The 109,093-nt window shown below is 71.5% G+C and carries 111 protein-coding genes, 1 tRNA gene and 3 riboswitches (1 of these 115 cut by a window edge); of the genes, 62 read left to right on the top strand and 50 right to left on the bottom strand.

The annotated features are described in order from the left end of the window. The 6 genes from ACIBG7_RS01290 to nucS all read right to left on the bottom strand — a co-directional run. Nucleotides 1–514, bottom strand: the start of a protein-coding gene (locus ACIBG7_RS01290) for an aldehyde dehydrogenase family protein (RefSeq protein WP_397334789.1). It extends 959 nt beyond the left edge of the window; the window shows 514 of its 1,473 coding nt (coding positions 1–514); the start codon lies at nt 512–514; its stop codon lies beyond the left edge, outside the window. Between the two features lie 33 nt (nt 515–547). Further along, nucleotides 548–1,168 (bottom strand): response regulator transcription factor, encoded by a 621-nt coding sequence (locus tag ACIBG7_RS01285; RefSeq protein ID WP_357917622.1) that lies wholly within the window; start codon nt 1,166–1,168, stop codon nt 548–550. Then, nucleotides 1,165–2,340 carry a sensor histidine kinase gene (locus ACIBG7_RS01280; protein WP_397334788.1) on the bottom strand — a complete coding sequence of 392 codons (1,176 nt, stop codon included), beginning with the start codon at nt 2,338–2,340 and terminating at the stop codon, nt 1,165–1,167. The genes ACIBG7_RS01285 and ACIBG7_RS01280 overlap by 4 nt, the downstream gene beginning before the upstream one ends. Next, the gene (locus tag ACIBG7_RS01275) at nt 2,298–3,101 is read right to left on the bottom strand and encodes an ABC transporter permease (protein ID WP_397334787.1); all 804 of its coding nucleotides are present in this window, start codon (nt 3,099–3,101) and stop codon (nt 2,298–2,300) included. The genes ACIBG7_RS01280 and ACIBG7_RS01275 overlap by 43 nt, the downstream gene beginning before the upstream one ends. Next, on the bottom strand, nt 3,098–3,925 hold the full coding sequence (locus ACIBG7_RS01270) for an ABC transporter ATP-binding protein (RefSeq protein ID WP_357917630.1): 828 nt from the start codon (nt 3,923–3,925) through the stop codon (nt 3,098–3,100). Before ACIBG7_RS01270 ends, ACIBG7_RS01275 begins: the two co-directional genes overlap by 4 nt. 87 nt (nt 3,926–4,012) lie before the next feature. Next, the gene (gene nucS, locus ACIBG7_RS01265) at nt 4,013–4,675 is read right to left on the bottom strand and encodes an endonuclease NucS (RefSeq protein WP_357917632.1); all 663 of its coding nucleotides are present in this window, start codon (nt 4,673–4,675) and stop codon (nt 4,013–4,015) included. Nucleotides 4,676–4,736: 61 nt separating this feature from the next. On the opposite strand from nucS, the gene ACIBG7_RS01260 reads away from it, so the two are divergent. From ACIBG7_RS01260 to ACIBG7_RS01240, 5 genes are all read left to right on the top strand, one after another. After that, nucleotides 4,737–6,146, top strand: a complete 1,410-nt coding sequence (locus ACIBG7_RS01260) for a 3-hydroxyacyl-CoA dehydrogenase (RefSeq protein ID WP_397334786.1) — start codon at nt 4,737–4,739, stop codon at nt 6,144–6,146. Beyond that, nucleotides 6,143–6,433: an ATP/GTP-binding protein gene (locus ACIBG7_RS01255; protein WP_357917637.1), complete on the top strand. Its 291-nt coding sequence runs from the start codon at nt 6,143–6,145 to the stop codon at nt 6,431–6,433. Before ACIBG7_RS01260 ends, ACIBG7_RS01255 begins: the two co-directional genes overlap by 4 nt. Nucleotides 6,434–6,446: 13 nt before the next feature. After that, nucleotides 6,447–7,154 (top strand): alpha/beta hydrolase, encoded by a 708-nt coding sequence (locus ACIBG7_RS01250; RefSeq protein ID WP_397334784.1) that lies wholly within the window; start codon nt 6,447–6,449, stop codon nt 7,152–7,154. An 11-nt stretch (nt 7,155–7,165) separates the two neighbouring features. Beyond that, entirely contained in the window at nt 7,166–7,927 is a 762-nt protein-coding gene (locus ACIBG7_RS01245) for an SDR family NAD(P)-dependent oxidoreductase (RefSeq protein ID WP_397334783.1), read from the top strand. A 62-nt stretch (nt 7,928–7,989) separates the two neighbouring features. Then, nucleotides 7,990–8,787, top strand: coding sequence for an alpha/beta fold hydrolase (locus ACIBG7_RS01240; protein WP_397334782.1), 798 nt, complete (start codon nt 7,990–7,992; stop codon nt 8,785–8,787). Here ACIBG7_RS01240 and ACIBG7_RS01235 read toward each other — a convergent pair. The 4 genes from ACIBG7_RS01235 to mce form a co-directional block, all read right to left on the bottom strand. Further along, a complete protein-coding gene (locus ACIBG7_RS01235; RefSeq protein WP_357917647.1) occupies nt 8,747–9,805 on the bottom strand; it encodes an AI-2E family transporter in 1,059 nt (352 codons plus the stop codon). The genes ACIBG7_RS01240 and ACIBG7_RS01235 overlap by 41 nt on opposite strands. Before the next feature lie 90 nt (nt 9,806–9,895). After that, on the bottom strand, nt 9,896–12,430 hold the full coding sequence (locus ACIBG7_RS01230; RefSeq protein ID WP_397334781.1) for a chitinase C-terminal domain-containing protein: 2,535 nt from the start codon (nt 12,428–12,430) through the stop codon (nt 9,896–9,898). 237 nt (nt 12,431–12,667) lie between these two features. Beyond that, nucleotides 12,668–13,984, bottom strand: coding sequence for a DivIVA domain-containing protein (locus ACIBG7_RS01225; RefSeq protein ID WP_397334780.1), 1,317 nt, complete (start codon nt 13,982–13,984; stop codon nt 12,668–12,670). 181 nt (nt 13,985–14,165) lie between these two features. Continuing rightward, nucleotides 14,166–14,579, bottom strand: a complete 414-nt coding sequence (gene mce / locus ACIBG7_RS01220; protein WP_397334779.1) for a methylmalonyl-CoA epimerase — start codon at nt 14,577–14,579, stop codon at nt 14,166–14,168. A 48-nt stretch (nt 14,580–14,627) separates the two neighbouring features. Here mce and ACIBG7_RS01215 point away from each other — a divergent pair, with 48 nt between their 5' ends. Then, the gene (locus tag ACIBG7_RS01215) at nt 14,628–15,797 is read left to right on the top strand and encodes an acetyl-CoA C-acetyltransferase (protein ID WP_357917659.1); all 1,170 of its coding nucleotides are present in this window, start codon (nt 14,628–14,630) and stop codon (nt 15,795–15,797) included. Between the two features lie 39 nt (nt 15,798–15,836). Here the strand turns inward: ACIBG7_RS01215 and ACIBG7_RS01210 are convergent, their stop codons facing one another. From ACIBG7_RS01210 to ACIBG7_RS01200, 3 genes are all read right to left on the bottom strand, one after another. Continuing rightward, nucleotides 15,837–16,502, bottom strand: a complete 666-nt coding sequence (locus ACIBG7_RS01210) for a TenA family protein (RefSeq protein WP_357917661.1) — start codon at nt 16,500–16,502, stop codon at nt 15,837–15,839. Further along, nucleotides 16,490–16,587, bottom strand: a riboswitch (TPP riboswitch). It overlaps the preceding gene by 13 nt. Before the next feature lie 332 nt (nt 16,588–16,919). Then, on the bottom strand, nt 16,920–17,579 hold the full coding sequence (locus tag ACIBG7_RS01205) for a DUF4230 domain-containing protein (protein ID WP_357917664.1): 660 nt from the start codon (nt 17,577–17,579) through the stop codon (nt 16,920–16,922). Between the two features lie 119 nt (nt 17,580–17,698). Further along, the gene (locus ACIBG7_RS01200; RefSeq protein WP_357917667.1) at nt 17,699–19,033 is read right to left on the bottom strand and encodes a hypothetical protein; all 1,335 of its coding nucleotides are present in this window, start codon (nt 19,031–19,033) and stop codon (nt 17,699–17,701) included. A gap of 146 nt (nt 19,034–19,179) precedes the next feature. Here ACIBG7_RS01200 and ACIBG7_RS01195 point away from each other — a divergent pair, with 146 nt between their 5' ends. From ACIBG7_RS01195 to ACIBG7_RS01180, 4 genes are all read left to right on the top strand, one after another. Then, nucleotides 19,180–19,710 carry a MarR family transcriptional regulator gene (locus tag ACIBG7_RS01195; RefSeq protein WP_357917670.1) on the top strand — a complete coding sequence of 177 codons (531 nt, stop codon included), beginning with the start codon at nt 19,180–19,182 and terminating at the stop codon, nt 19,708–19,710. Beyond that, the gene (locus tag ACIBG7_RS01190) at nt 19,694–20,626 is read left to right on the top strand and encodes a tetratricopeptide repeat protein (RefSeq protein WP_357917673.1); all 933 of its coding nucleotides are present in this window, start codon (nt 19,694–19,696) and stop codon (nt 20,624–20,626) included. The genes ACIBG7_RS01195 and ACIBG7_RS01190 overlap by 17 nt, the downstream gene beginning before the upstream one ends. A gap of 415 nt (nt 20,627–21,041) precedes the next feature. Continuing rightward, complete coding sequence (locus ACIBG7_RS01185; RefSeq protein WP_357917676.1) at nt 21,042–21,671, top strand: cytidylate kinase-like family protein; 630 nt, start codon at nt 21,042–21,044, stop codon at nt 21,669–21,671. A gap of 58 nt (nt 21,672–21,729) precedes the next feature. After that, nucleotides 21,730–23,139: an NAD-dependent malic enzyme gene (locus ACIBG7_RS01180; protein WP_357917678.1), complete on the top strand. Its 1,410-nt coding sequence runs from the start codon at nt 21,730–21,732 to the stop codon at nt 23,137–23,139. A 78-nt stretch (nt 23,140–23,217) separates the two neighbouring features. On the opposite strand, the gene ACIBG7_RS01175 is transcribed toward ACIBG7_RS01180, so the two are convergent. After that, nucleotides 23,218–23,793 (bottom strand): hypothetical protein, encoded by a 576-nt coding sequence (locus tag ACIBG7_RS01175; protein WP_397334778.1) that lies wholly within the window; start codon nt 23,791–23,793, stop codon nt 23,218–23,220. A 112-nt stretch (nt 23,794–23,905) separates the two neighbouring features. On the opposite strand from ACIBG7_RS01175, the gene ACIBG7_RS01170 reads away from it, so the two are divergent. Further along, nucleotides 23,906–24,484, top strand: coding sequence for a YqgE/AlgH family protein (locus ACIBG7_RS01170; protein WP_357917683.1), 579 nt, complete (start codon nt 23,906–23,908; stop codon nt 24,482–24,484). Here the strand turns inward: ACIBG7_RS01170 and ACIBG7_RS01165 are convergent. Then, nucleotides 24,481–25,098, bottom strand: a complete 618-nt coding sequence (locus ACIBG7_RS01165; RefSeq protein WP_397334777.1) for a TetR family transcriptional regulator — start codon at nt 25,096–25,098, stop codon at nt 24,481–24,483. The genes ACIBG7_RS01170 and ACIBG7_RS01165 overlap by 4 nt on opposite strands. Nucleotides 25,099–25,257: 159 nt before the next feature. Between ACIBG7_RS01165 and ACIBG7_RS01160 the strand changes: the two genes are divergently transcribed. Beyond that, a complete protein-coding gene (locus tag ACIBG7_RS01160) occupies nt 25,258–26,841 on the top strand; it encodes a DHA2 family efflux MFS transporter permease subunit (RefSeq protein ID WP_357917689.1) in 1,584 nt (527 codons plus the stop codon). 59 nt (nt 26,842–26,900) lie between these two features. Here ACIBG7_RS01160 and ACIBG7_RS01155 read toward each other — a convergent pair whose 3' ends face one another. Continuing rightward, entirely contained in the window at nt 26,901–28,304 is a 1,404-nt protein-coding gene (locus tag ACIBG7_RS01155) for a cellulase family glycosylhydrolase (RefSeq protein WP_397334776.1), read from the bottom strand. 73 nt (nt 28,305–28,377) lie between these two features. Here ACIBG7_RS01155 and ACIBG7_RS01150 point away from each other — a divergent pair, with 73 nt between their 5' ends. The 11 genes from ACIBG7_RS01150 to ACIBG7_RS01100 all read left to right on the top strand — a co-directional run bounded on the left by ACIBG7_RS01150 (nt 28,378) and on the right by ACIBG7_RS01100 (nt 37,858). Beyond that, complete coding sequence (locus ACIBG7_RS01150) at nt 28,378–28,842, top strand: hypothetical protein (RefSeq protein ID WP_357917695.1); 465 nt, start codon at nt 28,378–28,380, stop codon at nt 28,840–28,842. A gap of 34 nt (nt 28,843–28,876) precedes the next feature. Further along, nucleotides 28,877–29,410 carry an RNA polymerase sigma factor gene (locus ACIBG7_RS01145; protein WP_397334775.1) on the top strand — a complete coding sequence of 178 codons (534 nt, stop codon included), beginning with the start codon at nt 28,877–28,879 and terminating at the stop codon, nt 29,408–29,410. Then, nucleotides 29,394–30,131 (top strand): hypothetical protein, encoded by a 738-nt coding sequence (locus ACIBG7_RS01140; RefSeq protein ID WP_397334774.1) that lies wholly within the window; start codon nt 29,394–29,396, stop codon nt 30,129–30,131. The genes ACIBG7_RS01145 and ACIBG7_RS01140 overlap by 17 nt, the downstream gene beginning before the upstream one ends. Beyond that, entirely contained in the window at nt 30,128–30,790 is a 663-nt protein-coding gene (locus tag ACIBG7_RS01135) for a hypothetical protein (RefSeq protein ID WP_397334773.1), read from the top strand. Before ACIBG7_RS01140 ends, ACIBG7_RS01135 begins: the two co-directional genes overlap by 4 nt. Next, a complete protein-coding gene (locus tag ACIBG7_RS01130; protein ID WP_397334772.1) occupies nt 30,787–31,560 on the top strand; it encodes a hypothetical protein in 774 nt (257 codons plus the stop codon). The genes ACIBG7_RS01135 and ACIBG7_RS01130 overlap by 4 nt, the downstream gene beginning before the upstream one ends. Nucleotides 31,561–31,563: 3 nt before the next feature. Beyond that, nucleotides 31,564–32,451, top strand: a complete 888-nt coding sequence (locus tag ACIBG7_RS01125; protein ID WP_357917709.1) for an ABC transporter ATP-binding protein — start codon at nt 31,564–31,566, stop codon at nt 32,449–32,451. After that, nucleotides 32,448–32,696: a DUF3039 domain-containing protein gene (locus tag ACIBG7_RS01120; RefSeq protein WP_357917711.1), complete on the top strand. Its 249-nt coding sequence runs from the start codon at nt 32,448–32,450 to the stop codon at nt 32,694–32,696. Before ACIBG7_RS01125 ends, ACIBG7_RS01120 begins: the two co-directional genes overlap by 4 nt. A 77-nt stretch (nt 32,697–32,773) precedes the next feature. Next, a complete protein-coding gene (locus ACIBG7_RS01115) occupies nt 32,774–33,700 on the top strand; it encodes a M43 family zinc metalloprotease (RefSeq protein WP_397334771.1) in 927 nt (308 codons plus the stop codon). Nucleotides 33,701–33,734: 34 nt separating this feature from the next. Further along, nucleotides 33,735–35,135, top strand: coding sequence for an MFS transporter (locus tag ACIBG7_RS01110; RefSeq protein WP_397334770.1), 1,401 nt, complete (start codon nt 33,735–33,737; stop codon nt 35,133–35,135). 103 nt (nt 35,136–35,238) lie between these two features. After that, on the top strand, nt 35,239–35,958 hold the full coding sequence (locus tag ACIBG7_RS01105; protein WP_357917719.1) for a hypothetical protein: 720 nt from the start codon (nt 35,239–35,241) through the stop codon (nt 35,956–35,958). A gap of 148 nt (nt 35,959–36,106) precedes the next feature. Further along, nucleotides 36,107–37,858, top strand: a complete 1,752-nt coding sequence (locus ACIBG7_RS01100; RefSeq protein WP_357917721.1) for a DEAD/DEAH box helicase — start codon at nt 36,107–36,109, stop codon at nt 37,856–37,858. 604 nt (nt 37,859–38,462) lie between these two features. On the opposite strand, the gene ACIBG7_RS01095 is transcribed toward ACIBG7_RS01100, so the two are convergent. After that, nucleotides 38,463–38,795: a VOC family protein gene (locus ACIBG7_RS01095; RefSeq protein ID WP_397334769.1), complete on the bottom strand. Its 333-nt coding sequence runs from the start codon at nt 38,793–38,795 to the stop codon at nt 38,463–38,465. Nucleotides 38,796–39,418: 623 nt separating this feature from the next. Here ACIBG7_RS01095 and rpmG point away from each other — a divergent pair. The 3 genes from rpmG (at nt 39,419) to ACIBG7_RS01080 (ending at nt 40,528) form a co-directional block, all read left to right on the top strand. Further along, nucleotides 39,419–39,583: a 50S ribosomal protein L33 gene (gene rpmG / locus ACIBG7_RS01090; protein WP_357917724.1), complete on the top strand. Its 165-nt coding sequence runs from the start codon at nt 39,419–39,421 to the stop codon at nt 39,581–39,583. Beyond that, entirely contained in the window at nt 39,580–39,825 is a 246-nt protein-coding gene (locus tag ACIBG7_RS01085; protein ID WP_357917727.1) for a type B 50S ribosomal protein L31, read from the top strand. Before rpmG ends, ACIBG7_RS01085 begins: the two co-directional genes overlap by 4 nt. Before the next feature lie 304 nt (nt 39,826–40,129). Beyond that, nucleotides 40,130–40,528: an iron chaperone gene (locus ACIBG7_RS01080; RefSeq protein ID WP_397335335.1), complete on the top strand. Its 399-nt coding sequence runs from the start codon at nt 40,130–40,132 to the stop codon at nt 40,526–40,528. Between the two features lie 104 nt (nt 40,529–40,632). On the opposite strand, the gene ACIBG7_RS01075 is transcribed toward ACIBG7_RS01080, so the two are convergent. The 4 genes from ACIBG7_RS01075 to ACIBG7_RS01060 form a co-directional block, all read right to left on the bottom strand. Then, complete coding sequence (locus tag ACIBG7_RS01075) at nt 40,633–42,933, bottom strand: ATP-binding protein (protein WP_397334768.1); 2,301 nt, start codon at nt 42,931–42,933, stop codon at nt 40,633–40,635. Between the two features lie 219 nt (nt 42,934–43,152). Continuing rightward, a complete protein-coding gene (locus tag ACIBG7_RS01070) occupies nt 43,153–43,656 on the bottom strand; it encodes a hypothetical protein (protein WP_397334767.1) in 504 nt (167 codons plus the stop codon). A 127-nt stretch (nt 43,657–43,783) separates the two neighbouring features. Further along, a complete protein-coding gene (locus ACIBG7_RS01065) occupies nt 43,784–44,353 on the bottom strand; it encodes a nicotinamidase (RefSeq protein WP_357917738.1) in 570 nt (189 codons plus the stop codon). 160 nt (nt 44,354–44,513) lie between these two features. Next, complete coding sequence (locus ACIBG7_RS01060) at nt 44,514–45,791, bottom strand: nicotinate phosphoribosyltransferase (RefSeq protein ID WP_357917740.1); 1,278 nt, start codon at nt 45,789–45,791, stop codon at nt 44,514–44,516. A 63-nt stretch (nt 45,792–45,854) separates the two neighbouring features. Here ACIBG7_RS01060 and clpS point away from each other — a divergent pair, with 63 nt between their 5' ends. The 5 genes from clpS to ACIBG7_RS01035 all read left to right on the top strand — a co-directional run bounded on the left by clpS (nt 45,855) and on the right by ACIBG7_RS01035 (nt 48,442). Beyond that, complete coding sequence (gene clpS, locus ACIBG7_RS01055) at nt 45,855–46,148, top strand: ATP-dependent Clp protease adapter ClpS (RefSeq protein ID WP_357917741.1); 294 nt, start codon at nt 45,855–45,857, stop codon at nt 46,146–46,148. Nucleotide 46,149: 1 nt separating this feature from the next. Further along, nucleotides 46,150–46,674: a DUF2017 domain-containing protein gene (locus tag ACIBG7_RS01050; RefSeq protein WP_397334766.1), complete on the top strand. Its 525-nt coding sequence runs from the start codon at nt 46,150–46,152 to the stop codon at nt 46,672–46,674. A 9-nt stretch (nt 46,675–46,683) separates the two neighbouring features. Next, entirely contained in the window at nt 46,684–47,082 is a 399-nt protein-coding gene (locus tag ACIBG7_RS01045; protein ID WP_357917747.1) for a M67 family metallopeptidase, read from the top strand. A gap of 131 nt (nt 47,083–47,213) precedes the next feature. Next, nucleotides 47,214–47,492 (top strand): MoaD/ThiS family protein, encoded by a 279-nt coding sequence (locus ACIBG7_RS01040; protein ID WP_357917750.1) that lies wholly within the window; start codon nt 47,214–47,216, stop codon nt 47,490–47,492. A gap of 2 nt (nt 47,493–47,494) precedes the next feature. Further along, a complete protein-coding gene (locus tag ACIBG7_RS01035; protein WP_357917753.1) occupies nt 47,495–48,442 on the top strand; it encodes a cysteine synthase in 948 nt (315 codons plus the stop codon). Nucleotides 48,443–48,465: 23 nt separating this feature from the next. On the opposite strand, the gene ACIBG7_RS01030 is transcribed toward ACIBG7_RS01035, so the two are convergent. The 3 genes from ACIBG7_RS01030 to ACIBG7_RS01020 all read right to left on the bottom strand — a co-directional run bounded on the left by ACIBG7_RS01030 (nt 48,466) and on the right by ACIBG7_RS01020 (nt 51,482). Next, complete coding sequence (locus tag ACIBG7_RS01030; RefSeq protein ID WP_397334765.1) at nt 48,466–49,128, bottom strand: acyclic terpene utilization AtuA family protein; 663 nt, start codon at nt 49,126–49,128, stop codon at nt 48,466–48,468. Between the two features lie 123 nt (nt 49,129–49,251). Next, a complete protein-coding gene (locus ACIBG7_RS01025) occupies nt 49,252–51,033 on the bottom strand; it encodes a DUF3352 domain-containing protein (protein WP_397334764.1) in 1,782 nt (593 codons plus the stop codon). 122 nt (nt 51,034–51,155) lie between these two features. Next, nucleotides 51,156–51,482 carry a hypothetical protein gene (locus ACIBG7_RS01020; protein WP_397334763.1) on the bottom strand — a complete coding sequence of 109 codons (327 nt, stop codon included), beginning with the start codon at nt 51,480–51,482 and terminating at the stop codon, nt 51,156–51,158. Between the two features lie 93 nt (nt 51,483–51,575). On the opposite strand from ACIBG7_RS01020, the gene ACIBG7_RS01015 reads away from it, so the two are divergent. From ACIBG7_RS01015 to ACIBG7_RS01005, 3 genes are all read left to right on the top strand, one after another. Next, complete coding sequence (locus ACIBG7_RS01015; RefSeq protein WP_357917767.1) at nt 51,576–52,370, top strand: thioesterase family protein; 795 nt, start codon at nt 51,576–51,578, stop codon at nt 52,368–52,370. Between the two features lie 83 nt (nt 52,371–52,453). Beyond that, nucleotides 52,454–53,278, top strand: a complete 825-nt coding sequence (gene murI / locus ACIBG7_RS01010; protein WP_357917769.1) for a glutamate racemase — start codon at nt 52,454–52,456, stop codon at nt 53,276–53,278. Continuing rightward, the gene (locus tag ACIBG7_RS01005) at nt 53,275–54,027 is read left to right on the top strand and encodes an MBL fold metallo-hydrolase (RefSeq protein ID WP_357917772.1); all 753 of its coding nucleotides are present in this window, start codon (nt 53,275–53,277) and stop codon (nt 54,025–54,027) included. Before murI ends, ACIBG7_RS01005 begins: the two co-directional genes overlap by 4 nt. On the opposite strand, the gene ACIBG7_RS01000 is transcribed toward ACIBG7_RS01005, so the two are convergent. After that, complete coding sequence (locus ACIBG7_RS01000) at nt 54,012–55,250, bottom strand: MFS transporter (RefSeq protein ID WP_397334762.1); 1,239 nt, start codon at nt 55,248–55,250, stop codon at nt 54,012–54,014. The two genes, ACIBG7_RS01005 and ACIBG7_RS01000, sit on opposite strands and share 16 nt — an antisense overlap. A gap of 68 nt (nt 55,251–55,318) precedes the next feature. On the opposite strand from ACIBG7_RS01000, the gene rph reads away from it, so the two are divergent. The 3 genes from rph to ACIBG7_RS00985 are packed head-to-tail and all read left to right on the top strand — an operon-like array spanning nt 55,319 to nt 58,322. Then, nucleotides 55,319–56,035 carry a ribonuclease PH gene (gene rph / locus ACIBG7_RS00995; RefSeq protein WP_357917778.1) on the top strand — a complete coding sequence of 239 codons (717 nt, stop codon included), beginning with the start codon at nt 55,319–55,321 and terminating at the stop codon, nt 56,033–56,035. Next, entirely contained in the window at nt 56,035–56,625 is a 591-nt protein-coding gene (gene rdgB / locus ACIBG7_RS00990) for an RdgB/HAM1 family non-canonical purine NTP pyrophosphatase (RefSeq protein ID WP_357917781.1), read from the top strand. The genes rph and rdgB overlap by 1 nt, the downstream gene beginning before the upstream one ends. A gap of 47 nt (nt 56,626–56,672) precedes the next feature. Then, nucleotides 56,673–58,322, top strand: a complete 1,650-nt coding sequence (locus tag ACIBG7_RS00985) for a molybdopterin-dependent oxidoreductase (RefSeq protein ID WP_397334761.1) — start codon at nt 56,673–56,675, stop codon at nt 58,320–58,322. A gap of 2 nt (nt 58,323–58,324) precedes the next feature. Here ACIBG7_RS00985 and ACIBG7_RS00980 read toward each other — a convergent pair whose 3' ends face one another. From ACIBG7_RS00980 to ACIBG7_RS00970, 3 genes are read right to left on the bottom strand one after another with little or no spacing between them, the layout of a single operon-like run. After that, nucleotides 58,325–59,140 carry a carbohydrate ABC transporter permease gene (locus ACIBG7_RS00980; RefSeq protein ID WP_357917787.1) on the bottom strand — a complete coding sequence of 272 codons (816 nt, stop codon included), beginning with the start codon at nt 59,138–59,140 and terminating at the stop codon, nt 58,325–58,327. Then, the gene (locus tag ACIBG7_RS00975) at nt 59,137–60,006 is read right to left on the bottom strand and encodes a carbohydrate ABC transporter permease (RefSeq protein WP_397334760.1); all 870 of its coding nucleotides are present in this window, start codon (nt 60,004–60,006) and stop codon (nt 59,137–59,139) included. The genes ACIBG7_RS00980 and ACIBG7_RS00975 overlap by 4 nt, the downstream gene beginning before the upstream one ends. After that, nucleotides 60,003–61,256, bottom strand: a complete 1,254-nt coding sequence (locus ACIBG7_RS00970) for an ABC transporter substrate-binding protein (protein ID WP_397334759.1) — start codon at nt 61,254–61,256, stop codon at nt 60,003–60,005. Before ACIBG7_RS00970 ends, ACIBG7_RS00975 begins: the two co-directional genes overlap by 4 nt. Nucleotides 61,257–61,510: 254 nt before the next feature. On the opposite strand from ACIBG7_RS00970, the gene ACIBG7_RS00965 reads away from it, so the two are divergent. Both ACIBG7_RS00965 and ACIBG7_RS00960 read left to right on the top strand, forming a co-directional pair. Next, on the top strand, nt 61,511–62,503 hold the full coding sequence (locus tag ACIBG7_RS00965) for a LacI family DNA-binding transcriptional regulator (protein ID WP_357917794.1): 993 nt from the start codon (nt 61,511–61,513) through the stop codon (nt 62,501–62,503). 60 nt (nt 62,504–62,563) lie between these two features. Then, complete coding sequence (locus tag ACIBG7_RS00960) at nt 62,564–63,970, top strand: arylsulfatase (protein ID WP_397334758.1); 1,407 nt, start codon at nt 62,564–62,566, stop codon at nt 63,968–63,970. Here the strand turns inward: ACIBG7_RS00960 and ACIBG7_RS00955 are convergent. Continuing rightward, nucleotides 63,936–65,141: an MFS transporter gene (locus tag ACIBG7_RS00955; protein ID WP_397334757.1), complete on the bottom strand. Its 1,206-nt coding sequence runs from the start codon at nt 65,139–65,141 to the stop codon at nt 63,936–63,938. The two genes, ACIBG7_RS00960 and ACIBG7_RS00955, sit on opposite strands and share 35 nt — an antisense overlap. A 55-nt stretch (nt 65,142–65,196) precedes the next feature. Between ACIBG7_RS00955 and ACIBG7_RS00950 the strand changes: the two genes are divergently transcribed. From ACIBG7_RS00950 to ACIBG7_RS00940, 3 genes are read left to right on the top strand one after another with little or no spacing between them, the layout of a single operon-like run. Then, nucleotides 65,197–65,559, top strand: a complete 363-nt coding sequence (locus ACIBG7_RS00950; RefSeq protein WP_397334756.1) for a MerR family transcriptional regulator — start codon at nt 65,197–65,199, stop codon at nt 65,557–65,559. A 51-nt stretch (nt 65,560–65,610) separates the two neighbouring features. Next, nucleotides 65,611–66,378, top strand: coding sequence for a toxin glutamine deamidase domain-containing protein (locus tag ACIBG7_RS00945; RefSeq protein WP_397334755.1), 768 nt, complete (start codon nt 65,611–65,613; stop codon nt 66,376–66,378). Then, on the top strand, nt 66,375–66,620 hold the full coding sequence (locus ACIBG7_RS00940) for a hypothetical protein (protein WP_357917808.1): 246 nt from the start codon (nt 66,375–66,377) through the stop codon (nt 66,618–66,620). Before ACIBG7_RS00945 ends, ACIBG7_RS00940 begins: the two co-directional genes overlap by 4 nt. A gap of 36 nt (nt 66,621–66,656) precedes the next feature. Here the strand turns inward: ACIBG7_RS00940 and ACIBG7_RS00935 are convergent, their stop codons facing one another. The 4 genes from ACIBG7_RS00935 to ACIBG7_RS00920 all read right to left on the bottom strand — a co-directional run bounded on the left by ACIBG7_RS00935 (nt 66,657) and on the right by ACIBG7_RS00920 (nt 71,845). Further along, a complete protein-coding gene (locus tag ACIBG7_RS00935) occupies nt 66,657–69,149 on the bottom strand; it encodes an ABC transporter permease (RefSeq protein WP_397334754.1) in 2,493 nt (830 codons plus the stop codon). A gap of 3 nt (nt 69,150–69,152) precedes the next feature. After that, complete coding sequence (locus ACIBG7_RS00930) at nt 69,153–69,899, bottom strand: ABC transporter ATP-binding protein (RefSeq protein WP_357917813.1); 747 nt, start codon at nt 69,897–69,899, stop codon at nt 69,153–69,155. 108 nt (nt 69,900–70,007) lie between these two features. Continuing rightward, nucleotides 70,008–70,670, bottom strand: coding sequence for a response regulator transcription factor (locus ACIBG7_RS00925; RefSeq protein ID WP_357917816.1), 663 nt, complete (start codon nt 70,668–70,670; stop codon nt 70,008–70,010). Continuing rightward, complete coding sequence (locus ACIBG7_RS00920) at nt 70,667–71,845, bottom strand: sensor histidine kinase (protein WP_397334752.1); 1,179 nt, start codon at nt 71,843–71,845, stop codon at nt 70,667–70,669. Before ACIBG7_RS00920 ends, ACIBG7_RS00925 begins: the two co-directional genes overlap by 4 nt. A gap of 135 nt (nt 71,846–71,980) precedes the next feature. Here ACIBG7_RS00920 and ACIBG7_RS00915 point away from each other — a divergent pair, with 135 nt between their 5' ends. Next, nucleotides 71,981–72,493, top strand: a complete 513-nt coding sequence (locus tag ACIBG7_RS00915; RefSeq protein ID WP_397334751.1) for a hypothetical protein — start codon at nt 71,981–71,983, stop codon at nt 72,491–72,493. 1 nt (nt 72,494) lies between these two features. Here ACIBG7_RS00915 and ACIBG7_RS00910 read toward each other — a convergent pair. Continuing rightward, a tRNA-Leu gene (locus ACIBG7_RS00910) sits at nt 72,495–72,575 on the bottom strand. Between the two features lie 84 nt (nt 72,576–72,659). Next, entirely contained in the window at nt 72,660–73,133 is a 474-nt protein-coding gene (gene bcp / locus ACIBG7_RS00905; RefSeq protein WP_357917825.1) for a thioredoxin-dependent thiol peroxidase, read from the bottom strand. A 61-nt stretch (nt 73,134–73,194) separates the two neighbouring features. Here bcp and ACIBG7_RS00900 point away from each other — a divergent pair, with 61 nt between their 5' ends. Both ACIBG7_RS00900 and ACIBG7_RS00895 read left to right on the top strand, forming a co-directional pair. Then, complete coding sequence (locus tag ACIBG7_RS00900) at nt 73,195–73,521, top strand: DUF3618 domain-containing protein (protein ID WP_357917828.1); 327 nt, start codon at nt 73,195–73,197, stop codon at nt 73,519–73,521. Nucleotides 73,522–73,607: 86 nt separating this feature from the next. Next, a complete protein-coding gene (locus ACIBG7_RS00895) occupies nt 73,608–75,020 on the top strand; it encodes a WGR domain-containing protein (RefSeq protein WP_357917831.1) in 1,413 nt (470 codons plus the stop codon). A gap of 14 nt (nt 75,021–75,034) precedes the next feature. Here ACIBG7_RS00895 and ACIBG7_RS00890 read toward each other — a convergent pair whose 3' ends face one another. Then, entirely contained in the window at nt 75,035–76,216 is a 1,182-nt protein-coding gene (locus ACIBG7_RS00890) for an amino acid deaminase/aldolase (RefSeq protein WP_397334750.1), read from the bottom strand. 126 nt (nt 76,217–76,342) lie between these two features. Here ACIBG7_RS00890 and ACIBG7_RS00885 point away from each other — a divergent pair, with 126 nt between their 5' ends. The 3 genes from ACIBG7_RS00885 to ACIBG7_RS00875 all read left to right on the top strand — a co-directional run bounded on the left by ACIBG7_RS00885 (nt 76,343) and on the right by ACIBG7_RS00875 (nt 77,916). Beyond that, nucleotides 76,343–76,936 (top strand): DUF6286 domain-containing protein, encoded by a 594-nt coding sequence (locus ACIBG7_RS00885; protein ID WP_357917837.1) that lies wholly within the window; start codon nt 76,343–76,345, stop codon nt 76,934–76,936. 40 nt (nt 76,937–76,976) lie between these two features. Next, nucleotides 76,977–77,465, top strand: a complete 489-nt coding sequence (locus ACIBG7_RS00880) for a hypothetical protein (RefSeq protein WP_357917840.1) — start codon at nt 76,977–76,979, stop codon at nt 77,463–77,465. 109 nt (nt 77,466–77,574) lie between these two features. Further along, entirely contained in the window at nt 77,575–77,916 is a 342-nt protein-coding gene (locus tag ACIBG7_RS00875; RefSeq protein WP_397334749.1) for an ACT domain-containing protein, read from the top strand. Between the two features lie 233 nt (nt 77,917–78,149). Here the strand turns inward: ACIBG7_RS00875 and ACIBG7_RS00870 are convergent, their stop codons facing one another. Beyond that, the gene (locus ACIBG7_RS00870) at nt 78,150–79,226 is read right to left on the bottom strand and encodes a nucleoside hydrolase (protein WP_397334748.1); all 1,077 of its coding nucleotides are present in this window, start codon (nt 79,224–79,226) and stop codon (nt 78,150–78,152) included. Nucleotides 79,227–79,429: 203 nt separating this feature from the next. On the opposite strand from ACIBG7_RS00870, the gene ACIBG7_RS00865 reads away from it, so the two are divergent. The 6 genes from ACIBG7_RS00865 to ACIBG7_RS00840 are packed head-to-tail and all read left to right on the top strand — an operon-like array spanning nt 79,430 to nt 85,135. Next, nucleotides 79,430–80,455 (top strand): LacI family DNA-binding transcriptional regulator, encoded by a 1,026-nt coding sequence (locus ACIBG7_RS00865; RefSeq protein WP_357917849.1) that lies wholly within the window; start codon nt 79,430–79,432, stop codon nt 80,453–80,455. Then, nucleotides 80,448–81,329 (top strand): ribokinase, encoded by an 882-nt coding sequence (locus ACIBG7_RS00860; RefSeq protein ID WP_397334747.1) that lies wholly within the window; start codon nt 80,448–80,450, stop codon nt 81,327–81,329. The genes ACIBG7_RS00865 and ACIBG7_RS00860 overlap by 8 nt, the downstream gene beginning before the upstream one ends. Beyond that, a complete protein-coding gene (locus ACIBG7_RS00855) occupies nt 81,319–81,678 on the top strand; it encodes an RbsD/FucU domain-containing protein (protein WP_357917855.1) in 360 nt (119 codons plus the stop codon). The genes ACIBG7_RS00860 and ACIBG7_RS00855 overlap by 11 nt, the downstream gene beginning before the upstream one ends. A gap of 15 nt (nt 81,679–81,693) precedes the next feature. After that, nucleotides 81,694–82,662 carry a sugar ABC transporter substrate-binding protein gene (locus ACIBG7_RS00850; protein WP_357917858.1) on the top strand — a complete coding sequence of 323 codons (969 nt, stop codon included), beginning with the start codon at nt 81,694–81,696 and terminating at the stop codon, nt 82,660–82,662. Continuing rightward, nucleotides 82,659–84,146 (top strand): sugar ABC transporter ATP-binding protein, encoded by a 1,488-nt coding sequence (locus ACIBG7_RS00845; protein WP_397334746.1) that lies wholly within the window; start codon nt 82,659–82,661, stop codon nt 84,144–84,146. The genes ACIBG7_RS00850 and ACIBG7_RS00845 overlap by 4 nt, the downstream gene beginning before the upstream one ends. Beyond that, nucleotides 84,143–85,135, top strand: coding sequence for an ABC transporter permease (locus ACIBG7_RS00840; RefSeq protein ID WP_357917862.1), 993 nt, complete (start codon nt 84,143–84,145; stop codon nt 85,133–85,135). Before ACIBG7_RS00845 ends, ACIBG7_RS00840 begins: the two co-directional genes overlap by 4 nt. A 100-nt stretch (nt 85,136–85,235) precedes the next feature. Here ACIBG7_RS00840 and ACIBG7_RS00835 read toward each other — a convergent pair whose 3' ends face one another. From ACIBG7_RS00835 to ACIBG7_RS00780, 12 genes are all read right to left on the bottom strand, one after another. Then, the gene (locus ACIBG7_RS00835; protein ID WP_397334745.1) at nt 85,236–85,496 is read right to left on the bottom strand and encodes a hypothetical protein; all 261 of its coding nucleotides are present in this window, start codon (nt 85,494–85,496) and stop codon (nt 85,236–85,238) included. Then, complete coding sequence (locus tag ACIBG7_RS00830; RefSeq protein ID WP_397334744.1) at nt 85,489–85,689, bottom strand: hypothetical protein; 201 nt, start codon at nt 85,687–85,689, stop codon at nt 85,489–85,491. The genes ACIBG7_RS00835 and ACIBG7_RS00830 overlap by 8 nt, the downstream gene beginning before the upstream one ends. Nucleotides 85,690–85,746: 57 nt before the next feature. Continuing rightward, entirely contained in the window at nt 85,747–87,123 is a 1,377-nt protein-coding gene (locus tag ACIBG7_RS00825) for an L-serine ammonia-lyase (RefSeq protein WP_397334743.1), read from the bottom strand. 63 nt (nt 87,124–87,186) lie between these two features. Beyond that, nucleotides 87,187–87,576: a glycine cleavage system protein GcvH gene (gcvH, locus tag ACIBG7_RS00820; RefSeq protein WP_357917871.1), complete on the bottom strand. Its 390-nt coding sequence runs from the start codon at nt 87,574–87,576 to the stop codon at nt 87,187–87,189. Continuing rightward, nucleotides 87,573–88,658 (bottom strand): glycine cleavage system aminomethyltransferase GcvT, encoded by a 1,086-nt coding sequence (gene gcvT, locus ACIBG7_RS00815; protein WP_397334742.1) that lies wholly within the window; start codon nt 88,656–88,658, stop codon nt 87,573–87,575. Before gcvT ends, gcvH begins: the two co-directional genes overlap by 4 nt. Nucleotides 88,659–88,796: 138 nt before the next feature. Further along, nucleotides 88,797–88,894, bottom strand: a riboswitch (glycine riboswitch). A gap of 235 nt (nt 88,895–89,129) precedes the next feature. Next, nucleotides 89,130–90,785, bottom strand: coding sequence for a M28 family peptidase (locus ACIBG7_RS00810; protein ID WP_397334741.1), 1,656 nt, complete (start codon nt 90,783–90,785; stop codon nt 89,130–89,132). A gap of 55 nt (nt 90,786–90,840) precedes the next feature. Continuing rightward, nucleotides 90,841–93,114, bottom strand: a complete 2,274-nt coding sequence (locus tag ACIBG7_RS00805; protein ID WP_357917880.1) for a M4 family metallopeptidase — start codon at nt 93,112–93,114, stop codon at nt 90,841–90,843. 114 nt (nt 93,115–93,228) lie between these two features. After that, nucleotides 93,229–94,170, bottom strand: a complete 942-nt coding sequence (locus tag ACIBG7_RS00800) for a LysR family transcriptional regulator (RefSeq protein ID WP_357917882.1) — start codon at nt 94,168–94,170, stop codon at nt 93,229–93,231. Between the two features lie 51 nt (nt 94,171–94,221). Beyond that, nucleotides 94,222–94,908, bottom strand: coding sequence for a gamma-glutamyl-gamma-aminobutyrate hydrolase family protein (locus ACIBG7_RS00795; RefSeq protein ID WP_357917884.1), 687 nt, complete (start codon nt 94,906–94,908; stop codon nt 94,222–94,224). A 12-nt stretch (nt 94,909–94,920) separates the two neighbouring features. Beyond that, nucleotides 94,921–95,685 carry a 3-oxoacyl-ACP reductase gene (locus tag ACIBG7_RS00790; RefSeq protein ID WP_357917887.1) on the bottom strand — a complete coding sequence of 255 codons (765 nt, stop codon included), beginning with the start codon at nt 95,683–95,685 and terminating at the stop codon, nt 94,921–94,923. A gap of 13 nt (nt 95,686–95,698) precedes the next feature. Beyond that, nucleotides 95,699–97,042, bottom strand: coding sequence for an aldehyde dehydrogenase family protein (locus ACIBG7_RS00785; protein WP_357917890.1), 1,344 nt, complete (start codon nt 97,040–97,042; stop codon nt 95,699–95,701). 34 nt (nt 97,043–97,076) lie between these two features. Then, nucleotides 97,077–98,420, bottom strand: a complete 1,344-nt coding sequence (locus tag ACIBG7_RS00780) for a glutamine synthetase family protein (protein ID WP_397335334.1) — start codon at nt 98,418–98,420, stop codon at nt 97,077–97,079. Nucleotides 98,421–98,537: 117 nt separating this feature from the next. Between ACIBG7_RS00780 and ACIBG7_RS00775 the strand changes: the two genes are divergently transcribed. The 3 genes from ACIBG7_RS00775 to ACIBG7_RS00765 all read left to right on the top strand — a co-directional run bounded on the left by ACIBG7_RS00775 (nt 98,538) and on the right by ACIBG7_RS00765 (nt 101,360). Continuing rightward, nucleotides 98,538–99,233, top strand: coding sequence for a FadR/GntR family transcriptional regulator (locus tag ACIBG7_RS00775; protein ID WP_397334740.1), 696 nt, complete (start codon nt 98,538–98,540; stop codon nt 99,231–99,233). A 20-nt stretch (nt 99,234–99,253) separates the two neighbouring features. Further along, nucleotides 99,254–99,336, top strand: a riboswitch (ZMP/ZTP riboswitch). A 15-nt stretch (nt 99,337–99,351) separates the two neighbouring features. After that, nucleotides 99,352–100,212: a bifunctional 5,10-methylenetetrahydrofolate dehydrogenase/5,10-methenyltetrahydrofolate cyclohydrolase gene (locus tag ACIBG7_RS00770; protein WP_397334739.1), complete on the top strand. Its 861-nt coding sequence runs from the start codon at nt 99,352–99,354 to the stop codon at nt 100,210–100,212. A gap of 101 nt (nt 100,213–100,313) precedes the next feature. Next, nucleotides 100,314–101,360 carry a hypothetical protein gene (locus ACIBG7_RS00765; protein ID WP_397334738.1) on the top strand — a complete coding sequence of 349 codons (1,047 nt, stop codon included), beginning with the start codon at nt 100,314–100,316 and terminating at the stop codon, nt 101,358–101,360. 10 nt (nt 101,361–101,370) lie between these two features. Here the strand turns inward: ACIBG7_RS00765 and ACIBG7_RS00760 are convergent, their stop codons facing one another. Next, nucleotides 101,371–103,308 carry a DUF2264 domain-containing protein gene (locus ACIBG7_RS00760; protein WP_397334737.1) on the bottom strand — a complete coding sequence of 646 codons (1,938 nt, stop codon included), beginning with the start codon at nt 103,306–103,308 and terminating at the stop codon, nt 101,371–101,373. Nucleotides 103,309–103,430: 122 nt separating this feature from the next. On the opposite strand from ACIBG7_RS00760, the gene ACIBG7_RS00755 reads away from it, so the two are divergent. From ACIBG7_RS00755 to ACIBG7_RS00735, 5 genes are all read left to right on the top strand, one after another. Beyond that, nucleotides 103,431–104,744 (top strand): substrate-binding domain-containing protein, encoded by a 1,314-nt coding sequence (locus ACIBG7_RS00755; RefSeq protein ID WP_397334736.1) that lies wholly within the window; start codon nt 103,431–103,433, stop codon nt 104,742–104,744. Between the two features lie 119 nt (nt 104,745–104,863). Further along, nucleotides 104,864–106,186, top strand: a complete 1,323-nt coding sequence (locus ACIBG7_RS00750; RefSeq protein ID WP_397334735.1) for an ABC transporter substrate-binding protein — start codon at nt 104,864–104,866, stop codon at nt 106,184–106,186. Between the two features lie 148 nt (nt 106,187–106,334). Further along, the gene (locus ACIBG7_RS00745; protein ID WP_357917908.1) at nt 106,335–107,234 is read left to right on the top strand and encodes a sugar ABC transporter permease; all 900 of its coding nucleotides are present in this window, start codon (nt 106,335–106,337) and stop codon (nt 107,232–107,234) included. Continuing rightward, on the top strand, nt 107,231–108,067 hold the full coding sequence (locus ACIBG7_RS00740) for a carbohydrate ABC transporter permease (RefSeq protein ID WP_357917911.1): 837 nt from the start codon (nt 107,231–107,233) through the stop codon (nt 108,065–108,067). Before ACIBG7_RS00745 ends, ACIBG7_RS00740 begins: the two co-directional genes overlap by 4 nt. A gap of 20 nt (nt 108,068–108,087) precedes the next feature. After that, nucleotides 108,088–109,071, top strand: coding sequence for a hydroxyacid dehydrogenase (locus ACIBG7_RS00735; protein WP_357917914.1), 984 nt, complete (start codon nt 108,088–108,090; stop codon nt 109,069–109,071). Nucleotides 109,072–109,093: the final 22 nt, after the last annotated feature.

The raw sequence follows: 109,093 nt of genomic DNA, 5'->3' as shown, positions 1-109,093 counted from the left end.
GCACGCCCACGCCGGGGGTGAGCTCGCTGGGCTTGAAGACGACCGCGTTGCCCGCGGCCAGGGCGTAGGCGATCGAGCCCGTCGGGGTGAAGACCGGGTAGTTCCACGGGCCGATGACGCCGACCACGCCGAGCGGCAGGTATTCGAGCGTCGCGGCCATGTTGAGGCCGATCATGCCGGTGGAGACGCGGCGCGGGCCGAGCACCTTGGGCGCGTGCCGGGCGGCCCAGTCGATGTGCGTGATGGCCAGCACGATCTCCAGCGTCGCGTCGCCGGTCGGCTTGCCGGTCTCCTCGTGCACGAGCGCGGCCAGCTCGCGCAGGTTGCGGGTGACGACCGCCTTGAAGTCGAGCAGCCGGCGGCGGCGCTCGGCGTGGCCGAGTCCGGCCCACCACTCGGCCGCCGTCACGGCCCGGCCGACCGCCTCGTGCACGGCCTCGGCGTCCTGCTTCGGGTGGCTGCCCACGACCTGGCCGGTGGCCGGGTTGAGCGAGTCGAAGGTGATGGTCGTCATGAATGTCACGATAGTCCGGTAACTCAGTGCTTACTAGAGCAACCCTCGGTCCATGGCCGTCGTGACCGCGGCCGTCCTGTCGGAGACGCCGAGCTTGCCGAAGACCCGCAGCAGATGCGTCTTGACCGTGGTCTCGCTGATGAACAGCTCGCGGCCGATGTCGGCGTTGGTCAGGCCCCGGGCCACCAGCCTCAGCACCTCCGCCTCGCGCGGCGTCAGCGACTCGGTCACCGGGGCGCGCATCCGGCTGACCAGCCGCGTCGCCACCGACGGCGACAGCACCGTCTCGCCCCGCACCGCCGAGCCGATGGCCGCCAGCAGGTCGGCGCGGCTGGTGTCCTTGAGCAGGTAGCCCGCCGCGCCCGCCTCGACCGCGCGCACGATGTCCTGGTCGGTCTCGTAGGTGGTCAGCACGATGATCCGGGCCCGGCCGCCGCCGGCCAGGATGCGACCGATCGCGCTCACCCCGTCGCCGCCGGGCATCCGCAGGTCCATCAGGATGACGTCCGGGTCGTACTCGGCCGCACGGACCACCGCCTCGTCGCCGGAGCCCGCCTCGCCGACCACCTCCAGGCCCGGCTCCGGCTCCAGCATGCCGCGCAGGCCCTGCCGTACCACGGGGTGGTCGTCGACGATGAGCAGCCGGACCGTCATGCGGGCACCTCCACGGTGAGCCTCGTCCCGCGGCCCGGCGTGCTGGCGACCTCCACCGAACCGCCCACCTGCTCCACCCGGCCGCGCATGGCCCGCAGACCATATCCCTCGGCGAGCGCCGGGTCGAACCCCCGCCCGTCGTCGGTCACCGTCAGGGCCACCTCGCGCGTGCCGTACCCGAGGGTGACCCGGACCCGCCCGGCGCCGGCGTGCTTGCGCACGTTGGCCAGCCCCTCCTGCAACGCCCGGATGAGCACGACCTCCGCCCCCGGCGGCAGCGCCCGCGTCTCGCCCTCGGTCGCGAACGCGGTGTCCGCGCCGGTCTCCTCACCGGTTCGGGCGGTGATCCGCCGCATCGACTCCAGCAGCGTGGAGGAGTCGAGCGGCGCGGGCGCGAGCGCCGCGACCAGCGCTCGCGCCTCGGCGAGGTTCTCTCTCGCGGTCTGTACGGCAAGCGGCACGTTCCGCCGCGGATCGGGCGCCTGCAGCAACATGATGATGCTGCTGAACCCCTGCGCCAAGGTGTCGTGGATCTCCCCGGCCAGCCGCTCGCGCTCGCCGCGCGCCCCCGCCTCGGCCGACAGCCGGGCCACCTCCGCCCGGCTCGACTCCAGCTCCGCGATGAGCTCGGCCCGCTCGCGGCTCTGGTCCCTGATGCGCTCCACCCAGACCCCGAAGACGCTGGAGAAGACGATCACGGTGGTCAGGATCACCAGCAGGTCGAACCACGCCTCCAGCGGCTCGTCCTGGCCCAGCCGCTGCAGCATCGGCATCGTGGCCAGCACCACCGGCCCGATCACCGCCCGGCGGGCCGGTAGCGCGATGAAGAACTGCGGGCACAGGCCGAACAGCGCGAACGTCGAGGCGGACAGCAGCAGCGCGGGCGGGGCGAACAGCACCGTCATGAGCACCAGGTAGACGACGCTGCGCGGGAGGTTCTCCGAGACGATCGCCGGCCGGCCCACGAACGCGTAGAGCGGGAGGATGGCCAGCAGGCAGCCGGCCACCACGAGCTGCTCACTCTGCGGCCGGTCGGAGAGCAGCACGTACCCCGAGGGCAGGACCAAGGAGAAGGCGAGCAGCACCTCCCAGCCCCACAGCCGCTCCCACGCGTGCGGTCCGGCGGAGCTCATCCGTCCCGCCTGCTCTTCCAGCGGAAGGTGATCAGGCACAGCACCAATCCTCCGACGACCCAGGCGCCCAGCACCAGAGCCACCCGCCCCAGTTCGTACGAACCGGTCATCTCCAGCGACTGGCCGCCCGGCCCGAGGATCACCGAGCGCACGCCCTGGCACATCCACTTGAGCGGGAAGATCGAGGACACGTTGACCAGCCAGGCGGGCAGCTCGGTGAAGGGGATGAACACTCCGGAGATGAACTGCAGCACCAGGAAGGGCAGCGTGACCACCGCCGAGGCGCTGCGCGCCGAGCGCGGCAGGCTGCTGATCGCGATGCCGAGCAGGCAGCCGGCCGCCAGGCCGAGGGTGAGCACCCAGCCGAGGGTCAGCCAGTCGGAGGGCAGTTCGAGCCCGTAGAGCAGCACCGCCACGGTGAGCAGCAGGACGAGCTCGCACACGCCCATCACCAGGACGCTGAGGATCTTGCCCAGGAAGTAGGAGGCGGGCGGCATCGGAGTGCCGGCCAGCCGCTTCAGCGTGCCGTCCTCCCGTTCCATCGCGATCGAGATGCCGAGGTTCTGGAAGCTGACCGCGAGCACGCCCGCGCCGATCATCCCGGCGGTGTACACCTCGGCGACGGTCACGCCGGTGCCGTCCCACTCGCCCTCGAAGACCGAGCCGAACAGCATGAGCAGCACCACGGGCAGGGAGAAGACGAAGATGACCTGCTCCCGCTCGCGGAAGAACTGCTTCAGCTCGTAGCCGGCCCGCACCAGGCCGAGGCGGGCGAAACCGGGCAGGGTGGTCTCGGTCATGACGCGTTCTCCTCGATCAGCCGCAGGTAGGTGTCCTCCAGGGTCGGCCTGGTCACCCGGAGCTCGGGGACCTCGCCGCCGTACCGCTCCATCAACCGCACCACCGTCTTCGCCGGCATGTCGGTCTCCTCGATGCCGTCCGCCCAGCTCACCGTGGCCTTGGCCGACGCCCGGCCGCCGAGCGTGCGCGGGTGCCCCTCGGCCACGACCCGACCGGCCGCGATCACCGCCACCCGGTCGGCCAGCGCCTCGGCCTCCTCCAGGTAGTGCGTGGTGAGCAGGATCGTGGTGTGCTCCAGGCTCCGGATGAGCTCCCAGAAGGTACGGCGAGCCTCAGGGTCGAAGCCGGTGGTCGGCTCGTCCAGGAAGAGCAGCTCGGGGTTGCCCACCACGCCGAGCGCCACGTCCACCCGCCTGCGCTGGCCGCCGGAGAGCTGGCGGATGCGCCGGTCGGCCTGCTCGGCCAGCCCGACCTGCTCGATCACCCGGTCGGGGTCGTTCGGGTTGGGGTAGTAGGTCGCGAAGTGCCGTACCACCTCGCGCACCGTCGCCTCGGGCACGTCCACCGAGTTCTGCAGGACGATGCCCAGCCTGCTGCGCCACCGCCTGGTCGCCTGCCGGGGGTCCACGCCCAGCACGCTCACCTCGCCGCCGTCGCGCGACCGGTGGCCCTCCAGGATCTCCACCGTGGTGGACTTGCCCGCGCCGTTCGGGCCGAGCAGGGCGAAGATCTCGCCCCTGCGGATCTCGAAGTCGACGCCCCTGACCGCTCTGACCTGACCGTAACTCCTGGTCAGGCCCTTCACTCGCACCGCTGTCTCCATGCCTCAAGCGTGCTCTCGGCAGCTTCGGCGCGGCACCATCGACGGATGGACCGAGGGGGTCCTCCGTTCGGAGGACCCGGCCGTCGGTCAGAAGAGGGTGGGGTTCTCCGGCTCGATGCCGCGCAGGGCGGCGTAGTCGAGGGTGACGCAGTCGATGCCGCGGTCGGCGGCCAGCACGCGGGCCTGCGGCTTGATCTCCTGGGCGGCGAAGACGCCGCGGACCGGGGCCAGCAGCGGATCGCGGTTGAGCAGCTCCAGGTAGCGGGTGAGCTGCTCGACGCCGTCGATCTCGCCGCGGCGCTTGATCTCGATGGCGACGGTGGCCCCGAGCGCGTCGCGGCAGAGGATGTCCACCGGGCCGATGGCGGTCATGTACTCGCGGCGGATCAGGCTCCAGCCCTCGCCCAGCGTGGTGATGTGCTCGGCCAGCAGTTCCTGCAGGTGCGCCTCGACGCCGTCCTTGATCAGCCCGGGGTCGACGCCCAGCTCGTGCGAGGAGTCGTGGAGGATCTCCTCCATCGTCAGCACTAGCTTCTCGCCGGTCTTGCCGTGGGTGACCGTCCAGGTGCCGTCGCCCTCGGCGAGCTTGCACGGCGGGTTCATCCAGTTGAGCGGCTTGAAGGCGCGGTCGTCGGCATGGATCGAGACGCTCCCGTCCGCCTTGAGCAGGATCAGGCGAGGCGCCATCGGCAGGTGAGCCGTGAGCCGTCCGATGTAATCCACGCTGCACCGCGCGATGACCAGCCGCATGAACGCCAACCTTACCGAGGATCGGAGCAGGCCACTCCGGGGACTCTGGAAAACTGGACACATGGCGGTGGAATCGGTAGGAGTGGTCGGACTCGGCACGATGGGCGCGGGCATCGCGGAGGTGTTCGCGCGAGCCGGGCTCGACGTCGTGGGCGTGGAGGCCGACGAGGCGGCGCTGAGCCGCGGACGCGGGCATCTGGAGCGGTCGCTGGGCCGCGCGGTCGAGCGGGGCAAGCTGGCCCCCGACGAGCGCGAGGCGATCCTGGGCCGGGTGCGGCTGACCACCGACCGGGCCGAGCTGGCCGGGGCGGACCTGGTGGTCGAGGCCATCCCCGAGGTGATGGCGTTCAAGAGCGCCCTGTTCGACGACCTCGACCGCATCTGCAAGCCGGAGGCGATCCTCGCCACCAACACCTCCTCGCTGCCGGTGACCAAGATCGCCGCCTCGACCGGACGGCCCGGCCGCGTGGTGGGGCTGCACTTCTTCAACCCCGCGCCGGTGATGCGGCTGGTCGAGGTGGTCAGGACGGTCGTCACCGAGCCCGGCGTCGCCGAGGAGATGGCCGAGCTGGCCCGGCGGCTGGGCAAGACGCCCGTGGTGGTGGGCGACCGCGCCGGGTTCGTGGTCAACCGGCTGCTGCTGCCCTACCTCAACCACGCGGCCCTCCTGCTGGAGCAGGGCGTGGCCACCCGGGACGGCATCGACACCGTGATGCGCCACGGCGCCGGGCTGCCGATGGGGCCGTTCGCGCTGCTCGACCTGATCGGCCTCGACACCTCCTACGAGGTGATGGAGGTGCTCTACGACGAGACCCGGGACCGGCGGCACGCGCCCGCCCCCGGGCTGCGGGAGCTGGTCGCGGCGGGCCGGCTCGGGCGCAAGAGCGGGCACGGCTTCTACGGGCCGGAGGAGGCGCCGGCGCAGGCGCCGCCCAAGGGCACGCCGCTGACCTTCCGGGTCGTGGGCGACGACGAGCTCGCCGGGCGGCTGGAGGCGGCCGGTTTCAAGCAGGCGGCCGAGCCCGACGTGCTGCTGCACGTGGGCCTGGCGGCGACCGGCGAGCGGGAGGTGCGGGTCAACCTGGTGGGGGAGGGCGTGGCCGAGGTCGCGCCGAGCCTGCACGCCACCGCGGAGGGGGCCGCCGACCTGATGCGGGTGCTGGGCCGTACGCCGGTGGTGTGCCGGCAGCGGGCGGGTCTGGTGGCCGAGGCGCTGCTCTACCCGTACCTGAACGACGCGGTGCGGATGTACGACAGCGGCTACGCCGGCATCGAGGACATCGACGCCGCCATGCGCCTGGGCTGCGGCTACCCGGCCGGACCCTTCGAGATGCTGGAGTCGATCGGTCTGGAGCGGGTGCGCGACGGGCTGCGCGAGTTGCACGCGGAGTACCGCGAGCCGGCCTACGCCCCCGCGCCGCTGCTCGAGGAGCTGATCGCCGCCGGCCTGACCGCCTTCCCGCGCCGATGAGCCCGCGCAAGGCCCGCCGCCGCGCCGACGAGCGCCCGCTGGGCCGCCCCCCGGGCGTCGACCACGTGGAGGAGTGGCCGGACGGGGACTGGAAGGTGCGACCCCTGTCCGGCGCCTCGGCCGGCAAGGCCTACCGTTGTCCCGGATGCGACCAGGAGATCGGGCCGGGCAAGCCGCACCTGGTGTCCTGGCCCGCCTGGCGGGGAGGGGACGAGGAGCGCAGGCACTGGCACACCGCGTGCTGGCGCAAACGCCTCGACCGCGGCCCCGGCCGAAGCCGTTACTAAGGAGCCATTGCAGATGGAGATTCGAGCGGCCACGGTGCTGCCGGCCCGGCGTGAGGACATCGAGCTGCACACCGGCGACGGCCTGACGCTGGTGGGCGAGCTGGCGCTGCCCGCCGACCGGCCGCCGGTCGCGACGCTGGTCACGCTGCACCCCCTGCCGACGCACGGCGGCTTCATGGACAGCCACGTCTACAAGAAGGCGGCCAACCGGCTGCCCGCCCTGGCCGACCTGGCGGTGCTGCGCTTCAACACCCGCGGCACCTCCTCCGAGCGCGGCACCTCTGGCGGGCACTTCGACGGCGGCGAGGGCGAGCGCTTCGACGTGGCGGCGGCGCTGGAGTACGCCGAGTTCAACGACCTGCCGCACGTGTGGGTGGTGGGCTGGTCGTTCGGCACCGAGCTGACCCTGAAGTGGGCGCACGACCCGCTGGTCGAGGGCGCGATCCTGCTGTCGCCGCCGCTGCACCGCGCCACCGACGACGACCTCGACGCCTGGGCGCGGTTCGGGCGGCCGCTGGCCGCGCTGGTGCCGGAGTTCGACGACTACCTGCGGCCCGAGGAGGCCGAGCGGCGCTTCGCGCGGGTGCCACAGGCCGAGGTGATCGGGGTCGAGGGGGCCAAGCACCTGTGGGTGGGCGAGCCGTACGTGCGGATCGTCCTGGACGAGATCGTGAAAAGGGTGAACCCGGCGGCCTATCCGCTGCCGACCGAGATTCACTAGAATTTCGTTCTATGCGGGCATTCGATCTTTCCGGGAAGAAGGCGCTCGTCACGGGCGCGTCGCGCGGCATCGGCCGGGCCATCGCGGTCGCCTACGCGGAGGCGGGGGCCGATGTCGCCCTGGTCTCGCGTTCGGCCGAATCGCTGGCGGAGGTGGCCAAGGAGGTCGAGGCGCTCGGCCGCACGGCCCACGTCCTGCCCGCCGACCTCAGCGACCGCGACGCCGCGGCGGAAGCCGTACGGCAGAGCATCGACCGCCTGGGCCACCTCGACATCGTGGTCAACAACGCGGGCGGCTCGAACTTCATGGTCGAGTTCAAGGACCTGCGGCTGTCCGGCTGGGACAAGATCATGCGGCTCAACCTCGACTCGGCCATGGCCGTCTGCCACGCCGTGGCCCCGCACCTGCTGGGCCGCGGCTCCGGCTCGGTGATCAACGTCGCCTCCGTCGGCGGCCTGGGCTCGGCCCCCTTCCTGGCCCCGTACGGCGCGGCCAAGGCGGCGCTGATCTCGCTGACCAAGTCGCTCGCGGTGGAGTGGGGCGCGGCCGGCGTCCGGGTGAACGCGCTGTGCCCCGGCTGGACGGCGACCGACCTCAACCGCAACCTGTGGGAGGACGAGGAGGTCAGCGCCAGGACCGTCGGCCAGGTGCCGATGCGCCGGTGGGGGACCGCCGAGGAGATGGCGCACCCGGCGCTCTTCCTGGCCGCCGACGCCTCCGGCTACATGACCGGCCAGGTGCTGGTGATTGACGGCGGGTTGTCGACCGCCTGATACCGATATTTCGGTAGATGACGAAAAGGTGGGCTCGCGCTGAGCACGTTACGGTGTGATCCGTGCAGCTCTACACGAGATCAGCGGGGAGTGGTCTGCCGGTCGTCCTCCTCCACGCCTTCCCTCTCTCCTCCGCCATGTGGCTGGCCCAGCGGGAAGGGCTGGCCGCCACCTGCCGGGTCCTGACCCCGGACCTGCGCGGCTTCGGCGGGTCGAGGCTCGAACCGGCCGACGAGCCCTCCCTCGACCTGATGGCCGACGACGTCGCCGAGCTCCTCGACCGCGAGGGCATCGAGCAGGCGGTGGTGGGCGGTCTGTCCATGGGCGGTTACGTGACGATGGCCTTCTGCCGCCGGCACGCCGACCGCCTGCTCGGCGTGATCCTCGCCGACACCAAGGCCGCGCCCGACACCGAGCAGGCCCGCGCCAACCGCGAGCGCATCGCCGGCGAGGTGGTCGCCACCGGCACCGACGTGCTGCTGAGCGACGTGCTCCCGGCCCTGGTCGGCCCGACCACCAAGCAGCGCCGCGCGATGGTGCACGGCCGGGTGCGCGAGCTCGTGCGCTCCGCGCCGCCCGCGGCGGTGGCCTGGGCGCAACGGGCCATGGCCGCCCGGCCCGATTCCTTCGAGACGCTCGCCGCGCTCAAGGCGCCGGCCCTGGTCATCGTCGGCGACGAGGACGAGCTGGCCCCGCCCGCCGACGCCGAGGCGATGGCCCGCGCGGCCGGCGACACCCGCCTGCGGGTCATCGAGAAGGCCGGCCACCTCAGCGCGGTCGAGCAGCCGGAGGCGTTCAACGCGGCGGTGGCCGACTTCGTCAGATCGCTGCCTGCCGAGGGTGCACGAGCTCGCGGATGATCAGCGCGATCGCCGCGGCCACCGGGATGGCCAGCAGCGCGCCGACGATGCCGAGCAACGCGCCGCCGACCAGCGCGGCGATCACGGTGACCGCCGGGGTGACGTTGACCGAGCGCTTCATCACGCGCGGGTAGATCAGGTAGTTCTCGATCTGCTGGTAGATCAGGAAGAACACGGCGCAGGCGATGCCGAGCGGCAGCGACTGCAGCAGCGCCACGGCCGACACGACCAGGGCGCCGATCGTCGCGCCCACCAGCGGGATGAGGTCGAGCACGGCGACCACCAGCGCGAGCGCGAGCGCGTACCTGACGCCGGCGATGGACAGGAACGCCCAGCTCACCACGCCCGCGATCAGCGAGATGAGCACGTTGCCCGCCACGTAGCCGCCGATGCCGGCCAGGATCTGGTCGCTGATCGACTCGGTGCGCGCCCGGCGCGAGGCGGGCACCAGCTTGAGCAGGTACTCCTTGGTGGAGTGCAGGGAGCCGAGGAAGTACAGCATGAGCACCAGCAGCGTGATGCCGTCGAACGCGCCGCCCAGCACGTTCAGCCCCGCGCCGACCAGGCCGCCGGCCAGCGTGCCGGTGACGAAGGAGGCGAGCTGGGGGAGAAGCTGGTAGTCGGCGTCGAGCTGGCGGACCGTCTCGTTGGCCATCAGCTCGTTGAAGTAGCCGGGCAGCGCGGTGACGAAGGCGGACAGCTCCCGGCTGACCGGCGGCACGATCGCCACGCCGAACAGCACGAACAGCAGGATCACCCCGGTGAAGACCGCGGTGATCGACCAGCGCCTGGCCAGGCCGCGCCGCTGGAGCGCCTCGACGGCGGGGTTGAGGCCGACCGCGAGGAACATCGCGACCACGATCAGGATGATCACGCTCAGCGAGTGCATGACCATCTGGGCCAGCGCGATCGCGGTCAGCACGCCCAGACCGCCGATCAGCCCGAACAGGAACGGGCCCCGGGCCAGGGGTTTGCCCGGCAGGCCGTACTCGGGCGTGGGGGATTCCGGCTCGGACACGCGGGGCTCCTGGGACTAAAGGGGCAAACGACAGGAGAGCCTAGCGAATCGCCAGGCTCTCCTTGGGTCAGTTGATGAGAGGCGTCGTGGTCAGAGGCGCTGCCAAAGCGCGGGGACGTTGGGAGGCTCCCAGCCGGTGATGGCGGTGTGCGGCTGGCGGCACTGGTAGGTGACGCCCTGGTAGGAGACCTTGGTCCCGGTCGTGTAGGCGGTGCCCGCCTTCCACGCGGGGAACTGGCCGGTCGGGGTGACGCTCGGGCTCGGGCTGACCGTGACGGTCGGGCTCGGGCTCGCGGTCACGGTGGGGCTCGGGCTCGCGGTCGCCGTCGGGCTGACCGTCACGGTCGGGCTCGGGCTGGCGGTGACGGTCGGGCTGGGGCTCGAGGTGCCGCCGCCGCAGGAGCCGAGGTCGCGCCAGACGCCGTCCACGCCGGGCTCGTTGTTCTGCGTCCACCAGCGGGCCTCCCAGGTGCGGCCCTTGTGCGAGACGCGCTGCCCGCCGTTGTAGACCTTGCCCGCGTCCCACGCCGCGTCGGTGCAGGTGCCGCCGGTCGGCGTGACGGTGACGGTCGGGCTGGGGCTCGGCGTCACGACCGTGCCGCCCCGGGCCAGGTCCTGGACCAGGCCGTAGGTCTTGCCGCCGAAGGTGAGCGTGAAGTTGGCCACGCTCGGCGCCGGCAGGTAGTAGACGTAGTCGAGCGTCGCCGAGGCGCCCGGCGCGAGCGACTGCCAGCCCGGCAGCTTCACCGAGACCCGGTTGAAGTCGCCCTTCAGCCCGCCGATGTTGTTCGCCCCGGTGTGCTCGCTCTTGATCACCGTCAGCCCGAAGCCGGACTGGTCCTTGGCGTTGTTCGGCGAGGAGGAGGCGTAGTCCCACTGGAACTCCGCGCCGCCGGGGATGGTGACCTGCGAGCGGTTGGTGATGGTCAGCTTGGTGTTGATCGGGTAGTTGCTGTCACCCACCGGGAAGGCGCCCGGCATGATGGTCACGTCGAGCTTCTCGCTGGGCAGGGTGATCTTGGCGCGGGTCGCGTTGTACGGCGAGGCGGTCTTGAGCGTCTCGTGCGCGAGCGTGGTCAGCGTCTCGCCCATCGTGTACTCGGTGCCGTTCCACTGGTAGTCGCCGGCCAGCTCCCAGATCATCATGCCGCCGAGGCCCTTGTCGCGCACGTACTCGGCCTTGGCCTTGATGGACTGCTCGTCCTCGGTGGACAGGAAGACCCGCTTGCTGGCGTTCCACAACCAGGGCGCGGTCAGCGTCGAGTCGTAGTGGCGGGTGTAGGTGCCGCTGATCCGGTCGGCCGGGTCGTTGGCCGGGTCGAGGCCGTAGGCCTGGACGTAGGAGCCCTGGATGCCCTTCTCCAGGTTCTTGGCGTGCCACATCGGGTTGCCGCCGCCCGGGGTCTCCTTGCCGTTGTCCAGGTCGTGCCAGACGTTGTCGATGCCGACCGCGCCGTCACCGCAGCTCGGCAGCCCGGTCGGGCACGGCTGCTGGCCCATCGCGGTGCCCCACAGGCCGTTGGTGCCGCCGTTGACGTTCTTCCAGCCTCTTGTGTAGTACGGCACGCCGATGTTGATCCTCCCGGGCGGGAGCGCGCCGCGGAAGTAGTGGTAGGCCCAGTCGGTGTTGAGGTAGCCGATGCCGCCGTACTGCGAGGTCGTGTAGACGCCCCACTTGGCCAGCTCGCCGTCCTTGCCGTCGTCGTAGAGCGCGGCGTTGGGCCCGACGAACTCGTTCCACGCCCCGTGCAGGTCGTAGGACATGATGTTGACGTAGTCGAGGTACTGCGTCACCTGGAAGGTCTCCATGCCGCGCAGCAGGTAGCCGCTGGCGGGGGCGGCGACGGTCAGCAGGTAGTGCTTGCCGTCGGCGGCCGAGGCGCGGTCCAGCTTCTCGCGCAGGGTCTTCATCAGCTTGACGTAGTTGCCCATGAGCGTGGCGCGGCGCGCGTTGGCGATCTGCCAGTCCAGCGGGTTGCCCGCGTCCTTCATGCTCGTCGGGTACTCGTAGTCGATGTCGACGCCGTTGAAGCCGTACTTGCGGATGAAGGCGACCGCCGAGTCGGCGAAGGTGTCGATCGACGCCTGGCTCTCGGCCATCGTGTAGAAGCCGCCGGAGGCCTGCCGGTTGCCCGCGGCGTCGAAGTAGCCGCCGCTCTCGGCCCAGCCGCCCACGCTGATCAGCGTCTTGGCGTGCGGATTGGCCGCCTTGAGCTTGGTGAGCAGGTTGAAGTGCCCCTTGTACGGCAGGGCCGGGTCCTGGCCGGGGAAGGTCATCCCGGTGGCGGGGTTGTCGGCGTTGTCCGCGCCCACCGAGATCTTGTTGTCCGGTCCCACGTGCGCGAAGGCGTAGTTGATGTGGGTGATCTTCGACCAGGGGATGTTGTTCGCCAGGTAGGCGGGGCGGCCGTCCTTGCCGTGCCGCCAGCCGGTGAAGTAGCCGATCACGCGGCGGGGGTGGTCGGCCCCCATCTTCTCGCGGCCGGTCTCGTCGTAGACCGAGCAGTAGGGCACGTCGACGCCGGCGGTGCGGTAGAGGCCGTCGGGGCGGCAGGTCTCGTGGTCGACCGCGGCGGCCGCGGTGCCCACGAGGCTGGCGGCGGCCAGAGCCAGGGCAGCGGCCACGGCCGAGAGGGATAAGCGAACAGGGCTGGGCATTTCTCGCCGTCCAGGGGGGTGTGTATGGCGCTGTTGTCGCGAACGTAAGCGCCCTCCACCTGGCTGGTCAATCCTTTCTTTTAGGAAAGTTTCCAAATAATTCAGCGTGGGCCCGCCGGCGGGACGAACGAGTGAGCCCGGTGACCTGGACCGGTCACCGGGCTCGCTCAGCCGTCGTTCAACTCCCCGAGAGACGGGGCCGCGTTACTCCTGCCACCACTCCGCGTCGTCGTCGGCCGACTTGGCGTCGTCCTTGGCCGCGGCGCCGTTGCTGGCCGCGACCGGCTGGGCCGGGACGGGCTTGTCGGCGGCCGGGGCGATGGCCGGCTTCGGCGGGGCCGCGGTGACCACGGGCGGCTCGGGCGCGGGCTCCATGCCCGGCAGCGAGGCGCCGCCGAGGAGCTGGCGGAGCTGCGCGAGGTGGCTGGTGATGCTGTCGCGCTGGCGGGTGAGGTCGTCGACGTGCCGCTGCATCTGGGTGCGGATGCGCTCGGCCTCGGACTTGGCCTCGGTGACGATGTGGTCGGCGCTCGACTTGGCCTCGGAGGCGATCTGCTCCGACTGCTTGCGGGCGTTGGCGACCATCTGCTTGGCGTGCGCGTCGGCCTCGCGACGGGTCTGCTCGGCCTGCTGGGTCGCCTTGGTGGCGCGGGTCTCGGCGGTCGCCGCCCGCTGCTCGGCCTCGGCCACCAGCTTCTGGGTGTTGGCCTGGGCGGTGGCGTGGCGCTCGGCGTCCTGGCGCTCGGCCTCCTCGCGGCGCGAGGCGAGCTGGATCTCGAACTCGGCCTCGTCCTGCGCCCGCTTGGCCTCCGACTCCTCCAGCACCCGCTGAGCCTGGGCGCGCATCTCGTCGGCCTGCCGCTTGGCGGTGGTGAGGACCTCGTCGCGCTCACGCTTGGTCGAGGCGCGGAGCTGGGCGACCTCGCGCTCGGTGGTGGTGCGGAGCTTGGCGATCTCGCGCTCGGCGTCGGCGCGCTTCTCGGCGACCTCGTGATCGGCGGTGGCGCGCAGCTTGGCGACCTCGCGCTCGGTGATCGCGGTCAGCTCGTCGGCCTCACGACGGGCGGTGGAGCGGGTCTCCTCGGCTTCGCGCTCGGCCGTCGTGCGCAGGTCCTCCGCCTCCCGGGAGGCCTGGGCGCGCACCGACGCGGCTTCGCTCTCGGCGGCGGCGCGAAGGTCGGCCGCCTCGACCTTGGCGGCGGCCTTGATCTCGTTGGCCTCGGACCGGGCCGCCTGCACGAGCTCGGTCGCCTGTTCCTCGGCGAGGCGGAGCAGCTGTTCTATACGAGCGCCCAGGCCCGAGTACGTCGGGCGTTCCTGCTCCTGGAGCTGGCGCTGGGAGTCGGACAGATCGCGCTGGAGCGCGCCAACCTGCTCGCGGGCCGTCCGCAGCTCGCCGTCGAGCTGCTTGAGGTGATCGTGAACCTGGTGCCGGTCATAACCCCGGAGCACCACGTCGAACTCGCGAGCGGGGGCATCCTCGAAGAAGTTGTTGAGCTGGGCGTCGATGTCGGACTGCATGGAGGCTCGATCCTGGGTTGTCGAGACGGCTACACGTGCCGGACGGGGGGTTCGGGGCATCCGAGCCAGGAGCCGGTGGCTCGGCGGCCAGGCTCCATGTCCGGTGGAAAGCCAGCGTACTCCGGTGTCGACGGCTTAGAGGCCCCGTCCGACTATCTGCGTTACCCGTTACTTATGAACGTTATTTGTGTTTGGCGGACTGGACTAGTTCCGTCAGCATTCCTCCCACGTCCTTGGGGTGCAGAAACGCTATGGATGACCCCATGGTCCCGTGTCTGGGGGCGCTGTCGAGGAGCCTGACGCCCTTCGCCGCGATCTCGTCCATGGTGAGCTTGACGTCGCCGACGCCGAACGCGACGTGGTGCACCCCCTCGCCCCGCTTGGCGAGGAACTTGCCCACCGGCGAGTCCGGGCTGAGCGGTTCGAGGAGCTGGATGTAGGAGTCGCCGGCCACCCGCAGCATGGCCTCCTTGACACCCTGCTCCTCGTTCACCTCGCGGGTGACGACCTCCAGCTCGAAGAGCTCGGAGAAGAGCTTGATCTTCTCCTCCAGGTCATGGCAGGCGATACCGACGTGATCGATGCGCAGCAGCATGTCGGTATCGTGTCAAACGACGCCGTCTTCGTTCCAGTGGAGGCCCCCATGTCTGGTTCCGTCATCGTCGCCGGAGCTCGCACGCCGATCGGCAAGCTGCTGGGTTCGCTGTCCGGGTTCTCCGGCACGGACCTGGGCGGGATCGCCATCAAGGCGGCCCTGGAGCGCTCGGGCGTCGCGCCCGAGCAGGTCGACTACGTGATCATGGGCCAGGTGCTCCAGGCGGGCGCCGGCCAGATCCCCTCCCGCCAGGCCGCGGTCAACGCCGGCATCCCGATGACCGTGCCGTCCCTGACCGTCAACAAGGTCTGCCTGTCCGGCCTCGACGCCATCGCGCTGGCCGACCAGCTCATCCGCGCCGGCGAGTTCGAGATCGTCGTCGCCGGCGGCATGGAGTCGATGACCAACGCCCCGCACCTGCTGCCCGGCCTGCGCAAGGGCGTCAAGTACGGCTCGTCCACGGTGCTCGACTCGATGGCGCACGACGGCCTGTTCTGCGCCTTCGACCAGTGCGCGATGGGCGAGTCCACCGAGCGGCACAACACCCGTCTCGGCATCGGCCGCGAGGAGCAGGACGCCTTCTCGGCCCGCTCCCACCAGCTCGCCGCCGCCGCGATCAAGAACGGCGTGTTCGCCGACGAGATCGTCCCGGTCGAGGTGCCCAAGAAGGGGCTGTTCGCCGACGACGAGGGCGTGCGCGCCGACACTACCGCCGAGACGCTCGCCCGGCTGCGCCCGGCCTTCGCCGCCGACGGCACCATCACCGCCGGCTCGGCCTCGCAGATCTCCGACGGCGCCTGCGCGGTGGTCGTGATGTCCAAGGCCAAGGCGGAGGAGCTCGGCCTGCCGTACCTCGCCGAGATCGGCCGGCACGGCAACGTGGCCGGGCCGGACGCCTCGCTGCAGTCGCAGCCGGCCAACGCCATCAAGCACGCCCTGGCGAAGCAGGGGCTCACCACCGGCGACCTCGACCTGGTCGAGATCAACGAGGCGTTCGCCAGCGTGGTGCTCCAGTCGGCCAAGGAGCTCGGCGTCGACCTGGACAAGGTCAACGTCAACGGCGGCGGCATCGCGCTGGGTCACCCGATCGGCGTCTCCGGCGCTCGCATCGTGCTCACCCTCGCCCACGAGCTCAAGCGGCGCGGCGGCGGGCTCGGCGCGGCCGGCCTCTGCGGTGGCGGCGGCCAGGGCGACGCGCTCATCATCCGCGTGCCCTGACCCGATCCGCTTGTCCGGCCCGGCGTATTGAGCGCCGGGTCAGGACAGCCACTGGGCCGTGGGCCAGGTCTCCAGGCGCCACGCGCTGTCCCAGAAGAGGTACTCGAACTCGGTGGCCCGGACGAAGGCGGCCGTCATCGCGCCGGTGTCGCCGCTCAGCGCGGCCCGGTCGGTGATCAGGCGCGCCTGGGTGACCGAGGCCTCGAAGGCCGGGTCGGCGTAGGTGGCGATCCAGGCGCGGTAGGGGTGGCTCGGGGTGCTCCGCCGTACCAGCGACTGGCCGACGTCCTGGTAGACCCAGAAGCAGGGCAGCACCGCGGCGGCCAGCACCTCGTAGGGCGCCGACAGCGCGGTGGCCTGCAGCCAGGAGGAGTAGGCCAGCGCGGTGGGCGAGGTGGCGACGCCGGCCAGGTCGGCCTCGGTCAGCCCGTACTCCTCGATGTAGCCGGCGTGCAGGGTGCGCTCGGCGGCGATGGCCCCGTGCGCGCTCTGCGCCCAGAAGGCCATCTCGTCCGGGTCGGCCGCGCGTACGGCCAGCGTCGCCAGCGCGCGGGAGAACGCCTCCAGGTAGCGCGCGTCCTGGACGATGTAGAAGGCGAAGCGCTCGCGGTCGAGGGTGCCCTCGCCGAGCGCGGTGTTGAACGGGTGCTCGTGGATGGCCTCGAGCAGCTTGGCGGTCCGTGCCCAGACGTCGTCGCTGAACATGACGGTCCCTTCGCTAGTGCTAACTAGGGCAGGTTCGACGGGTCTGTTCTCAGCCCGGACATTCCGGGCACCCCGCGTCATGCGCGACTCTACTAGACGACCGATCAGTGCTCGCGGAGGAGTCTCCGCGGGAGCTGGGCGAACCCGGCGGGGTCGATTCCCAGCTTACGGGCGGCCGAAACGAGGGAAGCGGGGCAGCTTGCGGAGCTGCCGCTCGATCGCCGCGTCCCGGCGCATCTCTTCAAGCTGGTGCTTGGCGGCGAGGAAGTGAATGTCGTTGAACATGCTTCAAGCTTCGCGCTAAGCCATGGCCTCCCGCATGAGGCAGATGCCTTATCCGGGAGGCGGTGAGCGGTCCTAGCCCGTACGGGTGACGCCTAGGTACGGTTCCCTGCTCCCGCAGGGGGAGCCGCGGCCTCAGGCTCCGTCGGTGAAGGTGACGCTGACCTTGGTGAAGCCGAGCGACTTCAGCAGGCCCTCCAGCATGAGCTTGGTGTTGGTGTCGGCGCGGTTGCGCAGGTCGCTGGCCAGGGCCGCCTCGTTGATCTTCTTCTCCGCGAGGGTGTAGAGCTCGCGCTGGTCGGGCGGGGAGCCGGCGAGGAAGTCCGACACCCGGTCGACGAAGCCGCGCTGCTGGGCGAAGACGTAGGAGCGCGAGTTGTCCAGGTTCGGCTTCTCCAGTTGCGCCCGCGGGATCTTGATCGTCGCCTGGGTGCGGTCCTGGTTGACCGTCACCGCGTCCTTCGCCAGTCCCGAGAAGTCGACGTAGGCGTCGACGTTCCCGGCGCCCACGAAGAGCGTGCGCGAGCCCTTGATCGCGTCGGGCAGGAAGTTGGCGTCCTTCTCCAGGTCCACCACGACCTGGAAGCTGCCGGTGGCCGCCTCGAAGCGGCTCAGGTTGTGGATGGACTGCAGCAGCACCGGCTGGCTGCGGTCCACCGTCTGCTCGCCGAAGGGGTCGGCCCACGACCAGACCAGCCGGACGCCCACCACGGCCAGGGCGAGCAGCACTAAGGCGAGGGCGATATATCTCCACCGGCGGCGCCGGGACCCGAGCGCCATGGGAGTCGTTTTCATGGGCCTCTCTCTACCCCCTCGCCAGGCGATCATGGCGTCCGGGGGGTGAGAAGTGAGTCGCGCGCCCGCCACGGTCACCCCGGAAGGCTCCACGGCGTACGGCAGGCCGCGCCGTACGCTCAGCGGGTGCCGGGCCAGGACACGCCCGTGACGGTGGCGTTCTGGCGGACCGGGTAGAGCTGCACCACGCCCGGGTTGGGCCGCGCCCGTCCGGCCATCGCGGCGGGCTCGCCGCCGAAGTGCCGCGCCGACAGGCGGCACGACTGGAAGTCGTTGTAGAACATCCGCAGCCAGCCGCGCCGCTGGTGCTCGCTGAGGCCGGAGAACCAGGCCGCGGCCGACTGGTGCTCGGGCAGCGGCCCGCCCGGCAGCGGCTCGCCCAGCAGCCACGCCACCACGATCTCGCGGTAGCCCGCGCCGGTCTCGCGCTCGCACCGGGCCGCCAGGCCCTCGACGTAGGCGCCGACCGCCTGCTCGGCGAAGCCGGGCGACAGGTCCGCCATGTGGATCGGCACCACGCCCGAGCCCGCCTTGAGCTCGCTGTCCAGCGGGCGCTGCTCGACGCGGGTGAAGGCGGCCGGCGTGCCCGACAGCCGCGAGGCGACCTTGGTGAAGGCCGCCGACAGCTCGGTCAGCCCGCCGCGCATGCCCGGGTGCACGCAGACCGTGATCGGCCAGTCCTGGCAGGCGTAGGCGATCGAGGCGTGCTCGTCCGAAGCGCCCTGCGACAGCAGCCGGGCCACGCCGACCCCGGCGACCAGCACCGCCACCAGCGCCGCGGCGAGCGCCAGCCGCTGGCGCGTCACCCAGGCCGCCCAGCCGAGCAGGATCGTCGCGGTCACCCCGAGCAGCCACAACGTCTGGTCGAGGAAGGCCGCCGCGCTCAACCCCTGGAACAGGTCGTACGGCTCGCCCGTGCCCGGCGTCAGCCGGTCGAGCCAGGTGCTGGCCGGCGCCAGCCAGCTGAAGACCACGTACGAGGCCAGCCCGGTCAGCGCCGGCGTCCAGCCGTGCGGCAGCAGCCAGCCGATGACCCAGCCGATCATCGCGTAGAGCGCCAGCCCCGCCATGCCCATGGCCAGCCCCGGCACGCTGACCCGCCCGGCCTGCTCGGTGAGGACGGTCTTGACCGCCAGCACCAGTACCGTCGCCCCGAACGCGCCGGCGACGACCACCACGATGGCCAGCGGCGCCTTGAGCGCCCGCCACGCGCCGACCGACCGCCCCCGCAGCGCCCGCCGCTTGCGCAGCGCCACCCAGGCGGCGAACGCCGCGGCGACCGGACCGGTCAGCCGCAGCGACCCGATCACCGCCACGACGATGTTCTCCCATGCGTCGACGCCCGGAATCAGCACGCTCCACGCCGCGACCAGCCCCACGGCCATGAGGACCGCGACGGTCACCAGCGCGCTGTGCTTGAGCTCCTCGCGCGTCACGCCGGCGTGCTCACGCACGCCGAGCCCTGTTGACATACATCAACTACCCCCCGGTAGGTGACCCCCTGTGCGAGAACCATAACTGAGCGTGATGTTTGGCGTCCCGATTCTTGGTCAAGCCGTCGCGCTCCGTAGCTGCCCAAATCAGGCGCTACCGTAGCGCTGTGTCGCTCAACCTGCCCTTCGATCCCATCGAACGAGCCGCGGACACCTGGAGGGTGCACTTCGGCCCCTCTTCCGCCATGGCCGCCGTGACCTCGATCATGAGAGCGCACCAGATCCTGCTGTCGCAATTGGACGCACTGCTCAAGCCCTATGACTTGACCTTCGCCCGGTACGAGGCGCTGGTGCTCTTGACCTTCAGCAGAACCGGCGCGCTCCCCCTGTCCAAGATCGGTGAGCGGCTCATGGTCCATCCCACCAGCGTCACCAACACGGTGGACCGGCTGGAGCGGGCCGGACTGGTGCGCCGCCTGCGCAACCCGCGCGACGGCCGCGGCGTCCTCGCCGAGATCACCGACCGTGGCCGGGACGTCGTCCGCCAGTCCACCGCCGACCTCATGGCCGCCGACTTCGGCATGGGCGCGTACGGCGAAGCCGACCTCAGCCAGATGTTCGACCTGCTCCGCACCCTGCGGGTGGCGGCGGGTGACTTCGCCATGCGGCAAGATGAGGAGCATGGCGGACATCTCTAGGCCCGGATCGCTCTACGGAGCGATCGATCTGGGCGCCAGGAAGCAGGCTCTGGAGGCGCAGGCCCGGCGTGAGGCGGCAGGTCCGCAGGCGTCTTCGGCGTCGACCGTGGACGTGACCGAGGAGAGCTTCACCACCGATGTGGTCGACCGCTCGATGAGCGTGCCGGTCATCCTCGACCTGTGGTCCCCGCGCTCGCAGGCCAGCGCGCAGCTCGGCCCGGTGCTGGAGAAGGTCGTCGGCGAGCTGGGCGGCCGCGCCGTACTGGCGAAGGTCAACGTCGACCTCAACCCGCAGATCGTGGCGGCGTTGCGGGTGCAGGCGGTGCCGACGGTGCTGGCCATCTTCCAGGGCCAGCCGGTGACCGGATTCCAGCAGGTGCTGCCCGAGCCCGAGGTGCGGCGCTGGGTGGACGAGCTCATGGGGGCGATCGAGCAGTTCTACGAGGCCAACCCCTCGCTGCGGCCGCAGTTCGACGACGACGCCCCGGCGCCGGAGGAGGCGCCGCTCGACCCCGACCTCGCCGCCGCCGAGCAGGCCATCGACCAAGGTGACCTCGACGCGGCCGCGGCCGCCTACCAGCGGCTGCTGGCCCGCAACCCGGCCGACGAGGACGCCCGGATGGGGCTGGCCGGGGTGGGGCTCATCCAGCGCACCGCCGACGCCGACCCGGCCGACGTCCAGCGCCGCCTGGCCGACCCCGCCGACCTCGACGCCGCCCTGCTCGCGGCCGACCTGGAGATGTTGTCCGGCTCGGTGGACGAGGCGTTCGCCCGCCTGGTCGCCGTCGTCAAGCGCACCTCCGGGGACGACCGTGACCGGGTGCGCAAGCACCTCCTCGGCCTCTTCGACGCCCTGCCCTCCGACGACCCCGCCCTGGCCAAGGCCCGCCGCGCCCTCGCCAGCGCCCTCTTCTAATCCCCGCCCGCCGCGTCAGGCCCCACCCCACCGACCCGGGGCCTGACCCGCCACCCTCCAACCAACGCGGCGGCCAACCCGCGCGACGGGAAGTCGGTGCCGCCTCCAGGGAGGGGGCACCGATGCGGCGGCCAGCCCGTGCGACGGTCCGTGCTCCTGTGCGGCGGGAGGACGGTGACCCTCTTCAAGGAAAGGGGGAGACGGCGGAGGCCGGTGCCGCCTCCAGGGGGCACCGATGCGGCGCCCAACCCGTGCGGTGGGTGGTGCTCCTGTGCGGCGGGAGGACGGTGACTGCCTCCCGAATATGGGACGGCGGGCAGCGGAAGGACGGTGGCCTCTCCAGGGGAAAGGCGGGGGAGGCGGTCAAACGCCCCGAAGCCTAGGAATACCCCCACCCCAGGGTTAACCTGGACATATGCGGGTCGTGACGATCTCGGCGACATACGGCACAGCGGGCAGCGTCATAGGCCCCGCCGTAGCCGAACGCCTGGACGTGCCGTTCGTGGACCGAGCGATCCCCAGCGCCGTAGCCGAAGAGCTCGGCTGCACCCTCGAAGAGGCCCTCGCCCACGACGACCGAGCGGAACACGGCCTGGGCCGCCTCCTGGCCGGCGCGATGCGACTCCCGACGGTCACCTTCGGCGGCGTGGACATGTACGTCCCGGGCGTCCTCCCCCTGGCCCCGGAGGAGTTCGTCACCCGCACCGAACGCATGCTCAAGGAGTCCGCCACCAACCGGGGCGGCGTGTTCCTGGGCCGCGCCGGCGCCGTGGTCCTGGCCGACCACCCGGGCGCCCTGCACGTAAGGCTGGACGGCCCGCTACGCCGAAGGGTGCTCCAGACCGCCGCCTTCGCCGGGGTCACCGAGCGCGAGGCCCGCAAGCTGATCGAGGACAACGACCGCGCCCGCGCCGCCTACGTACGGCACTTCTATCGCACCGACGCCGCCGATCCGTGCCTGTACCACCTGGTCCTGGACAGCACCAGCATCCCGGTCCCGGCATGCGTGGACCTGATCGTGACCGCCGCGCAGGCGCTGGACTGAGCTGGAGCCCCCTACCATGGAGGGCATTCCCCGGTCAGGCGCAAAGGAGCGGATTGACGTGGCCACCGTCCCGAGTGTGTCGTACTCCATCACCGTCCGGCTCGAGGTGCCGGCGGGCGGCAAGGCCGTCAGCCAGCTCACTCACGCCGTAGAGTCGGCAGGAGGTGTGGTCACCGCGCTCGACGTCACCAACGCGGGGCACGAGAAGCTCCGCATCGACGTCACCTGTGCGGCCCGCGACACCGATCACGCCCAGGCGATCGTCGACTCGCTCGACGCCCTGGAGAACGTGGTCATCCACAAGGTCTCCGACCGCACCTTCCTGATGCACCTCGGCGGCAAGATCGAGATGAAGTCGAAGGTGCCGCTGCGCAACCGTGACGAGCTCTCGATGGCCTACACGCCGGGCGTCGCGCGGGTCTCGATGGCCATCGCGCGCAACCCGGAGGACGCGCGCCGCCTGACCATCAAGCGCAACAGCGTCGCGGTCGTCACCGACGGCTCGGCCGTGCTCGGCCTGGGCAACATCGGCCCGGCGGCCGCGCTGCCGGTCATGGAGGGCAAGGCCGCGCTGTTCAAGCGGTTCGCCGGCATCGACGCCTGGCCGATCTGTCTCGACACCCAGGACGTCGACGAGATCGTCCGCACCGTCCAGGTCATCGCGCCCGGCTTCGGCGGCATCAACCTGGAGGACATCTCCGCGCCGCGCTGCTTCGAGGTCGAGCGCCGGCTGCGCGAGCTGCTCGACATCCCGGTCTTCCACGACGACCAGCACGGCACCGCCATCTGCGTGCTGGCCGCGCTGACCAACGCCCTGCGCGTGGTCGACAAGGCGCTGCCGGACGTGCGCATCACCATGGCGGGCGCGGGCGCCGCCGGCACCGCCGTGCTGCGGCTGCTGCTGGCCGCCGGGGCGCGCAACGTGGTCGTCTGCGACTACCTGGGCGCGGTTCACCAGGGCCGGGAGGACCTCGACGACTCGCTGCGCTGGATCGCCGACCACACCAACAGCGAGGGCTACTCCGGCGACCTGCGGGGCGCGGTCAAGGGCTCCGACGTCTTCATCGGCGTCTCGGCGCCGGGCATCCTCACCGGCGACGACATCGCCACCATGGCTCCCGGGTCGGTCGTGTTCGCGCTGGCCAACCCCGAGCCCGAGGTGTCGCCCGACGACGCCCGCGAGCACGCGGCCGTGGTGGCGACCGGGCGGTCCGACTACCCCAACCAGATCAACAACGTGCTGGCCTTCCCCGGCGTCTTCCGCGGGCTGCTCGACGCGCAGGCGGTCGGGGTGACCGAGGAGATGCTGCTGGCCGCCGCCCGCGCGCTGGCCGCGGTGGTCACGCCCGAGGAGCTCGGGCCCAACTACATCATCCCCAGCGTCTTCCACCCGGACGTCTCGACCGTCGTGGCCGCCGCGGTCCGCGAGGCCGCGGGAGGCAAGGCCAGGGGCTTCACCGAGGCCTGAGGCGCCCTGTCCCGCCGGCCCGACGGCCGCGCGGGGCTGAGCGCGCCGTGGGCCGGGTCTCGGAAGGGAGGCCGCGGGTCAGAAGCGGATGGGCCGGCGGCGGCCGAGGCCGGGCCCGCTGGGCGCGTCCTTGGGCCACATCAAGCTGAGCCCCCAGGCGATCCCCCCGGTCAGCACCAGCGCGGCGCCGGTGGCCAGCTTGCCCATCAGGTCGGCGGGCGGCCCGGTGTACGGCAGGCGCCGGCCGTACCCCCAGCCATGGTCGCGGTCACGGTCGTGGTCGCGATAGCGGCAGTCGTTGCGCACCCGCTGGGAGTCGACGAGCGTGTTGGGCTCGGAGTCGGTGACCGAGAAGGCCTCGATCTCCACCGCGCCCCCCTTGGGCACGCGCACGCTGCGGGTCACGGACTTGAGCGCGGCGATCGAGCCGTTGGCGAAGCTGCTGGAGTCGAGCTGCAGGTCGTAGCGGGCGGCCTGCCGGGTCTGGTTGCGGAGCGTCACCTTGACCTGGCCCTTGGCGCAGTTGACCTCACTCACGCTCATGATGAACGGGTCACCCGGATCGGGCGGTGCCGGCCAGGCCCACGCGGCCACAGGGAAGAGGATCGCGGCGCCGACCGGCAGGGCCGACCAGGCCAGCCTTCTGGAAATCATGTGACATGCCCCCGAGATGTGATCTTTGCTCCATAGCGTCCCCACCCATCACAGAAAGTAACATCGCTGCTCCGGGGCAGCAGGAAGCGCGATCACCCCTCATGATGGAGGTATGGCGGAGGCGATCTACGTCGGTGGGCTGCTGGTGGCGACGCCGGTGCTCGACGACCCCAACTTCCGGCGTAGCGTGGTGCTGGTCCTGGAACACGACCGCGACGGCGGCACTCTCGGCGTGGTGCTCAACCGCCCCAGCGAGATCTCCGTCACCCAGGTGCTCCCGGTCTGGGACTCGCTGGTGACCGGTCCTTCGGTGCTGTTCGAGGGCGGCCCGGTCCAGACCGACAGCGCGCTGGCGCTGGCGGCGGTGCCGAGCGGCCAGGAGCCGCTGGGCTGGCGGCGGCTGCACGCGGGCGCGCCGTCGGTGTCGCGGCTCGGCACGGTGGACCTCGACGCGCCGCCCGAGATCCTGCGCGGGGAGATCGCGCAGATGCGGATCTTCGCGGGCTACGCCGGGTGGAGCTCGGGGCAGTTGGAGAGCGAGATCGCCGAGGGCGCGTGGTACGTGGTCGACGCGGAGATGGACGACACCTTCCACACCGATCCGGCCACGTTGTGGCGGCGGGTGCTGCGCCGCCAGCCGGGGGAGCTGGCCTTCGTGGCGACCTGTCCCGACGATCCGACGATGAACTAGCCGCGGGCCAGGTCCCAGCCGGGCACCAGCGAGCGTTGGACCAGGTCGAGGGTGCTGTTCATGCGGGCGACCAGCTCGCGCAGGTCCGTGATCTCGTTGATCGGGCACTCGAAGCCGACGCGCATCGAGGCCATGGCGAAGGCGACCATCAGGTGGGGGAGCCGGTCGTCGTCGCCGCGTCCGGTGCGGCGGGCGATCTCGGCGGCCAGCCGTTGCTCGGTCTCCGCGCCCCGGGCCACCGACCGGCCGACCAGGACCGGGGTGCTGTCGTAAAGTTTGCGCAGTTTGAGGAAGCGTTCCGTGTCGTCCGGCGTTGACTCCGCCATGTCGCGCAGTGTCGCGCGCAACGCGTGCACGAGCGAGGTGAAGGGCGGCTCGTCCAGCGGGCGCGCGCTCAGCTCGGCCTGCATGACCTCCTCGGAGTGGTCGTGGAACCACAGCGCGAGGTGCTCCTTGCTGGCGAAGTAGCGGAAGAAGGTACGGGAGGACACTTCGACCACCCCCGCGATCTGCTCGATGGTGGTCGCCTCGTATCCTTGTTCGAGGAACAGGTCGAGCGCCGCGTCGAGAAGCGCGAGGCGCGTCTTCTCCTTCTTGCGTTCCCGCAGACCCACCGTGGCCACTCCCTCGCTACCTTGCTGTCACACTATGACAGAAGTCACGATGTGAAATTTAAAACCCATTTGTCATCTGTCATCGGCTGACATACATTACCTGAGGCTTAAGGGATGAATACCCCAGGTTGGGGTGTGTAGAGCTGAGGGGGAAGTTCAATGGCTCAGGCGAAGGCGGTGCAACTGGCACCGGCCGAGGGCCGACCTCAACAGGTGGGGAATCCGTGGCTGACGCTGCTCGCGGTCTGTCTCGGTGTGATCATGGTGATGCTCGACGGCACCGTCATGGGCATCGCCGCACCGGTGATGGGCGCGGAGCTGAACGCGACCCTGTCGGACATGCAGTGGGTGACCAACGGCTACCTGCTCGCGCTGGCGGTCTTCCTGATCACCGCCGGCAAGCTGGGTGACATCTTCGGTCACAAGCGGGTCTTCCTGGTGGGCGTCGCCGGTTTCGCGGTCAGCTCGCTGGCCATCGCGCTCAGCAGCGGCGTGACCGCGCTGATCATCTTCCGGGTGCTCCAGGGCCTGTTCGGCGCGCTGCTGCAGCCGGCCGCGCTGGCGCTGCTGCGGGCGAGCTTCCCCAAGGAGAAGCTCGGCCAGGCGATGGGCGCGTGGGGTGCGATCATCGGTCTGTCCAGCGCCGCCGGTCCGATCCTGGGCGGCCTGCTGGTCGAGAACGTGAGCTGGCAGTCCGTCTTCTACATCAACGTGCCGGTCGGCATCCTCGCCCTGGTCATGGGCATCATGATCATCAAGGAGCCGCGCTCCGAGATCCTGGGCAAGATCGACTGGCTGGGCGTCGTGCTGCTGTCCGGCATGATGTTCTCGCTGGTCTGGTCGATCATCAAGGCGCCCGAGTGGGGCTGGGGCGACGGCAAGACGCTCGGCTTCATCGCCGCCACGGTGGTGCTCGCCGCCGCGTTCATCTTCTGGCAGAGCAAGGCTCGCGAGCCGCTGATCCCGCTCTCGCTGTTCAGGAACGCCTCCATCTCCATCGGCACGGTCCTGATGATGATGGTCGCCTTCGCGATGTTCGGCGCGATGTTCTTCCTGGGCTTCTTCTTCCAGGGCGTGCACGGCCTGACCCCGCTCGACGCCGGTCTGCGCATGCTGCCGATGTCCGCAGGCATGATCGTCGCCTCGCCGCTGGCCGCCGTGCTGATCGGCAAGCTGGGCCCGAAGATCACCATGGCCGTCGGCCTGCTCATCACCGCCGGCTCGATGTTCCTTATGTCGCAGCTCAGCGTGGACGCCACGTTCATCGAGACGGGCCTGCCCTTCCTCCTGCTGGCCTTCGGCCTCTCGCCGGTCTTCGTCGGCGCGACCGAGATCATCGTGGGCAACGCCCCGATGGAGCTCGCCGGCGCGGCGGGCGGTCTGCAGCAGTCGGCCATGCAGGTCGGCGGCGCCCTCGGCACCGCCATCCTGGGCGCGGTGATGTCCAGCACCATCGCCGACAAGCTGCCCGGCTACATCGGCCCGGCCGCGCAGGCGCTGCCGCCCGGCGCGATGGAGGGCCTGGAGAAGGCGGCCGCCTTCGGCACCCTGCCGCCCGAGGCCACCAAGAGCCTGCCGCAGCAGGTCGCCGACTCGCTGCTCAACGCGGTGCACAACGCCTTCATGGACGGCATGCACACCGCCTTCACGGTGAGCACCATCGTCATGGTCGTCATCGCGGGCCTCGCCCTGCTGGTGAAGTCCGGTCGCAAGATCGAGGACGCCCCGGTGCACGTCGGCTGATCACCTGAACGATCCGGTACGGCTCCCGCCTCTGCCCGAGGCGGGAGCCGTACCGCTGTCTAGGCCGGGGTGACGACCAGCTCGACGCGGCCCTGGGCGGGCGTCTGGACGGTCAGCACGCGGCGGGCGGCGTCCCAGACGCCGGTGCCGCCGGTGACCTTGCCGCCGTTCGGGTACTCGTCGGCGGGCAGGTAGATCTCGGTCGGCCCGCTCCCGTTGGCCTCGAAGCCCACCGTCAGCCGCCGCTCCCCGGCCTCGATCCGGTACGGCACGCCGCCGATGGCCCGCGGGTAGGCCCGGTTCATGACGGCGACCAGCGGCCCGGGCTCGCCCTTCTCCGAGTACGGACCCCACGGCCCCGGGTCGCGCGACCAGTACGCCCGGCCCATGCCCAGCTCGTCGCCCAGGTCGAGCACCCGCTCGACCAGGTCCTCCGCGCCGGGCTTGGTCATGTCCAGCCCGAACTCGCCCAGGATGATCGGCCCGCCGATCCGGTCGGCGGCCCGGAGCGTGTTCTCCTTCCACCAGCCGAGCGTGCGGTCGGTCCACTCGCGCGAGCCGCCCTCGTAGCCCTCGCCGAGGTCGAGGGGGAGCGGGTAGAGGTGCGGCGCCAGCCCGATGCGCGGCTCGCCCTCGCGCGGGTCGGCGATGGCGGGCAGGGCCGAGGGCAGGCCCCAGTTCACCCCGACCGCCTGCGGCTCCAGGAAGATCCACGTGTCGTTGTCGACGGCCCGGATGCGTTCGACGCACCTGCGGTAGAGCTCGGCCAGCGGGCCGCTCTCGAAGGCCGCGCCCTGCACCGAGCCGCCCCACGGCTCGTTCATCAGGTCGTAGCCGAGCACGGCCGGCTCGTCCTTGAAGCGCTCGGCGACCGCGCGCCAGGCGCCCGCGTAGTGCTCCATCAGCTCGGGGTGCTCGCCGGTGGTGTTCCAGAAGTGGTCGAAGGCGCGGATGACGCCGGGTTCGAGGTAGTACATCTCCCAGGTCCAGTGGTCCTGGGCGACCGGCAGGCCGTCGAGGTGGGTGGCCCAGGCGGGGGCGCCGTTGCCGGCGACGGCCGTGGGGGTGATGCCGGGGCCCCACAGGTCCTGGTGCATGTCGAGCAGGACGTGGTAGCCGCGCTCGGCGTACCAGGAGATCCGTTCCGCCACCTTGTCGAGGTACTCGGAGTCGTAGACGCCTGGTCGCGGCTCCACGGCCCGCCACTGGAGCAGGAAGCGCACGAAGTTGGTGCCCATGTCGCGGTACTCCCGCTCGACGTCGGCCTCGGTGAGCTCCGGCATCGCGTCGGAGGTGCTCTTGGCGCTGCTGGCGGTGTTGAAGCCGTGCAGCAGCAGGGTGCGCCCGCGCTCGTCGGTGACGAAGCGGGCCGGGCCGGGCGCCTGGCGGGTGGCGGCGGCGACCGCGCCCGTGGCGAGCACCACGAGGGTCAGGGCGCCGGCCAGCAGTCGCGCACGCTTCATGCTTCGCTCCCTCGGGATCTTTCGGCGGACTGGGTCTTCCGCCGCGATCAGTCTGGCCGTTAGCCTGCCGAACGTGAGCCTTGTTCGCAATAGCCTGCACGGGATCGTCGCCGCGCTCATCCTGGTGGCCTTCGGACTCTTCGGCACGACGTTGCTCACCCGGGTCGGCTACCTCGCCGTGCCGGGTGCGATCGGCGCGCCGTACGGGCTGCCGGGCCTGCGGCTGTGGCCGCTCGGCGAGACCGGCTGGCTGCTCTTCCTCACCGACACCGTCGCCGCACTGCTGCTGGTCGCGCTGGTCTGGCGTAGCGGGCGCGGGTTCTGGGGGGTGTGGGGCGCGTTCGTGCTCGGCGCGGTGCTGGCCGACGGGCTGCGGGCGGTGGTCGCCTCGCAGGTGCTGCACGCGAGCCTCGGCGCCTACGCCGCCCACGTGGCCGGCGGCGTGCTGACCGGGCTGCTGTGGGGCCTCGCGCTGGGCTGGCTCCCCGCGCTGGCGCGGCTGGCCCGGCCCAGGACCCAGGCAGCCGCGACCGGGTGAACCCGGCGGCCCGCTCGCCGCTACCCACCCGTCGATGGAGACGACACGCGCGGACGCCGCCCTCCTCGCCGCGATCGGCGAGGGGGACACCGCCGCCCTGCACGCGCTCTACGAGAGGTACGGCGGGCCGCTGTTCGGCTTCCTGTACCGGCTGGCCGGGGACCGGGGCACGGCCGAGGAGATCCTCCAGGACACCCTCCTGGCCGTCTGGCGCTCGGCGCACAGCTTCCAGGGCCGCTCCTCGCCGAGCACCTGGCTGTTCGGCGTCGCCCGGCGGCAGGCGCACAACCGGTTACGGCTGATGCCGCCGCCCGTGCCGGCCGAGCCGTACGAGCTGGCCGACCCGGAGCCGGGCCCCGAGGAGGCGGCGGTGGGCGCGGAACGGGTCCAGCGCGCCCTGCGGCGGCTGCCGCTCCAGCAGCGCGAGGTGCTGGCCCTGTCGGTCCTGGAGGATCTCAGCCACCAGGAGATCGCCGAGATCCTCGCCATCCCGGTGGGGACGGTCAAGAGCCGCCTCCACCACGCCCGCGCGACCCTGAGGGGGTGCCTCGATGAGCGAGTTTCCTGACCTGGACGCCGCCCTGCGGACCGGCCCGCCGCCACCCGGTCCGGCGATCGTCCGCAGCGTCCTGCTGCGCGCGGCCACCACGCCGGTCGAGCTCGGCCGCGGCTCACGGCTCGGCCGCGCCTGGCACCTGCTGCTGGCCGAGGCGCGGCTGATGCACCGCGCGGTCTGGGTGACCGGCGCCGCGGTGATGGCGCTGGCCGTGGTGATCATGGCGCTCCAGCCGCACTCGATCGGCTGGCTGCTGGCCCTGATCGCCCCCCTGGTGGCCGGCGCGAGCGTGGCCACGCTCTACGCCCCCGAGCACGACGCGGCCTTCGAGGTGGTCGCGGCCACCCCGACGCCGCCGCGGGTGATCCTGCTGGCGCGCGTGCTGCTCGTGCTCGGCTACGACCTGCTGCTGGCGCTGGCCGCCTCCGGGCTCAGCCTGCTCGGGGGCGGCGTGCCGTACTCGCTGGGGGAGCTGATCGGCACCTGGCTGGCGCCGATGACGCTTCTCGCCGCGATCGGTCTGGCCCTGTCGGTGCAGTGGAACCCCGAGGCGGCGGTCGCCGTCTCGCTGGGAGCCTGGGTGCTGTACGCGCTCAGCCACACGCACCTGCTGTCCGGGCTTCCGCCCGGCTGGCGCACCCACCCGCTCACCTACGCCGTGGCCGTGGCGATGCTCGCGCTCGCCGTCCTGATTGAACCCCGCAGGAGGCTGCCCGCTACCCACGGGTCGTGAAAGACCTTCTCCTCCACGAGCTCCGCCGGGCCGGGCCGGCGGCCTGGGCGGGGCCACCGGCGCTGCTGGCGACCGGCCTCGGCCTGGCGGTCCTGGGACCGGCGCTGAACCTGCGCGAGGGGCTGGCCGGGATGTTCATCCTCGGCCTCCTGCAGGGCGCGTTCCCGCTGACCGCGGGCGTCGCCGCCGCCTCGCTCGTCCGCGACGACGCCGCCGAACTGCTGCACAGCCTGCCCGGCGGCTTCCGCCGCACCCTGTTCCGGCGGCTGGCCGTGCTGGTCGCGATGGCCTCGGCCGGCGCGCTGGTGCTGACACTGACCGCCGTGCTCACCGGGCACGCCGACCGCTGGGGCGGCGACCCGCTCACCCAGCTCACCTGGTTCGGGCCCCTGCTCGGCCTGACCGGCCTCGGCTTCTGCCTCACCGCGGGGATGCGGAGCGCCGCGGCGGGCGGCACCGTCATCACGCTCGTCTGGGGCATCCAGCTCGTCGCCGACTGGGGCATCCCGTGGTTCCTGCGGCTGTTCGAGAACGCCGTCCCGGCCGCGGACTGGCTGCCCAACCGGCTGGCCCTGCTCTCGCTCGGCCTCGCCCTCGTCGTCCTCGCCTGGTTCATGTACGGCAGGGCGGAACGTTTCCTCGGAAGAGAGAGCGAATGATCGCCACCCTGCGCTACGAGTTCCGCATGCAGATCCGCCGCCCCGCGCTGTGGATCGTGTACGGCATCGTCTTCGCCATCCAGGGCGTACTGATCAACTGGTACTTCACCCTGGACCGCGGCCTCGGCCCGATCCTCGACCCGCGCCAGGCCATGGCCGACGTGACGGCGTGGACGGCGACGCTGCCGATGATCGCCTACGGCTGCCTCATCGCCGACCGGCTGGTGCGCGACCGGACGCTTCGGGTCGACGGCATCCTCGACGCCACGCCCGCAGACGCGACCGCCCGCCTGCTCGGCAAGTTCGCCGGGGTCTGCCTGGCCGGCGCGGTACCGCTCGCGCTCATGGTGGTCGGCCGCGGACTGGTCTGGACGGTCATGGAGGGCGACCCCGGGGGCCTGCTCTGGAGCATCGTGATCTTCGTCGTCGCGCTGGGGCCGGGCCTGCTCTTCACCGGCGCGCTGGCCCTGGTCGGCCCGCTGGTCATGCCGGTGACCGTGTTCCGGGTGGCGTTCGCCGCCTACTGGTTCTGGGGCAACCTGATCCCGCCGGACCTCATGCCCAACCTCGCCCACACCGTGCTCGCCGCCGACGGCGAGTACGCCCTGCTCGGCCTCTTCGGCTCGACCACCAGGGTCCCCGTCGAGGGCGCGTTGCTCAACTTCCTGCGTCCCGATCCCACCGCCGGCACCGGCCTGCTGTCGATCGCCCTGATCCTCCTCCTCGCCGGGGCCACCCTGCCCCTGGCCCGCCTCCGACGGGAGCCGTGACCCATGCGCATCGAGATCTCCGGCCTCACCAAGACCTTCAAGGGCCGCGGCAACGCCCTCGACCACCTGGACCTGACCGTGCCGACCGGCATGTTCGGCCTGCTCGGCGCCAACGGCGCGGGCAAGACCACGCTCATGCGCATCCTGGCCGGCCTGCTCAGGCCCACCTCGGGGACCGTCCGCATCGGCGGCGAGGACCCGACCACCCCGGCCGGCCTGCTCGCCGTCCAGCGCACCCTCGGCTACCTGCCGCAGGACCTCGGCGTGTACCCGGACCTGACCGCCCGGCAGTTCCTCGACTACATCGCCCTGCTCAAGGGCCTCGACTCCCGCCCGGTACGGCGCCGCCGCATCGGCGAGCTGCTGGAGGTGGTCGCCCTCGCCCAGGACGCCGACCGGCGGCTCAAGGGCTTCTCCGGCGGCATGAAGCGCCGCGTCGGCATCGCCCAGGCGCTGCTGGCCAACCCCCGATTGCTCATCGTCGACGAGCCCACCGCGGGGCTCGACCCCGAGGAACGCATCCGCTTCCGCACCCTGCTGGCCCAGCTCGCGGGGGACCGTACCGTGCTGCTGAGCACGCACATCGTCGAGGACGTGGCCCAGACCTGCCGCATCCTGGCGGTCCTGGCCCGCGGGCGGCTGCTGTTCACCGGCGAGGTGGGCGAGCTGGCCGGCTTCGCCACCAACAAGGTGTGGACGCTCGCCACCCCCGGCCCGCCCCCGCCGGGCACCGTCGTGTCGGCGCTCCCGGAAGGCGGCGGCATGCGCTACCGCGTCGTCTCCGCCGCGTCACCCGGCCCAGGCGCCCAGTTGTTGCGCCCGACCCTGGAGGACGGCTATCTCGCCCTGATGGAGGAGCGCAGCGCGGGAGGCATAAAATCAGCAAGATGAGCACGCAGATCCTCCCAGACCAGAAAACCACCCCGCAGACCTCGCACGGGGACGGCGACCACGAGCGGTTCGCGCACTACGCCGACCGCAACAAGATCACCGAAGCCATGGTGACCGGCACGCCCATCCGCGCCCTCTGCGGCAAGGTCTGGGTGCCCAGCCGCGACCCGAAGAAGTTCCCGGTCTGCCCCGAGTGCAAGGAGATCTACGAGGGGCTTCCCGAGGGGGAGGACTCGAACGAGTGAGTGTTGCTCACGGCTGATCGCCCGGGATGGGGCTAGCGTCGTAGATGATCTAGCTCATGCCGTAACGGGGGATCCGCATGGCTCGGCGTGTGACCGCCGTCGCTCTGGTGTGCCTGCTGGGCCTGTGGCCCGCCGGACCGGTGGGGGCGGCGCAGGCCGCCGTACCTCGCTGCCCGGACACCGCGCCCGCCGCCGAGCCGCCTGACGCCTCGCGGAGGGAGCCGGCCGGGCGGGGTCCCGGACGGCTGCCCGGGCCGCGTGCTCCCGAGCCCGGCCAGGTCGCCAGCGTGCTCGCCGAACTGGCCACCCGGCTGTCGGGCCGCGCCGCGCCGGCGTCCGTCACCGTGCCCACCTGGGTCCACGTGCTCACCGACGGCCGCCGCCGCCCGCCGGACCAGGCCGTCCAGGCCCAGGTCGCCGCCCTCAACCTCGCCTACTCCGGCCGGTACGGCGGAGCCGACACCGGCGTGCGCTTCCGCCTGGACGGCATCCAGGTCGTCCGGCGCGCCGACTGGTTCGCCGACCCGCTGGGCCACGAGCGCCCGATGAAGGCGGCCCTGCGCCGGGGCGGCCCGAGCACGCTCAACCTCTACCTGGCCCAGCTCCGCGAGCTCGTGCTCGGCTTCTCCACCTACCCGCACTGGTACGAGGCCTCGCCCCAGCTCGACGGCGTGGTGGTCGACTGGCGCAGCCTGCCGGGCGGTTCGCTGCGCAACTTCGACCTCGGCTTCACCGCCGTGCACGAGGTCGGGCACTGGCTCGGCCTCTTCCACACCTTCGAAAACGGCTGCGCCGAGCCGGGCGACGGCATCACCGACACCCCGGCCGAGCGCGACCCCACCGAGGGCTGCCCGCAGGGCAAGGACACCTGCCCGGCGCCCGGCGCCGACCCGGTGCACAACTACATGGACTACGGCTACGACCGGTGCATGACCGAGTTCACCGCCGGCCAGGGGCGGCGGATGCTGGAGATGTGGGCCGCCTACCGCGACGTGGCTCGGTGACGAGCGGAAATATCGCACCGACTACCATGGATTGGTGACAGCACCGAAGACTCTCGACACTCCGTACCAACCGCCTCGCATCTTCGGTCCTCAGTACCGCACCGCGACCCTCGGCATCCTGCTGGTCGTCACGCTGATCGCCTTCGAGGGCATGTCCGTGGGCGTCGTGATGCCCGAGGTGTCCGTCGAACTGCGCGCGGTCAACCTCTACGGGATCAGCTTCTCGGCCTTCCTGATCGCCAGCCTGTTCGCCAACGTGGTGGCGGGCCTGTGGTCGGACCGCCGGGGGCATCGCGTCCCGTTCCTGCTCGGGGTGCTGCTGTTCGTGCTGGGCATGGCGCTGGCGGGGTTCGCCGGCTCCATGGAGATCTTCGTCGCCGCCCGCGTCCTGCAGGGGCTCGGCGCCGGCGGCGCGGTCGTGGCGATCTACGTGATGGTCGCGCGGGTCTACCCGCCGGACGCCCGCTCCAAGGTCTTCGCGGCGCTGTCGGCGGCCTGGGTGCTGCCCGCCATGATCGGCCCGGGGCTGGCCGGGATCGTCGCCACCCAGGCGTCCTGGCGCTGGGTCTTCTGGGGCATCGTGCCGCTCGTCGTGCCCGCCCTGGTCATGCTGCTGCCCGCGCTCCGGCAGACCCCTGGCGCGGCCGGCGAGCCGTCCACCGGGCCGCGCTCGCGCCCGCTGCCGATGTCGCTCGCCGCCGCGGCGACCGCCGGCGGCGCGGCCATGCTGCTCGCCGGCATCACCGCGCTGCCCGGCGCCTCCGGGCGGAGCCTGGTGCTCGGCGGGGCCGGGGTGGTGGCCGGGCTCGTGCTGCTCGTCGTGGGACTGCCCCGGTTGCTGCCCGCCGGAGCGGTCACCTTCCGCCGGGGGCTGGCGACCACGATCATGATGCGCGGGCTGCTGTCGGCGGCCTTCTTCGGCGTCAACGCCTACATCCCGCTGCTGCTCATCGAGTACAAGGAGTTCGACACCAGCGCCGCGGGGCTCGCGCTCACCTTCGGCGCGCTCGGCTGGTCGACCGGGTCCTACCTGCAGAGCCGGCGCACCGCCGAGCCGTCCGGGCGGATCCGGCGCGGCGCGGCCTGCGTGACCATCGGCGGGCTGCTGACCGCCCTCGCGGTGTTGCCCGGGGTGACCGGATGGATCATGGTGCCCGCGTGGATCATCGCCGGGTTCGGCATGGGCATCGGCATGACCACCGTCAGCGTGACCGCCATGCAGCAGTCGCCCGCCAACGAGCAGGGGGCCAACTCGGCGGCGCTGTCGGTGACCGACATGCTCGGATCCGGGCTCGCGGTCGGGATCGGCGGCGCGCTGACCAACCTCATCGGGCACGAGCCGGACCAGATCGCCACCGGGTACGCGGTCATCGTCGGGCTGATGGCGCTCATCGGCGTCTCGGCCACCGTGCTCGCCGGGCGGGTCAAGGACTGACAGACAGGGCGGGTCTGGAACTCATTTGCCACCGCCGTCCCAGCGATCACGGTTCACCTGACCGCCTCGCGCCCGAGTGGTACACCTCGGGATGGGAGGTGTCATGGAGGACGACGACCAACGCGTCTGGCCCCGCCGTACCCCGGAGCGGGACGACGACGACCCGCCCTGGAACCCGCAACTGCGCCGCACCGCCGACCGCTTCGATTACGACGAACCGGCGAGCGGCGAGCGGACCCCCTGGGAGTCGCTGCCGCCCTCGGCGCGGCTGCACGGCACGCCCACCGCGCCCAGCCGCCAGTACCGCAGGCGCCGGGGCCGGTGGCGGCACCGCCTGGCCGCCGTCCTGGCCCTCGTGGTGGCCGGGGGACTGGTCGCCGGCTTCGCCGTCATGCTCCAGCGCGCCTCCGCGCCGGTCGCCCCCGACGCCGCGCTGAGCGACCCGCACTCCGGCGTGGGGGTACGGTTGCCCGCCGGGTGGCGGGAGATCGCGGTGCCGCCGGTCACCGGGTTCACCACCGCCGCCCGTGACGAGGCCGGGGGGCTGCTGATGATCAGGAAGGCGGCCGGGGTGGATCTCAAGGCGCTCGCGACCGACTACGCCGCCCTGCTGTTGCAAGGCGACCGGACGAGCATCGTCACCGACAGCGCGGTCACGCATGCCGTACGGGCGGAATATGACGATGTGGTCAACCGCCCGGCCTACCTCCGTGTGACACTTCTCACTCCCGAACGTGGCGGCGCGCTCCTGGTCGGACTCCTCCAACCGGACGATCCGGCTCGTCGCAGGGCCCTCGACACACTGATGGACAGCGTCAGATAACGCTCATAGCACGCGAGGGGAACCTTGGCCAGGATCATCGGTGTACGGCACGTCTTGTCGGTGCCGCCGATTACCCTTGGGTCACTGTGAGAGAGCGAAGCACACGAGACACAGAGGTGAACGTGCCCCGACGCGGTGAGGTGGAACGATGAGCACCTTCGCGGCGTCGCATCTGTCGCCCTCCTACCCCGACCGGGCCGCCTGGGGGACCGCCCCCAAACTGCGCGCCTGGCAGCAGGAGGCCTTCGACCTCTACAGCCGCACGCACCCGCGCGACTTCCTCACCGTCGCCACCCCCGGCGCCGGCAAGACCACCTACGCCCTGCGCATCGCCAGCGAGCTGCTCGACCTCGGCGTCATCAAGGCGATCACCATCGTCACGCCCACCGAGCACCTCAAGCGCCAGTGGGCCGACGCCGCCGGGCGGGTCGGCATCAGCATCGACCCCGAGTTCAAGAACAGCCAGGGCGCCACCTCGCGCGACTACATCGGCGTCGCGGTCACCTACGCCCAGGTCGCCATGCACCCGGCGCTGCACCGCGCCCGCACCGAGGCCCGCAAGACCCTCGTCATCTTCGACGAGGTCCACCACGCCGGCGACGCCAAGTCCTGGGGCGACGGCATCCGCGAGGCCTTCGAGCCCGCCACCCGCCGCCTGCAGCTCACCGGCACACCCTTCCGCTCCGACGACTCGCCCATCCCCTTCGTCCTCTACGAGGAGGACGCCGAGGGCTTCAAGCGCAGCCGCGCCGACTACTCCTACGGGTACGGCCCGGCCCTGCACGACGGCGTCGTGCGGCCGGTCATCTTCCTGGCCTACTCCGGCGAGATGAAGTGGCGCACCCGCGCCGGCGACGAGATCGCCGCCACCCTCGGCACGCCGCTCACCAAGGACCAGCTCTCCCAGGCCTGGCGGGCCGCCCTCGACCCCAAGGGCGACTGGATCCGCCAGGTCATGGCCGCCGCCGACCGTCGTCTCACCGAGGTACGGCGGGGCGTCCCCGACGCCGGCGGCCTCGTCATCGCCACCGACCACGAGGCCGCGCGGGCCTACGCCAAGCACCTGCGCGCCATCTGCGGCGAGAGCGCCACCATCGTCCTGTCCGACGACCCCGGCGCCTCGAAGAAGATCAAGGCCTTCGCGGCCTCCACCGACCGCTGGCTCGTCGCGGTGCGCATGGTCTCCGAAGGCGTGGACATCCCGCGCCTGTGCGTCGGCGTCTACGCCACCTCCACGCAGACCCCGCTCTTCTTCGCCCAGGCCGTCGGCCGTTTCGTCCGCGCCCGCAAGCGCGGCGAGACCGCGTCCGTCTTCCTGCCCTCGGTGCCCAACCTGCTCGGGCTGGCCAACGAGATGGAGGTCGAGCGCGACCACGTCCTCAACAAGCGGCCCCCCGAGGACGGGCTCGACGACACGCTCCTGGAGAACGCCAACCGCCGCCAGGACAACCCGGACGTCCTCGGCGACGAGCTGCCGTTCGAGACCATGGAGACCAACGCCACCTTCGACCGCGTCCTGTTCGACGGCGGCGAGTTCGGCACCGGGGCCGAGGTCGGCTCGGCCGAGGAGGAGGACTTCCTCGGCCTGCCCGGGCTCCTGGAGCCCGACCAGGTGGCCACCCTCCTCCGCAAGCGCCAGGCCGACCAGCAGGCCGCCCGCCGCAGCCAGCCCGCCGCCGCACCGGTCGCCCTGTCGCCGCACGAGCAGATCGCCGAGCTCCGGCGGGAGCTCAACGGGCTGGTCGGTGCTTGGAACCATCGGACCGGGCAGCCGCACGGGGTGATCCACTCGGAGCTTCGGCGGGCTTGTGGGGGGCCGCCTATCGCGCAGGCTACGGCCGAGCAGATCCAGGAACGCATCGCCAAGATCCGCGCCTGGGCCACCCAACGCTCCCGCTAAGCCACCCTTTGGGGGTGCGGGCCTGCTCAATGGGCCTTCGCCCTACGGGCTCGGACTGTTCTCTCGTGGGGGGCAGAGCCCCCCACCTGTCCACCCGTGGGGCGCCTGGACCTCCACGCGCCTCCGCCACCCCGACGGTCCTCGCTCCGCTCGGGCGCCTTCCTGAGACGCGCCTCCGGCCCGCAGGGGCGCCTGCCGGCGCCCTGTGGGGTTGGGCTTCGCCCTCATCTGCTGTCGCGGCTTGAGGGGCGTGGAGCGCCAGGGAGGTTGTGCCGGCGTGCACAGGTCTCGGAGGTCGGCCCGGCCGAGGAGACCGTCAACCCCGCCCAGGACGACTGAACAAGGTCCGCGTCCCGCGACTTGGGCAGGGCAGGCCGCGGACCCGGCCGGATCGCGTGCGCGCCGACCAGCGTATGCCTCCCGGAAGAACCGCGTTCACCTGCGGCAGCGCGGGATCCGCTGCACCATCCGGCCAAGGCCGACCAGGCCCGCAACCGCAGGAAACGCGGCTCCCACGGCGGCCGTCCGCCGAAGTTCGACCCGCAGGACTACAAGGCTCCCGACCGCTACGGCGTCCGACCGGGGGCCTGTCACGCCGGTGATGTCAGGAAGACGTCAGGCAGAACGGGTGGCCGGCCGGATCCAGGAGTACCCGCCAGCGACCGTCGCCGGGCTGATGGTCCGGCTTGGCCGCTCCGAGTTCCAGCGCCAGCTCCTCCATCGCATCGAGGTCGTCAGCGCGGAAATCCAGATGGAGCTGTTGTGGCACGTCCTGACCCGGCCACCGCGGAGCCCGGTATCCGGCAACCCGCTGGAATCCCAGATCACAGCCGGAGCCGTCCGTCAGAGCGACGAACTCGTCCGTACTGAAGAGCTCGCGCATCCCGGTCAGTGCGGCGTAGAAGCCCGCCAGCACCCGCGGGTCAGCACAGTCCACAGTCACCCCTCGCAGTACGGCGCCTGGCAACGTTCGCTCCTTCGGGTCCGCGCGTCTGTCCCCGCAAGCCGCCGCTGCACGCGATCACCGGCCACAGCCACACCGTACCCGCCGCATCCACCGGTGAAGTAGCGGTTTACCCCTGCCTCAAAGCAACGGGTGACTGTGGCCGACGCTTTCGCTACAAGGCGTCCGTTCATCGCTGTGTAGACAGCAACCGCTGAGATGCCCCACCGGCATCGGGTCGCGGGCGGACATGCAGGCGCTGGCCAGAAGCGCAGCCAGGCCAGCGCCAGTCAGGGGGTCAGCGAGAGGCGGTGGCACCCGCTCGCCGGCGTCACTCCAGATCTGGGACGAGAGCCGCAGCGCTCTCGCTCGGGGGTGCAGGGGTGAGAGACATGGCAGGAGAGTATCCGGAAAGCCACCTTATCTGACATGCGTTCCTGCGAGAAAGTTGGTGCTTCTGTCAGGGATGCCTTTGACGGATCACCATTTGTTCGCGGATAGCGGGACGTTTTAGCCGCGCCTGCTTGTTCGGGGTCTGCAGACGGCGAGACAGGCGCGGGAATGAAAACCGTTCCTAACCGGTTGTACCGCGAGCGTCACCCCGAAAGGAGGCTCACATGGCCAGGAACGACCTCCGCCCAGTGGTCAAGCTCCGTTCGACCGCAGGCACGGGTCACACCTACGTGACCACCAAGAACCGCCGCACCTCGCCGGACCGGCTGGTGTTGCGCAAGTACGACCCGACCGTCCGCCGCCACGTCGAGTACCGGGAGGACCGATGAAGAAGAACACCCACCCCAGCTACCGCCCCGTCGTGTTCCGCGACCCGGGAGCGGACTTCGCCTTCCTGACCCGGTCGACCGCGACGAGCACGCGCACGATCGAGTGGACGGACGGCAACACCTACCCCGTGGTCGACGTGGACGTGTCCTCGGCGAGCCACCCGTTCTACACCGGCCGCAGCCGTGTCCTGGACACCGCCGGCCGGGTCGAGCGCTTCGAGCAGCGGTACGGCAAGCGGTAACGACCGCGGGGCCGGCGCGCCGAAGCGCCTGGGGGGTCATCGGTGCGTCAGCTCCGGTGGCCCCCCAGCTCTGTTTCCCGCACCGGCAGCCAGGCGTGGGGGATCGATCAGGAATCGAGAAGCCCTGACCAGTGGCCGTGGATAGCGTGAGGACATCCCCCTCCCGGCGACCGGCAAGGAGTGACACGTCATGAGCGGCACATCGAAGGCGGGCAGCGAGAAGGCGCAGCACGAGAAGGCGCAGCACGAGAAGGCGCGGCACGATGTCTCGGAGGAGGGATTCTCCGAGCAGGAGCGCGCCGCGATGAAGACGCGCGCCGCCGAGCTGAAGGCGGCGGCACGCGGCGGCCGAGGCGCGAAGAAGGCGGCCGCTGACGAGGCGGCGGTGCTGTCGGCGATCGCCGCGATGGCGGAGCCGGACCGGGCGCTGGCCGAGCGTGTCCACGCCATCGTCACCGACGCCGCCCCGGAGCTGGCGCCGAAGCTGTGGTACGGCCAGCCCGCCTACGCCAAGGCCGGGAAGGTGGTGTGCTTCTTCCGCAGCGGTCAGGGGGACAAGGAGCGCTACTCCACGCTGGGGTTCAGCGTGGAGGCGAACCTCGACGAGGACGACGGCATGTGGCCGACCGCCTACGCCCTGACGAAGCTGACCGAGGCCGGTGAGGCGGCGATCAGGAAGCTCGTCCAGAAGGCCGTGCGCTGACGCGGGAATCTCCCGCGACCGGCCCGATCGGGCGCATCGTGGTCGACCGCGCCGACCCCACCCAGCACTCCTGGCGGAGGGCCGGCGAACGGCTCGGAGCGAGGTCAGTCCAGGAAGGCGGCCACCTCGGTCCGGGAGGACAGGCCGAGCTTGGTCAGGATGTGCTCCACGTGGGCGTCCGCCGTCCGCTTCGAGATGACCAGCCGTTGCGCGATCTCCCGGTTGGACAGCCCCTGAACCACCAGCGAGGCCACCTCCCGCTCGCGCGGCGTGAGCACCTCGAGCCGGCGCGGGGCACGGGGGAGCGGGGCGAGGTGTTCGCTGCCGTTCTCGGCGGCGAGGACGACCTGCTCGATCGCCGCCCGGAAGCCCTGCGCGTGCCTCTCGGCGTACCGCACGCCGCCGAGCTTGGCGTGGGCGAGGCGTTCGGCGCGCTGGTGGTGGCTCTCCATGATGGCCGTGCCGCTGAGGCGGTTGCCGCCGCCCCACTGCCACAGGCGTTCGGCGGCGCCGAGGAGCCAGGCGACCCGTTCCATGCGCCCGGTCTCGGCCGCGTGCCAGGCGAGGCCCTCCAGGCAGTACGCCAGCCCGGTGTTGTCGCCCAGGCTGATCTTGATCCGCATGCCCTCCAGCAGCGGCTCGACGCACCCGTCGAGGTCGCCGTCGCGGAAGCGGGCGATGCCGATGAGGTAGTGCAGGTAGCCCCGGACCCACTGCTCACGGCTGTGCTCGCCGAGCCGGCGCATGCCGCGCTGGCAGCTCTCCAGGGAGCGGGCGGAGTCGCCGGCCAGGTGGTGCAGGTGGCCTTCCTGGGCGTCGATGCAGACGAGGCCGAGGTGGTCGCCGATCTCCTGCATGATCTCGCGGGCCCGCGCTCCGGCGGCGGTGGCCTCGTCGAGTCGGCCGGAGAAGACCAGGGCGAGATGCCGGTAGAGGTGGAGCCGTCCGAGAAGCAGCCGGTCGCCCAGCCGTTCGGCGAGCGGGACGGCCTCGGCGAGGTCCTGGACGGCGCTGCGCGGGTCGCCCTGGAAGGCGGTGATGTAGGCGCGGACGCCCAGCGCCCAGCCGCGTTGCGGGCAGTCGCCGGGGAAGCGCTCCAGCACCCGGGCCAGCCAGTATCGGGCCTCGGTGTAGAGGCCGGAGATCTGCCAGTAGCCCCACAGGGAGATCGCCAGCTCGGCCGCCGCCTCGTCCTGGCCGGGCTCGCTCAGCGCGTACTCGAAGGCGCTGCGCAGGTTGTCGTGCTCGCGGTGCAGGGAGTGGAAGCGGGCGAGCTGGTCGTCGTCGACGAAGTGGTCGCTGAAGTGCCGGGCCAGCGTGGCGTACCGGGCGATGTGCCGGGCGCGGACGCCGCTCTCCTCGCCGCTCTGGGCCAGCTTCTCGGCCCCGTACTCCCGGATCGTGTCCAGCGCCCGGTAGACGGCGTCGTCGTCGTCCGCCCGGACCACGATCGACTTGTCCACGAGCCCGATCAGCGTCTCCATGATCTCGTGCCGCCCCAGCTCGCCGCCGGAGCAGACCTCCTCGACCGCGGACAGCTCGAACGGCCCGGCGAAGATCGACAGCCTGGCCCACAACATCCGCTCGCGCGGGGTGCAGAGCTCGTAGCTCCAGTCGATCGTGGTGCGTAAGGTCTGATGCCGCGGCAGCGCCGTACGCCTGCCTCCGGTGAGCAGCCGGAAGCGGTCCTCCAGCCGGTTGATGAGCTGATCCAGAGGTACGGCCCGCAGCCGGACGGTGGCCAGCTCGATCGCGAGCGGGATGCCGTCGAGGCGGCGGCAGAGCGCGATGACGCGCTCGCGGTTGTCGTCGGTGATCTCGAAGCCGGGCACCACGGTCGCCGCGCGTTGCGCGAACAGCTCGACCGCGTCGTCGGTGCCGGCCCGCCCCTGGTCCGAGTCGGGCACGGGCAGCGGCGGGAGCGGGCAGGTGTGCTCGCCGGGCACGTCCAGCGGCTGGCGGCTGGTGGCCAGGACGGTGACCCGCGAGGTCTCGCGCATCAGTATGTCGGCGAGCATCGCGCAGTGGTCCACGAGGTGCTCGCAGGTGTCCAGGATGATCAGCAGATGCCGCTGCTGCAGATGGTCGAGCAGGGCGTCGAGCTGGGATTCCCCGGTCTGCTCCGGGAGGCCGAGCGCGGCGGCGACGGTGTGCGGGAGCAGCTCGGGATCCCGCAACCCGGACAGCTCGACCAGGCAGACACCGTGGTCGAACGCGTCCTTCTGACCGGCGGCCGCGCGGAGCGCAATGCGCGTCTTCCCCACCCCGCCCGGGCCCACCACCGTGATCATCCTGGCCCGGACGATCAGCTCGGACAGCTTCTCGAGCTCGGCTTTCCGGCCCACGAAGCCGGTGACCTCGACCGGCAGGCCGCCAGGGCGCCGCCGGATCATGCTGAACGTCATGTCCCTCCCCTACCTAGACGCATCGTACGCACTACACCACGACGAGTAGTGACGAATCGGATATCTCGTGAAGGGAAGTCGGTAGGTGAATAGGTAGGGCACACCGATGCGCCGGGCGGGCCGAAACGGGGATGCTCGAAGGGCCGGCACGCAGGTCCGGTCTACGCGCGGCGGCCGGGACTGGTGGTTTTGGAGGGGCACCGTCCCGGTCGCTGAACGTCAGTGGGTGCGGTCGACCGGGATGCGCTCGCCGGTGTGGCTGTCCACCGCCAGGAACCGGCCCCGCCCGCCGGGCTCCACCGGCACCCGCAGCGAGGCGACACCCTCGGACACGCTCACCGGCACCACCGTCGCCTGCTCGTGCCGGGCGCCGCCCTCGTGCACCCACACCCGCAGCCGGTGCCCCTTCTGCCGCACCAGGACCTCGGCCCGCGCGCACTCCCCGGCCGCCGCCGGCCACGACAACGTCAGGTGCTCGTGCCACACCTGTCCCCGCAGCGGCGCCGGGAACCGTTCCGCGCACGCCGCCGGGGGAGCGGGCGCGGGCCGTACGGCAAGCACGACCGGGGCGGTCGGCGGGGAGGGGAGCGCGATGGTGGCGGCCTCCAGCAGGCCGAGAGTCAGGACGGCGGCCACCTTGGCGAGCGCGCGGCCCCTGACCAGGAACCAGAGCGCGAGCGGAGCGAGCACGAGCCAGGCGACGCCGAGTGCGGGCATGAGCATGGGAGATCCTCGGATGCGGCGTGAGAGTCGTTTACCCTCGGTATTAGCTCACATCCGGAGCGTGATCGCCGGGTTAACCGGCTCATGGCCCGCCCATGGCCCACTCCGCACCTTGCACGCGCGATGGTCAGGCGTTGACCGGGGCGCCTTCCAGTACGGCTCCCGCCGCGTCGAGCTCGGCCAGCGCGTGGTCGGTGGTCTCGCGGGCGACGCCGGCGGTCAGGTTGAGCAGGACGCGGGTGGCGAAGCCGTTCTTGATCGCGTCGAGCGCGGTCGCGCGGACGCAGTGGTCGGTGGCGATGCCGACCACGTCCACCGTGTGGACGCCGTGCTCGCGCAGCCACTCCGCCAGCGGCACGCCGTCGCCCGAGGTGCCCTCGAAACCGCTGTAGGCGGCGCTGTGCGCGCCCTTGCTGAAGACCTCCTCCACCGCGGCGACGTCGAAGGCCGGGTGGAAGTCGGCGCCCGGGGTGCCGGCCACGCAGTGCGCCGGCCAGGTGTCCACGTAGTCGGGCTCGGCGGCGAAGTGCTTGCCGGGGTCGATGTGGTAGTCGCGGGTGGCGACCACGTGGCCGTAGGGGTGGTCGGCGACGTGCCGGGTGATCCTCGCGGCCACCTCGGAGCCGCCGGTCACCGGAAGGCTGCCGCCCTCACAGAAGTCGTTCTGCACGTCGACGATGATCAGCGCGGTGCTCACCCCTCCGACTCTACGCCCCCACCCGCCGCCACCCCCGCCGCGCCCCGCCGCGGAAAGAGCCCACAGGGGTGCGCCGGGGAGGTGGGTGGCCTCCCACCGAGACGGGCCTCCGAAACGGTGGCGGGCCGGTCAGCGGTCCTCCGGGAGGAGAGGGCGTGGGTCAGATGAACTCGGTGGGGATGGCGGCGTAGCCACGGGCCAGGTGGAGGGCGTCCAGGGGAAGGGTGGCGACGGCGTCGCGGTGGCGGGCGCGGGCGGCTTCGAGCGGCTCGGCCCCCACGACCTCGCCGTCCCGGACGAGCGGGTGCAACAGCGGGACACCGCCCTCGGGCGCCACCCCCGAGGTGCTGACCACCTCGGTCTCGTAGCGCCCGGCGGAGTCGAGCACGCGGTAGGCCTCCTTGCGCCCCCCGCGCGAAGGCTTGCCGACCGAGCGCTTGGCGACCGGCTCCAGGGCGCCGCCGGCGGTCTCGCGGGCGACCAGCTTGTAGACCAGCGCCGCCGTGGGCACGCCGGAACCGGTGACGACGGAGGTGCCCACGCCGTACCCGTCGACCGGGGCGGCGGCGAGCGCGGCGATGGCGTACTCGTCGAGGTCGGAGGTGACCAGGATGCGGGTGGCGTGGGCGCCGAGCGAGTCGAGCTGCGCCCGCACCTCCTGCGCGGCCACGGCCAGGTCGCCGGAGTCGATGCGCACCGCGCCCAGCTTGGGCCCGGCGAGCTCGATCGCGGTACGGACCGCCGACGGCACGTCGTAGGTGTCGACGAGCAGGCTCGTCCCCGGCCCGAAGGAGGCGATCTGCGCCTCGAAGGCGGCCCGCTCGGAGTCGTGCAGCAGGGTGAAGGCGTGCGCGGCGGTGCCCGCGGTCGGCACGCCGTACTGCTTGCCGGCCATGAGGTTGGAGGTGGAGGCGAAGCCGGCGAGGTAGGCGGCGCGGGCGGCGGCGACGGCGGCGCGCTCGTGCGTGCGGCGCGAGCCCATCTCGATGATCGGCCGCCCGGCGGCGGCGTTGGTCATGCGGGAGGCGGCGGAGGCGATGGCGCAGTCGTGGTTGAGCGTCGAAAGGATCATCGTCTCCAGCAGCACCGCCTCGGCGAAGGTGCCCTCGACGACCATGATGGGCGAGGCGGGGAAGTAGACGTCGCCCTCGCGATAGCCGTCCACATTTCCGGAAAACCGGTAATCGGCGAGAAACGCCAGAGTCTGCTCGTCCACGATGGCGTGCTCGCGGAGGAAGGCGAGCTCCTCATCCCCGAAACGGAACCCGGCCAGCGATTCGAGCACCCGGCCGGTACCCGCAACCACCCCATACCGCCGCCCTCCGGGCAGGTGCCGGGCGAAGACTTCGAAGATCGCCCGGCGATGGGCGGCCCCGCTGCGCAACGCCGCCTGCAACATCGTCAGCTCATAGTGATCTGTGAGCAACGCAGTGCTCATACCTGGCCCCAAGGTCATAGTCACGAGTCGAGACTACGGCCCAGATAGGGCAGACTCGGGGATGTGGGTAGCACCGCTCCAATCGCCGTCGAGCGCCCGTCATCGGACGTTCGGCCCGATCTGCCGTGGGTGACCATCGTCTGGAACGACCCGGTGAACCTGATGTCGTATGTGACCTATGTCTTCCAGACCGTGTTCGGCTACACCAAGGAAAAGGCCGAGAAGCTCATGATGGACGTGCATCAGAAGGGCAAGGCCGTCGTCTCCAGCGGCTCGCGTGAAGAGATGGAACGCGATGTGCAGATTCTTCACTCCTACGGCCTGTGGGCGACACTCCAGCAGGATTCGGTCCACTGACATGAGCTCCGGGTTCAAGGCACGCCGCGGGGGCGGGGTCATCGCCAGCTTCGAGCCGGCCGAGGCCTCCATCCTGCGCTCCCTGGTCACGATGGTGCTGGGCATGGTCGAGCCGGCCGAGCAGAGCGACGACCCGCTGGAGCGCGCGCTGAGCATGGGCTCCAGCGAGGTGCCGAGCGACCCGGTGCTGGCGCGGCTGTTCCCGAGCGCGTACGCCGACGTGGAGCAGGCGGCGGAGTTCCGGCGCTACACCGAGACCTCGTTGCGCGAGGCCAAGCGGGCCGACGCGCAGACCATGCTGGACACCGCCCGCGCCGGCCGCACCGAGCTGACGCCGGAGCAGGCGCAGGCGTGGCTGCGCTCGCTGAACGACGTGCGGCTGACCCTCGGCACTCGGCTCGAGGTCACCGAAGAGGTGCACGAGGAGATCGCCACCATGTCGGAGGACGATCCCCGCTACCCCGCCTACGTCATGTACGACTGGCTGACCTACCTGCAGGACACCCTGGTTCGCGCTCTTTGGTAGCTTCCAGCCATGCTGGAGATCTCGCAGGAGCTGGTGGACAAGATCGTGGCCCACGCGCGCCGGGACCACCCGGACGAGGCGTGCGGGGTCATCGCGGGGCGTAACGGCGTGCCCGAGCGGTTCGTCGAGATGGAGAACGCCGAGCGTTCGCCCACCTTCTACCGGTTCGACTCGATGGAGCAGTTCAAGGTCTGGCGGGAGATGGACGACCGGGACGAGGAGCCGGTGGTCATCTACCACTCGCACACCGCCACGGAGGCCTACCCCTCGCGCACCGACGTGAGCTACGCCTCCGAGCCCGAGGCGCACTACGTGCTGGTCTCGACGCGGGACGAGAAGGACGTGGAGTTCCGGTCCTTCCGCATCGTGGACGGGGTCATCACCGAGGAAGAAGTCCGGATAAACTAGCCGGTATGAGGAGCCCAGCCGTGGTACAGAGCTTCCTCTTCGCGCACACTCCCTCTGTCGTCGTCTACGACTGTCGCTAAGGCGAAATACCCGACACCGTAGGCAAGTTTCACGACATATGGAGAAGAGTCATGGCCGTTGAAGTCCGTATTCCGACCATCCTGCGCACCTACACCGACGGCGCCAAGGCCGTCTCCGCCGAGGGCGCGACCCTCGACGAACTGATCTCCGACCTTGAGGCCAACCACCCCGGCCTCAAGGCCCGCCTGGTCGACCAGGGCGCGCTGCGCCGCTTCGTCAACGTCTATCTCAACGACGAGGACGTGCGCTTCCTCGGCGGCCTGGGCACGCCGGTCACCGACGGCGACACCGTGACGGTCCTGCCGGCCGTGGCCGGAGGCATGCGCTAGCCATGCGCTTCGACTCGTTGATCGACTCGGTCGGTCGCACCCCCCTCGTCGGGCTGCCCAGGCTCTCGCCCTCCCAGGACGTCCGGATCTGGGCCAAGCTGGAGGACCGCAACCCGACCGGGTCGATCAAGGACCGGCCCGCGCTCTGGATGGTCGAGCAGGCCGAGAAGGACGGCCTGCTCACCCCCGGCTGCACGATCCTTGAGCCCACCAGCGGCAACACCGGCATCTCGCTGGCCATGTCGGCCAAGCTCAAGGGCTACAAGCTGATCTGCGTGATGCCGGAGAACACCTCGGAGGAGCGCCGCCAGCTCCTGCGCATGTGGGGCGCGGAGATCATCTCCTCCCCGGCCGCGGGCGGCTCCAACGAGGCCGTCCGGGTGGCAAAGGAACTCGCGGCCCAGAACCCGAGCTGGGTCATGCTCTACCAGTACGGCAACCCGGCCAACTGGCGCTCCCACTACGAGAGCACCGGCCCGGAGATCCTCGCCGACCTGCCCACCGTCACCCACTTCGTCGCCGGCCTCGGCACCACCGGCACGCTCATGGGCGTCGGACGCTACCTGCGCGAGCAGGTGCCGTCGGTCCAGATCGTCGCCGCCGAGCCGCGTTACGGGGAGCTGGTGTACGGCTTGCGCAACGTGGACGAGGGCTTCATCCCCGAGCTGTACGACGAGTCGGTGCTGACCACGCGCTTCTCCGTCGGCTCCGGCGACGCGCTGCGCCGTACCCGCGAGCTGCTGGCCGCCGAGGGTATCTTCGCCGGCATCTCCACCGGCGCCGCCCTGCACGCCGCGCTCGGCATGGCGGCCAAGGCGGTCAAGGCGGGGGAGCGGGCCGACATCGCGTTCGTGGTGGCGGACGGCGGGTGGAAGTACCTGTCGACCGGAGCCTACGAGGGCACCCTCGACGAGGCGGAGGACCGCCTCGAAGGCCAGCTCTGGGCCTGACCCGGGCACTCGGACACAGGTGGTCAGACGGCGGCCTCGATGGAGATGCCGTCGATGATGACGTTCTGCCGCTCCTCCCGCCGGACGGGCAGCCGGCCGGCCACGGGCTCGATCGCGACGCGGTCGGGCCCGTCCTGGTAGACGCGCAGCCCGTCGAGGTCCACCTCGACCTCGGGCGTCGTGTAAGAGCCGCGCAGGACCTCGCGCACGCTCGCCTCGCGCACCGGCCCGGGAGCCCCGGGCGCGCGGGTGATCACGGCGTGCCCGTCGGGGTAGAGCTCGACCAGCCGCGGATGCGTGCTCTCGGCCAGGACCAGCCCGGCCGCCGCCGCACCGGCCAGCTCCACCAGGTCGGTGCGCCGCCAGCCGTAGCTCCACACCCCGGCCGCGACCGGCGCCACCTCCTCGACCGGCCCGGTGACCACGACGTCCACGCGCCGCGCCAGCGCCTCGGCCAGCGGCCGGGCACGGGCGGGGCCGTCGCTGACGTACGCGGCCCGGCCGCCCAGGCGGGCGACGGTGTCCGCGCAACGCGCGCGGGGGGTGCCGGCCGCGTCGACCAGGACGCGCACGCGGGCGGACAGGCAGGCGGCCAGCAGCTCCACAGGCAGCACCGACCACTCGCCGGCCAGCACGTCGATGGGGGCGAAACCGGTCCAGCCCTTGAAGCAGCCGATCCTGAGCACAGGTTTTATCTGATCTATTACCAGCAGTCATAAACCTTGTCAGACGTTGACTTCCCAGCTCACGGGCAAAGAAAACGGCCGCTCCCCCGAATCGGGGAAGCGGCCGCCGCGCGGGAGGGCGCGTCAGTTGAACAGCACTCGGAGCGAGAAGCTGGTGGTGTCGTCGGTCTGCGCGCTGCTGATGCCGACCGCGCGGAGCACCTCGGCGTTCGCCTTGGCGTCGCCTTCCAGGCTCTTCAGGTAGAACTTCTCCACCTTGTCGAGGTCGACGAAGATGGCGTAGGTGGCCTCGCCGGCGCTCGGGATGGCGGTCTGGAAGGTCTCGCTGTCGCCCAGCGCCCCCTCGGCGTTGAGCGCCTTGGCGTACTCCTCGCTGGAGGCGATGGTCAGGACGCCGTCGCCGGGGACCTTGGCCAGTTCCGGCACGGCGGTACCGGTGTCGGAGATCATCTTCTGGATCTTGTCGAGCAGCGCCTGCGCCTTGCCCGGGTCGGTGGCGATGCGGAGGCCGACCTTGGGCTTGTCGCTGTCGAGGCCCTCGGCGTCGGCGACGACGGTCAGGTTCTTGCCCAGCAGCGTCGCCAGGTCGTCCGGCAGGGTGAGACCGGCCTGCTGCTTGAAGGACTCGATCATCTGGGTCGCCTCGGGGCCCGCGGCGGCCAGCGACTTCTCGTAGATGCCCCAGTACTTGGTGATCATCTGGTCCAGGCCGGAGATGGAGACCGCGCCGGCGGTGGTGGCCGGCAGTTTGGTGAGGTCGGCCTTGACCAGGTCGCCCTCGGTCTTGAAGTCGGCGCCGCGCACCATGCCGGTCAGCTCGGCGAAGCCGCTGTCGAAGCGGAGCGCGCCGATCAGGCTGGCGTTCTTGAGCTGGTCGGCCATGGCCTTCTGCTCGGCCGGGATGGTCTCGCCGGCCAGGTCCATGACCTTGCCGAAGTCGGCCCAGAAGGAGAGCACGCCGTCGCCGTCGAGCGCGGCCAGGTCGGCGGTGTACTTGGCGTTCTCCGACAGGCGGGAGCCGGTGGCGTACTTGTCGGCGTTGGCCTGCGTGTCGGTCAGGATCGCGTAGTCGTCACGGAAGGCCAGGCCGTACTCGCCGTCCTTGCCGATCAGCTTGGCGATGCCGGCCTTGGCGGCCTCCTGGTCGCTCACCTGCACCGCGACCGCGAAGCCGGGCTCGCCGCCGGCCTGCGCCGGGGGCAGCACCGCGGCGCCGAGACGGTCGCCGAGCCACGGCTCGACGTCCTTGGCGTAGTCGATGCCCTTCAGCCCGCCGCTGTCCTTCTGGATCGCGTCGAAGATGGACTTGCGAGGGTTCTCCTCGCTGTACTTGCCCTTGGTGACGGTGAACTTGTTGGAGATCGCCAGGAGCGCGGCCTTCTGGCCGGCGTCCGGGTTCAGGTCGAAGCGCACATATCCGACGGAGTTGCCGGGAAGCACCTCGTGAGGCTGAGTGCCGCCGCCCAGGATGCCGCTGGAGACCACCGCGTAGGCGCCGCCGCCCAGCAGGATCACCGCCAGTGCCGCCGCGATGGCGACGATCCAGCCCCTGCCGCCCTTCTTGGCGGGCGGCTCGGCGGGGCCGCCGAAGTCGACCGGGCCCTGCTGGTGCCAGCCCGGCTGGGGCTGGGCCGGGGCGCCGTACTGCGGCTGCTGACCATACTGGGGCTGCTGCTGGCCGTACTGCTGCTGCCCGTACTGCGGTTGCTGGCCGTACTGGGGCTGCTGGCCATACTGCTGCTGGCCGCCGTACTGGGGCTGCTGCGGCTGCCCGTACTGCGGTTGCTGGCCGTACTGCGGCTGCTGTCCATACTGAGGCTGCTGCTGGCCGTACTGCTGGCCGCTCTGCAGGGGCATGGTCGGTGGGTTCTCGGGCTGCTGCCCCTGCTCCCAGCGGTATGCCACGGTGGGGTCATGGTCCCGGCCGTGACCGGGGGGATTGGTTGCAGACATCACTCAACTCACAAAGTGGACTTATCGACCACACGTAAGTTAGCTGATGTTGCTTTACCTTTGCTTGCAGTCCGCTAGACGCGCTCGAGGTCCTTGCGCGAGCCCTTGATGTGCACTTCTCCGTCCCCGTAGGCGTCGACGATCTCCCACGGCACGTAGGTGCACCGCGCATAGAGGACCTTCGTCGCAAGCCGGGAGATCCACCCGAAACTCCCGTCCGGCTCGGGGGTGACGCTCAGCAGCCAGGGCGCCCGGTTGGCCGAGACGAGCAGTCCCATGAGGGTGTGGCTCTGCAGCCCGGTGTCCCGGCTCCGCTTGACCCGTACGTCCACGATGTGGCCCACCCAGACGCCGTGCGCGTCCCATACCGACTGCCCCATTAGCTCCTTGACCCCCGTCATGCGCCTGACTGTGCCACGTTTCCGCAGGTAGACAGGTGGATGACCCGATGCCGTAGAGTATGTCTTTACTAGAATAAAATTCGGGAGTGTGGGATGACCAAGTTCGACGAAGCGACCCAGGCGATCAGGGTGGACGAGCACACCTACGACGTCTGCCTCGACCCTGGCTACTCGATCGGCGGCCCGCTGAACGGCGGCTACCTCATGGCCGTGCTCCTGCGCGCCGTGGTCGACGCCTCGCCGCACGCGCACCCGGTGAGCACCACCACCCAGTTCCTCAAGGCGCCCACGCCCGGACCCGCCCGCGTCCACGTGGAGCAGCTCCGGGCCGGCAGGACCGCGGCCTTCCACCGGGCCAGCCTGGTCAAGGACGGCGTCACCCAGCTCGAGGCCCTGGTGACCAGCGCGACGCTGCCCGCCGAGCAGGAGGTCGTCTACGCCGAACCGGCCGGCCCGGCCCTGCCCCCGGTCGAGGAGTGCCTGCGGCTGCCCGACCCCAAGCCCGAGTCGGGCATGACGCTCAACGCCCAGATGGACCTGCGGTTCGACCCGCCGAGCATCGGCTGGCTGCGCGGCGAGCCCACCGGCCGCCCCGAGTCGCGGGCCTGGTTCCGGATGGCCGAGCCGCAGGACCCCGACCCGTTCGTGCTGGCCCTCGCCGTCGACGCGCTCCCGCCGGTCGTCTTCTCCGCCGGGCTGCGCGGCTGGGCGCCGACCGTCGACCTCACCTGGCACCTGCGCGCCCTGCCCGCGCCGGGCTGGCTGAGCCTGTCCGGCAGCGGCCGGCTGATCGCCGACGGCTGGTTCGACGAGGAGGTCGAGGTCAGAGACGCCACCGGGAAACTGGTGGCCCAGTCGCGCCAGCTGGCTCGCGTGGGTCGCGGCTGACCTCCCTATACGTGCAGAAACGCCTGATGGTTGTGAGGATTCTTACGCTGACCGGCCGCTGAACCTCCCCTACAGTCGGAGGCGTGTCACAGGGGAGCATCGGCATCTTCGACAGCGGGGTAGGCGGACTGACGGTCGCCAGGGCGATCATCGACCAGCTGCCCCACGAGTCCATCACCTACGTGGCCGACACGGCGCACTTCCCGTACGGTCCCAAGCGGATCGCCGAGTTGCGCGCCTACGCCCTCGAGGTGATGGACCACCTCGTCGAGTCGGACGTGAAGATGCTCGTCATCGCCTGCAACAGCGCCAGCTCGGCGGTGTTGCGGGACGCGCGCGAACGGTACGACATGCCCGTCGTCGAGGTCATCCAGCCGGCGACGCGGCGTGCCGTACGGGCCACCAGGAACGGCCGGGTCGGGTTGATCGCCACCCAGGCCACCATCAGCTCCCTGGCCTACCAGGACGCCTTCGCCGCCGCACCCGACGTCGCCCTCACCGGCGTGGCCGCCCCACGCCTGGTGGAGTACGTCGAGCGCGGCGAGACAATGAGCGAGGAGCTCATCGAGGCGGTCCGCGGCTACCTGGACCCCATCCGGGACGCCGGGTGCGACACCCTGATCCTGGGGTGCACGCACTACCCGCTGCTCACCGGCGCCATCTCCTACGTCGCCGGCGACGGGCTCACGCTCGTGTCCAGCGCGGACGAGACCGCCAAGGACGTCTACCGCATCCTGCACGACCGCGGCCTCGCGGCCGGACCCGGCGCCACCCCCCGGCACCGCTTCCGCGCCACCGGAGACTCCGCTCTCTTCGCCCAGCTCGGGCGACGCTTCCTCGGCCCGGAGATCGAAGCGGTCGAACTCGCACCTGTGGGGGGAAGTACTCCGAACGGGAGGCCCCTATGAAATTGACGATCGTCGGTTGCTCCGGCAGTTTTCCGGGCCCCGACAGCCCCGCGTCCTGTTACCTGCTGGAAGCCGGCGGCTTCCGGCTCCTGCTCGACTTCGGCAGCGGCTCGCTGGGAGCGCTCCAGCGGCACATCGGCCTGTACGACGTGGATGCGATCATGCTGTCGCACCTGCACGCCGACCACTGCCTCGACCTGTGCGGCTACCACGTCGCCCGCACCTACGGGCCGGCCGCGCCGTACCCGCGGGTGCCGGTCTACGCGCCCGCCGACGCCCCGCAACGGCTCGCCGCCGCCTACGGCATGCCGGACGAGCCCGGGCTGGAGACCGCCTTCGACTTCATCCCGCTCTCCCCCGGCTCCTTCTACGTCGGTCCCTTCACCGTCACCGCCGCCCTGGTCAACCACCCCGTCGAGGCGTACGGCTTCCGCGTCGCCCACGACGGCCGGGCGATCGCCTACTCCGGCGACACCGGACGCTCCGAAGCTTTGGTGAAGCTGGCCGACGGGGTCGATCTGATGCTCTGCGAGGCGTCGATGCTGGACCGCCCCGACCTGCCGACCGACCTGCACCTGACCGGCCGGTGGGCGGCCGAGCACGCCGCCGCGGCCGGGGCCGAACGGCTCGTGCTCACCCACCTGGTGCCCTGGCACCCGCGCGAGCGCGTCCTGGAGGACGCCGCCCGAGGCGGCTACGACGGCCCGGTCGAGCTGGCCGTCAGCGGCGCGGTCTACGACCTGACCTGAGCCTCGTCGAAGTCGCGCATCTTCACCAGCGGCGACCACAGGATGGGCAGCGCCGCCAGCACCTTCCCGGTCATCAGCACCCACAGCGCCCCTCGCACGCTGAGCTGCGTGGCCAGGAACCCGCCCAGCAACCCGCCCAGCGGCACCATGCCCCAGGTCAGGAACTGGGTGGCGGCGTTGACCCGGCCGAGCAGGTGGGGCGGGGTGACGCTCTGCCGGTAACTGGTGGCCCCGATGCCGAACAACGTCATGCCGAAGGTGATCACGGCCGAGGTGATCAGGTAGAAGCTCACCCGCCAGTCGGCCTCGGTCATCGGCAGCAGCAACGCGAACGGCGAGGTGACGAGCAACGGGATCCAGCTGATCCGGGCGGCTCCGAAGCGGGCGACGAGCCGGCGGCCGAGCAGCCCGGACAGCACGCCGCCGATGCCGCCGCCGACCAGCACCAGGCCGATGACGCCCGGCGCCAGGTGCACGGTCTCGGCCAGGAAGAGCACGCCGAGCGCGAGCACGCCGCTGACGAACAGCGTGGTGGCGGTGTGCACGAGCACGTTCACCCGCATGATCGGCTCGCGGAGGATGAAGGAGACGCCCTCGCCGATGTCGCGGGCCAGGCCGCGGCTCTTGCGGGGCTGCGGGAGCGGGTCGGCCGCCTTGATCCGGGTCAGCGCGACGGCCGAGCCGAGCGCCGAAAGGGCGATGACCGCCATGGTCAGCGGGGCGCCGATGATCTGGACGATGGCGCCGCCGATGGTCGGGCCGCTGCCGAAGCCGACGCTCCTGACCACCTGCAGCTTGCTGTTGCCGTCGGGGAGCGACTCCTTCGGCACGAGATCGGGCAGGTAGGTCTGGTCGGCGACGTCGTTGAGCACCTGCGCGCAGCCGACCAGGAGCGCTATGCCGTACAGGGCGAGCATGCTCAGCCCGCCCACCGCCCACAGCAGGGGGATCAGGGCGAGCAGCACGAATCTGGCCGAGTCGGTGACGACCAGCACCCGGCGGCGGCGCACCCGGTCCACCCAGACACCCGCGGGCAGCCCGAGTAAGAGATACGCGACGCTCTGCGCGGCGGCCAGGAGGCCGACCTCCAACGGGGAGGCGTGGAGTGACAGCACGGCGACGAGCGGCAGGGCCACCCTCGCCACGTTGGCTCCCGTCTCGTTCAATATGTGGGAGGTCAGGAAGAGGCGGAAATCGGGGTTCCGCAACACCCCCGTTGTCATTGCGTAAGGATCCCTGTGATTATGCCGGTCGGTCAAGACCGATCTGCCGTGGAGATAGGCTGATCTGCATGTCTCGACAGGATGGGCGCACCCCGGACCAGCTCCGACCGATCACCATCACGCGTGACTGGCTGGCGCACGCAGAGGGCTCCGTGCTGGTGGAGTTCGGCGGCACCAAGGTGCTGTGCGCCGCGTCCGTCCAGGACAGCGTGCCGCGCTGGCGCAAGGGTAGCGGCCTGGGTTGGGTGACGGCGGAGTATTCGATGCTGCCGCGGGCCACCAACACCCGCAACGACCGCGAATCGGTCAAGGGCCGCATCGGCGGGCGCACCCACGAGATCTCCCGGCTCATCGGCCGCTCGCTGCGGCCCTGTGTCGACCTGAAGAAGCTGGGCGAAAACTCCATCGTCCTCGACTGCGACGTGCTCCAGGCCGACGGCGGCACCCGCACCGCCGCGATCACCGGCGCCTACGTCGCGCTGGCCGACGCCATCGCCTGGATGCGCAAGCGGCGGATGACCCCCGGCGACCCGCTCGTCGACTCGGTCTCCGCGGTCTCGGTCGGCGTCATCGGCGGGGTGCCGATGCTCGACCTGTGCTACACCGAGGACGTCTCCGCCGAGACGGACATGAACGTCGTGATGACCGGCTCGGGCACCTTCGTCGAGGTGCAGGGCACCGCCGAGGGCGCGCCGTTCGACCGCAAGGCCCTCGACCAGTTGCTCGACCTGGCCGTGCTGGGCTGCGCCGAGCTCGCCGAGAAGCAGAAGGAGGCGCTGCGCTGATGCGGATCGTGCTCGCCACCCGCAACGCCGGGAAGATCGCCGAGCTGCGGCGGATCCTGGCCGGGTTCGACATCGTCGGCCTGGAGGAGTTCCCCGAGATCGGTGACATTCCCGAGACCGGGCTCACCTTCGCCGAGAACGCGCTGATCAAGGCGCATGCCGTGGCGCGCGCCTCCGGGCTGCCGGCGGTCGCCGACGACTCCGGGCTCTGCGTCGACGCGCTCAACGGCATGCCGGGCGTCTTCTCGGCCCGGTGGTCCGGCAAGCACGGCGACGACCAGGGGAACCTCGACCTGCTGCTCGCGCAGATCTCCGACGTGGCCGCCGAGCACCGGGGCGGCCGGTTCGTCTGCGCCGCCGCGCTCGCGCTGCCCTCCGGGGAGGAGCGGGTGGTCGAAGGGGTGCTGGAGGGCGAGGTCATCTTCGCGCCGCGGGGGAGCGGGGGGTTCGGGTACGACCCGATCTTCGTGCCCGAGGGGGAGAGCCGGACCACCGCCGAGCTCACCGCCGCCGAGAAGGACGCGATCAGTCACCGGGGGCGGGCCTTCCGGGCGTTGTCGCCGATCGTCGCCGAGGTGCTCGCGCCGTAAGGGGTGCGTAAGAACCCCGGTCGCCCGGCGGGCGTAGCGTTCGGAGCGTGGACACCTCTTCTGACGGTTCCGGCCGGGGCTCGTCCGGCGTTCCCGGGCTGGGCTCTTCTGGCGGTTCCGGCCTGGGCTCTGCTGTCGTTCCCGCCTGGGCTGGAGCGCTCGCCGGGCTCTGTGCCGCGCTGGTCGCGCTCGGCGTCGCGCAGCTTGTCGCCGGGTTCACCGCGCCGGCCGCCTTTCCGGTCATCGCCGTCGGGGACGCGCTCGTCGACGCGGCGCCCGCGCCGGTCAAGGACTGGGCCATCCGCACCTTCGGCGAGAACGACAAGCCGGTGCTGGTCGCGGGCGTCTTCGTGGTGCTCCTGGCCGTGGCCGCCGGGCTCGGGATCCTCGCCCGTCGCAAGCTCTGGTACGGCGGAGCCGGCCTGGCCCTGCTCGGGCTGGCCGGTGGCGCCGCCGTCCTGACCCGTCCGGACGCCGGGCAGTTCGACGTGCTGCCCACCCTGGTCGGCTTGCTCGCCGGCTACTGGACGCTCAAGTGGCTCCTCGGCCGGGCCACGACGACCACCACCACTGCGGTTGAGTCGGCCGAGCAGCCGCCGGTGCAATGGGCACCTGGGATGGAGCTCAGCTTCGACCGGCGCCGGCTGTTCACCGGGGCGGGCGGCGCGGTGGTCGTCGCCGGGGCGGGCGCGGCCCTGGGCCGGGCCTGGTCGACCGGCGACGGCGTGGAGAGCGCCCGGCGGAGCCTCACCCTGCCCGCCGCCGCCTCCCCGGCAGGACCGCTCCCGGCCGGCGTGGACCTCAAGCTGCCCGGCCTGACCCCGTTCGTCACCCCGAACCAGGACTTCTACCGCGTCGACACCGCGCTGATCGTCCCCCGGGTGGACCCGGCCGAGTGGCGGCTGCGCATCCACGGCCTGGTGGACCGCCCGATCGAGCTGACCTACGACGACCTGCTCAAGCGCCCCCTGACCGAGGCCGACATCACGCTGACCTGCGTGTCCAACGAGGTGGGCGGGCCGTACGCCGGGAACGCCCGGTGGCTCGGCGTCCCGATGGCCGACCTGCTGCGCCAGGCGGGCGTGGCCGCCGGGGCCGACATGCTGCTGTCCACCTCCCAGGACGGCTGGACCTGTGGCACCCCGCTGGACGTGGTGCTGGACGGCCGCGACGCGTTGTTCGCCGTCGCCATGAACGGCGAGGTGCTGCCGGTCACGCACGGTTTCCCGGTCCGCCAGGTGGTGCCCGGCCTGTACGGCTACGTCTCGGCCACCAAGTGGGTGGTGGACGTGAAGGTGACCCGCTTCGACCGGGACGAGGCCTACTGGACGCCCCGCGGCTGGTCGGCGCGTGGCCCGATCAAGACCCAGTCCCGCATCGACCTGCCCCGCGACGGCGCCCAGCTCCCCAAGGGCCGGACGAAGATCGCCGGGGTGGCCTGGGCCCAGCACAAGGGTGTCGAGGCGGTCGAGGTGCGCATCGGCGGCGGCCCCTGGCAGCAGGCCCGCCTGGCCGCGACGCCCGGCCCGGACACCTGGCGGCAGTGGGAGCTCGACTGGGACGCCGTGGCGGGGACGCACACCATCGAGGTGCGCGCCACCGACGCCACGGGCTACACCCAGACCCCGCAGCGGGCCGAACCGGCGCCCGACGGGGCGGCCGGCTGGCACGCGGTGCGGGTGTCCGTGCTGGCCTGACCCTACTTGAGGCCGGTCAGCGTGATCCCGCGCACGAAGTAGCGCTGGCTGAACAGGAAGAGCACCGCCGTCGGGATGAACAGCACCACCGCCCCGGCGGCGGTCAGGTGCCACAGGATGAACTCCTCCTGGGCGAACAGCGTCAGGCCGACCGGCACGGTCCGCATCTCCTGGGTGGAGGTCGCCACCAGCGGCCACAGGAACTCGTTCCACTGGTGCACGAAGGTGAACAGCGCCAGCACCGCGAGCGCCGGCTTGAGCTGCGGCAGGATCACCTGGGCGTAGACCCGCAGCTCGGAGGCCCCGTCGATGCGGGCGGCGTGCAGCAGGTCGTCCGGGATGGGCTGGATGAACTGCCGGCACAGGAAGATCCCGAAGGCGTCCATCAGGAACGGGGTGATCAGCCCCTGGTAGGTGTCCAGCCAGCCCAGGTTCGCCATCGTCACGTACAGCGGGATCATCCGGATGAAGAACGGGATCATCATCGTGCCGAGCACCGCGACGAAGAGCGTCTCCTTGAACGGGAAGCGGAACTTGGCGAAGGCGTAGCCGACCAGCGGATCCAGCAGCACGTGCGCCAGCGAGATGGTCCCGGCCACGATCAGGCTGTTGAGGATGAACTGCCCGAACGGCGCCTTGTCGAAGATCGTCGAGTAGTTCTGCCACTGCGGCTCGGCCGGCCACAGCACCGGCGTGCCCTGCATGGTCTCGGCCTGCGTCTGCAGCGACAGCGAGACCATGTAGAGCAGCGGGAAGAGGGCGACCAGGCCCACGGCCACCAGCACCGTGTAGCCGGCCAGCCGGGCGGGGAGCCTCACAGCGTCACCTCCTTCTTCTTGCCCGCCCGCAACTGCACGACGGTGACCGCGACGATCACCAGCAGGAGCAGGAAGGACATGGCGCTCGCGTAGCCGAAGTTCCGCTCGTCGAAAGCGGCCCGGTAGACGTGCAGGATGGACAGGTTGGTCGCGCCGGCCGGCCCGCCCTCGGTGATCAGGTACGGCAGCCCGAACATCTGCAGCCCGCCGATCACCGCCATGATCGACACGAAGACCGTGGTCGGCGCGAGCAGCGGCAGCGTCACGTGCCGGAAGCGCCGCCAGGCCCCGGCCCCGTCGATCAGCGCCGCCTCGTGGAACATCTGCGGGATGCCCTGCAGCCCCGCCAGGAAGATGACCATGACGTACCCGGTCTGCGACCAGAGTTGCACCCCGATCAGCGTCAGCAGCGGGCTCTCGGTCAGCCAGTTCTGCGCCGGCAGCCCCAGCGAACCCAGCAGCCGGTTGAGGATGCCGAAGTTGGGGTTGAGGATGTTGCGCCACATCAGCCCGACCACCACGACCGAGGTGAGGTGCGGCACGAGCAGCAGCGCCCGGAACAGCACCCGCCCGCGCAGGTTCTGGTTGAGCAGCAACGCCAGCGCGAGCCCCAGCACCACCGCCCCCACGGTCACCCCGAGCGTGAAGCCCACGGTGACCAGGAAGGAGTGGCGCACCGTCGGGTCGGCCAGCGCGCGGCTGAAGTTGCCGAGCCCGACGAACTGGTCGGCCCGCACGCCGGTCATCGTGCTGGTGGCCAGCACGTTGCCGATCGGCAGGTAGAAGAAGAGCGCGAAGAAGACCAGCGCCGGCGTGATGAACAGCAGGGCGGTGCGGGCGTAGCGCCGTTGGAGCCCGCCGGTCATGACCCGAGGACGGTCTTGGCGGCGGTCTGGAACTCGGCGTAGGCCTCGGCGGCCGGCACGTTCTGGATCAGCACGCTCTGGTAGAGCTTCTTGAACGGCTCCTCCAGCTCAGGGGCCTTGCCGGTGGCGCGCAGGTCCACGCTGAAGTCGCTGGCGTACCCGAGCCCGGCCGAGAAGCCCTTGATCACCGGGTCGGCGGCGACCTCGGGCGTCCGGACCCACGACTTGCGCGGCATCAGCATCGCCGCCTCCTTGGTGGCGGCCCGCTCGGTCTCCAGGGCGGTCAGCCGCTTGATCAGGTCCCAGGCCAGGTCGGGGTTCTTGGCCTTGGCCGGGATGAAGATCGAGGCGCCGGCGGCGTAGGTGGCCTGGGTGGCGTGCTTCAGGGCGGGGGCGATGGCGAACTTGAGGGCGGGGGCGGCCTCGCGGATGGGTTTGATGTCCCACGGGCCGGTGAAGATGATCGCCGCGCGGCCGGCGGTGAAGAGCTTCTGCGGCTCGGTGTAGTCGGTGGTGGCGGTCGGGACCGGGGCGACCTTGTGCTTGTGGACCAGGTCGGCCAGGAACTGCAGCGCCTCGATCGCCTTGTCGGCGGGGGCGAGCACCTGCTTGGTCTGCGGGTCGTAGTACTTCACGCCGTTCTGGAGCAGCCAGTTGGTGGCGTAGTCGGTGGCCGGGGCGAGGGCTACGCCGTACTGGCCGTCCTTGGTGAGCTTCTTGGCCGCCTCGACCAGCTCGTCCCAGGTGGTGGGGAAGGTGGTGACGCCGGCGGCGGCCAGCAGGTCGGTGTTGTAGACGGGCAGGTTGGCGGTCAGGTGGAGCTGGACGCCGTAGAGCTTGCCCTCGTGCGAGTTGCGCTCGACGGTGGCCGGCTGCCAGTCGGCGGGGATGCCCGAGGCGGCGCCGTCCTTGTCCACGAAGGGCTGCAGGGACAGCACGTCGCCTGAGACGGCGAACTGCTTGACCCCGCCCCAGCCCTCCTCGACCAGGTCGGGGACGGTGCCGGCGGCCAGGTCGGCGGCCAGCCGGGTGCGCAGGTCGGGCCAGGCGAACTTCTGCAGGTTGACCTCGACGCCGTGCGCCTTGGCGAAGTCGTCGAAGACCTGCTGGTAGGCGGCGTAGCCGTGGCCGTTGTTCCAGTAGACGGTGACGGTCTTCCGCGCGCCCTGCTCGGTGGCGGGTGCGCCGGAGCAGGCGGCCAGCAGGGCGCCGCCGACGGCCATGCCGAGGATGCGGAGGGGGAGCTTCATGGGGGTGCCTTTCCAGCGAGGAGCGAGAAAGGCCGAAACCTGGAGGTGGCGCGGGTGCCGTCGCGCGGTGAGGCGGGACGCTAGCACGGGGCCGAGGCGGCGTGCAACTATGCTACATTTCCTATCGACTTAATGGGTTAAACGTTCTGATAACGACGCTTGACCCGGCTCAGTTAAACGATTAACAATCCTGCGGAAGCCGATTCCTGGAGATCTCCGGCATGGTGCCCAGAGGCCTGAGATCATGAACTGCGATGAGAAGGAGTGATGTGCCGCCCAAGGCCACCGTGCGCGACGTCGCACAACTCGCCGGCGTCTCGGTGGCGACCGTCTCCTACGTGCTCAACGACCGCGACGCCAGCCGCGCCCGGCCGGAGACCCGGCAACGGGTGCTGGACGCCGCCGCGCAGCTCGGCTACACCCCCAGCTTCACCGCCCGCGGCCTGCGGCGTGGCCGGACCGAACAGGTCTACGTCGTGCCCCGCTGGCCCGGTTCCCCCTTCGCCGCCGCCCTCGCCCACGACCTGGCGACCGAGGCGCAGCGGCACCGCTACTCCACCGCCATGTTCGTCCAGGGCGACTGGCTGGCCCACCTGGGCCGGCGCATCGCCGACGGCGCCGCCGTCGACCTGTGGCACCGCAACGACTTCGACCAGACCAGCCTGTCGCCGCTCGTGGAGATGGGGCTGGCGCTGCTGGTCTTCGGCAACGAGATCGAGCCCGACGGCATCGACGTGGTGCGCAGCAACGAGCAGGAGGCCTGCGAGCAGGCCGTGCGGCACCTCGTGGCCGCCGGGCACCGCCGCATCGCCCTGCTGTGCCGCCGGCCGTACGAGCGGGAGGAGGGCTATCGCCCCATCCGCTTCGAGGCCTACGCCGGGGTGCTGGGCGAGGTGGACGAGCGCCTGGTCCGGCACACCGACGGCTCGTGGGAACGCGCCTACGAGGTGACGACCGAGCTGCTCACCCGGCCCGACCGGCCGACGGCGCTGTTCGCGCTGAGCGACTCGGCCGGCATCGCCGCCTCCTGGGCCGCCGCGCGGCTCGGCCTGCGGGTGCCGGACGACCTGGCCATCATCGCCGTCGGCGGCGTGCGCGACAGCGGCGCCACCGGCCTCACCTTCGTCGAACCCGACCGCACCGACTTCGCCGTGGAGGCCGGCGCGCTCTTCGAGCGCCTGGCCGAACCGGGACCCGGCCGGGTGATCTTCCGGAACTGGAGCCTCGTCCACCGCGGCTCCGCCTGACACCGCACCGGCCGCGGCAGCTCGGCGGCCGGGCGTGGTGTCCACGCAGAAAGCGTTCGCATGCACCCCAACATCCTGGTGATCTTCACCGACCAGTGGCGTGGCGACTGCCTGTCCATCGAGGGCCACCCGGTGGTCGAGACCCCCTTCCTCGACCGCTGGGCCTCCGGCGCCCGCCGCTTCACCCGCGCCTACTCGGCCAACCCGACCTGCGTGCCCGCGCGCGCCTCCCTGATGACCGGGCAGCGCGCCGAGACGCACGGGCGCGTCGGCTACCGCGACGGCGTGGCGTGGGAGTACGACACCACGCTGGCCGGGGAGTTCACCAAGGCCGGGTACCGCACCCACGCGATCGGCAAGATGCACGTCTACCCCGAGCGGCACCCGCTCGGGTTCGAGAGCGTGGAGCTGCACGACGGCTACCTGCACCACGCCCGGCGCAACGCGGCCGACCTGGCCGAGATCGACGACTACGTGCCCTGGCTGCGGCAGGTGAGCGGCCGGGCCGACGCCGACTACGCCGAGCACGGCGTCGACTGCAACAGCACGGTCGCCCGGCCCTGGCCCGGCCCGGAATGGCAGCACCCGACCAACTGGACCACCCAGCGGGCGGTCGAGTTCCTCCGGACGCGGGAGCGGGACCGGCCGTTCTTCCTGTTCGCCTCCTACCACCGGCCGCACCCGCCCTACGACCCGCCCGCCTGGGCCTTCGAGCAGTACCTCGCCAAGGAGATGCCCGCGCCGCCGGTCGGGGAGTGGAGCCGGACGGTGTGGGGCCGGGCGGGCAACCCGCACGATCCGGCCTCGCCCTACCTCGAACTCCCGCCCGGCCGCCTGCACCGGACCCGGGCCGGCTACTACGGGCACATGACGCACATCGACCACCAGGTCAACCGGCTCCTGGAGGTCGCGCTGGAGGAGGGCGCGGACGACACCGTCGTGCTGTTCGCCTCCGACCACGGCGAGCTGATGGGCGACCACCACCTGTTCCGCAAGTCGCTGCCCTACGAGGGGTCGGCCCGGATCCCGTTCATCCTGGGCGGGCCGGGCATCGAGCCGGGGGTGGACCGCCGGCTGACCGAGCTGCGGGACGTCATGCCGACGCTGCTGGAGGCGGCCGGACTGCCCGTGCCCGCCTCGGTCGAGGGGCGCAGCGTGCTGAGCGGGCCGGAGCGGGAGCTGCTGCACGGCGAGCACGTGGAGCACGTCATGGCCGAGGCGGGCAACGTGCACTGGCTCACCGACGGGCGGCGCAAGTACGTCTGGCGCAGCTCCGACGGGCTGGAGCAGCTCTTCGACCTGGAGCGCGACCCGTACGAGCTCGACGACCAGGCCGGGGACCCGGCGCCCTGGCGGGCCAGGCTCGCCGGGCGGCTCACCGGCCGCCCCGAGGGCTTCGTCCGCGACGGCGAACTGGTCCCCGGCCGCCCGGTCACCCCCGTCCTGCCCCGGGGCTGGCGTCCGTGAAGCCCTGCGCGGGGCCGGCGTCCTCGACTCGCTCGGTACGGCCGGCGCCGACCAGTGCGAGCGCGAGGACGAACAGGGGCAGCGCGGCCCAGGGCAGGGCGGCCGCGCCGGGCCCGGCCAGCACGAGGCCGCCGAGGAGCGAGCCGAGCGCGATGCCGAGGTTGTAGACGGTCGCCTGCATGGCCGTCGCGACCTCCGCCCCGCCCGGCCCGCTCGACGCGACGAGCGAGGTCTGCAGGGCGGTCGGCGCCCCGCCGAACGCGCACCCCCAGACCGCCACCGCCGCCAGCAGGGCGAGCGCCCCGCCGCCGAGCAGCCCGAGCACGGCCATGGCCAGGCCCAGCCCCGCCAGGCAGCCGAGCAGCACCGCCCGCGGTCCGCCCAGGCCGGGCCGGTCGCTCACCAGCCCCGCCAGCCAGATCCCGACCGGCGTCGCCGCCCCGAACACCAGCAGCGCCACCCCGGCATGCGGCAGCCCGGCGCGGGCCGACAGCGGGGCGAGGTAGGTGTAGACCGCCTGGTGGCCGAGGAGCACCACGAGCGTGGTGGCCAGCACGACCCGCACGCCGGGCAGGGCGGCGACCCGCCGCACCGGCATCCGCCGCGCGGCCGGCTCGCCGGGGAAGGGCGGGACGCTTCGCCGTACCCACAGCAGGAGAAGCACGGCCACGACGGACAGGGCCGCGAAGGCGGCCCGCCAGCCCACCGCCGAGGCCAGCGCAGCGCCGAGCGGCAGGCCCACGGACATCGCGACGGTGATCCCGGCCAGCACGAGGGCGATCGCCCGCCCGCGCCACTCCTCGGGCACCATCCGCGCGGCGTAACCGGCCAGCATCGACCACATCACCCCGTCGGCCACCCCGGCCAGCACCCGCGAGCCCAGCGTGAGCACGAACCCGGACGACAGCGCGCTCACCGCGTTGAACGCGGCGAACGCGGTGATCGCCGCCATCAGGACGGTACGGCGCGGCAACCCGCGCAACGCGGCGGTCAGCGGGATCGCCGCCACGGCCGAGGCCAGGGCGTACCCGGTGACCAGCAGCCCGGCCCGGGCCTGCGGCACGCCGAGCGCGCCCGACAGCTCGGGCAGCAGCCCGGCGGGCAGCAGCTTGGTCAGCACCGCGGCGAAAGCCGCCGTGAACAGGGCCAGCAGGCCGGAGAGTCGCGGCATGCGACAATGGTCAAACCTTCACATCAATGTGAAGGCAAATGCCGTGGAGGGGGACATGAGGATCGGGGAGCTCGCCCGGCGCACCGGAGTGCCCACCCGGATGCTCCGCTACTACGAGGAGCAGGACCTGCTCCACCCCGAGCGGGCCGGCAACGGCTACCGCAGCTACGACGAGGAGTCGGTCGATCGGGTGCGGCAGATCCGCGGCCTGCTCGACGCCGGCCTGACCACCGAGATCATCCGCCGCATCCTGCCCTTCCTGCACCAGCCCGGCCAGGTCGTCCTGCACCGCGACTGCCTGACCGCCGAGATGGCCGCGCAACTGCGGGGCGAGGCCGAGCGGATCCAGGCGCGCATCGACTGCCTCAGCCGCAACCGCGACGCGATCCACGCCTACCTGCGGGCGGTCGAGGCGTGAGTTTGGCGGAGTCGCCCTCCCGGCCCGGGTGACCGCTCTACCATCGGGGGCGTGTTCCGCGACCTCAGGCCTGGCGACGGGACCTACAACCCGGTGGTGGCCGACGGGGTGCGCTGGCGCGACTACGAGCTGGCCGCCGATCAGGCCGCAGAACAGGCCACCGATCAGGCCGCCGAGGCGACCGCCGGGCGCGAGGACGGCGACTGGTTCGACCGGGCCGATCGCCCGCCCAGGCTGACCGACTGCCGGCCGTACGGTGTGGCGGGCGGGCTGGCCAGGCCGGACCCGCAGGCCGAGCGGGACCTCGCGGAAGCGGTGCCGGACGGCGTGCGCTTCCCCGACCCGCGCGGGACGTGGATCCGGCTGATCAACGCCGAGGGCCCGGCCGGGGACCCCTTCCGGGCCGGCAACGCGGCCGACTGCGCGCTCGCAGTGGTCTCCACCTGGCACGGGGAGCCGGCGGTCGCCGCGCCTCGGCAGCCGGAGTACGACCGGATCGGGCGGCCCCTGCTCACCGGCGAGGCGGGCGCGGCCGAGCGGATGGCGCGCTGGCTCGGCGTGCCGGTGGCCGTGGCGGGGGAGGGCCGCGAGACCTACCCGCACATCGTGCGGCGGCTGATCGCCGCCGGGCATGGCGCGGCAGCGGTGCTGATCGGGCGCTGGGCGACCGGCGGGACGCACGCCTGGAACGCGGTCAACCACCACGGCGAGGTGATCTGGATCGACGCGCAACGCGGGCACATGGCCGTCGAGGCGCCCTATCCGGCGGTGGCCGAGGTGTTCTGCGCGGTGCTCGACCGTGGCGGGCGGCCGGCATGAGGCTCGACCAGGCCCGGGCGGTGGCCGAGGAGTACTTCAACGGCGTGCGGCGGGAGCGGCTCGGCATCGGCGTGCACGCCTTTCCCGGGGGGTACGTGGCCTGGGCGCGGCAGGAGGAGGCGCCCGGGACGGTCGGCGGCGGGTGCATCGTGATCGACGGGCAGACCGGGGAGGTGGCGGTCCGCCCGCTGCTGGACCCCGAGTCGGTCGCCGCCCTCTGGCCCGGCCCGACGCACCGCTGATCTCGCGGTGCGCCGGGAATCCCCTCGTGGGATGGGTCAGCCGGACGCCAGGGCGCCGACGACGGAGGTGCGGGCGGCGCGGCGGGCGGGCAGCAGCGAGGCGATCACCCCGGCCAGCCCGGCCCCCAGCACCAGCACTCCCACCTGCGCGTACGGCAGGACGAACACGGTGTCCTCCAGCAGCGACCGGATCGCCAGCCAGCCGAACCCGACCCCCAGCAGCACCCCCACCAGCGCCCCGACCAGCCCGAGCACCAGCGCCTCGATCGACAGCATGTTCCGTAGCTGCGGCCGGGTCAGCCCCAACGCCCGCAGCAGCGCCGACTCACGGGTGCGCTCGTGCACCGACAGCGAGAGCGTGTTCGCGATGCCGACCAGCGAGATCAGCACCGCCAGCCCGAGCAGCCCGGTGATGATCATCAGTGCCATGTCGAGGGCGTCCTCGAACTCGCCGCGCATCTCGGTGGTGCTCAGCACCTTGACCACCGGGTAGGCCTCGACCGCCGCATCGACGACCTTGCGAGCCTCGTCCCGGTTGGTGGCCGCCCGGTTCTTGACGTACACCTGCTGGTCGCCGACCTTGCCGAAGTGCCGGTCGAAGGCGTCGGGAGGCAGCGTGACGCCGGACAACGGAGCCTCGTCCTTGAGCACGCCGACCACCTTGAGCGGGACGGTCCGGCCCTTGGCCGCCTTGACCTCGACCGTGCTGCCGACCTTGAGCCCGTGCGACTCGGCCAGGTAGCCCGGCACGAGCGCGGTGTCGCCCTTGAGCGCGCCCAGCGAGCCGGAGGCGAGCGGCGGGTCGAGCGGGCCGTCGAAGCTGCCGGCGAAGATCCGCTGGCCGCCCAGCCGGCTGTCCACCTCGCGGACCCGCACGACCGCCTCGAACTCCGCCCGCCCGCTCAGCGCGTCGCCGACGGCACGCGGGATCGGCTGCTCGGCCGACTGCGAGCTCAGCACGTAGTCGGCGGGGAACTGCTGATCGAGCTCGGCGCCGATGGAGGCCCGCGAGGAGGCGGTGATCACCGAGATCAGCGTCATCAGGGTGACGCCGACGGTCAGCGCGATCGTGGTGGTCGCGGCCCGGCGCGGATTGCGCGCGGAGTTGTTCACCGCGAGCCGGCCCGGCACCCCGAACAGCTTGCGCGGCACCCAGCCGACCAGCGAGCTGAGCGGCTTGACCAGCGTGGGACCGAGCACCAGCACCGCGAGGAAGAGCAACGCGCACCCGGCCATGGCGGTGAAGAGCGTCGCCTGGTCGCCCCGCTTCATGGTGAGGGTGAACGCGACCAGCCCGCCGCCGCCGAGCAGCAGCACACCGGCCAGGATCGCGCGCAGCACCCCGGCGCGGAAGGTCTGCTCCTCGGCCTGGGTGCGCAGCGCCGCGATGGGCGGCACCCGGGTGGCCGCGCGCGCCGGCAGCAGGGCCGCCACGACGGTGACGACCAGGCCGATGGCCAAGCTGATGCCGATCGTCGCGGGGGCCAGGGTAGCCGCCGCGCCGGTGGGCAGCGGGGCGTCCACGGCCTGCAGGATCGCCATGGCGAGCGCGCCGAGCCCGTAGCCGGCGGCCAGGCCGAGCACCGAGGAGAGCAGCCCGACCACGACCGACTCCAGGAGCACCGAGCCGAACACCTGCCCCCGCGTGGCGCCCATGCAGCGCAGCAGCGCCATCTCGCGGGTGCGCTGCGCGATGAGGATGGTGAAGGTGTTGTAGATGACCAGCGCGGCCACGAACATCGCGATCACGCCGAACAGCAGCAGGGCCATGCCGAGTTCCTCGGTGCCCATGCCGGACTTCTTGGCCAGGTCGCTGGCCAGCTCGGCGCTGGTCTGGGCGGTGAAGCCCTCGGCCACGACGGCCCGCTTGAGCTGCTCGGCCGGGACGGTGCCGGCCAGGTCGATCTCGTAGAAGGTCTTCACCCCGGACAGCGCCTGGGCGGTGGGCAGGGTGAAGCCGACGCCGCCGTAGAAGCTGAGGTCGCGGTCGATGCCCGGGTCGAAGATCCCGACCAGCTCGAACTCGTGCCGCGCCTGCTTGCGGTCCAGGACGGTGATGGTGTCGCCGACCTTGAAACCCTGCGCGCGGGCGGTGTTCTCGTCGAGCACGGCCTGGCTGTCGCCGTTCGGGTAGCCGCCGCCGACCAGGGTGGTGCGGTTGAGCTTGCCGGCGGTCACCGAGATCGCCTGCGCCGGGTAGTCCCCGGCGGCGCGGCCGTTCTTGCCCAGCAGGATGACCTCGCCGCGGAGCAGGCCCTGGGCCTCGTCCACGCCGGGCACGGCCCTGAGCTTGTCCAGGTCCCGGGCGGTGAGTCCCGCCTCCCGCTCGGGGTCCTGGCTCTTGGGCGGCAGGACGGCGACGGTCACCTTGTCGGCCGAGGCGGTGACCTTCTGCGTGAAGCCCGCCTCCAGCGTGTCGGTGAGCACGAAGGTGCCGGCGATGAAGCCCACGCCGAGCGCGATGGCCAGGGAGGTCAGCAGCAGGCGCAGCTTGTGCGCCCGGAGCCCGGCCAGGGTGGTGCGCAGCACGGCTCAGGCCTCCAGCTTCATCAGGGTGTCGAGCACGGCCTGCGGGGTGGGCTGGAAGATCTCGGTGACCAGCGAGCCGTCGCGCAGGAAGACGACGCGGTCGGCGTAGGCGGCGGCCACCGGGTCGTGCGTCACCATCACGATGGTCTGGCCCAGCTCGCGGACGCTGGTGCGCAGGAACGACAGCACCTCGGCGCCGCTGCGCGAGTCGAGGTTGCCGGTCGGCTCGTCGGCGAAGATCACCTGCGGCTTGCTGATCAGCGCCCGGGCGACGGCCACGCGCTGCTGCTGGCCGCCGGACAGCTCGCTCGGCTTGTGCGCCAGCCGGTCGCTCAGCCCCACGGTCTCCACGACCCGGTCGAACAGGAGCTGGTCGGCCTGGCGGCCGGCGATCTCCAGCGGCAGCCGGATGTTCTGCTCGGCGCTCAGCGTGGGCAGCAGGTTGAAGGCCTGGAAGATGAAGCCGATGCGGTCGCGGCGCAGCAGCGTGAGCTGCTTGTCGCTCAGCCCGGTCAGCTCGACGTCGCCGATGTGCACCGTCCCGGCGCTCACCGTGTCGAGGCCGGCCAGGCAGTGCATCAGCGTGGACTTGCCCGAGCCGGACGGACCCATGATCGCGGTGAAGGCGCCGGTGGCGAAGCCCACGTCGACGCCGCGCAGCGCGTGGACCTCGGCGTCGCCCTTGCCGTACACCTTGCGCACGCCCCTGGCCAGGACGGCGGGCGGGGCTTGGGTCTGAGTGAGCGTCATCGATACTCCTGGATAGCGAAAAACCAACGAAACCCAAGCTAGGGGCGGATATTTCGCGATCCGTGGGACCTGAGGAGGGACTTGTGGTCAGACTGGCGACTACCCGGGTCAGCCATTCGGCCGATGCCGCGGGGTGATCAGCCCGTTCTCGTAGGCGTACACCACGACCTGGGCCCGGTCGCGCAGGCCCAGCTTGTTGAGGATGCGGCCCAGATGCGTCTTGACCGTCGCCTCGGCCACGGTGAGGCCGCGCGCGATCTCCTGATTGGACAGCCCGCGCGCCACCTGCAGCAACACCTCGTGCTCGCGGGCGGTCAGCTCCTCCACCTCGCGCGGTGTGGCGTCGGGCAGGGCCGAGGCGAACTGGCCCAGCATGCGGCCGAGCGTCGTCGGCGCCACGACCGCGTCACCGGCGTGCACCGTGCGGATCGCGGCCACCAGCTCGTCCGGCGGCACGTCCTTGAGCAGGAAGCCCGAGGCCCCGGCCCGGACCGCGGCGAAGGCGTACTCGTCCAGGTCGAACGTGGTCAGGATGAGCACCTTGGGGCCGCCGGGCCGGGCGGAGATGTGCCGGGTCGCCTCCACCCCGTCCATGCGCGGCATGCGCACGTCCATCAGCACCACGTCCACCTCGGTGCGGTCGAGCACCTCCAGCGCCTCCATGCCGTCGCCCGCCTCGGCGGCCACCCGGATGTCCGGTTGGGCGCCCAGCACCATGGCGAAGCCCATGCGCAGCAGTGACTGGTCGTCGACCAGCAGGACCCGGATCACGCCGCCCTCACCGCGGGCACCGGCAGCCGGGCCGCGACCTCGTAGCCGCCGCCGGCTCGGGGGCCGGTGGTGACGGCTCCGCCGTACATGCCGGCTCGTTCGCGCATGCCGACCAGCCCGTGCCCGCCGGGCGCGGGGCGCGCGGCGGCGCCGCGGCCGTTGTCGGTCACCCGCAGCAGCAGCTCGGGGCCGGTGTAGTCGAGTTCGACCACCGCGCTGACGCCGGGGCCGCCGTGCTTGAGCGCGTTGGTCAGCGCCTCCTGGACGATCCGGTAGACGGTGAGCTGCTCGCCCTCCGGGAGCTCGGCGGGCGCGCCGCTCACCCGCAACTCCACCGGCAGCCCCGCGCCCCTGACCAGGTCGTCGAGCTGCGCCAGGCCGGGCTGGGGCAGGTAGTCGGGGCCGCTCTCGTCCTGTCTCAGCACGCCGACCAGCCGCCGCATCTCGGCGAGCGCGTCGCGCCCGGTCTTGGAGATCGTCCGTACGGCTCGCCGCGCCAGCTCAGGGTCGGAGTCGAGCGCGTACGCCGCCCCGTCGGCCTGCACGACGATCACGCTCACGTTGTGCGCGACCACGTCGTGCAGCTCGCGGGCGATCCGGGTCCGCTCGGCCGCCGCGGCCATCTTGGCCCGCTGGTCGCGCTCGCGCTCGGCGCGCTCGGCCCGCTCCTCCAGGCCCTCCACGTAGCGGCGGCGGGTGCGGCTGTAGAGCCCGGCCAGGAAGACGGTCCCGCCGAAGATGGAGAAGGAGAAGAAGGTGCTGAGCGAGAGGTTCTCCCACCGGCTCAGCGCCAGCACCACGCCCAGCTCGGCCACCAGCGCGCCGGCCAGCGCCCAGCCGAACCGCTCGCGCACGGACAGCGCGTACAACGCGACCAGGACGGCGAAGTCGGCCGGCATCAGCTCGACGTCGGCCAGCCACTGGCCGAAGCACAGCAGCGCGATCACCGCGAACACCGTCTTGGGCCGGTCGCTCCGCCACAGCAGCGGCAGCAGCAGCGTCACCGACAACAGCGTGTACCCCACCGGCCCCAAGTAGGTCCCGTGCGACACGCTGGCGCCGATCGCGGCGTACGGCACGCTGTACCACGCGCACACCAGAGCCAGCGGCGCGACCCTCAGGGCGTCGAGCAGCCGGCCATGCCGTCTCGACCACGCGCGTACCTTGCCGAACACATCCACACCCTACGAAGCGGAACGACCGCTTTGGTCAGTCTTCAGGGGGAGGTGTGGCTACGACCCTGGTCTTACGCCAGCCTTACTCCCCGTGCGGCAGGATCCTCCGGTAAGGGGAGTGAGTAAGGGGAGATCGTGACAGCAGATCATGATCGAGGCGTCGGGCCGCGTGGCGAAGAGGAAGCGTCACGCGGCCCGATTCCGTTGACGCCCGGCCCGGCCGAACCGGCCGGCGCCGAGACCACCGCGCCACCGCCGCCTGAGGCGAGCCCGCGGGAGGGTGCGACCGACCGGCTCATCCCGTACGGCACCTACGCCGAGAGCCCTGCCGACGCCTACCCCACCGCGCCCCTCGGCGCGGTACCGCCGCAGCGCGGCGAGCTGCGGGGGTTCCTGCGCAACCGCTACACCCAGATCATCGGCGCCGCCCTGGCGGGCGTGGCGGCGGGCGTCGTCATCGGCGGGCTGGCGGACGGCTCCGACCGGCACCGCGGCCCCGTCTGGGGTCACCACCCGGGCCATTCCGAGGAGTTCCCGGGCGCCTTCCGGATCGAAGTGCCCGACCGCGACGTCTTCCGGGTGCTCCCACCGGACCCCGACGCGCCCCAGGGCGTGCCCGACCCGGCCGCTCCGGAGCCGGGCGACTGAGTGCGGGCGGGGGGATTCGAACCCCCACGGTTCTCACCACCAGAACCTAAATCTGGCGCGTCTGCCATTTCGCCACGCCCGCCGGGCAGCGTGAGGACAGCCTAGCGGGTCCGTCCGCCGGTGGCACCGCCCCGGCCAGGGGCGGAGACGGTGCTCAGCGGCCGCTTCAGCCCAGGCCCAGCTTCTTCTTCAGCGAGGCGACGTGCCCCGTGGCCTTCACGTTGTAGAGCGGGAGCTCGACCTTGCCGTCGGCGTCGATGACGAAGGTGGAGCGGATCACGCCCTCGACCTCCTTGCCGTACAGCTTCTTGAGCCCGAACGCCCCGTACGCCTTGTGGACCTCCAGCGAGGGGTCGGACAGCAGCGGGAAGGTGAGGGCGTCGCGCTCCACGAACTTGGCGAGCTTGGCCGGGGTGTCCTTGGACACGCCGAGCACGACGTAGCCGTCCGCGGTGAGCTGCGCGAGGTTGTCGCGGAAGTCGCAGGCCTGCTTGGTGCACCCGGGCGTCATCGCGGCGGGGTAGAAGTAGAGGATGACGCGCTTGCCGCGGAAGGCGTCGAGCGAGACGGTGCTCCCGTCGGCCGCCGGCAGGGTGAAGTCGGGCGCGGCGTCGCCCGGTTCGAGTCTGGAGTCGGTCATGTGGTTAACCTACCTGTGACGACCTGACAGACTGATCACCTTGGGCTGGAGGAGGAGAGCCATGGCTGAGACCGACCCTGACGAGCTGGAGCGGCGGATCGCGCGGACTCGGGCGGATCTGGCGCGAACCGTCGACGCCATCGCCGACCGGGTGAGCCCGAAGCGGGTCGCCGAGCGGAGCGTGGCGGAGTTGAAGGGCCGGGCCAACCATCTGGTGGCCTCGGTGGGCGACTCGCTGGGCGTGCGGCCGCGGCCGGCGAGCGACGACCCCGACCGGCTCTGGGACGACGAGCAGCCGAACGTCGGGCCGCTGCTGATCGGGGTGGGCGCGGTGCTGGTGGTGGGGGCGGCGATCATGCTGCTCCGCCGGCGTCGCAAGCGTGGCTGAGCTCCACTTTCTCCGCTAGATCAAGAAATGTCGCCGCTTTGCCCTAATCTCCCGGATTACAGGAGCTGATCGGGAGAAAAGCGGACATGACATATCTTGAGCTGTCGGAAGACGGCGGGAGCTCGCACAAGTTCTACGAGGTGCGCGTCGACGGCACCCAGGTCACCATCACCTACGGGCGGATCGGGGAAGCCGGGCAGACCAAGGTCACCCAGTTCGCCACGCCCGACAAGGCCCAGGCCGCCGCGGACAAGAAGCTCGGCGAGAAGCTACGCAAGGGCTACGCGCCGGCCGTCCGCGGCCAGCGCCAGCGCCGCGCGGTCACCCGCCGCGAGATCGTCAGCACCCGGTCGACGGCCCACCAGGCCCCGGTGCTGTGGCGCTTCCGCAGCGGCGACGCGGCCTTCGGCATCTTCGTCGACGCCGAGCGCGCCTGGGTCGGCAACCAGCGCGGCGACGTCTACACCGTCACCCACGGCGGCGAGGTCACCGGCCGCTTCCGGCTGCCGGACGGGGTCAAGTGCATCGTCGCCGACGACTTCTGGATCTACGCCGGCTGCGACGACGGCAAGGTCTACGACCTCAGCGGCAAGATCCCGCGGGTGGCCTACGAGATCGCCCAGGACGTGGACATCTACTGGCTGGACATCCGCGACGGCGTCCTCGGCGTCTCCGACCGGGCCGGCCGGGTGACCACGATCGACTACGAGGACGAGTTCCAGTGGGCGCGCAAGGGCCAGGGCGACGCGGCCTGGATGGTCCGGTGCGACACCGACGCCGTCTACCACGGCCACTCGCGCGGCGTGGCGCGTTACGACGCCGGTGACGGCACGCCGATCTGGCAGACCTCGGTGGGCGGGTCGGTGCTGTTCGGCTGGCAGGAGGCGACCAGCGTCTACGCCGGGACGTCGAGCAACACCGTGCACCGGCTGAGCAAGGACGACGGGCGGATCGAGGCCGTCTACCGCTGCGACGCGGCGGTCTTCTCCTGCGCGACCGCGCCCGACGGACGGTACGTCTTCGCCGGGGACAGCCACTCCTCGGTGTACTGCTTCGCCGCCTCCGGCGAGCGGCTGTGGAAGCTCGGCACGGGCTGCGGGTCGGCGTACTCGATGCAGTTCCTGGACGACCGGCTCTACATCGTCACCACCGACGGTTCGCTGGCCTGCATCGACGCCAGCGAGGCGGCGGTCAGCGCGGCCCGGGAGGGCACGGTGCCGAAGCCGGTGGACGTCAAGGTCGCCGCCAGCCTCACCGTGGTCGAGCCGTCGGCCGTGCTGGAGAGCGTCGCCACCCCGGGCGACGGCGTGCTCGTGGAGTGCGTGAACGAGGGCGGGCGGCTGCGGGTGCGCGTGCTCAGCCCCGGCTACGAGCGGTGGAACGTGCAGTTCCCGCAGCAGATCCGCGAGCCCGGGGCGAGGTACGTGGTCGAGTCCGTGCGGCCCTCGGCCCGGGGCGGCTTCTACCGGGCGCACGGCGAGATCCGCCGCCTCCTCTGAGCGGCGGGCGATCTTCAGAGGAAGGTCTTGCCCTCGCCGCGGTAGGTGGGCACCCGGTCCACCACCTCGTCCCCGTCCACCACGTGCAGCGTGTCGAAGCGCTCGCACAACTCGCCCGACTTGGCGTGCCGGAACCACACCCGGTCGCCGAGCGACAGGTCCTGGGCCGCCTGCCCGAGCAACGGCGTCTGCACCTCTCCCGCGCCCTCGTCGCCGGAGAAGCGCAGCCCCGCGGGCAGGTACGGCTGGGGCAGCCGGTCGGGTCCCGGCGAGCCGGAGGCGATGTACCCGCCGCCGAGCACGGTGACGCAGTCGGGGGAGGGCCGGCGCACCACCGGCAGGGCGAACAGCGCGGCCGGCCGGCCGGAGAAGCCGCGGTAGTTGTCGAACAGCCGGGGATGGAACAGCCCCGACCCGGCGGCGACCTCGGTGATCGCCTTCTCGCGTACGGTGACCTCCACCGAGCCGGTGCCGCCGCCGTTGACGAACTCCAGGTCGGCGTAGGCGCGCACCGCGTTGACGATCCGGCCGCGCCGGACGATCAGCTCGCGGGCCGACTGGCTCTTCATCACCCGGACCACCCGGTTCCAGGCGCCGCCGCCCGGTACGGCGTCGCCGACGCCGGCGATCTGGGCCTCGTAGGCCAGCACCCCGACCAGCCGGAAGCCGGGCCGCTTGGCGATCTCGGCGGCCAGGTCGGCGGCCTCGTCGGGGTGGCGGACCGGCGAGCGCAGGGCCCCGGCTCGGAACTTGCCGCCGAAGGCGACGAAGCCGGCGTCCACGTCCAGGCAGAGGCGAAGGTCGTGGGTGAGGCCGATCCCGGCGAGGTGGTCGAGATGCTCGGCCGAGTCGATGGTCAGGGTGATCTCGCGGGCGGCCCGCGCGTCGGCGGTCAGGGCGGCGAGCGCCGCGCGGTCGGTCGTCGGGTAGGCGACCAGGACGTCGGTGAAGCCCTGCTCCACCAGCCAGAGCGCCTCGGGGAGGGTGAAGGCCATGATGCCGCGGAAGCCGTCCATCGACAGGACGCGTTCGAGGACGGCTCGCGAGCGGATGGACTTGCTGGCCACCCTGATCGGCTTACCGCCGGCGCGCCGTACCAGATCCGCCGCGTTCGCCTGCAGGGCGGCGAGATCGAGGATGGCGAAGGGGGGTTCGAGGGCCGCGGTGGCCCGGTCGTAGCGCTGACGGTCGTCCATGCTTGCAGCCTAATGACATAGGGGACAAATGAACATGAGTTGCATTCACGTCTGGTAATGATCCGGAAAACCGGCGGCGGGTGGACAGGCGCGGTGCTAAAGGCGGGTGTACCCCTGATCGATGTGATGACCCCGCTCCAGGAAAGACTTCCCGCGCTCGCCCCGGCCGACAGCCCGCGTCGCCGGTCGGCCCGGGTGCTGCGACCCGCACGAACTCCGGCCGGGGTGAGCGTGGCCCTCGCCCTCACCGCCGCGCTCGGGCTGACCGCCGCCGAGGTGGTCTCCGGGATGCTCGGCCGGCCGCTCGGCTGGGTGCCGATCAACGAAGCCGTGGCCATGGGCGGCACCCACACCTGGGCCGACCTGCAGTTGGTCGCGATCGGGCTGGCGGCGGCCGGGACGGTGTTCGTGCTGCTGGCCGTACTGCCGGGCAGGGCCAGGCTGGTGGCCCTGGAGACCAGCGATCCGCTGATCGTCATCGGGATCACGCGCTCGGGGCTGCGCCGTACGCTCCGGGCGGTCGCGCAGCAGGTCGAGGGGGTCGGGCGGGCCAGGGTGCGGCTGCGGCGCGGCACCATCGAGGTCGTCGTGCTCACCCGCGCGGAGGCTCCGGGATCGATGTTGCGGCAGGTCGGCAGCGCCGTCGGCGACCGGCTGACCGCCCTCGGCGCCCTGGGCGGCGGCGAGGTCGTCGTCCGGCTCCGCAGGAGGGGCCTGTGACGGGCGGGGAGTGGTCGGACCGGATGGTGGGGGAGCTGTGATGCGGCAGTACGGCGGTAACCGGGTCGGGCTCGCGGTCTTCGGCGGGGTGTTGCTCGCGCTGGGCGGTTACGCCTGGTTGCGCGGGACCGAGCTGTCGCCCAAGGCGCGCATCCTGCCCGACCGCACCGTCGAGGCGGTCGCGGCGCACTCGTGGGCGGTGTGGGCGGCGGCCCTGCTCCTGGTCGTGCTCACCCTGGTCACCCTCCGCTGGCTCGTGCTCGCCCTGGGCTGGGGCAGGTACGGCCAGCAGACGGGCACCGGGAGCGCGATGTTGTGCGTCGGGCTGAAGGACGTCGAGGGCGTCACCAAGAGCAGCGTCCGGGTCGTCGGCGACTCCGAGCGGCTGCGCATCGCGCTGACCTGCCGTGAGAGCACCGACGTCGGCGCGGTCGCCGGGCGGCTCGACCGCGACCTGGTCGGCAAGATCCGCCGCGAGGTCAGCGACAACGACCTGGGCACCGTCGTGCGCCTGCACGTGCGCGGCTGACGAGACCCGGGCGGCGCGGAATCCGGGCGGCGCGGAACCCGGGCGGCGCGGAACCCGGGCGGCGCCCGGGTGCCGCGGACTGTCGGTGGCGGGTGCCATCATGGCCCGCATGAGCCACCGTCTCGGCGTCGTGCCGTCCTTCTTCGCCGTCGACCACCTCCCGCACGCCACCCTCCCCGAGGACGACGAGTGGATCGCGCTCGTCCGCGCCCCCGAGGGCCTGACCGTCGTGCGCGAGGCGTGGTCCGGCGAACGCTGGGTCGGCCTGTACGGCGGCGCCCCCGGCGGCCTGGCCGGACTGGTCGGCCCGCTCACCGACGCCGACATCCGGGTGTTCGTCGCCTCGACCTTCCACGGCGACCTGGTGCTCGTCCCCGAGCACCGCGCGAAGGAGGCCGTGCGGGTGCTGGAGGACGCCGGCCACCGCGTCGACGCCAAGCACCTGACCTGACGCCAAGAACCGGGCCCCGGCGCGACGGCCGGGGCCCGGTTCGCCGATCAGCTCACTTCTCGGGCCGAGCCCACACCGGCACGGCGGACAACGAGACCGTCTCGTGGGTGGAGCACTGGCAGTTCCCGCAACCAGGACGCATGATCCCTCCTCGCCATAGGGGAGAGGACATGTACCCGGCGGGCTCGGCCCCTACGCTCGCCGCGGTGCCAGACTTCCGGTCCCCAAGCCCGTCACTGGGTCAGCAGCCGCACGTACAGGTCCCAGAAGCGCTTGGTGTCCACCCCGAAGACGATGGTGGCCTTCTGCGTCCCGGCCGGGTTGTCCGGCCGGTCGAACTCGCCGAGGTTGTACCCGAGCGACCGCCCGTAGTTCGGGCCCATGCCGGCGTCGACGTCCACGTAGCGCTCCTCCGACCTGGTCACCAGCGACGGGTCGAGCCAGACCGCGGCCGCGATGGCGTCCCAGACCAGGGTCTCCTCGCCCTTCTGCAGGTCCTTGAACATCTTCTTGATCGGCGTCTCGCGCCCGGCGACGATCCGGTCGTACTCCTTGCGGGTGAACCTCACCTTGAGCGCCACGTCGTTGGGCACGATCGTCTGCTTCCTGAACGGCGTGCGGACCGCGATCTTCGCCGACTCGGGGTCGAACCACCAGTTGAACTCCGCGCCCGGGGTCACGTTGCCCGGCACGTCGAAGGCGCCCCCCATGTAGACGACCTCCTTGACCAGCGGCACGATCTCGGGGTGGGTGCGTACGGCCAGCGCGAGGTTGGTCGCCGGGCCGATCGCGAAGATCGTCACCTGGCCGGGGTTCCGTTTGACCTGGGCGGCGATCCACTCGGCGGCGGCGCCGGGGGTCGGGGCGGTCTTCGGGTAGCCGCCGTAGGGCTCCTTGGCGAGCTGGCGGTAGGAGGCGGGTCGGGGGTGCTCGAAGGCGCCGGTCCAGGGGGCCTTGCCGTACAGGTGGTCCTCGCCCTTGAGCGCGGCCAGCCGGCCGGGCATGAGCGGCTCGACGGCGCCCTGCACGACGGGGACGTTCTTGCGGCCGATGAGTTCGAGCTGGCGCAGGGTGTAGGCGGTGCCTTCCTCGGCCCAGGTGTTGCCCGCCACGATGGTGACGCCGAGCAGGTCCACGTCCTTGCGCGCGGCCAGCATGAACAGGGTGACGGCGTCGTCGTTGAGCTCGCCCATGTCCGCGTCGATGATCACCTTCTTGGCCGCCACGGTCTCGGTCGCGTTGGCGGCGGGGGTGGCGCTGAGCGGGGCGAGCGGGGCGAGGACGAGTAACGCGGCGGCGAACAGCCTCATGGCGAATCCCTTCAACTCGTGTAGATGAGGCACTGTGAGCCACGGATCGGCGGGCGCACAACAGCCGGAGCCGTTTCGTGATGGTCCCGAAATCTTGGGATAACGCCTTGGTAACGGCGGATCTACACGTGTTGCCAACGCCTCGCGCCGGTCGAATACTGCGTCATCAACACGAGTTGAAACGACCGAAGGACACCATCGCAGTGGTCACACGCCGTGACGTGGCACGCCTGGCCGGCACCTCCGAGGCCGTCGTCAGCTACGTGCTCAACAACGGGCCGCGCAACGTCGCCCCGCCCACCCGCGAACGGGTGCTGCGGGCGATCGACGAGCTGGGGTACCGGCCGAACGTCGTGGCCCGCTCGCTGCGCACCAGCCGGACCCACACCATCGGGCTCGTCGTCCCCGACAACGCCAACCCGTTCTTCGCCGAGCTGGCCCGCGAGATCGAGGACGTCGCCTTCGAGCACGGCCTGACCCTGCTGCTCGGCAACGCCATGGACGACGACGAGCGCGAGGCCGCCTACGTCCGCACCCTGATCGACCGCCAGGTGGACGGGCTGATCCTGATTCCCGCCCACGGCCCGCGCACCTGGCGGTCCCTGCTGGCCGCCTCCGCAGTGCCGTGCATCGTGCTCGACCGTGAGCTCGACGAGGTGCCCGCCAGCCACCTGCTCATCGACAACGAGGGCGGCGCCCACGCGGCCACCGTCCACCTGATCGAGCACGGCCGCCGCCAGGTCGGCTGCGTGGCCGGGCCGGTCGGCATCCACCCGACCGTCGACCGCGTCGCCGGCTGGGCGCGGGCGCTGACCGAGGCCGGGCTCGACCCGGCGGAGATGCCGCTGGCGCACGGCCCCTTCGGCCGCCGGCAGGGCTACCTCAGCGGGCGCGACCTGCTCTCCCGGCAGGACCGGCCGCACGCGCTCTTCGTCACCAGCGACGAGCAGGCGTTCGGCGTGATGCGCGCGGCGGCCGAGCTCGGCCTGACCGTGCCCGGCGACGTGGCCATCTGCTCCTTCGACGGCATCGCCGCCTCCTCCTACACGGTTCCCGCGCTCACCACGATGCGCCAGCCGCTGGAGCAGCTCGGCCGGCAGTCCGTGGAACTGCTGGTCGCGCAGATCAAGGACCAGTCGGCCGGCGAGCGGGTGATCCTGCCCGCCACGCTGATCCGGCGCGGCTCCTGCGGTTGCCCCGACCCGGTGGGCGGTGTCGACGATGAGTGAGCTCAGCCTGGTCGTCGTCGGCAGCCTCAACGTCGACCTGACCGTGCCCGTCACCCGGCTGCCGGCGCCCGGCGAGACCGTCGCCGGTCCTGGCGCGCACCGCGCCCCCGGCGGCAAGGGCGCCAACCAGGCGGTGGCCGCCGCCCGGCTCGGCGCCCGGGTGCGGCTGGTCGGCCGGGTGGGCGACGACGACTTCGGCCGCGAGGTGCTGGCCGCGGTCGCCGCCGAAGGGGTGGACGTCTCGGGCGTCACCACCGGCGGCGCGGCGACCGGGATGGCGCTGGTCGTGGTCGAGGAGGGCGGCGAGAACATGATCACCGTCGCCCGGGGCGCCAACGGGCTGCTCGACGCGGCAGGGCTCGACCTGTCCGGCGCGGACGCGCTGCTGCTGCAGCTCGAGATCCCGCTGGAGGTCTGCCTCGCGGCGGCGGTCCGGGCGAAGGCCGCCGGCATCCCGGTGATCCTGAACGCCGCGCCCTTCCGGCCCGGTCTCGAAGACCTGCTGCGTCACGTGGACCTGCTGATCGTGAACGAGAGCGAGGCCGTGGCGCTCGGCGGGGACACCGACCCGGCCGCCCTGCTCGCCCTCGGGCCCGGGACGGTGGTGATCACCCTCGGGGAGCGCGGGGCGGTCGCCACCGACGGCCACGAGCTGGTCCGCGTGCCGTCCTTCGGCGTCGAGGTGGTGGACGCGGTGGGCGCGGGAGACACCTTCTGCGCTCAGCTCGCCATCAGTTATACGTATAGACGACCGCTTCGCGAAGCCCTGACCAGGGCCTGCGCCGCGGGCGCGCTGGCCACGACCGGGCCCGGCGCGCAGTCGGCCATGCCCGCCGCCCGCCAAGTGGAAAGGCTGATGGCCGATGCGTCCTGACGGACTCTGGCACCCGCGGCTGCTGCAACTCATCGCGGCCATGGGCCACACCGACCTGATCGTGGTGGCCGACGCCGGCCTGCCGGTGCCGCCCGGCGTCGAGACGATCGACCTGCTCTGGCGGCGGGGCGAACCCGCCTTCCACCCGGTGCTCGACGCCATCAGCGCCGAACTCGTGGTGGAGCGCGCCTACGTCGCCCTCGAAGCGCCCGCCGCGTTCCTGCCCGACGCCGAGCGCATCCCGCACGAACACCTCAAACAGCTCACCGGCCGGGCCAGAGCCGTCGTCAGGACGGGCGAGGCGACGCCGTACTGCAACGTCGTCCTCCAGGCCGGCGTGCCCTTCTAGAAGGAGACACCTGAGATGAACAAGAAGATCGTCGCAGTGGCCGGTCTGGCCCTCGCCCTCACTGCGTGCGGCAAGGAGGGCGGCACCGGCGGCACGACCGCAGCCGCGCCGAAGCCGGGGGAGAAGCCGAGCATCTGCCTGGTGATGAAGTCGCTGGCCAACGAGTTCTTCCAGCAGATGCAGAAGGGCGCGGAGGAGCACGCCGCCAAGCGCGGCGACCTCGCCCTCAGCGTGGTCGGCATCCAGAACGAGACCGACATCGACAACCAGGTCGCCGCGGTCGAGAAGTGCGTCACCCAGCAGGCCAAGGCCGTGGTGATCGCCCCGGCCGACTCCCGCGCGCTGGTCCAGCCGCTCAAGCGGGCGGTGGACGCCGGGGTGCACGTGGTCAACATCGACGTCCAGCTCGACGAGGGCGCGATGAAGGCCGCCGGCATCGCCGACAAGGTGCCCTTCGTCGGGCCCGACAACCGCGACGGCGCCAAGCAGTCCGGCCTGGAGCTGGTCAAGGCCCTCGGCAAGGACGCCGAGGTGGTCATCCTGGAGGGCAACCCGGGCGCCGCCAACGCCACCCAGCGCAAGGCCGGGTTCGAGGACGCCATCAAGGAGGGCGGCCTCAAGCTCGTCGACTCCAAGACCGCGCACTGGGAGACAAACGAGGCGCACACCGTCTTCGGCAACATGCTCACCGCCCACCCCGGCATCAAGGGCGTGCTGGCCGCCAACGACAACATGGCGCTCGGCGCGCTCAAGGCGATCGAGGAGCAGGGCAAGAAGGACCAGATCAAGGTCGCCTCGTTCGACAACATCCCGGCCATCGCCTCCTACGTCAAGAGCGGCGCGGTCGTGGCCACCCTCGACCAGTACGGCGCGCAGCAGGCCGCCAACGGCATCGACTACGCGATGAAGATGATCGCGGGGGAGAGCTTCAGCGGCTGGCAGAAGACCGAGATCAAGCTGATCACCAAGGACAACGTCGGATGATGACGGTCACCGGCCTCGTCAAGCGCTTCCCCGGGGTGGTGGCGCTCGACGGGGTCGACCTGGAGCTTCGCGGGGGCGAGATCCACGCTCTCGTGGGGGAGAACGGCGCCGGCAAGTCGACGCTGGTCAAGGCGCTGGCCGGGGTCCACGCGCCGGACGCGGGCACGATGACCTTCGACGGCCGGCCGTACACCCCGGCGGGCGCGGCCGACGGGCTGGCGGCCGGCATCTCGGTGGTGCACCAGGAGCTGGCGCTGCTGCCGTACCTCACGGTGGCCGAGAACTTGTTCCTGCGCGAGCTGCCGCGCAAGGCCGGCGTCGTCGACCGGCGGCGGCTGCGCGAGGCGGCGGCGCGGCTGCTGGCCGAGGTCGGCCTGGACGTCGCCCCCGACACCCCGGTGGAGCGGCTGGGCATCGCCCAGATGCAGCTCGTGGAGATCGCCAGGGCGCTGTCGGCCGAGTGCCGGCTGCTCATCCTGGACGAGCCGACCGCCACGCTCACCTCGCGCGAGGCGGGCCGGCTGTTCACCATCCTGCGGGCGCTGCGCGAGCGCGGGGTGGCGATCGTCTACATCTCCCACCACCTGGAGGAGGTGCTGGAGCTCGCCGACCGGGTCACCGTCCTGCGCAACGGGCGCAGCATCGCCTCGATGCCGATGACCGGCGTCACCGCGCCCGACCTGGTCAAGCTCATGGTCGGGCGCGACCTGGCCCAGGAGTTCCCGGTCAAGCCGCCCACCGAGCCCGGCGAGGTCGCCCTGGCCGTCTCCGGGCTGAAGGTCGCCGGCTTCGAGGGCCCGCTGTCCTTCGAGGTACGGCGGGGCGAGGTCGTCGGCCTGGCCGGGCTGGTCGGCTCCGGCCGTACCGAGGCGATGCGCGCCGTCTTCGGCGCCGACCCCGCCCTGGCCGGCCAGATCGAGCTGTTCGGCCGGAAGGTGCGCATCCGGCACCCGAAGGACGCGGTGCGGGCCGGCATCAGCCTGCTCACCGAGGACCGCAAGTCCCAGGGCCTGGTGCTCGACCTGCCGATCAGCGCCAACGTCACGCTGGCCAAGCTCCGCGGCTTCCTGCTGCGCTTCGGCCAGGAACGCGCCCTGGCCCAGGACCTCGGGCAGCGCCTGCACCTGCGCTCGGCCGGCGTGAGCCAGCACGTGCGCACGCTGTCGGGCGGCAACCAGCAGAAGGTCGTCCTGGCCAAGTGGCTCAACGCCGGGGCCGACGTGCTGATCGTGGACGAACCCACCCGCGGCATCGACGTCGGCGCCAAGTACGAGATCCACGAGCTGCTCCTCGGCCTGGCGGCGCAGGGCAAGGCCCTGCTCGTCGTCTCCTCCGACCTGCCGGAGCTGATGGGGATCTGCGACCGGATCCTGGTCTTCTCCCGGGGCAGGATCGCCGGCTCGGTGCAGCGGGCCGACTTCGACGCCGAGCACATCCTCACCCTCGCCTACTCGGGCTACCTCAAGAACGGTGAAACACCATGATCAAAAGGCTCGTGCTCGGCGAGGCCGGCATCGGCGTCGCCCTCGTGGTGCTCGCGGGCTTCTTCGTCGTCGCCGCGCCGAACTTCGCCACCGAGCAGAACCTGCGCAACATCATGACCCAGATCACCCTGAACACCGTGCTCGCGGTGGGCATGACCTTCGTGATCCTGGTCGGCGGCATCGACCTGTCGGTCGGCTCGGCGATGGCGCTGTGCGCGGTGGTCTCGGGCACGCTGATGGCCGGGTCGTCCTCCCCGGTCACCCTGCTGGCCGGCATCCTGCTCAGCATGCTCGTCGGGGCGCTCGTCGGCCTGGCCAACGGGTTCATCTCCGAACAGTGGCGGGTGCCCTCGTTCATCGTCACGCTGGCCATGCTCAACATCGCCCGTGGCGCGGCCGAGCGCTACACCAACGCGGCCACCATCTACGACCTGCCCGCCGGGCTCAACGAGTTCGGCACCCTGACCGTCCTCGGCGTCCCCGCGGTCTTCTGGGTGGCGCTGCTGCTGGTCGGCGTGGGCTGGTTCGTGCTGTCCCGTACCGTCTTCGGGCGGCTTGTCTACGCCACCGGCAACAACGAGGAGGCCGTGCGGCTGTCCGGTCACAAGACCGCCCGAATCAAGATCGCCGCCTTCGTCATCGCCGGGTTCACCGTCGGCATCGCGGCCATCCTGTACATGGCGCGGCTCAACATCGCCAGCCCCATCCTGGGCCAGGGCTACGAGCTCAACGCCATCGCCGCCGTGGTGATCGGCGGAGCCAGCCTGATGGGCGGCCGTGGCTCCATGGTCGGCACCTTCCTCGGCGCCTGCCTGCTCGGCGTGCTCACCAACGGGCTGCTGCTCATGGGGGTCTCCGACTTCGAGCGGCAGATCATCACCGGGCTGGTCATCCTCATCGCCGTGGTGCTCGACGCCTACCGGCTGCGCCTGGCTCGCAAACTCGCCGTCACCCAGCCCGCCCAGGCCCTCACCCCGGTCACCGGCTAGAACGGGCCGGCCACCTCGCGGTCAGCACGTGGACGACGTTGACCGCGAGGGGGCCGCGGTGTCACGCATGGTTTTGATCGCCTTGTCGATCAATCCGAAGTCAGAGATTCGGGCGAACCACCTGGATGGTGATCACTTCTTCGCCCTCGTGAAGAGTGATCGTGTACCAGATGGTGACGTCATCGCTGATGAGGTTCAACTCGTAGGCGTTCGGAACCCCGTCCATCGGGTCGGCGAGCGACGGACGCGGGTCCTCCAGCAGGGTGAAGACGGCGAGTTGGACAGGCCTGCGCAGACCTTCCGGTAGGGCTTCGATCTGCTCCCAAGCGCGCTCGGGAAAGGCGATGCGGCGGTCAGCCACTGATGCCCCACTCAGCGGCGAGCTCGTCCCGTGTGAATGTCCGCACGGCGCCGGGATGGGCGGCATTCTCCATGATGGCGCGCATCGCCTGCTGGCGACCGATCTCACGGCGCAACCGTCGGACCTCGGCCTTGAGGGCCTCGTACTCGTCACGAGGGATGGTGATGACCTCATCGTGCTGGTGCGCCGTCATGCTCCCACGCTACCCGCTTGCGACGACAGATTCCGGGCGCACCAGCCAAGCAGGAGATCAGCACTCGATGACGTTGACCGCGAGGCCGCCGCGGGAGGTCTCCTTGTACTTGTCGAGCATGTCCCGGCCGGTGTCGCGCATGGTCTTGATCGCCTTGTCCAGGGAGACGAAGTGTTTGCCGTCGCCGCGCAGGGCGAAGCGGGCGGCGGTGATGGCCTTGATGGAGGCCACGGCGTTCCGCTCGATGCAGGGGATCTGGACGAGGCCGCCGATGGGGTCGCAGGTGAGGCCGAGGTTGTGCTCGATGCCGATCTCGGCGGCGTTCTCGACCTGCTCGGGGGTGCCGCCCAGGACCTCGGTGAGGCCGGCGGCGGCCATGGAGCAGGCCGAGCCGACCTCGCCCTGGCAGCCGACCTCGGCGCCGGAGATGGAGGCGTTCTCCTTGAACAGCACGCCGATGGCGGCGGCGGTGAGCAGGAAGCGCACCACGCCGGCGTCGTCGGCGCCCGGGACGAAGCGCGAGTAGTAGGTGAGGACCGCCGGGATGATGCCGGCGGCGCCGTTGGTGGGGGCGGTGACGATCCGGCCGCCGGCGGCGTTCTCCTCGTTGACGGCCAGGGCGAACAGGCCGACCCAGTCCATGGTCTGGAGCGGGTCGTGCGAGGGCGTCTCGGCCTGGAGGCGGCGGTGGAGCTGGTGCGCGCGACGCCTGACCTTGAGGCCGCCGGGCAGGACGCCCTCCTTGCCGATGCCGCGGCGCACGCACTCGGACATCACGTGCCAGATGTCGAGCAGCTTGGCGCGGATCTCGGCCTCGGTGCGGCCGAAGGCCTTCTCGTTCTCCATCATCAGCCCGGAGATGGACAGCCCGGTCTCCGAGCACTGGGCGAGCAGCTCGGCCGCGGTGCTGAAGGGGTACGGCAGAGCCGTGTCGTCGGGCTTGATGCGGTCGGCGCCGGTGGCGTTCTCGTCCACGACGAAGCCGCCGCCGACGGAGTAATAGACCTTCTCCCGCAGCACGTCGCCGTTGGCGGCGTAGGCGGTGAAGCGCATGCCGTTGGGGTGGCCCGGCAGCGAGATCTTGCGTTCGAAGACGAGGTCCTCGCCGACGACGAAGGGGATGGTGTGCGTGCCGTACAGGTCGATCTTGCCGGAGGCGCGCATCTGGGCCAGGCGCTCGTCCACGGTGTCGACGTCGACCAGTTCGGGCTTCTCGCCGGACAGGCCCAGGAGCACGGCCTTGTCGCTGCCGTGGCCCTTGCCGGTCAGGCCGAGCGAGCCGTACAGGATGGCTTCGACCCGGGCGACGTCCGGCAGGAGGCCGTCGGCGTCGAGGCCACGGGCGAACTTGTGCGCGGCGGCCATGGGCCCGCCGGTGTGCGAGCTCGACGGACCGATGCCGATCTTGAAGAGGTCGAAGACGCTGATCGCCATTGACTTGCGCCTTTCACGATAAAAGGGGTACCGGGGCTCCGGACGAAGCCCCGGCCGGGAAGATCAGGACTCGCCGGAGGTGAGGGCGGTGTACTCCTCGGCGGACAGCAGGTCCTCCGCGTCGCCCTCCAGGCGGACGCGGAACATCCAGCCCTCGCCGTACGGGTCGCTGTTGACCAGGTCGGGCTTCTCCACGACGGCCTGGTTGACCTCGACCACCTCGCCGCTCACCGGGGCGTAGATCTCGCTCACCGACTTGGTGGACTCCACCTCGCCGATGGAGTCGCCCGCCTCGACGGTGGCGCCGGCCTCGGGAAGCTGCACGTAGACGACGTCACCAAGGGCCTCCGCGGCGTAGGCGGTGACGCCCACGGTCACGGTGCGGCCGTCGTCCAGGCCCGCGACCCACTCGTGCTCTTTGGTGTAGTTCAGGTCGTCAGGGATGTTGCTCACTTGTTCCTCCTGTAGAAAGGCAGCTCAACCAGGTCCATAGGCTCTTGGCTGCCCCGGGTGTCGACGGCTAGGCCGCCGGTGACGCCGGTGTCGACGTAGGCCATCGCGATCGGCTTGCCCAGGGTGGGCGAAGGGGCGCCGCTGGTGACCTCGCCGACGACCTGACCTCCGGCGACGACCGGGAACCCGTGGCGCGGGATCCGGCGGCCCTGGGCGACCAGGCCGACGAGGCGGCGCTTGGGCTCGCTCTCGCGGAGCGGTTCAAGCGCGGCCTTGCCGACGAAGTCGCCGGGCTTGTCGAATTTCACCACTCGGCCGAGGCCGGCGTCGAACGGGGTCAGGTCGGCGCTGAGCTCGTTGCCGTACAGCGGCATGCCGGCTTCGAGGCGGAGGGTGTCGCGGCACGACAGACCTGCGGGAATCATCCCGTACGGCTCGCCCGCCTTCATCAGCTCCTGCCAGAGCGCGACCGCGTCGGCGTTGCGGACGAAGAGCTCGAACCCGTCCTCGCCGGTGTAGCCCGTGCGGGCGATGAGCGCCTCGGCCCCGGCGACCGTGCCGGGCAGGCCGGCGTAGTACTTCAGGCCCGCGAGGTCGGCGTCGGTGAGCTGGGCAAGGATCTCCTGGGCCCGCGGCCCCTGGACGGCGATCAGCGCGTAGGCGTCGGAGCGGTCGTCCACGTCGGCGTCGAACCCGCCGGCCCGGTGGCGGAGCTGCTCGGCGACCATGAGGTAGTTGGAGGCGTTGGCGACGACCATGAACTCCTGGTCGGCCAGCCGGTAGACGATCAGGTCGTCGAGCACGCCGCCCTCGGCGTTGACGATCATCGTGTAGCGGGCGCGGCCCGGGACGAGCGCGGACAGGTGCCCCACCAGGGCGTAGTCCAGCAGCTCGCCGGCCTGCGGCCCGGTCACGTAGATCTCCCCCATGTGGGAGAGGTCGAACAGGCCGGCGGCCTCGCGCACGGCCCGGTGCTCGGCCGACTCGCTCCCGTAGCGCAGCGGCATGAGCCAGCCGGCGAAGTCGGTGAGGGTGGCGCCGAGACTCTCGTGGACGTCTCGCAACGGTGTGGGTCGTGCCATGTGTTCGCACCTCAGAGGCAGGGTCGGATGCCAGGATCCTCCCCCTCTGTCATGATGCCTGAGAGTTTCGCCTGGATGTTTGCCCAGACTTTCACCTTCGGCGAGGCGGCTTTCCCGGCCTGCTTTCCAGAGGTCACCCTGGCCCGTACGGTCCTTTGCCTTGAGAGGTTCGCGGGGAGGGCTTGCTCCTTCAGGGGCCCTGACCGGATGTCAGGGCTCTCTCCCGCACGGGTTCATCGGTGTCGCCTTCAGCCTAGTGGGCGGGACACCCTCTGCGAAACCCGCAAGAACCGCCTGCCGTACCACGAGAAGAAAGGTGGACGAGGGGCGGGCTCCGGCCTGGTCACCCTCAGGCCTGTCGCGCGGCCGCCCGGGTAGCCCCGGTCCCAGCTCGGCCGGCGCGAGCCGTACCCCTCGTCCACCTGCTTGACCGCGTGACCACAAACCCCCAGCCGTGGCCACGCGGGGTTCTCAGATGCGCTGCCAGAGCGCCGGGACGTTCGGCGGCTCCCATCCGGGCAGGGCGGTGTGGCCCTGCAGGCAGCGGTAGCTGACGCCCTGGTAGGTCACCGTGGCGCCGGCCGCGTAGACGGTGTAGGCCGTCCAGGTCGTCTCGCCCCCGCCGCCGCCGACGGTCAGCGAGAAGCTCGCCGAGCGGTCGGAGTTGCCGCGCAGGGTGATCTGGTGGGTCCCGGCCGGGGTGCCGGCCGCGACGGCGATCGTCACGGTGGCGGACTGGCCGGACTGGATCTGGACCGGGCTGAAGGAGACGGTCACGCCGGAGGGGGCGCCGGTGGCGGTCAGGCTGACCGGCTTGGCGTTCCCGCTGGTGACCGTGGTGTTCAGGGTCGCGGTCGTGCTCTGGCCCGGCTGGACGGTGGCCGAGGACGGGCTGACCGCCATCGAGTAGTCGTCACCGGTCGGGGTGCCGACGACCAGCGTGAAGGTCGCCGTCTTGGTGGAGTTGCCGCGCAGGGTGATCGGGTAGGTCCCGGCCGCGGTGCCGGCGCCGGCGGCGACGGTCACGGTGGCGGACTGGCCCGACTGGATCTGCGCCGGGCTGAAGGAGACGGTCACACCGGAGGGGGCGCCGGTGGCGGTCAGGCTGACCGGCTGGGCGCTGCCGCTGGTGATCGTCGTGGAGACGGTGGCGGTGGTGCTCTGGCCGGGCTGGACGGTCGCCGAGGACGGGCTGACCGCCATCGAGAAGTCGTTGCCGGGCTGCGAGGTCACCGCGAGCTGCCACAGGACGTGCGCGGCCGCGTCGGCGTTGCGGTCCAGGGCGGTGGTGTTGACGTTGGCCGGCCAGGTGTCGCACGCCGAGTGGTAGCAGCGGTCGAAGGACTGGTTGGCCTGGCCGCCCCACTTGGCCGCCTGGGCGGCGCTCTTGCGCTCGCTGGCGCCGGTGAAGACGCCGCCGACCCGCACGCCGGCGTTCTTGAACGAGGCGTGGTCGCTGCGGCCGTCGCCGATCCGCTCCGGCTCGGTCTGGATGCCGAGCGTGGCGTAGTAGTCGTTGAACAGGCGCTGCAACTGGGTGTCGTCGTCGTAGACGAAGTAGCCCGGGTTGGGCGAGCCGGTCATGTCGAAGTTGAGGTAGGCCTCGACGCCGGAGGCCCCGCCGTTCTGGACGTAGTACCGCGAGCCGACCAGACCCGACTCCTCGGCGCCCCACCAGCCGAAACGCACGTGCTTGCCGAGCGTCGGCCGCTGGGCGGCGACGGCGAGCGCGACCTCCAGCAGGGAGGCCGAGCCGGTGCCGTTGTCGTTGATGCCGGGGCCGGAGGTGACGCTGTCCAGGTGGGCGCCGAGCATGATGGTCGGGCTGGCGGGTCCCTGGGGCCAGTCGGCGATGAGGTTGCTGCCGCCGCTGAAGTTCTGGACGCGGGTGGTGTACCCGGCGGCGTCGAGCTTGCCCTTGATGTAGTTGAGCGAGGCGGTGTAGCCGGGCCGGCCGGAGGCGCGGTTGCCCCCGTTGGCCTGGGCGATCGACTGGAGCTGGCTCAGGTGCGCGGTGATGCTGCCGAGCGGGATGTCCGGGGCGGCGACCGCGCCCTGAGCGGGAGCGGCGGCCAGCCCGGTCAGCGTGAGCAGGCACGCGACTGCTGACAGAAGTGCTTTCTTCACGGGAAGAGCTCCTAGGAGGGCCCGGCCCCCTCGCGGGGGCCGGGTGCTCGATGGGTCAGAGTCGCTGCCAGAGGGCCGGGACGTTCGGCGGCTCCCAGCCGGGGAGGCTGGTGTGCGCCTGGAGGCACCGGTAGGAGACGCCCTCGTAGGTCACGGTCGCGCCGACCGCGTACGGGGTCCACGTCTGCCAGGTGGTGCCCTGGCTGCCGCCGACGGTCAGGCTGAAGGTGGCCGAGCGGTCCGCCGAGGCGCCGTCACCGGAGATGGTGATCGGGTAGGTGTTCGGCGAGACCGAGGCGCCCACCGAGATGGTCACGGTGGAGGACTGGCCGGACTGGATGGTCGCCGGGCTGAAGGAGACCGTCACGCCCGCCGGGGCCCCGGAGGCGCTCAGCGTCACCTGCTGGGCGTTTCCGCTGGTCACCGTGGTCTGGAGGGTGGTGGTGGCGGAGGAGCCGGCCTGGACCGAGGCGCTGCTCGGGTTGAGGGCCATGGAGTAGTCGTCGCCCTGGCTCGCGCCGATCTGCAGGCTGTAGCCGGCCTGGCGGTCGACCGAGGCGCCGTCGGCGATCACGGTGACCGAGTGGGTGCCGGCCGGGCTGCCCGAGGTGGTGGCGAGGGTCAGGGTGGAGGACTGCCCGGACTGGATGGTGGCCGGGTTGAAGGTGGCGGTCACGCCGGCGGGGAGCGGGCCGGTGCGCAGGGTGATCTGCTGGGCCGCGCCGCTGGTCACCGCGGTGCTCACGGTGGTGGTGGCGCTGCCGCCCGGCTGGACGGTGCCGGAGGCCGGGTTGAGGCTGACCGAGAAGTCGGGACCCTGCGAGGAGCAGGTCGGGTCACCGGCGCGCGGGCCGAGGTTGATGCCCTTCCAGGCCTCCAGCACCACGTTGAACTCGGTGCAGCTCGGCGCGAAGAGGGTCTTGGCGGCGTTCAGCGTGGCGACGCGGGCCTTGAGGTGGGTCCAGGGCGCGGTCTTGTTGTTCAGCGCGGTCATGAAGATCTGACCGGCCTTCTGGACGCCGAGACCGGTGATCGCCGGGCCGTTGTCGCAGCGGGTGCTGGCGCTGGTGCCGGCGGCGGTGAGCACGAACCAGTGGTTCTGCGGGCCCGCTCCGGCGTGGACCTCGGGGAAGGAGCCGGTGTAGCAGTTCGGGTGGCTCAGCGCGGAGGGGTTGGCCATGTTGCGGATCGCGCCGCCGGGGCCGCTGCCCAGACCGGTCTCCTCGCCGACCAGCCAGTCCGGCGGGTCGTTCGGGTTGTTGGCGTAGTTCTCGACCAGGGCGCCGAAGATGTCACCGGTGGACTCGTTCAGGCCGCCGGCCTCGTTGCCGCTGCCCGCGCCGCCCGGGGTGGTCTGGAAGATGGCGTGGCCGTACTCGTGGCCGACGACGTCCATGGGGACCAGGTTCTTGCGGGCGGTGCCGGACTTGCCGTTGTGCCCGAAGTTGGTGTAGCTGCCGTTCCAGTAGGCGTTCGCCTCGGCCAGGCCGACGCGCGCCGGGAAGCCGCGGCCGTTGCCGTCGATGCCGTTGCGGTTGAGCCATGCGCGCAGCATGTCCCATTCCTTCTGCACCGCGTAGAGGACGTCGGCGCAGGCGGTGGGCAGGTCGGCGTTGCCGCCGTTGCCCAGCACGCCGCCGGAGACGGCGTAGGCGGCGCCGTTCTGGCCGCCGCACTGGATGCCGGGGCGGGTGGGGTCGGTGGCGCTGGTGGCGGCGGTGTCGATGGTGACGGTGCCGTTGTGGTGGCCGTTGCCGGTGGTGTCCTTGACCAGGTCGTAGGAGTCGATGACCTTGCCGGAGACCGCGTCCACGAAGACGTGCAGGACGCTCGGCTTGGCGCTGGTGACCACGACCTCCCAGGCGAGCCGCGGCTTGCCGGTGGTGACGTGGACGACCAGGGAGGGGGTGCTGACGGTCTGGACCCGGCGGGACAGGGCGCGCGCCGTGACCGCCGCGGTGGCGGCGGTCACCGACGGGGTGGTGCCCACCTGGATCTCGGCCTCCTGGCCGGTGACGACCGAGTTGATCACTTGGCCGCTGGCGTCGGTGCCGACGACGACCTCACCACCGTGGACCGGTAGTCCCTTGTAGGACCGGCTGTAGGTGAGGAAGCGAAGGCCCTTGACGCCCTCGACGGCGCTCTGGAGCTGGAAGTCCTCCTCCGCGGTGGCGTGGAGGGCGGAGGCGTTGGTCAGGAGGGCGCCCTTCGCTGTCGAGAGGGCCAGCTCCTGGGGAGGGTCCGCTTGGGTTTGCGCGCTTGCGTTGCCCGTGAGGGTGAGGGCCAACGCGAGCACGGCGGCGGCCCCCAACCCGAGTTTGGGGTTCACTCTGGTGGCTCCTTGTGGGGGGTGTTACGGCGGAGCCCCGGCCGGCTGGGGTTGACACAAGTGCACACCGGCCGTTCAGCTAGCGGTAACCCAACAAAATGCCATAACGCCGCGCTATAGCGGCTTATGGTGCCTCAACCAGGCCCGATAGTCCGGGCTGCGCACCGCCTCGGCCCAATAGGTCTTGGTCACCGCCTGCACCAGATCCTTCGCGTGCGGCGCGATGGGCCCTTGCTCGGTCCAGCCGAGCAGGTGCCGGAAGCGCAGCGGGGAGTCCTTCAGTGGGCGGATGACGATGCCCTCGCGGGCCGGGCCGCTGGCTTGGAACAGCCCGACGCAGCGGCCCTCGGAGATCAGGTCGAGCGCCACGTCCACGGTCACCCCGTAGGCCACGCGCGGCACGAAGCCGTGCTCGGCGCAGGTGCGCCAGAAGTGCTCGCGGGGGGCGGCGTCCAGGACGCCGGGCTGGGCCCAGTCCTCCTCGGCCAGGTCGGTGAGGTCGATCTCGTCCCGACCGGCCAGCGGGTGCAGCGGCGACAGGCCGATGAAGATCGGCTCGGTGGCGATGGCCGCGTAGGCCGCGCCGGAGGGCGGGATCATCTCGTGGCCCGGGTACTCGTCGAGGCTGCCCAGTTCGATGCGCGCCGAGTCCAGCAGGTCGGGGATGACCTCGGTCGACTCCTCGGTGCGCAGGGTGACCTCGGCCTCGGGTAACAGCCGGTGCACGCTCTTGGCGACCATGCCGGCCAGCCGGGTCAGCGCGCACGCTATCCGGATCTGGGAGGCGTCGCCCGAGAAGCGCCGGGCGCTGCGTTCCAGATCGTCGAAGGCGGGCAACAGCGACCGGGACCGTGCCAGCAGCCAGTAGCCGAGCGCGGTCGGTCGGGCGCCGTCGTGGCCGCGCTCGAACAGGCGGCCGCCGAACATGCGCTCGATCCGGCGCAGCTGCGCCGCCAGGGCGGGTTGTGACATGCCGAGCGTCGCCGCCGCCTTGGAGATGCTCCCGGTGTCGGCGATCGCGCACAGCACTCTCAGATGACGAACCTCGAGCTCCACACCAAGAGCTTATTAGTAAAGAACCTTTTCAGTAAGGCCCAAATATTGAGGTCAGCAGGCGGCCACGAGGGCCTCGAAGAGCAGGCAGTCCTCGGCCGCCTCCGGGTGCCACTGCACGGCCAGCGCGAACGGGTGCGAGCCCAGCTCGACCGCCTCGACGGTGCCGTCCTCGGCGCGGGCCGAGACGGTCAGGCCGGGCGCCAGCCGGTCGATCGCCTGGTGGTGGTAGTGCGGCACGGTCGGCTCGCCGGGCAGGATGGCGGCCAGCCGGGTGTCCGGCTCGACCTTCACCGGCAGGTGGCCGAAGGTGGCCGGGGCAGGGGAGTGGCCCTCGTGGCCGACCACGTCGGGCAGGTGCTGGTGCAGGGAGCCGCCCAGGGTGACGTTGAGGACCTGCAGGCCCCGGCAGACCCCGAGGTACGGCAGGCCGCGGCCGAGCCAGGCGTCCAGCAGGCCGAACTCCGCCCGGTCGCGAAACTCCCGGACGTAGCCGACGCGCTCGTGGGCGGCTTCGCCGTACCGGCCGGGGTCGATGTCGCCCCCGCCGGCCAGGATCAGCCCGTCCAGCCGCGAGGCCAGCACGGACGGGTCCCCGGCCGGCGGGATGAGCACCGGCTGGCCGCCCGCCCGCACCACCTGGTCCACGTACATGGCCGGCAGGAGCGCCGCGGGCATGTCCCACACGGTGAAGCGCGCGGGCTCGACGTAACACGTGATGCCGATGATCGGGCGGGCCATGGCGGGCTCCCTCTACAGCGGGGTGACGTAGGCGCCGGAGATGCCGCCGTCGACCAGGAACTCCGCCCCGGTGATGAAGGAGGCGTCGTCGGAGGCCAGGAAGGCGACGGCGGCGGCGATCTCGGCCGCCTCGGCGAAGCGGCCCACCGGGATGTGCACCAGGCGGCGCTGGGCGCGCTCGGGGTCCTTGGCGAACAGCTCCTGCAGCAGCGGCGTGTTGACCGGGCCGGGGCACAGCGCGTTGACCCGGATGCCCTCGCGGGCGAACTGCACGCCGAGCTCGCGCGACATGGCCAGCACGCCGCCCTTGGAGGCGGTGTAGGAGATCTGCGAGGTGGCCGAGCCCATCACCGCGACGAAGGAGGCGGTGTTGATGATGGAGCCCTTGCCCTGCCGCTGCATGTACGGGATGGCGTGCTTGCAGCAGAGGTAGACGCTGGTCAGGTTGACCTCCTGCACCCGCTTCCACGCCTCCAGGCCGGTCTCCAGGATGGAGTCGTCGTCGGGCGGGGAGATGCCGGCGTTGTTGAAGGCGATGTCCACGCTGCCGTAGGTGTCGAAGGCGGTCCGGAACATGGCCTGGACGTCTTCCTCGCTGGTGACGTCCGCCTTGACGAAGATCCCGCCGACCTCGGCGGCGGCCTTGGTGCCGGCCTCCTCGTCGATGTCGACGCAGACGACCTTCGCGCCCTCCTCGGCGAAACGCCGGGCGGTGGCCAGGCCGATGCCGCTGCCCGCGCCGGTGATCACGGCCACGCGGTCCTGCAAACGCTGCATGCTCAGTCCTTGCTTACTCGTAGGAGATGAAGACGTTCTTGGTCTCGGTGAAGGCGTCCACCGCGTCGGGGCCCAGCTCGCGGCCGAGGCCGGACTGCTTGAAGCCGCCGAACGGGGTCCAGTAGCGGACGCTGGAGTGGGAGTTCACGCTGAGCGTGCCGGACTCCACCGCGCGCGCCACCCGCAGGGCCCGGCCCACGTCGCGGGTCCAGATCGAGCCGGACAGGCCGTAGCGGCTGTCGTTGGCCAGCCGGATCGCCTCGGCCTCGTCGGCGAAGGGCACCACGGTGACGACCGGCCCGAAGATCTCCTCGACGAAGGAGCGGTCCGTGGGCTGCCCGGCCAGCACGGTCGGCGGGAACCAGAAGCCCTTGCCGTCCGGGCAGGCGCCCTGGACGAGCGGGTCGCGGTCGATGAAGCCGCGCACCCGCTCGCGGTGCTCGGCGCTGATCAGCGGGCCCATGGCGGTGCCCGGGTCGAGCGGGTCGCCCACCTTGACCTCGTGCACGGCCCGGGCGAGCAGCTCCACGAACTCGTCGTGCACGTCCCGCTGGACGAGGATCCGGGAGCGGGCGCAGCAGTCCTGGCCGGAGTTGTCGAAGACCGCGCCGGGCGCGCTGGCGGCGGCCTTGGCCACGTCGGCGTCGGCGAAGACGATGTTGGCCGACTTGCCGCCCAGCTCCAGCGTCAGCCGCTTGACCTGGCCGGCGCACGTGGCGGCGATCTCCTTGCCGACCTCGGTCGAGCCGGTGAAGACGATCTTCGCGACGTCCGGGTGCTCGACCAGCCGGGCCCCGGCGCTCTCACCCTCGCCCGGCACCACCTGGAGCACGCCCTCGGGCAGGCCCGCGGCCAGGGCCAGCTCCTGCAGCCGCAGGGCGGTCAGCGGGGTCCACTCGGCCGGCTTGACGATCACCGTGTTGCCCGCGGCCAGCGCCGGGGCGACGCCCCAGGTCATGATCACCATGGGGAAGTTCCACGGGACGATGATCCCCACCACGCCGAGCGGCTCCTGGAAGGTCACGTCGATGCCGCCCGCGACCGGGATCTGCCGGCCGTGCAGCCGCTCGGGCGAGCCGGCGTAGAAGTCGAGCACGTCACGGACGTTGCCCGCCTCCCAGCGGGCGTTGCCCAGCGGGTGACCGGAGTTGGTCGTCTCCAGCAGGGCCAGCTCCTCGGCGTGCGCCTCGACCTGACGGGCGAAGGCGCGCAGCAGCCGGGCGCGGTCGCCGGGGGAGACCTCGCGCCAGGTGGCGAACGCCTTCCTGGCACGCTCCACGGCTCGGTCGATCTCGGCCGCGCCGGCCATCTCGACGTCGGCCACGACCTCTTCGGTCGCCGGGTTGATGATCTTCATCGATACAGCCTCTCGAAACCCAGGCTCTTCACGGTCACAGCCTCTCGAAGCCGCGGAAGAGCTCCCAGTCGGTGACGGCCGCGTCGAAGGCGGCCAGCTCCACCCGGGCGTTGTTGGCGTAGTGCGCGACCACCTCGTCGCCGAAGCTCTCGCGCGCGAGCTTCGACCCCTCGAACAGGGCGAGCGCGTCACGCAGCGTGTGCGGCACGGTCTCGGCCTCCGAGGCGTAGGCGTTGCCGGGGAACGGATCCTCCAGCGCCAGCTCGTTCTCGATCCCGTGCAGCCCCGCGGCGATCAGCGCCGAGACCGCCAGGTAGGGGTTGACGTCCCCGCCCGGCACCCGGTTCTCCACCCGCAGCGAGTGGCCGTGCCCGACCAGCCGCAGCGAGCAGGTGCGGTTGTCCACGCCCCACTTCACCGCGGTCGGCGCGAAGCTGCCCGGCACGAAACGCTTGTAGGAGTTGATGTTGGGCGCGTAGAGCAGCGTCATCTCGCGCAGGCAGGCGAGCTGGCCGGCGATGAACTGCTCGCCCAGGCGCGACAGCCCGTGGCCGCCGTCGCCGGCCATGACCGCCTCGCCCGACTCCGAGCGCACCGAGATGTGCACGTGGCAGGAGTTGCCCTCGCGCTGGTTCGGCTTGGCCATGAAGGTGATCGCCTTGCCCTCCTGGGCGGCGATCTCCTTGGCGCCGTTCTTGTAGATCGCGTGGTTGTCGCAGGTGCGCAGGGCGGTGTCGTAGCGGAAGGCGATCTCGTGCTGGCCGAGGTTGCACTCGCCCTTGGCCGACTCCACGTACATGCCCGCGCCGTCCATGGCCAGGCGGATGCGCCGCAGCAGGGGCTCCACGCGAGCCGTACCGAGGAGTGAGTAGTCGACGTTGTAGAGGTTGGCCGGGTGGAGGTCGCGGTAGGCCTGCCGCCAGGCCTGCTCGTAGCTGTCGTCGTAGACGACGAACTCCAGCTCCGTGCCGACGTAGGCGACCAGGCCGCGCTCGGCCAGCCGGTCGATCTGGCGGCGCAGGATCTGCCGCGGCGAGGCGATCACGTCGGAGCCGTCGCCCCAGGTCAGGTCGGCCATCAGCAGGACCGTCCCGTCCTGCCACGGCACGCGGCGCAGGGTGGACAGGTCGGGGCGCATCATGAAGTCGCCGTACCCGCGTTCCCATGACGACATCGCGTAGCCGCCGACGGTGTTCATGTCCACGTCCACCGCGAGCAGGTAGTTGCAGCCCTCCGAGCCGTGCGCGAGCACCTCGTCGAGGAAGAACCTGGCCGACAGCCTCTTGCCCTGCAACCTGCCCTGCATGTCCACCAGCGCGAGCAGGACGGTGTCTATCCGGCCGGCCGACACCTCGACCCGCAGTTCCTCGAGCGATATCACCGCGAAACGCTCCTGTTCCCGTTTATTGGGCTAGTGTCAGACCATTGATGTGTATCGCGGAATGCTTGTCAAGACCCTGAGGACACGGTGGACGAGTCGGCCAATCTGCTCACGATGTTGCGTCCGGTGCGAGCCGGCAACGCCTTCGAGGAGACCGTGGAACGGCTGCTCCAGGCGATCAAGCTGGGGGTCGTGCCGCCCGGCGAGAAGCTGCCGCCCGAGCGCGAGCTCGCCGTCCGCCTCGGCATCAGCCGGGTCACCCTCCGCGAGGCCATCCGCGCGCTGCAGGAGGAGGGCTTCCTCGACGTACGGCGGGGCCGCTACGGCGGGGCGTTCGTCACCTACCGCCCGCCCGGCGGGGGCGACCTGCGCCAGGTGGTGACCGACATGGGCGGCGACGACCTGGCCGACGTGCTGACCTTCCGGCTGGCGGTGGAGTGCGGCGCGGCCCAGGTGCTGGCCGGCACCCGGCTCACCGCCGAGCAGCGTGCCACGCTCACCCGCCGGCTCGACGAGCTCAACGCCGCGGGCCCCGAGGACTACCGCCGCCTCGACACCGCCTTCCACCTGGCCATCGCCGAGCTCACCGGCTCGCCGCTGCTGGCCGCGGCCTGCGCCGACGCCCGGCTGCGGGTCAGCGACCTGCTCAACGCCATCCCGATGCTGCAGGTCAACATCGAGCACGCCGGGGCGCAGCACGCCGCGATCGTGGCGGCGATCCTGGCCGGCGATCCCGAGGCCGCGCGGCGCGCCGTGACCGAGCACCTGGACGGGACGGCCGCTCTGCTGCGAGGCTTCCTGTCGAAATGACCGGCGATCATCGGGCATCCTAGAAGGAGCGCGACTGGCGGCCGGAGGATGGAATCGACCATCGGGGAGCACGCCGTGGGTGCCGACCGCCTGGGCCCCCACGAGTCCTGGGAGTGGCATGTCCAACGCGAGAATGTTGCCCGGCGGCCCCGTCGCCGAGCAGATCCTGGCCGACGTCGCCGAGCGGGTCGCCGCGCTGAAGGCCCGCGGGGTCGAGCCGGCCCTGGCGACGATCCTGGTCGGTGACGACGACGCGAGCGCCGGCTACATCCGCATCAAGCAGAAGCAGGCCGCCGAGCTGGGCTTCGTCTCGCCGCACGCGCACCTGCCCGCCACCGCGACGCAGGAGGACCTGCACGCCGCGATCAAGGGCTTCAACGACGACCCCAAGGTCCACGGCCTGCTGATCCAGTACCCCATCCCGGGCCACCTCGACTACGAGGCCGCGCTCGCCACGATGGACCCGGACATGGACGTCGACGGCATGCACCCGCTCAACATGGGCCGCCTGGCGCTGGGCATGCCCGGCCCGCTGCCCTGCACCCCCGCGGGCATCGAGGCGCTGCTGGCGTTCTACGAGATCCCGGTGGCCGGGCGCGAGGTGGTCATCCTCGGCCGAGGCGCGACCCTGGGCCGCCCGCTGTCGCTGCTGCTCAGCCTCAAGCGGCCGACCGCCAACGCCGCGGTCACCGTCGTGCACACCGGGGTGCCCGACTGGGCCGACTACACCCGCCGGGCGGAGATCCTCATCGCCGCGGCCGGGGTGCCCGGCATCATCCAGCCCGAGCACGTCAAGCCCGGCGCGGTCGTCGTCGGCGGCGGCGTGCGGTACGAGGGGCGGCGGCTGCTGCCCGACGTGGACGAGTCCGTGGAGAAGGTCGCCGGGGCGATCACCCCGCGCGTCGGCGGGGTCGGGCCGACCACGGTCGCGATGCTCTTCCGTAACGCGGTGGCCGCCGCCGAGCGCGCCACGTCATGACTTCTCGCGATAAAACGGGTATCTAACTCCCGCTCGCCCCGTTCTCGTGCATCGTTAGAGGTGGCGCCGCGTGAGCGGCGCGACCCCTGGAGGTGCGCGGGATGGGTGCCATGCTGGCGCGGCGATGGCTGGCCCACATGCTGACCGTGGCCGGGATCGGCTGCCTGGCGGCGGGCGCGGGCCTGATGGTCCCGCCCGGCCTGTCCGGGCTGCCCGGCCTGGTGCCGGTCACGCAGGTGCCGAGCGTCCAGCAGTTACGCGTCATCCAGCCGCCCGCCGCCGCCGTGCCGCTGCCGGAGGCGGGGGTCGCCTCGCCCGGCGAGCTGCTGTACAGCCGGTGCCGGGAGCTCTGTCCCACCTATCTGGTCACGACCGCCGGTGACCAGTACGTCGTCCCAGGTGGTGAGGGGGCGCTCGAGCCGACCCTCGGCGAGGACTCCGGCCGGGCGAGCGTCCTGGCCGGGTCGACCAGGGCCGGGCTGTCCCCGGACGGCTGGCGGCTCGCCCTCACCGTCCGCGACGGCCTCCGGCTCGTCGACCTGCGCAGTGGGGCCACCGTGCTCGTCCCCCGGCCCGCCGACGCCGTGCCCAAGGGCGAACTCCAGCCCTGGACGTGGTCCGACGACTCGCTCACCCTGCAGCTCCGCTACCCGCTCGACCCCGAGGGATACGGTTACCTGCACGTCTCCGTGGCCGACGGCGCGGTCCAGCCGGTCCACCTCCGGCCCGGTGACGAGCCGGTCGGGGTGCTGCTGCCCAGCCGCGAGCCGCTTTTCGCCGGGCAGCCTGCGTCCGCTGGGGGGCGGATTCCGATCCGGCTCGGGTACGGCCGGCGGGAGGTCGGGCTGGAGGTCCGGCCGGGTGCGGAGGTCGCCGGGCGGTGGATCGACCGGGCTTCGGTCCGGGCGTGGGGGGACTGGGTCTACGGCGTCGTCGTCACCGCTGACGGGCCGGTCTCGGTGGTCGCGGTGTCCGGGCCTCTCCGGCTGCGGGTGCCGCTCGAACCGGCCGACGAGGTGCTGGGGATCGAGGAGCGGGGGGTGCTCGTGCGGCAGGGGAAGGTGATCTCGGTGGTGGGGGAGACCCGGCGGGAGGACCTGACCATCGTGCCTGAGGGCGCCACGGTCAAACTCCCGGGCGCCCGCTAGCCTTCCCGGCTCAGGTGGCCCGACGAGGTGTGGGGCCGGTGACGGCGAACGTCTCGGTCAGCCCGTCGGGCCAGACTAGGGTGACGGTCTCTCGGTGGGGATCGGTCCGCGCGGTGGTGGTCGTGACGGTGTCTCGATCCGGGTCCGCTGGGTTTGTGGTGACGGTGGGGAGGCCGGCCGGGTCGTCGCCCAGGATCGCCGCCGCGACCGCCCAGCCGTCCGTGGCGGTGCCGTCGAGCTGGGGGACCAGGGCGGGGGCGCCGAACGCGGTGCCCGCCGGGTCCTCGGCGACGGAGGCCGCGGTGTAGCCGTGCAGCCCGACCAGGTGGGAGACCAGCCCGTTTGCCGCGCGAAGACTGATCCGGGCAGCCCCAGGGAGGTCGGTGGCGGCAGGGACGGGGAGGTCGGTGGTGGCGGGGATGGGGAGGTTCGTGGTGGCGGGTGCCGGGATGGCCCACCCGGTCTGGCGTACGGCGGAGCCGACCGGCACGCGGTGCACCCGCACCTCCACCGCGCCCCGCACGACGCTGAGGCTCTCGACCCCGCCCTCGCCTGCCGCGGAGACCCCGGCCTCGCCTGTCGCAGAGACCCCGGCCTTGCCCGCCGATACGGCCCCGGCCGCGCTCACCGATGCGGCCCAGGCGAGTTCGCCCGACTGGCCCGCGCCGCGCGGGACGATGAGGCCGCGCGGGGGCACGGTGCCGTCCGCCGCCACCACGCCGAAGTGGTTGTCGGGCACCTCGGTGGTGGGTCCGGTGCGGGTGGAGTAGGCGTAGCGGTCGTAGAGGGGGTCGCCCACGTGGTGCTGGCTCCCGTGGTTGATCACCCGCGCCACGGCCCCGGTGTTGTGCACGACGAACCCCGGCTCGGGCAGCGCGGCCACCCCGGTCGGGCCGAGTTCCTCGGTGGCCGTCCAGACGGGGTGGCCGGGCGGCAACAGCAGGCCGAGGAAGGCCTTCGAGGCCCAGTACGGCGAGGCGGACCCGGAGTAGCCCTGCAGCGACGGCTCATGCGGGCCGTACCAGCCGAGGGTGAGCAGTCCCTCGGCGGACAGCGCCCCCCGGTCGAGGAAGTGCCGCAGCACCGAGGAGGCGAGGCCACGGGTCTGGCCGGGCGACAGGGGCGAGGCGCCGGCCAGCTCCCCGGCGAAGAGCGGGGCGGCCGAGGCGAAGCGGTAGGTGACCGAACGCCCGTGGTAGAGCATCCCGCCGCCGTGGTCGAACATCAGCGCGTAGCCGCGCAGGTACTCGCCCAGCCGCTCGCCGTACACCTCGGCGGGGAGGCCGGGCACGGGCACGGTGGGGCGGGTGGCGGCCAGGTGGTGCAGGAGGACCGGGTAGAGGTGCATGGCCCAGCCGTTGTAGTGGTCGAAGGAGCGGTTGGCGCCGTCGGAGTACCAGCCGCCGCCCAGGTACCAGCCCTCGATGCGGTCCAGCCCGCGGCGCACGGCCGGCTCGTCGCCGAGGAAGCCGCCGACCATGACGGGGAAGAGCCACCAGTTGTTGTCCACCGGCTCGTGCCGCAGCGCCCCGGACAGCCAGTCGGTGACGCCGGCGCGGACGGCGGGGTCGAGGGTGTCCCACAGGTGCTCGCGGGTGAGCCACAGGCCGATCGCGATGGAGGCCGCCTCGACCATGGGCTGGGTGCGGTCGGTGATCGGCTGCCAGACCTTCGGCCCGGCGGCCAGACCGAGCCGGTACGGCGTCAGCAGCTCGGGCGGGCCGCCGCCGGCGACGCGGAAGGCGGCCAGGAGGAAGGTGCGGGCGAAGCCTTCGAGGCCGTCGCAGCCGGAGACGCTGGCGCGGCCCGGGAGACGGACCTCTGCATGATCGTCGCTCCAGTAGGGTTCGAGCGCGGCCAGCAGGCCGTCGGCGACGGCCGCCCAGTGCGCGCGGGTCCAGCCGGTGTGCGGGCTGAGCGAACGGTCTTCGGGGGGAAGGGCGATCATGCGGCTGCCTCCAGGAAAACGCTTTCCCCGGGCAGGCTAGCACGTGATCGAACGACCGAAACGTTCACAAACGAAAGTCGGCTCGATAGGATCAGGTTGTCGGACTGCAAAGGAGCCCCCCGGTGTTCGTCGAGCAACGTCATGAACTCATCCTGCGCGAGCTGCACGAGCGCGGCTCGCTGCGGCTGGCCGAGCTCGCCGAGCGGCTGGGCGTCTCCGCGGTGACCCTGCGCAGGGACGTCGAACACCTGGCGGGGCAGGGGTTGCTCAAGCGGGTGCACGGCGGGATCACCCTTCCGGACGCCGAACGCCGCCCGCCCGGCAGCCGCGGCGGCACTTCCTATCCGGGGTCTCAGGGTGGTCAGGGGTACGGCCCGGCAGAGGGCTGGAGCGGCGGCGAGCACGGGGCCGGCGACGGGTGGGGTGGCCCCGGCACCTACGGGCGGCCGGGCCCTGGTGGGCCGGGCCCCCATGGCGGCCAGGCGGGGCCGGAAGGTGGCGGGCGCGGGCAGGTGGCTGGGCGTGCGGCGGGCGGGCGTTCCGGGGCTGGGCAGGGTGTGGCCGGGCGCGGCGTGGCTGGGCGGGATGCCCGGTCGGGCGAAGGGGCGGCGCTGACCCTGGGGATGCTGGTCCCGAGCGCGACCTACTACTACCCGAACGTGATCAGAGGCGCCCGGGAACGGGCCGCCGAGCTGGGCGCACGCCTGGTGCTGGGCGTGTCACGGTACGACGAGGCCGAGGAGCGCATGCAGGTCGAGCAGCTCGCGGCCGGCGGCGTCGAGGGCCTGCTGCTGACGCTGTCCCGCCAGCCGGACGAGGAGCACGTGGACTGGCTGGCCGGGCTGGACGTGCCTACGGTCCTGGTGGAACGCCGCGCGGAGCTGGGCGGCCCGGCGTCGCTGCTGGACGCGGTGGCCTCCCACCACGCCCACGGCGCCTACCTGGGCGTACGGCACCTGGCCGAGCTGGGCCACCGCCGGGTGGCGATGGTGACCAGGAACAGCCCGACCGCGCCACGGGTACGGCAGGGCTTCCTCAAGGCGGTGATCGACTTCGGCCTGCACGCCGACGGCGAGCTCGGCATCGACCAGGAGGGCCCGTCCGAGGCCCAGGTCGCGGCGGTGGTCGAGGCGATCGAGGACCGCGCGAGCGGCCTGCTGGTGCACAACGACGAGGACGCGCTCCTGCTGGTCCAGCACCTGCGGGTGGCCGGCGTGAACGTGCCGGGCCAGGTGTCCATCGTGGCCTACGACGACGAGGTGGCCGCGTTGAGCGACCCGCCGCTGACCGCGGTGGCCCCGCCGAAGAGCGCGGTGGGCCGGCATGCGGTGGACCTGCTGCTGCGCCGGATCCGGGAGGGCGCCCAGTCGCCCGGCCAGCACCTCGCGCTCCTGCCTGAGCTGCGCGTCCGCGACTCGACGATCGATCGTCGTTGACTGTGGCGTTTCGATCAATTGACCGGTGAGATGCTTTCGTTATTGATCGTTCACTAGACAATCGATCGAATGTGAGCGAATGATGTCTCATCGCGATTGATTCGCCTAAGGAGCACACGATGGGACGCAAACTCGCCGCCGCCGGCGTCCTGGCCGGCCTGACCCTCCTCGCCGCCTGCGGGAGCGGGAGCGGTTCTGGGACCGGCGGTTCTGGGACCGGAGGCGAGGCCGCCCCCGCCGGCCAGCCCACGACCGTCACGTTCTGGGGCTGGGCCAAGGGCACCCAGCAGGTCGTCGACGCCTTCAACAAGTCGCACAAGGACATCCAGATCAAGTTCGAGGAGATCCCCTCGGGCAACGCCGGCGGCTACGCCAAGTTCGCCAACGCGGTGAAGGCCGGCAACGCGCCCGACGTGATGTCCGTCGAGTACCCGCAGCTTCCCGACTTCGTCAACCAGGGCGCCCTGGAGGACATCTCCGGCGAGGTCGGCGACGTCAAGGCCAAGTACCCGGCCAACGTCTTCAGCCTGGTCGAGCTGGGCGGCAAGGCCTGGGCCCTGCCCATGGACGCCGCGCCGCAGGTGTTCTTCTACCGCAAGGACCTCTTCGAGGCCAACAAGATCGAAGTGCCCAAGACCTGGGACGACTTCCGCGCCGCCGCCGAGAAGGTCAAGAAGGCCGACGCCAAGGCGCGCATCGCCACCTTCTTCCCCGACGACCCCAGCATCCTGGCCGCGCTCGCCTGGCAGGCCGGCGGCAAGTGGTTCGGCACCGAGGGCGACGCGTGGAAGGTCGCCGTCAACGACGAGGCCACCAAGAAGGTCGCCGGCTACTGGCAGGGGCTGGTCAAGGACGACCTGGTGAAGGTCCAGGCGTCCTTCTCGCAGGAATGGAACGCCGCCTTCGAGGACGACTCCCTCTGGGGCTACGTCGGCGCCAACTGGGGCGCGGGCGTCATGAAGGGCAACCACGCCGGGCAGTCCGGCAAGTGGGCCATCGCGCCCGTCCCGCACTGGGGCACCCCGGCCAGCGGCATGCTCGGCGGCACCACCTTCGGCGTCAGCAAGGGCAGCAAGAACACCAAGGCCGCGGTCGAGGTCATCAAGTGGCTCACCGGGTCGGAGGAGGCCTGGACCGCTCGGCTCTCGTCCGGGACGTCCAGCGGCTTCCCGGCCATCGCGGACCTGGTGCCGGTCGCGGCCAAGAGCTTCGACGCCTCCTTCTACGGCGGGCAGGACATCTACGCGCTGTTCTCCGAGTCGTACAAGACGATCCAGCCCGGGTGGACCTGGGGGCCGAGCATGGTGCAGGTGCTGACCTCCTTCAAGGACGCGCTGGGCAAGGTGTCCACGGGCGGGACGACGATCCCGGACGTGCTGGAGACCGTTCAGCAGGCGACCGTGGCCGAGATCAAGGGCCGCGGGCTCAACGTCGCCGCCTGATCTCCGGGTGGGCCGGGGGTCTCCCGGTCCACCCGCCTGCCCGCCGTACTCCCGGTGACGCGCCCGCCCGAAGCACCGCCTTCCGCTGGGTCGACGGGGCGGAGGGGGCGGGCCGTACTGGTGGGTGTGAGTGGAGGAGAGGGAGAGCATGACGATGAGGGCCGAGGCGCCGCCGGGCAGGGCGGGGGTGTGGCGGAGGCGAGGGGCGATCACGCTGTTCGTGGCGCCGTTCTTCGTGCTGTTCGCGCTGGTGATCGTCGCACCGCTGGGCTACGCGCTGGGGCTGAGCCTGTTCAGCGAGAAGTCCTCGGGCCTGGGGTTCGGCGGCAACGAGACGGTGTTCGCCGGCCTGCAGAACTACCTGGACACCCTGGCCGACCCGGCGTTCGCCGACGGGTTCCTGGTGGTGGCCGGGTACTGCCTGCTGTACATCCCGCTGATGATCGGCGGCGCGCTGGTGCTGGCGCTGCTGCTGGACTCGGGGCTGGCCAGGCTGACGAAGTTCTTCCAGCTCGCCCTGTTCATGCCGCACATCGTGCCCGGAGTGATCGCGGGCCTGATCTGGCTCTACCTCTACCTGCCCGGCATCAGCCCCGTGGTGGACCTGCTGGGTGACGTGGACTTCCTGGGCGCCGACCACGTGCTCGGCTCGGTGGTGAACATCGCGCTGTGGGAGTGGATCGGCTACAACATGATCATCTACTTCGCCGCCCTCCAGGCGATCCCGAAAGAGGTGATCGAGGCGGCGACGATCGACGGCGCCGGCCCGGTCAGGACCGCGGTGAGCGTGAAGCTCCCGCTGATCAGGGCCGCGGTCGTCACGACGGTGCTGTTCACGATCATCGGCTCGCTGCAGCTGTTCACCGAGCCGATGGTTCTCGACAACGTCAGCGACGGCGTGGTCAGCACGTGGACGCCGAACATGTACGCCTACACCGAGGCGTTCGCCAAGAACGACTACGGCCAGGCGGCGGCCTCCTCGCTCCTGCTGGCGGCGCTGGCCGCGGTCCTGTCGTTCTTCGTCACCAGGTGGGGGAACAAGCGATGACCAGGTTGCTGTCGCGCGGCGTCGTCAACGCGATGCTGCTGCTCGCGACGCTGTACACGCTGCTCCCGCTGAGCTGGCTGCTGTTCTCGGCGACCAAGTCGCTCCCGGACCTGTACGCGACCAACGGCTTCGCCTTCGGCGAGTTCAACCTGGGCGCGAACGTCGAGGCGGTCGCGGCGGAGAACGGCGGGATCTTCTTCCGCTGGTACCTCAACAGCGTGCTGTACGCCGGGTTCGGCGCGGCCGTGGGCGCCTTCATCAGCGTGATGTGCGGCTACGCCTTCGACAAGTACGCCTGGTGGGGCAAGGAGAAGCAGTTCGGCCTGGTGCTGCTGGGCGTGCTGGTCCCGACCACCGCCACGGCGCTGCCCCTCTACCTGCTGGCCTCGAAGGTCGGCGTGGTCAACACCTTCTGGGCGGTCTTCGTCCCGGTGCTGGTCAACCCGTTCGGCGTCTACCTGTCGCGGGTGCTGTCGGCCGGGTACGTGCCGGGCGAGGTGCTGGAGGCGGCGCGTTCGGACGGCGCGGGCGAGGTGCGGACGTTCCTGTCCATCTCGCTGCCGATGCTGAAGCCGGCCTTCGTGACCGTCTTCCTGTTCCAGTTCACCGCGATCTGGAACAACTTCTTCCTGCCGCTGGTGATGCTCTCCGACCAGAAGCTCTTCCCGCTCAGCCTCGGGCTGTTCTCGTGGAACTCGCAGGCGCACGCCTTCCCGGAGTTCCAGACGCTCACCATCACCGGCGCGCTGCTGTCGGTGGTGCCGCTGCTGGTGGTCTTCGGCTTCCTGCAGCGCTTCTGGAAGGCCGGCATGACGGCGGGCAGCGTCAAGTGATCGACATCTCGGGGGAGATCGTGAAGCGACCCAAGACGATGCTCGCGATGGCCGAGGGCGTCGCGGGGCGGATCCTGCAGGAGCCGGTCAGGCGACGGCTGGCGATGCTCGCCGACACCGACCCGGACCTCGTGGTCACCGACTTCGGCCAGGTGGACCTGACCGAGGTGGAGGTGCTCTACACCTCGTGGGGCTGCCCGCAGGTGACCGCCGAGGTGCTGAAGCGCGCTCCCCGGCTGCGGGCGATCGTGCACGCGGCCGGTTCGGTGAAGTGGCACGTCACCGACGCGGTGTGGCAGCGCGGCATCGTGGTCTCCTCGGCCGCGAGCGCCAACGCCGAGCCGGTGGCCGAGTTCACGCTGGCCTCCATCCTGTTCGCCAACAAGCGGGTGCTCGACATCGCCCGCGCTTACCGCCGCGACCGGCGCAACGACGACTGGGACGCGCGGTACCCGGGGTTCGGCAACTACCGCAAGACGGTCGGCATCGTCGGCGCCTCCCGCATCGGCCGCCGGGTGATCGAACTGCTGCGGCCGTTCGACCTGGAGGTGCTGGTCAGCGACCCGTACCTGCGCGAGGACCTGGGTGTCGCCCGGGTAGAGCTGGACGAGCTGGTGGAGCGCTCCGACGTGGTCAGCCTGCACGCCCCCGACCTGCCCGAGACCCGGCACCTGATCGACGCGCGGCGGCTGGCCCGCATGCGCGACGGCGCCACCCTGATCAACACCGCCCGTGCCGCGCTGGTCGACCAGGAGGCGCTCACCGCCGAGCTGGCCGCCGGGCGGCTGTACGCGGTGCTGGACCACACCGAGCCGGAGTTCCTGCCGCCGGGCTCTCCGCTCTACGACCTGCCCAACGTCCTGGTCACGCCGCACATCGCGGGCTCGCTCGGCGGCGAGCTGGCCCGGATGGCCGACCTGGCCCTGGACGAGCTGGCCCGGTTCGCCCGCGGCCTGCCGTTCGAGCACGCCGTCGAGCGGGCGACCCTGTCCCGCTCGGCCTGACCGCACCTCTCACCCCCCGGAG

Source organism: Nonomuraea sp. NPDC050328 (genome assembly GCF_044459405.1).
Classification (GTDB): domain Bacteria; phylum Actinomycetota; class Actinomycetes; order Streptosporangiales; family Streptosporangiaceae; genus Nonomuraea.
This window is presented reverse-complemented; position numbering and strand designations above follow the sequence as displayed.

What these genes read in the sequence shown, in the direction of transcription:
- ACIBG7_RS01285 (WP_357917622.1), bottom strand. Translation starts at nt 1,168, where the DNA reads ATGACGGTCCGGCTGCTCATCGTCGACGACCACCCCGTGGTACGGCAG.
- ACIBG7_RS01275 (WP_397334787.1), bottom strand. Translation starts at nt 3,101, where the DNA reads ATGACCGAGACCACCCTGCCCGGTTTCGCCCGCCTCGGCCTGGTGCGG.
- ACIBG7_RS01270 (WP_357917630.1), bottom strand. Translation starts at nt 3,925, where the DNA reads ATGGAGACAGCGGTGCGAGTGAAGGGCCTGACCAGGAGTTACGGTCAG.
- nucS (WP_357917632.1), bottom strand. Translation starts at nt 4,675, where the DNA reads ATGCGGCTGGTCATCGCGCGGTGCAGCGTGGATTACATCGGACGGCTC.
- ACIBG7_RS01260 (WP_397334786.1), top strand. Translation starts at nt 4,737, where the DNA reads ATGGCGGTGGAATCGGTAGGAGTGGTCGGACTCGGCACGATGGGCGCG.
- ACIBG7_RS01255 (WP_357917637.1), top strand. Translation starts at nt 6,143, where the DNA reads ATGAGCCCGCGCAAGGCCCGCCGCCGCGCCGACGAGCGCCCGCTGGGC.
- ACIBG7_RS01250 (WP_397334784.1), top strand. Translation starts at nt 6,447, where the DNA reads ATGGAGATTCGAGCGGCCACGGTGCTGCCGGCCCGGCGTGAGGACATC.
- ACIBG7_RS01245 (WP_397334783.1), top strand. Translation starts at nt 7,166, where the DNA reads ATGCGGGCATTCGATCTTTCCGGGAAGAAGGCGCTCGTCACGGGCGCG.
- ACIBG7_RS01225 (WP_397334780.1), bottom strand. Translation starts at nt 13,984, where the DNA reads ATGCAGTCCGACATCGACGCCCAGCTCAACAACTTCTTCGAGGATGCC.
- mce (WP_397334779.1), bottom strand. Translation starts at nt 14,579, where the DNA reads ATGCTGCTGCGCATCGATCACGTCGGTATCGCCTGCCATGACCTGGAG.
- ACIBG7_RS01215 (WP_357917659.1), top strand. Translation starts at nt 14,628, where the DNA reads ATGTCTGGTTCCGTCATCGTCGCCGGAGCTCGCACGCCGATCGGCAAG.
- ACIBG7_RS01210 (WP_357917661.1), bottom strand. Translation starts at nt 16,502, where the DNA reads ATGTTCAGCGACGACGTCTGGGCACGGACCGCCAAGCTGCTCGAGGCC.
- ACIBG7_RS01205 (WP_357917664.1), bottom strand. Translation starts at nt 17,579, where the DNA reads ATGAAAACGACTCCCATGGCGCTCGGGTCCCGGCGCCGCCGGTGGAGA.
- ACIBG7_RS01190 (WP_357917673.1), top strand. Translation starts at nt 19,694, where the DNA reads ATGGCGGACATCTCTAGGCCCGGATCGCTCTACGGAGCGATCGATCTG.
- ACIBG7_RS01185 (WP_357917676.1), top strand. Translation starts at nt 21,042, where the DNA reads ATGCGGGTCGTGACGATCTCGGCGACATACGGCACAGCGGGCAGCGTC.
- ACIBG7_RS01175 (WP_397334778.1), bottom strand. Translation starts at nt 23,793, where the DNA reads ATGATTTCCAGAAGGCTGGCCTGGTCGGCCCTGCCGGTCGGCGCCGCG.
- ACIBG7_RS01170 (WP_357917683.1), top strand. Translation starts at nt 23,906, where the DNA reads ATGGCGGAGGCGATCTACGTCGGTGGGCTGCTGGTGGCGACGCCGGTG.
- ACIBG7_RS01160 (WP_357917689.1), top strand. Translation starts at nt 25,258, where the DNA reads ATGGCTCAGGCGAAGGCGGTGCAACTGGCACCGGCCGAGGGCCGACCT.
- ACIBG7_RS01155 (WP_397334776.1), bottom strand. Translation starts at nt 28,304, where the DNA reads ATGAAGCGTGCGCGACTGCTGGCCGGCGCCCTGACCCTCGTGGTGCTC.
- ACIBG7_RS01145 (WP_397334775.1), top strand. Translation starts at nt 28,877, where the DNA reads ATGGAGACGACACGCGCGGACGCCGCCCTCCTCGCCGCGATCGGCGAG.
- ACIBG7_RS01140 (WP_397334774.1), top strand. Translation starts at nt 29,394, where the DNA reads ATGAGCGAGTTTCCTGACCTGGACGCCGCCCTGCGGACCGGCCCGCCG.
- ACIBG7_RS01130 (WP_397334772.1), top strand. Translation starts at nt 30,787, where the DNA reads ATGATCGCCACCCTGCGCTACGAGTTCCGCATGCAGATCCGCCGCCCC.
- ACIBG7_RS01125 (WP_357917709.1), top strand. Translation starts at nt 31,564, where the DNA reads ATGCGCATCGAGATCTCCGGCCTCACCAAGACCTTCAAGGGCCGCGGC.
- ACIBG7_RS01120 (WP_357917711.1), top strand. Translation starts at nt 32,448, where the DNA reads ATGAGCACGCAGATCCTCCCAGACCAGAAAACCACCCCGCAGACCTCG.
- ACIBG7_RS01115 (WP_397334771.1), top strand. Translation starts at nt 32,774, where the DNA reads ATGGCTCGGCGTGTGACCGCCGTCGCTCTGGTGTGCCTGCTGGGCCTG.
- ACIBG7_RS01105 (WP_357917719.1), top strand. Translation starts at nt 35,239, where the DNA reads ATGGAGGACGACGACCAACGCGTCTGGCCCCGCCGTACCCCGGAGCGG.
- ACIBG7_RS01100 (WP_357917721.1), top strand. Translation starts at nt 36,107, where the DNA reads ATGAGCACCTTCGCGGCGTCGCATCTGTCGCCCTCCTACCCCGACCGG.
- rpmG (WP_357917724.1), top strand. Translation starts at nt 39,419, where the DNA reads ATGGCCAGGAACGACCTCCGCCCAGTGGTCAAGCTCCGTTCGACCGCA.
- ACIBG7_RS01085 (WP_357917727.1), top strand. Translation starts at nt 39,580, where the DNA reads ATGAAGAAGAACACCCACCCCAGCTACCGCCCCGTCGTGTTCCGCGAC.
- ACIBG7_RS01080 (WP_397335335.1), top strand. Translation starts at nt 40,130, where the DNA reads ATGAAGACGCGCGCCGCCGAGCTGAAGGCGGCGGCACGCGGCGGCCGA.
- ACIBG7_RS01075 (WP_397334768.1), bottom strand. Translation starts at nt 42,933, where the DNA reads ATGACGTTCAGCATGATCCGGCGGCGCCCTGGCGGCCTGCCGGTCGAG.
- ACIBG7_RS01070 (WP_397334767.1), bottom strand. Translation starts at nt 43,656, where the DNA reads ATGCTCATGCCCGCACTCGGCGTCGCCTGGCTCGTGCTCGCTCCGCTC.
- ACIBG7_RS01060 (WP_357917740.1), bottom strand. Translation starts at nt 45,791, where the DNA reads ATGAGCACTGCGTTGCTCACAGATCACTATGAGCTGACGATGTTGCAG.
- ACIBG7_RS01050 (WP_397334766.1), top strand. Translation starts at nt 46,150, where the DNA reads ATGAGCTCCGGGTTCAAGGCACGCCGCGGGGGCGGGGTCATCGCCAGC.
- ACIBG7_RS01045 (WP_357917747.1), top strand. Translation starts at nt 46,684, where the DNA reads ATGCTGGAGATCTCGCAGGAGCTGGTGGACAAGATCGTGGCCCACGCG.
- ACIBG7_RS01040 (WP_357917750.1), top strand. Translation starts at nt 47,214, where the DNA reads ATGGCCGTTGAAGTCCGTATTCCGACCATCCTGCGCACCTACACCGAC.
- ACIBG7_RS01035 (WP_357917753.1), top strand. Translation starts at nt 47,495, where the DNA reads ATGCGCTTCGACTCGTTGATCGACTCGGTCGGTCGCACCCCCCTCGTC.
- ACIBG7_RS01020 (WP_397334763.1), bottom strand. Translation starts at nt 51,482, where the DNA reads ATGACGGGGGTCAAGGAGCTAATGGGGCAGTCGGTATGGGACGCGCAC.
- ACIBG7_RS01015 (WP_357917767.1), top strand. Translation starts at nt 51,576, where the DNA reads ATGACCAAGTTCGACGAAGCGACCCAGGCGATCAGGGTGGACGAGCAC.
- ACIBG7_RS01005 (WP_357917772.1), top strand. Translation starts at nt 53,275, where the DNA reads ATGAAATTGACGATCGTCGGTTGCTCCGGCAGTTTTCCGGGCCCCGAC.
- ACIBG7_RS01000 (WP_397334762.1), bottom strand. Translation starts at nt 55,250, where the DNA reads ATGACAACGGGGGTGTTGCGGAACCCCGATTTCCGCCTCTTCCTGACC.
- rph (WP_357917778.1), top strand. Translation starts at nt 55,319, where the DNA reads ATGTCTCGACAGGATGGGCGCACCCCGGACCAGCTCCGACCGATCACC.
- rdgB (WP_357917781.1), top strand. Translation starts at nt 56,035, where the DNA reads ATGCGGATCGTGCTCGCCACCCGCAACGCCGGGAAGATCGCCGAGCTG.
- ACIBG7_RS00975 (WP_397334760.1), bottom strand. Translation starts at nt 60,006, where the DNA reads ATGACCGGCGGGCTCCAACGGCGCTACGCCCGCACCGCCCTGCTGTTC.
- ACIBG7_RS00970 (WP_397334759.1), bottom strand. Translation starts at nt 61,256, where the DNA reads ATGAAGCTCCCCCTCCGCATCCTCGGCATGGCCGTCGGCGGCGCCCTG.
- ACIBG7_RS00965 (WP_357917794.1), top strand. Translation starts at nt 61,511, where the DNA reads ATGAGAAGGAGTGATGTGCCGCCCAAGGCCACCGTGCGCGACGTCGCA.
- ACIBG7_RS00960 (WP_397334758.1), top strand. Translation starts at nt 62,564, where the DNA reads ATGCACCCCAACATCCTGGTGATCTTCACCGACCAGTGGCGTGGCGAC.
- ACIBG7_RS00955 (WP_397334757.1), bottom strand. Translation starts at nt 65,141, where the DNA reads ATGCCGCGACTCTCCGGCCTGCTGGCCCTGTTCACGGCGGCTTTCGCC.
- ACIBG7_RS00950 (WP_397334756.1), top strand. Translation starts at nt 65,197, where the DNA reads ATGAGGATCGGGGAGCTCGCCCGGCGCACCGGAGTGCCCACCCGGATG.
- ACIBG7_RS00940 (WP_357917808.1), top strand. Translation starts at nt 66,375, where the DNA reads ATGAGGCTCGACCAGGCCCGGGCGGTGGCCGAGGAGTACTTCAACGGC.
- ACIBG7_RS00930 (WP_357917813.1), bottom strand. Translation starts at nt 69,899, where the DNA reads ATGACGCTCACTCAGACCCAAGCCCCGCCCGCCGTCCTGGCCAGGGGC.
- bcp (WP_357917825.1), bottom strand. Translation starts at nt 73,133, where the DNA reads ATGACCGACTCCAGACTCGAACCGGGCGACGCCGCGCCCGACTTCACC.
- ACIBG7_RS00900 (WP_357917828.1), top strand. Translation starts at nt 73,195, where the DNA reads ATGGCTGAGACCGACCCTGACGAGCTGGAGCGGCGGATCGCGCGGACT.
- ACIBG7_RS00895 (WP_357917831.1), top strand. Translation starts at nt 73,608, where the DNA reads ATGACATATCTTGAGCTGTCGGAAGACGGCGGGAGCTCGCACAAGTTC.
- ACIBG7_RS00890 (WP_397334750.1), bottom strand. Translation starts at nt 76,216, where the DNA reads ATGGACGACCGTCAGCGCTACGACCGGGCCACCGCGGCCCTCGAACCC.
- ACIBG7_RS00885 (WP_357917837.1), top strand. Translation starts at nt 76,343, where the DNA reads ATGACCCCGCTCCAGGAAAGACTTCCCGCGCTCGCCCCGGCCGACAGC.
- ACIBG7_RS00880 (WP_357917840.1), top strand. Translation starts at nt 76,977, where the DNA reads ATGCGGCAGTACGGCGGTAACCGGGTCGGGCTCGCGGTCTTCGGCGGG.
- ACIBG7_RS00875 (WP_397334749.1), top strand. Translation starts at nt 77,575, where the DNA reads ATGAGCCACCGTCTCGGCGTCGTGCCGTCCTTCTTCGCCGTCGACCAC.
- ACIBG7_RS00870 (WP_397334748.1), bottom strand. Translation starts at nt 79,226, where the DNA reads ATGAGGCTGTTCGCCGCCGCGTTACTCGTCCTCGCCCCGCTCGCCCCG.
- ACIBG7_RS00860 (WP_397334747.1), top strand. Translation starts at nt 80,448, where the DNA reads ATGAGTGAGCTCAGCCTGGTCGTCGTCGGCAGCCTCAACGTCGACCTG.
- ACIBG7_RS00855 (WP_357917855.1), top strand. Translation starts at nt 81,319, where the DNA reads ATGCGTCCTGACGGACTCTGGCACCCGCGGCTGCTGCAACTCATCGCG.
- ACIBG7_RS00850 (WP_357917858.1), top strand. Translation starts at nt 81,694, where the DNA reads ATGAACAAGAAGATCGTCGCAGTGGCCGGTCTGGCCCTCGCCCTCACT.
- ACIBG7_RS00845 (WP_397334746.1), top strand. Translation starts at nt 82,659, where the DNA reads ATGATGACGGTCACCGGCCTCGTCAAGCGCTTCCCCGGGGTGGTGGCG.
- ACIBG7_RS00840 (WP_357917862.1), top strand. Translation starts at nt 84,143, where the DNA reads ATGATCAAAAGGCTCGTGCTCGGCGAGGCCGGCATCGGCGTCGCCCTC.
- ACIBG7_RS00830 (WP_397334744.1), bottom strand. Translation starts at nt 85,689, where the DNA reads ATGACGGCGCACCAGCACGATGAGGTCATCACCATCCCTCGTGACGAG.
- ACIBG7_RS00825 (WP_397334743.1), bottom strand. Translation starts at nt 87,123, where the DNA reads ATGGCGATCAGCGTCTTCGACCTCTTCAAGATCGGCATCGGTCCGTCG.
- gcvT (WP_397334742.1), bottom strand. Translation starts at nt 88,658, where the DNA reads ATGGCACGACCCACACCGTTGCGAGACGTCCACGAGAGTCTCGGCGCC.
- ACIBG7_RS00795 (WP_357917884.1), bottom strand. Translation starts at nt 94,908, where the DNA reads ATGGCCCGCCCGATCATCGGCATCACGTGTTACGTCGAGCCCGCGCGC.
- ACIBG7_RS00790 (WP_357917887.1), bottom strand. Translation starts at nt 95,685, where the DNA reads ATGCAGCGTTTGCAGGACCGCGTGGCCGTGATCACCGGCGCGGGCAGC.
- ACIBG7_RS00785 (WP_357917890.1), bottom strand. Translation starts at nt 97,042, where the DNA reads ATGAAGATCATCAACCCGGCGACCGAAGAGGTCGTGGCCGACGTCGAG.
- ACIBG7_RS00775 (WP_397334740.1), top strand. Translation starts at nt 98,538, where the DNA reads ATGTTGCGTCCGGTGCGAGCCGGCAACGCCTTCGAGGAGACCGTGGAA.
- ACIBG7_RS00770 (WP_397334739.1), top strand. Translation starts at nt 99,352, where the DNA reads ATGTCCAACGCGAGAATGTTGCCCGGCGGCCCCGTCGCCGAGCAGATC.
- ACIBG7_RS00765 (WP_397334738.1), top strand. Translation starts at nt 100,314, where the DNA reads ATGGGTGCCATGCTGGCGCGGCGATGGCTGGCCCACATGCTGACCGTG.
- ACIBG7_RS00760 (WP_397334737.1), bottom strand. Translation starts at nt 103,308, where the DNA reads ATGATCGCCCTTCCCCCCGAAGACCGTTCGCTCAGCCCGCACACCGGC.
- ACIBG7_RS00750 (WP_397334735.1), top strand. Translation starts at nt 104,864, where the DNA reads ATGGGACGCAAACTCGCCGCCGCCGGCGTCCTGGCCGGCCTGACCCTC.
- ACIBG7_RS00745 (WP_357917908.1), top strand. Translation starts at nt 106,335, where the DNA reads ATGACGATGAGGGCCGAGGCGCCGCCGGGCAGGGCGGGGGTGTGGCGG.
- ACIBG7_RS00740 (WP_357917911.1), top strand. Translation starts at nt 107,231, where the DNA reads ATGACCAGGTTGCTGTCGCGCGGCGTCGTCAACGCGATGCTGCTGCTC.